The sequence below is a fragment of the Ochrobactrum sp. P6BSIII genome, from assembly GCF_014138065.1.
GTDB lineage: Bacteria > Pseudomonadota > Alphaproteobacteria > Rhizobiales > Rhizobiaceae > Brucella.
Genome location: NZ_JACGXB010000008.1, coordinates 115,343 through 230,685 on the forward strand (window position 1 = coordinate 115,343; position 115,343 = coordinate 230,685).

The following is a 115,343-nucleotide window of genomic DNA, read 5'->3' on the forward strand; positions in this document are numbered from 1 at the left end:
TGAGGGCGGCGCCGGTTGCCTCGATATTCTTCACCTTGCGGTCGCGCAGCTTGGCGGCAATCTCCGGCTGCATGATGTTATAGGTGCCAGCCGATCCGCAGCAGAGGTGCCCTTCCAGCGGTTCCTTTACCGTAAAGCCGGCCTTGGAGAGCAGGTCTTTCGGCTGCCGCACGATTTTCTGCCCATGCTGCATCGAGCAGGCCGAGTGATAGGCGACCGTCAGCGCCTGCGGCGCATCCGGTTCAGGCAGGTCGATGCCGGTGAGATATTCGGTGATATCCTTTGCCAGCGCCGAAACCCGCGCGGCCTTGTCCTGATAGGCCGGATCAAGCCGCAACATGTAACCATAATCCTTGATCGTGGTGCCGCAGCCGGACGCCGCGACGATGATCGCATCGAGACCGCCCGCCTCGATCTCGCGCGTCCAGACATCGACATTGTGCCGTGCCTGTTCAAGCGCCTGCTCTTCACGGCCCATATGGTGAACCAGCGAACCGCAGCAGCCTTCGCCCTTCGGCGTCACCACTTCGATGCCAAAGCGGTTCAAAAGCCGCAACGTGGCAGCGTTGATACCCGGATTGAGCACAGGCTGCGCACAGCCGTTGAGAATTGCCACGCGACCGCGCTTTTCGCCCTTGGCGGCGCTGACGGTTTCGATAGGGACTGCCGCTGGCAGGTTTTGCGGCGCGAGATCAAGCATGGCCGCCATGGGTTTCAGGGCGTCGCTCTTGCGCAAAAGCGGTGCAAACGGCTTGCCCAGTTTCGCCAGTTTCAGCGCGGCACGGAACCGGCCCGGATAGGGCAGAACCTGCGCCAGAACGCCACGCAGAAAGCGGTTCATGAATGGGCGCTTGTATGTTTTCTCGATATGCGCGCGGGCATGATCGACCAGATGCATGTAATTGACGCCCGAAGGACAGGTCGTCATGCAGGAAAGGCATGACAGGCAGCGGTCGACATGGCGCACGACTTCCTCATCCGCCGGACGGCCGTTTTCCAGCATATCCTTGATCAGATAAATGCGCCCGCGCGGGCTGTCGAGTTCATTGCCCAGCGTCACATAGGTCGGGCATGTGGCCGTGCAGAAGCCGCAATGCACGCATTTGCGCAGGATCTTTTCCGATTCCAGAACACCAGGATCGCGCAGCTGGTCGGGGCTGAAATGAGTTTGCATCGTGTCACGCTCCAACCTGATGAGAATGCATACGGCCCGGATTGAGAATATTTTCCGGATCGAATTGCTGCTTCAACCGCTGCGACAAAGCCGCAAGCGCTGCGGGCTGCGGTTCGAACACATCAATGCCAGCACGGACCGTCTCCGGCGCTCGCACCAGCGTCGCGTGACCGCCACCATGTCTGGCAATGAGTTTGCGCAAAATCTGCGCTTCCGGATCTGCTTCCATCCGCATCCAGATCAAGCCACCCTGCCAGTCGTAATAGGCGTCTACGCCCGCATGACGGCGGAACTCGTCCACCATCTGCCAGCCTTGCATCGGCGTCATCGAAACACGCCAGACGGCGCGATTGTCGCCCGCATTGGCATAAGGCAGCACATCGCGCACTTCGCGCCAAAGCTGCTGCGATTGCGCCCCGTCGAGCGCTTCCACCGTGCCAGATTGGCGAAGCAGCGCCTGCAATTGGCGGCTGCGATGCTCCACCGAAGGCGCGAAACCTTCAAGCCGCAACACGGTCGCCGCTTCCCAGCCAAGCTTCCCATCAAGGAAGCGATTGGCAACCGTCGGCGGCAGATGTGCTGCCGACGCGACTTCCTCGCGCGACCCCATCGCCATGGCCATGACGCGCGCCGCCTGTTCGTCAGTCAAGCCGCGCACGACAAGCGTGGCTGCCGTTTCTGGCTTCGGCAGAACCTTGAACGTCACTTCGGTGGCGACGCCCAGCGTGCCCCAGGAATTGGCCATGCCCTTGGACAAGTCATAACCCGTCACGTTTTTGACCACGCGACCTCCGGATTTGAACAATTCGCCCCGCCCGGACACAACGCGCACGCCGAGCACATGGTCACGCGCAGCGCCCGCCTTGAGACGGCGCGGCCCAGACAGATTTGCAGCAAGCGCACCGCCGATCGTGCCGCGACCAGCCGCGCCCGACAGCAACGGGCCGTAATCCATCGGCTCGAAATGAAAACACTGATTGTTGTCAGCCAGAAGCTTTTCGATCTCGACCATCGGCGTTCCGGCCTTTGCCGAAAGCACCAGTTCGTCCGGCTCATACAAGGTCACGCCTGTCAACCGCGACACGTCGAGCACGCGACCGGCATCGACCCTGTGTCCGATGCCGCGCTTGGAGCCATGGCCGATAATTTCCAGCGGGGTGGAACTGGCCAGCGCATCCTGCACCGCATCCAGAACGCCCGCCTCATCTTGCGGCTTTAGAATATTTGCATCGCTCATGATCAAAACCACAACTCAGAATCGGGGAATATCCGGAAAGGCCAGCTCGCCACGATGCACATGCATGCGGCCAAGCTCGGCGCAGCGGCGCAGTTGCGGAAACACCTTGCCGGGATTGAGCAGATGCTTGGCATCGAAGGCACATTTGACGCGCATCTGCTGGTCGAGGTCGATGTCGTTGAACATTTCCGGCATCAGATCGCGCTTTTCGATGCCGACGCCGTGTTCGCCGGTGAGAACACCGCCGACTTTCACGCAGAGCCGCAAAATGTCCGCGCCGAAGTTTTCGGCAGCTTCCAGTTCACCCGGAATATTCGCATCATAGAGGATCAGCGGATGCAGATTGCCATCGCCTGCATGGAACACATTGGCCACCCGCAATCCGTATTTTTCGGACAGCTCGCGCATGCCTGACAGCACACGCGGCAGCTCCTTGCGCGGAATGGTGCCATCCATACACAGATAATCCGGCGAAATACGCCCCACCGCCGGGAAAGCCGCCTTGCGCCCGGCCCAGAAAGCCAGACGCTGCTCTTCCGACTGCGACAGAATACAGGTCGTCGAACCGTTGCGCAGCGCCAGCGCTTCGACCCGACCGATCAAGTGATCGACCTCGACCGGCGGGCCGTCGAGTTCGACAATCAACAACGCTTCCACATCAAGCGGATAGCCGACGCGGACAAAATCCTCTGCCGCTTTGATGGCGGGCCGATCCATCATCTCCATCCCGCCGGGAATGATGCCTGCGCCGATAATATCGGCCACGCACTGGCCAGCCTGTTCGCTGGATGGAAAGCCGACCATCACGGCGCGCGCCGTTTCCGGCTTTTGCAAAATGCGCACCGTGATTTCCGTCACAACGCCAAGCAGGCCTTCCGAACCTGTCATCAGGCCCAGAAGATCATAGCCCTCGCTGTCGAGATGCTTGCCGCCAAGACGAAGCACCTCACCAGTGATCAGCACCATCTCGATGCCGAGCACATTATTCGCGGTCAGACCGTATTTGAGGCAATGCACGCCACCTGCATTTTCAGCGACATTGCCGCCGATGGAACAGGCAATCTGCGACGAGGGATCGGGCGCATAATAAAAGCCCTCATGCTCGACGGCTTTGGTAATGCCAAGATTGGTCACGCCCGGCTGCACCACGGCAACGCGGTTCGGATAATCGATCTCGAGAATACGGTTGAAGCGGGACATGCCGAGCAGCACCGCATCCTGCAAGGGCATCGAGCCGCCGGACAGCGATGTGCCCGCGCCGCGTGGCACGACGCGAATACCGTTTTCGTGGCAATAACGCAGAACTTGTGAGACCTGATCGACCGTTTCCGGCAGCACTACCACCAGCGGCAGCGAGCGATGCGCCGTCAGGCCGTCGCTCTCGAACACCCGCATTGCATTGACCGTATCGACCACGCCCTCGCCCGGTACGATGCCGCGCAGATCATCCACGATCTGCCCGCGCCGCTGCATGACGGACGCATCCGGCTCCGGCATAATCAATCCGCTCATTTGCTCCTCCGCCGCTGGTCAGGCCTTTTTTGTCAAGGCGCCGCCAGCCCTCAAATGCCGTCCCGGCTTTCATCCTCGCTTGAGAACCGGAGCGGTCGTAATGCATCGTTTTCGCGCCATGCCAGACTGGATGGACAGACCCAAACTTTTCTGGAATAGCTCTAACATGCACAGTGCACCCTGCACCGTATTCGTCAAGTGGTAAATCATTTTTACCACTTGTTCCGTTCGCATAACAGTTTTCACGCTGCGGCATAATTGCTTGCCGAGCCTTACAACGCTGGGCTAGATGCAATTGAAATGCAGGCCAATTCGGTAGGAGGGGATCACGCGATCATGATGAGCAGCAGTCTGGCCGATATGGAAATCTTTGCCCGCGTTGTCGCAACCGGCAGCATGTCGGCGGCGGCTCGCGATCTCGGCCTTTCCCCCGCTGTGGTTTCCAAACGCCTTGGTCGTCTGGAAGAGCGCCTCGGTACCCGGCTCCTGCAACGCACAACACGTCAGATCGCGCTGACCGAGGCCGGTCAGGGCTATCACGAGCGTGTCCTGGCCATTCTGTCGAACATCGAAGAGGCGGAAGCTTTTGTCGCGCGGCGTTCCGCCGATGCACGCGGCACGCTGAAAATCTCGGCCCCCACGACCTTCGGGCGCATGCATATCGCCCCCTATCTGGTGCCTTTCATGCGCGCCAATGCCGACCTGACGGTCAATATGCAATTGACCGACGAAATGGTCGATATTGTCGGCGACGGCTATGATCTTGCTATCCGTATTGGCGAATTGTCGGATTCGACCCTTGTCGCCCGCAGGCTGGCGCCTGTCCGACGCCTGCTCGTGGCCTCGCCCGGCTATATCGCGGAACGCGGCACGCCTGAGACAATCGAAGACTTGCAGGCGCATATCTGCCTTGCACCGCACAATAATGATCCATGGCGGCTTGAAGGGCCGAAAGGCCCGATTGTCATTCGCCCGGTCGGCCCGCTCCAGACCAATTCCAGCGAAATGGTGCGTGAAGCCGTGCTGGCCGGTCTCGGCATTGCCCAGCGCTCCACATGGGACATTGGCCCGGAACTCGCGGCAGGCAAACTGGTGCAAGTGCTGCCCGACTATACCGCCTCACGCAATGTGGCCATTCACGCGGTCTATCCCTCGAAACAGTTCCTGCCTGCCAAGGTGCGCCTGTTCATAGACTATCTCGCCGACCTTTATGGCCCTGTACCTTATTGGGAGAGCGGCAGTTCTCCACAGGTCGCATCTCAAAAATAGACATCAAGTCTTTCGCTGGCTATGTAACGCTGCGCATTAGAAAGCGTGCATATAAATGCGATGCGGCATGAACTCCCATCATGCCGGCCGTGTCGTTCCGACTTTTGAGGAAAGATAATGAACACTCCGATCCGTTTTATTCTCGCCATCATCGTTGCCGTTGTCGTCGGTTGCGGCTTCATGTTCTACGACAAGTCCCGCGGTGCGGAATGGGTCGTGTCACCGCAGCAGATCGAACAGGCGAAGTCTGAAGGCAAGCCCGGCTTCGAAAGCCGCCCGGGCACGGTAACCGTGCTGCCGATCCGCAGCGAAACCGCTGACGCGCTGCCTTTCAAATGGGCGATGTATGGCGTTGTCGCGGGTCTGTTCGTGCTTGTTTCGACGCGCAAGCGCAAAAAGGCTTAAAACGCCCCTCTTCCAACCATCAGAAAGCCCGACTGGATCGCCAGTCGGGCTTTATTTTCAATATATTCCGTTGCCGGGTCCGTCCCTTGCGGCTACCTTGCCGCCGATACGCAAAGGGCTTGAACGGCATGGCCGAAACGATTTTCTCCCGCATACAGACGAGCCGCACAGCGGACGACGTCGTGTACCAGATCGAGACTCTCATTCTGGAGGGCGTTCTGCGTGGCGGCGACCGTCTGCCCGGCGAGCGTGAGCTGGCGCGCCAGTTCGACATTTCCCGACCCATCCTGCGCGATGCCCTGAAGCGCCTTGAAATGGCAGGCCTTTTGACCTCACGCCACGGCGGCGGAACATTCGTGGCCGATGTCATCGGACAGGTCTTCAGCGCGCCCGTGGTCAAGCTTTTTGCCGATCATCGCAAGGCAACCGCCGATTATCTCGAATATCGCCGCGAGATCGAAAGCATTGCCGCCGAATATGCAGCGCTTCGGGCTACGCCCGCCGACAAGGCGCTGCTGACGGAAATCATGAATGCGATGGAAACTGCGCATGGCGCGAGCGATTTCGACACCGAAGCGCGTCTTGATGTCGAGTTGCACAATGCAGTTGGCGAAGCGGCGCATAATATCGTGCTGCTGCACACATTGCGCTCCTGCTACCAGCTTTTGAAGGACGGCGTGTTTTATAACCGCAGCCTGATCTACAGCTATCCCGGCGTCGCCGACATGTTCCTCTCGCAGCATCGCGCTATTTACGATGCCGTGATGGCCGGCAACCCGCAAGCGGCCCGCGAAGCGGTGCAAAAACATATCCGCTTCGTCGAGCAGGCAACGCACGACCGCGAGCTGAACGAAGAGCGCGAGCGCGTCTCGCGGCTGCGCTTCCGCCAGCGCGCGGGCACGAATGCGGTGAAGGAAGTGAAGGACGAAGGCGAATGACCGGTGTGATTTTCAAGGATGCGTGCGGCCCGCAGAACATCCGCCTTTATGCCATCGGCGATGTGCATGGCCGCTTCGATCTCTTGCAGGACATGCATGGATTGATCCGCGCCGATCTCGATCATCGCCCTGTCCATGACTGGCGCATCATCCATCTCGGCGATTACATCGATCGGGGGCCGCAATCGAAGGAAGTGCTCGACTTTCTCATTGATGCCACCGCGCATGATCCGCGCATCCTGTCGCTGCTTGGCAATCACGACGAAGGCTTTCTCAATTACCTCGCCACCGGCGACACGGCAGGCATCTTCGCCTTGCATGGCGGCGTGGAAACCGGGCTCTCCTATGGCGTGGAACTGGATTTTTCCGATACGGATAAAGCCCGGCGCAGCCACGAAGCGCTGGTGAAAGCCGTGCCGCAGACGCATGTCGATTTCATACGCTCAATGCCGCGCTGGCTCTCGTTCGGGGACTTCTTTTTCTGCCACGCAGGCGTCGATCCGGCCCTGCCACTCGAAGAGCAGGACCCTGACGATCTTATCTGGATACGGACGCTGTTTTTGAAATGGACCGATCCCCTCGCAAAGGTGATCATCCATGGGCACACACCGCAAGGTGCAGTCGATGTTCAACCCAACCGGGTCAATCTCGACACCTATGCCTGGAAGAGCGGTCTGCTCTCGGCAATCGCAATCGACGGTGTGGAAAAGCGCTTCATCGAAGCGCATTAACCGAAATTAGTGAGCGCTGGAAATTCCGTAACCGTCGCTCGAAACCATGGTGTTACCGGCATCAACGGTGAAGATGCCGACTGCCATGAACACGATCGCGGAGACCATCAGGACGGTAAGAAGGGCGGCATGCTTGGCGGTCATATTCGGAAACTCTCTCGACGGTTGCCGGATGAAATTCGATAAAACGAGCCGCCGTTACGAGCATGGCGTGAAGCCCTGCCCGACCGATCATTGCCCGGGAGACGGCGTTCAGTTACACCCGATAAAAGTTACCCGCAACTGAACGGAAGCGTCGTTCACCGCGCTTTTTTCACAAAACCACGCATTGCTGACAGGATGTGGCAAAGCAGCAACGCGAAGCTTATCCTTAAGGTTAATGTTGGGTTTACAAGCTTGTAGCTGAAGGGGGAGAAGTCTTCCTCTCCGGATGAGCGACCGGGAATCGCAAGAGCGGCCTTGCCCGTTCTAGATTCGGCCGATCCAGGCTTTTGCCAGTGCAGCGCCTGCCTTGTCGGAAGAACGACCGACGCTCTCGGCCAGTTGCGGGAAGGCCTTGTCCCAGCCCGGCGCAATGTCTTCGATTTCGTCGGCGAGTTGGGCATTCCACTGTTTGACCAGCCTGGTATCGGCCTCGAAATGGAACTGGGTGCCATAGACCGCCCGTCCGATCCGGTAGGCCTGATTCTGCGTCATGTCGCTCGACGCCATATGCACCGCCCCCTCGGGAAGGGTGAATGTATCGCGGTGCCAGTGGAAGATCGGAAATGCATTGCCCGCCGTCGACAGAACCGGATCGCGCTGCCCTTCATCGGTCAGGCGCACTTCCTGCCAGCCGAACTCCATCGGACGGTCGAGAATATTCTCGCCGCCATAGGCGCGCGCCACAAGCTGGCTGCCAAGGCAAATGCCAAGTACGGCCTTGTCCTTGTCGCCAAAGCCGCGAATGAGATCGAGCAGATGTGGGAAATAGGCAAATTCGGCGTCGGCCAGCGCATTCTGCTCGCCGCCCAGAACGATCAGCGCATTATGTTCGCTGGCATCGGCGGGCAGCGCATCGCCATTATAGGGGTGGCGCAAATCAATCGAATGACCGGCTTCCGTGAGGACAGGTTCAATCTGCCCCAGCCCCGCACCATCATAATTCTGGACGACCAATACGCGCATAGACCACCCCATAAATCTCGTTTCCATTGGCTAGAGCGGTTTCAGTGAATATTATATTGTTGTAACCGCTCTAACTTTTTGTTTTTACGCACATCTTATCCGAAAACCGCTTCGCACTTTTCGGGATGTGCTCTAGCACGAAAAAGGCCCGGACAACAGCCGGGCCTTTGATTGATGGATGCCGATTATTCGACGACCGACACGCTGACCGTTCGGCCCGCCACGAGGTGCACGCCGTCCGGCACATCCTCCAGTTTCACCCGGACCGGCACGCGCTGCGCAAGGCGCACCCAGTTGAAAGTCGGCGTGACATTAGCAAGCAGGCTGGTGGTCGCGGTACGCTCACGATCCTCGATACCGCCAGCAATGCCTTCCACCTTGCCCTTGAGCTGCACCTTGCTGCCCATGACATCGACCAGAACCGGATCGCCGATCTTGATGCGCTCGAGCTTGTTTTCCTCGAAATAGCCCGAGACATAATAGGAATCCGTGTCCACCAGCGCCGTCACGGCAGAACCTGCGGTGACATAGTCGCCCGGCTGGAGCGAGAAGTTGGTGATGACGCCGTTGACCGTCGCCTTGACCGAAGACCGTTCCATATTGAGCGCGGCCAGATCACGGTCCAAACCGGCCTGACGGTAAGCCGCCTCGGCCTGCATGGCTGTGGTTTCGACCTGTTCCAGCTTCTGGCGGGTCACAGTCGTGTCGTTGAGCTGGCGATAACGGACGAGATCGCGATCGGCCATGTCGAGCGCGGCCTTGCTGCTGTCCACCTTGGCTTCAGCAGTCTGCAGCGCCAGCTTGTAACGCGCCTGATCGATGCGGAAAATCACATCGCCCTTTTTGACATTCTCATTGTCGCGAACGAGAACCTCGCTCACCAGACCCGAAACGTCAGGCGCAACGCGCACCACATCGGCAAGGATTTTGCCGTCGCGTGTCCACGGCGCATTCATGTAATAGTCCCAGAGATGCCAGCCAAGCAGCCCCGCCATTGTGACCATGACGAGGGTGAGAAAAACCCGGCCAGTATGTGCGAAGAGCTTTTTCATCAGTCTATTCCGTTCAAGATAATGGCGGCAGCGCCAAGAATGCAGAAATACATGGCGGCATCGAACAAGGGCCGGTGCCACACAAAACGGTAGAAACGCACGCGCGCCAGCAGGCGCTGCATGATCGTATTGAGGACATAGGCGCCAAGCGCCAGCACGCCCAGGGTGGGGATATAGATCCCGTATATATCGAGTTCAGGTCTCATGATCGTTCACATTCAGGTCTTCACGGGGCTGTTCTTCCGGCGGCTGTTTGTCAGGCAGCTTGCGGCAGCTCCAATTGCGGGCGCGGCGGCAAAGCAAAAGGCGGCGCCTTGGGAAACAGGTTGAAACGCAGCGCCACCAGTGCAAGCCGCGGACGGCGGGCAACAGCGGGCGAACCGTTTTCGATGATCGCCGCTATCGCCTTGTCGATGGAGGCAAGCAGTTGTTCATCGGTATTCTTGCGCGACTGACCGTCCGGTCCATGCTTGGACAGGGCCCGATAATGCGCGCCAACACCGTCCAGCACCGCATCCACCGCATCGCGGCAAGGCTCGGCCAGTTTGGCGCGATATTGCTGCAGGTCGATGGTGTTCATCCCGTTGCGCAGATCGCGCAGCAGATCGACCTTGGCAACATCCGCCGACGGGATCAGCGCCAGACGCGGCGTCATCATGCCGATGCGGTCAATCATGCGTAGCAACAGGCGGTTCATATGCTGCCGACGATGACGGCTCGGACCGCGTTCAGTTGCCGCAACGATATCGCGCCAGCCAGCCTTGACCAGACGCCGCACGCTCCATTCAGCACCGACCGAGCGCACGATAGATGTGATCACCGCAGCCATAACAATACCGACAACCGTCGCCAGATTGGCATTGGCAAAGGTCACGAAATCCGACGTGGCGTGGCTTTGCAGCATGAGCATGTTCGGCAGGTTCACACAGAGCACCATGCCCAGCAGAAACTGCGATGGAATTGCCAGAAGCACACCGGCAGGCACCAGAAACAGACCCAGCACCAGCGCCAGCGGGAAGAAACCATCCACCAGCGGCAGCAGCGCAAATTCGAAAACGAAAGCCGCTACAATCACGATCAGCAGCAGCCAGTTGAACTTGCGCATCACCGGCACGGGATCGTCCATCGTCGCGAAGATACAGCAGAAAATACCTGCCATCATCGCGGCTGCACTGCCCTGCGCCCAGCCTGTCGCAATCCAGAAAGCCGTTGCCACACCGGTTGCGAGAAAGGCCGAGAAGCCCGACAGAAACGCCATGCCATAATCGCGGTGCGCCGGACGCCCCTTCAGATGGGCATCGTAACGACGCCAGCGCAGCGCATGACCGCGCTTCGCACCGGACACGATATCCTGACGCAGCGTGATGCAATCACTCCAGATCTGGACCAGATCGCGTACACGCGCTGCCACATTGAACGGCAAAAGCTCGCCCCAGCTTGAGGCATCCTTACCGTGACGCTCGATCTCGTCGATCAGCTTCAACAAAACCGCGCGGCGCTCTTCGCTGAGGTTTTCGCCGCTTTCGAGCCAGTCACAGGCTTCGTCAAGAAGCTTCTGAACTGCGGGGTGCCACGGCTTTTCGCCCTCACCCGGCTTCAGCACGATGACATCATGCAGGCTGGAAATGATCGGCAGTACGGCAACCATGCGCTGTTGCAGCACATGCAGCATGGTTCCGACGCCGCGGATCGACGATGTGTCATAGGCCACATGGGTCGTCAGGTTGCGCAGTTCCAGCGCATCGGCGGCCAGACGCTGGCGGTCGCGAAGGAATTGCGGGCTGGCGCCCTCGCCACGCATGGTGGCGACGGCCAGCCGTGAACCCTCACGCAGCCAATTGTCGATACGACCGACCAGAACCGGCCCGCTGTGGCGCGGAAAGACGAGGCGGTTGACCACTGCCGCACAGATAATGCCAATGGCAATTTCCTCGACGCGGCCAAGCGCATAATCAAAAGTGGTTTCAGGAACAGAAACCACAGCAAAACTTGCAATCGCCACGGTGTAACCAGCGAGCATGAACAGATAGCTGCGCGGCGTGCCGTCGAGCAGGCTGATCGCCAGACAGACGCCCATCCACAGGCCAATGGCGACGGTTAGAATCTCCGGCGAATTGATCAGATGCGGCACGAAAAGGATCGTGACCGCACCGCCAATAATGGTGCCGACCAGACGATAGAGACCCTTGGATGTGGTGGCCCCCGAAAGCGGATGCGCGACAATGTAAACGGCGGCAATCGACCAATATGGGTTCGGCAGATTGGCCATCAGTGCAATCCACAAGGCAAGCATACCGGCGGCGAACGTCTTCAAGGAAAAGACGACATCCCAGAATTTCGGTGTTGTTTCGGCGAGCTTGGTCATGGTTTTCGAAGGCAGCGTTGGTTTAAAGGTTGAGGAACTTCTCGTTCAGCTTGCGCAATACTTCCATGGCGACATCGACCTTTTCGGCGTCGAAATCGCTTAAGAACTGCGTCCGAAGACGTGCCGCAGACTTTTCCACCTTGGTGGCGACGGCGCGGCCGTCTTCTGTCAACTGGATGAGTTTGACGCGACGATCGGCATCGTCGGCGACGCGCAGGATCAGGCCATCCTTCTCCAGCTCATCGACGACACGAACGATCGTAGCCCCCTCGATGCCGACCCGTTCGGCCAGCACCCCCTGGGGGATCAGATCGCCATGCCGCAAGAGGGTCATCAGCGGAACGGCTTTCGCATCGGAAAGACCATGTTCCGCCATTGCCGCATCAAAGGCTTTCCGCCATCCTCTGGCGGTGCTTGCAAGAAGCGGCGCGAATTCGACCCAGGCTTGTTTCATCACTTCAATTCCATTCAAATAGATAGCTTCATACCTATATGGATACAATCTAATTAGATTCAACTACCAGACATTTCCCATCAATTGTTTGTGTAAGCTTTTCTTCAAGTGAGAGCGGTTTTCAATGCGGAGGCTGGCAGAACGGTCACACAAAGCGCTTGACCGGCGGGCTTTCCCTCTGCCATCGATGCGAACATGCGCGCCAATTACAGAATGCAACGACTTTATATCGAGGATGACCTCGCCCCGGAGACGGCGGTCGAGGCTGCGCCGCAGGCTGCCCACTATCTCATTCACGTGTTACGCCTGAAAGAAGGCGATGAAGTTCTCGCTTTCAACGGGCGCGATGGTGAATGGAAGGCCCGGCTGAAGCCGGAAGGCAAGAAGCGCGTTCTACTCGTACCCGTTGAGGAGACGCGCCCGCAGCCAGCGCCAAGCGATCTCGTCTATTGTTTCGCGCCGCTGAAACAGGGCCGCCTCGATTATATGGTGCAAAAGGCCGTTGAGATGGGCGCAGGCGTTTTGCAGCCGGTCGTCACTCAGCACACGCAGGTGCCGAAGCTCAGCACCGATAAAATAAAGGCCAATGCCATCGAGGCTGCCGAGCAATGCGGTGTGCTCAGCCTACCGGAATGCTGCGACGCAGTGCGCTTCGACCGCTTTATCGACCAGTGGGACCCGTCACGCCGTCTGATCTTTTGCGATGAAGGCCACGAATCGGACGATCCGTTGAGCATTCTGCAAGGCTTGAAGCCCCAATCGAAGCCTTGGCCGATTGGGCTTCTGATCGGCCCGGAAGGCGGATTTTCGGAAGAAGAGCGGCAATTGCTGCACCGTCTGCCCTTCGTGACCGCCATTCCGCTCGGCCCTCGCATTTTGAGGGCGGATACGGCAGCGGTTGCGGCCATGGCTCTGGTACAGGCCATTCTCGGCGACTGGAGAAATGCGGCATGATGTTCTCTAAATCGATCGTTCAATGAAATTGACTTGCGTGATTTGACAAATTTGTCCAATCACGCTGACAAGCTGAAATACCACCAGGGATAGACTGTATGGCGCGCGATACGACTGACGAAACGGCACTGACGGGCGTTGAAGAACTTGCGATCTATCTTGCCGGGGGAAACAAACCCAAGGATGCCTGGCGCATCGGCACCGAGCACGAGAAATTTCCCTTCTATACAGCGGACAACAGCCCTGTTCCCTATGCAGGCCCGCGCGGCATCAAAGCCATTCTGGAAGGCATGCAGGCCATGCTCGGCTGGGAGCCGATCATGGATGAAGGCAACATCATCGGATTGGTGGAGCCGACCGGACAGGGCGCAATTTCGCTGGAGCCGGGCGGGCAGTTCGAGCTTTCCGGCGCGCCGCTTACGACCATTCACCAGACCTGCCGCGAGATGAACGCCCATTTGAGCCAGGTGCGTGAAATCGCCGAACCTCTGGGCATTCGTTTTCTCGGTGTCGGCGGCAGCCCGAAATGGACGCTGGCCGAAACCCCGGTCATGCCGAAGTCGCGCTACAAGATCATGACCAACTACATGCCGAAGGTCGGCCATGAAGGTCTGGACATGATGTACCGGACCTCGACCATTCAGGTGAATCTCGATTTCAGCTCGGAACGCGACATGCGCCGCAAGATGCAGGTTTCGATGAAACTGCAATCGGTCGCCACGGCGCTGTTTTCCAGCTCACCCTTCACCGAAGGCAAGCCAAACGGTCTACTGTCGTGGCGGTCGAGCATCTGGCGCGATACCGACAACCAGCGCGCCGGTGTGCTGCCTTTCGTCTTCTCGGAAAATTTCGGCTTTGCGGACTATGTCAACTGGGCGCTCGACATTCCGATGTATTTCATCCTGCGCGATGGCCGTTATCACGACTGCACCCATGTCACTTTCCGCCAGTTCATGAACGGCGCATTGAAGGGCGAAGTCAGCGATCCCGTGCCGAATATGGGTGACTGGACCAACCATCTTTCGACGCTATTCCCGGAAGTTCGCCTCAAGCGCTTCCTTGAAATGCGCGGTGCAGACGGTGGCCCGTGGCGGCGCATCTGCGCCTTGCCAGCCTATTGGGTCGGCCTGCTCTATGACGAAGAAGCGCTGACGGCAGCCGAAATGCTGACCAAGGACTGGACTTATGAAGAAGTTCTGGCGCTGCGCAATGACGTGCCGACCAAGGCGCTCACGGCAACATTCCGCGGCAAGCCGCTGGAAGGCATCGCCCGCGAAACGCTGAAAATCTCGCGTCTCGGCCTGAAGAACCGTAACAAGCTGAACCCGGAAGGCTTTGACGAAACCCACTTCCTCGCGCCACTGGAAGAAATCGTCGCCGCTGGCATCACCGATGCCGAGCGCATGCTGAAAGCCTATAACAGCATCTGGGCCGGTTCCGTCGAGCCGATCTTCCTGGAGTATGCCTATTGAGCTTTGAGCCGGTAGAAACACCCAAACAAAAAGGGCGCGTTTTTCGCGCCCTTTCCATTTTTCGGGATGTGCTCCGAGGTCAGCTGGTGACCTGCTGACCCTTGGTCGGATCGGGGATCACAACAATCGTGCTGCCATCGCGCACATTGTTATAAAGGTCGATCACATCCTGATTGAGCATACGGATACAGCCGGAGGAAACGGCCTTCCCGATACTCCATGCTTCCGGAGATCCGTGAATACGATATAGCGTATCGCGACCATCCTTATGGATATACATGGCGCGCGCGCCAAGCGGGTTCTTCAGGCCGGGCGGCATGCCGCCATTGGCGATGCTGTAAGGCTGGAGTGCTGGCTGACGCGCGACCATCTCATCCGGCGGTGTCCAACGCGGCCATTGGCGCTTGTAGGCGACCACGGCCCGGCCCGCCCAGGCAAAGCCATCACGGCCGACGCCGATGCCATAGCGCATCGCCCGCCCATTGCCGAGCACGTGATAGAGATACTTGTTCGGCGTATCGACGATGATGGTGCCCTTCACCTCGGATGTCGGATAATCGACTTCCTGCCGCCAGAATTTCTGATCGACCTTGCTGATATCGACGGCCGGGAGCGGAAACTGCTCTTCGGGCATGGCCTGATACATGAGTGGTACCGGCTGCGATGGGGCTACCGGCTTCTTGACCGGCTGGGCCGGTTGCGGCGGCTGGGCGGTTGAAACACAGCCTGACAACGCGACGGCACTGGCGCCGATCAGAAAGCTGCGGCGACTGAAAACCGCCGTCTTCAAGCCGGAAAATGCGGCGTCCTGGGAATTTTTACGCGACATCCTTGAACTCTTTGTTGGACACGCATCGCAGCAATGAACGCGGTTCGTTCGTGCCGGAATTGTGCCGATCATTTCGGATGTGCGAGAAAGAAAAGGCCAAGCTTAAGCCAGCCTTAAGAGAAAAGCCCCTGTGAGCGGACACCTCTCAATTCGGCATTCAAGACATTGCGAGTGTTGCTAAAATAGCGATCCCTGCCCGCCCGGTCGGGACGATGCTGTCTTTTTCGCCGCGCTCGGCCCGGCTGACGATTCGCCCTCTGCGCCGCCATCGGCAACCACCGCAACATCGCCATCACGGAAGCGGAGCGACAGAGCATCGCCCGCAGCCACATTTGCAGCCTGCTTGACCGGATTCCCATCCGCATCGAACACGATGGCAAAGCCGCGATCCAGCACGCTTTCATAGGACAGTGTGCGCATGAGGCGTTCCAGTTCCTGTCCGCGCCGTTTAGCCCGCTCAATCAAAAGCCGCACCGCCTGATCGCGCCTGCGATCCAGCTGTTCGACTGCCGATGTGGCAAGACGGGTGCGCCGCAAAATCGGTTCCGGGACCAGCCGGTCAGCGCGATGCGAAAGCGCCGTGCGGCGTTCACGCAGGAACGCTTCCAGCGCACGCGGCAGTCGCTGGCCGAGCAGCGACATGGTGCGCTGCTGCTCAACAAAACGGCGTTGCAGCAGGCGCGGTGACAATTGCCGGGCGCGCCCTTCAAAATGAACGCGCTTCTTCTGCGTGTTGACGAACAGCGCCCGTGTCAGCCGCGAAGCGGATTCGTCGAAGCGGCGGCGTGGCAAGGCGAGCAGCTGATCAGCGGAAGGCAGCGCGCGCGCAGCCGTGCGATGCGCCTGTCGCTTCAGATCGATGAAACGCGACATGGCCGAGGCAAGCCGCGCCGATTGCCCGGCAAGCGTTGCCTGCAAATCGGCCTTGACCGGCACGGCCATTTCCGCAGCGCCGGTGGGGGTCGGTGCGCGCACATCGGCGGCAAGATCAATCAGCGTCCAGTCGGTTTCGTGCCCCACTGCTGAAATCACCGGAATATGCGACGCAGCCACGGCGCGCACGACGATTTCGTCGTTGAAGCCCCACAGGTCTTCCAGACTGCCGCCGCCGCGCGCCACAATCAGCACATCGGGACGCGGCACGGAACCGTCTTCCGGCATCGCATTGAACCCATCCACGGCAGCGGCCACTTCCGGGCCACTTGTCTCGCCCTGCACACGCACAGGCCAGACAATGACATGCAGCGGATAGCGATCTGAAATGCGGTGAATAATATCGCGGATGACAGCGCCTGTCGGCGATGTCACCACCCCGATCACGCGCGGCATGAAGGGCAGAAGTTGTTTGACCGCCGGATCGAACAGTCCTTCCGCCGCAAGGCGGCGCTTGCGGTCTTCCAGAAGCGCCATCAGCGCCCCGGCACCCGCCGGTTCCATCTGCTCGATGACGATCTGATATTTCGACGATCCCGGATAGGTGGTCAGCTTGCCGGTGGCGATGACCTCCATACCCTCTTCGGGACGAAACCGCAGGCGGCCCATGGAGCCGCGCCAGATCACGGCTTCCAGCCGCGACCGGTCGTCTTTCAAGGCAAAATAGGCATGGCCGGAAGAATGCGGCCCGCGGTAACCGGAGATTTCACCCCGCACGCGCACATGGCCGAACGTATCCTCGACCGTGCGCTTCAAAGCGCCGGAAATCTCGGAAACGCTATACTCGGCGACATTCGACGATGCGCCGGTAAAACTCGAATCGGAACCCATGCTCATCCCATCATAGGCCATTAGCCGGTATGGCTGGTCAAGCAGCCACACGGCAAATTACAGTTCGATCACAACTGGCCTTACCAGCCAGGCAGCAATTCATTGGCCCGCACCCTCCGCGTGCGAACCGCCGGAAACGACGAAATTTCCGGTGAATTCATCACGCCGACAATGCCCACCGGCTGCGGCGACGAAATATTGTCGAGACTTTCGATAATGTGCTGCGCCAGCGCATCCACCACCGCATTCTGCTTGTTATGGCCACGCATGATGCCGATGCCGAATTCCGGCAAGGTGCCAAATCCGTCTGCCTCACCCAGCACCCGCATACCCGGACGCAATGCACATTCCGGCAGCACCGAAACGGCAAGACCCGACAGCACCGCAGCTGCCGAAACCGTCGCAGACCAGCTCGTAATGATGATGCGATAATCGCGTTTCGCCGCTTCCAGCACTTCGATTGCCGCATGACGCCAGATGCAGGTCGGGCGACCCACCGCAAGCGGCAGCACGGCTTCCTCATGCACGGCATGGTTGGCCGAGGTGACCCAGAGCAACGGTTCGGTGCGTACCACTTCCGAGCGGCGCTTGTCGTCGCACTGGGTGACCAGTGCAATATCCAGCGTGCCACGACGGATCATTTCGTCGAGATTGACCGTCGGCTCGCAGACGACCGACAGCTCGACGCGCGGGTTGGAGCGGGCGAAACGCGCCATGATTTCCGGCAGGAAGCGGTCGGCATAATCATCGGGCGTTCCGATGCGGACATGCCCTTCCAGTTGCGTATCGTCGAAAGCTGCAATGGTCTCACCATTCAGCTGCATCATCCGCCGCGCATAAAGAAGCAGCCTGTCGCCATCTTCAGTCAGGCGATTGGAGCGCCCGTCCCGTTCGAACAGGGGCTTTCCGATCCGTTCCTCAAGCCGCCGCATCTGCATGGAAACCGCCGATTGCGTCTTGAAAATAGCATCGGCAGCGCGTGTGAAACTGCCCGTATCGGCTATCGCGATGAAGGTTTGTAACTGATCGAGATCCAGAGGCGTGCTCATGGGCGCTATCCATCACTATAATTGAAGAATGACATTAGAAACATTCGTTGGAACAATCAATTCGATTGTTGGATAAAGCAGCCATCGTAGAGGAAAGGAGCCGCGAAAGCGCATGACCCTGACGATGATAACCCCTTAGCACCGCTGATTTAAAGGAGAGCGGACATGACAGCGATAAGCAAGACAACGACGACCTACTTACCGGCAACGAGCGCAGAGACCTCCACGTTCGCGCAAACGGTGAAAGCTGTGTTTACGTCGGCTCTGCGTCGCTGGATGATTTTCCGCAATCGACAGCATGTGATGCGACTGAACGAGCTTGACGATTATCTGCTGCGCGACATTGGTCTGCATCGCGGCGATGTCTATACGGCGACGCATTATCGCGGCCGCGAAAATCCGACACGTGTTCTGCGTTCGCTTGCCGATGCGCAGCGCCGGATCGAGGCCACACGGCATATCTGCTGAGGCAATTGCTTCGGTAGCCTCTTGCATCCAGGTGGTTCGGGAGAGGAAACCTCTCCGCCCGAACTGCTGACGGAACATCTGGCAGGCGCCACCTTCACAAGCCGGGTCCCCTCTCGGCCAGCCTGCCCTTTGCCCGGCCCGCTCCTCCGCTGGCCGGGCCTTTTTATTTTAAAGCCGCACCCATACCCGTCGCCCGTTTGACCACCTGACAAAAGGCCAGGCTTTGTGGTTGTTTGAAGCTGTTGCGGCTCGACAAATTGGGGATAGCTAAATTTGCTGTTCTTTTTTCAAAGAAAAGGGTTGCGTTCGCGGTTTGAGTTCGCTAGATGGAGGCCGTCGCGAACGAGCTTCACGCTTCTGTCGCAATTGCAAACTCTCGATAAGAGAATAATTTGCAATCCTTGCTGGGGAATAGTTTAAGGGTAGAACAACGGACTCTGACTCCGTTAGTCTTGGTTCGAATCCAGGTTCCCCAGCCAATATTTTCTTCAAGAAAATCAGTTTGATAGACCACAACCCACGCCGCCTTTTGGGCGGTCATTTGTTGCATCTTGTCGCGATAAGAATCCCAGAACTTGCAGTCAGTTACGCGCTATAGCGGAAAATCCACGCGATCTGGAAAGCAACAGGCTTGACTCTTTCATAAGACGTGAACAAAATAAGAACATCAATGGCGAGAGCCAACAGATTCCGAGATGTTTAGGAATGATGATGTCTGCTTATAAGGAGCGCGGCAAATGAACGCGCTTGTACAAAAACAGGGCTATGAGGACGAGATCGACCTCGTTCTCGCCTACCACAACGGCGACGTGCGGGCCGCTATCGAAGCCTTGCTGAAAGACCGCGATTTTCTCATGAAGGAAATCGAATATGCCAGTCTTGCAATGTCGATGGGCTTCGCTCGCGGCTGGAAGCCGACAGTGTTTACAAAGTGAGATTGTGTCACGAGACGTCCGGAACGCTGATCCGCGTTTTGATACAACGGGTGATAGCTGGTATTGTTTAAGTGATCGCTTGGATTTGATCGCGATCAATGCCCATTCCAACCTGCTCTGCGAAGCTCAGTCTCAGTAAAGGAAGGAGACATCATGTCGAACACGCCCCACACTCTCGGAGAGGAATTCCCCGGCCAGATTGAAGCTATTCACGCCCTCAAGGCGAAGGATGCCCGTTTTGCGCGCGTTCTGGAGGAATATGACTCAATCAATGATCGTATTCATCTGGCTGAAACCAAGATCACGCCCTTGAGCCAGGAAGAAGAAACACTTCTGCGCAAGCAGCGTCTGGCGCTGAAAGATACAATCGCAGAAGCGCTCGCCTCCGTATAAACCGCAGCGTTGATGTGCCCATGATAAAACCGGCGAGTGAGGAAGATACAGGTCTCCCTCACTCGCCGGACGCCCCCCGCGTCGACTGGCAAACCGCGCAAAGATGAACCTCACCGCATAGGATCAAGCGCGTTGTCGCGACTCACCGAACAGTTGAGGCTTTAAACGATTATCCGCCGAACGAGCTGCGGATACCCGAGATGCCACGCCCATTCGAGCGAGTCGGTCCCGTCGCGACGATCGTCGCATTTGCGTGGGGTTTCGAGAGTGTTGCCTCAGCGGTTGCCTTGGTCATCACCGGCGCTGATGCCAGAGCCCCCGTCACGAAAGCAGCTGATGCTGCCGCAGCAATGAGAATGCGCTTCATTTGATCCTCCAAACTGGCAGGCACGCATGCATGCCGAGCCAATATTATGACGTGATGTCAGGAGGAAATTATCGCGTGCAGCTGGCGCGGAACAATACGGCAGATGTCGTATATCGTGACCGTTTCCCTGATCGGAGTATGATCGGTGGGCTTGAGAGCTTACACAAAAATTCAGCTGAGCTTCAGTCTTGCCTGACGCTAAGGCGTGTCGCGTTCAATCATATTTACGCGACACGCTTTGAGCTTTTATTTTTACGTATGTCTTTATCCGAAACCAGTTCCCACTTTCGGGAGACATGCTTTAGCCCTCGAATATCGAAGAGCCGGGCGGTTCTATCCACCCGTATTGCGGCATTGCTATCAATACTTTACGCGCCAAAATTGCTGATCGATCCTGACTGCACACCTCCATCGATAATTCGGCAATCATAAGTTGTTTTATTATGCGAACTATCAAATGCAGTGCAGTTCATATTATTCATTACTTAACAATGCCGCCTTTTCGCCCCACAAATGGTATAGCTATTTGACAATCTGAAAAAAAATGAAAATAAAATACGTGAGGCGGCCGTCGACTCTTGACGAAACTCACCGGCAAGCGTCTACTATGCTATTGTTTTCATTCACTATAAGTCCAGGCTAAAGATCATAGGGGCGAATTTTGTCAAATCTGATAAAGTTCGAATATGTTCGCAGTATTCACGCTGATTTAGGTAATTTGCTTTATTGACCGGCTATCTCAGGGAGAAACGCAATGAACCTTAGTCGTCTTTTTGTCTGCCTGGTCGTGTTTGCGACCACCGTTTCCGGCGCATTCGCCGGCTCGCTGCCCAAGCCGCAGGACAAGCCTATCCTGACTATATCGGGCAACATCCAGAACAAGAATAATGGAGACACCGCGCAGTTCGACCGCGCAGGTCTGGAAGCTCTCGGTCTCAAGACCGTGGAAACCGCCAATCCGTGGTATGACGGAAAGGTTCGCTTCGAGGGCGTCTCTATCGATCAGTTGATGAAGCTGGTCGGCGCTGAAGGCAAAACCGTTACCGCCGTCGCGCTGAACGATTACGTGACCACCATTCCGCTCGATGATTTCAAGAAATTTAACGTCATCCTTGCTTTAAAGCGGGACGGAAAGTACATGGCCGTACGGGACAAAGGACCGTTGTTTATTATCTACCCGTATGACAGCGACCCTCAACTCCAGAATCAAACTTATTACACGCGCTCCGCCTGGCAGGTTGCCAAGCTGATCGTCGAATAGAGGCCGAGCTTGAGACGCATACTGGGTGTCATTATCTGCTGCTTTGTGGTGGCGACGGGCTATATCGCCTATGTCATCGCAGAGCGTCAGACGGCTTTGCAAAAATTTTCCCGTTATAATGACTCCTGGTCCATCGGACAGACCGTGTCCGAATATTTGCGGCTTGAGCACCGGCTGAGTGCTCTGGCGCTTGGGCTACCCGATGTCGATCGCGATGAAGTCCGGCTGCGGCTGGACTTTATGGTCGGGCGTCTTGAAATGCTGCAGCAGGGCAATCTGCGCGCGTTCATTCAGGATGATCCGGGACGCCGCCAGCTTTATATGAAGCTGAGCGACATCATCCACCAGCTGGATATCAATCTCGATACGATGAGCCCGGAAGATATGAAATCCATGCTCGTCGCGATGAGCGAGCTGGATGCGCCCCTGACGTCGCTCGCTTCCACATCGGTGGAGCACGATGTCGACCTGATCGATGCCGCGCAAAGCGACGTCAAGCAGCTGCATTTCATCTATACGGCGCTCGCTGCAGGTCTTATCCTCTGCGGTGTCGTTCTGGTCATCCTGCTTATTCGTCATAACAATCTGTTGGATCGGGCCCATGGCCGCATGCAGCGCCTGACCGCTGACTTGCGAGAGGCCACGGCAGAACTGCAATCGCAGAACTTTCGTCTCGAACATGATGCGCATCACGACGCACTAACTGGCCTTCCGAACCGTGTCCTGTTCCGTCAGGATCTAGAAACACGGCTGACGGCAGCGCTTTCCGGTGGGCCTTCAGCCGTTATCCTTCTGCTCGACCTCGACGGTTTCAAGGATGTGAACGACACACTTGGACACGACGTCGGCGATATATTGCTGCAAGCCGTTTCGCGGCGGCTGACGCGGCTGAGCCGGAAGGGCGATATTGTCTGCCGTCTTGGCGGCGACGAATTTGCCGTGTTGTCGACCGGCATGACGGAGGAAGATTCACTTGAATTCGCTGCTCGCCTGATGGACGAGATCAGCCGCCCTTACCGGGTCGGAGAGCTGGAAATCAAGATAGGAACCTGCGTCGGCGTGGCCATATCGGAAGGCGAGCCAGACACGGAAGAAATGTTCAAACATGCCGATCTGGCGCTTTATGAAGCCAAGGCCGTGGGCCATGGACATGTCAGCGTCTTCAAATCGGACATGCTGACGCGGCTGCGCGAAAAGAAGTCATTCGAAGCAGATTTGCAAACCGCGCTCCAGAACAACGAAATGGAAGTTTATTACCAGCCGCAGGCAACCACGGACACGCGGGAAATCTGCGGCTATGAAGCGCTGCTACGCTGGACGCACCCCGTGCGCGGCTCGGTTTCTCCGATGGAGTTCATTCCCGTGGCCGAGAAAATCGGCACCATCATGCCGCTAGGCGAATGGGTGCTTAAGACGGCCTGTCAGGACGCGACGCGCTGGAACAAGCCGCTGAAGATTGCCGTCAATCTTTCTCCGGTACAGTTCCGCGACAAGGATCTTGTCCAGACCGTCATGGCGGCGCTTGACGAAACCGGCCTAGACCCACGCAGGCTGGAACTGGAAATCACCGAATCCGTCCTGCTCGACAAGAATGAGCAGACGCTGGAAACCCTGCGTGGCCTGAAAGCGCTCGGCATCCAGATCGCCATGGATGATTTCGGCACGGGTTATTCGTCGCTCGGCAGCCTGAGCGGCTTCCCCTTCGACAAGATCAAGATCGACCGCTCGTTTGTCCGCGATGTGACGACGCGCAGCGATGCGCTTGCCATTGTCGAGCTGGTCACCGGCGTTGGCCGCAGCCTGCGCATGATCACGATCGCCGAGGGCATCGAGACGGAAGAGCAATATGAATGCCTCAAGGGGCTCGGTTGTGATCAGGTGCAGGGTTACCTGATCGGCAGGCCAATGCCTGCAACAGAGCTCGCTTATCTGCATACCAAAAAAGGGCGAGGAAGGACTGTTTCCGGACGCAGCTAACTGCTACCACTAATTATGTGGCAGCAATTAATGTGGTGCGGAAGTGTTGAATGTACATGGGGTCGTTGTACCCATCGAGCCGGGCGAAGTTTCGCCCGTCATCTGGCAGGCGCTGAGCAGCGGCAGCTATGAAGCCAAGGAAGCTCGCTCAATCAAAAAGGCCGTGAAGGCCAGCGACCGGGTTCTGGAGCTGGGATCCGGCATTGGCATCATCACCTCCCTGATAGCACGGATCGACGATGTGGCCGTCTGGGCCTTCGAGGCAAATCCGGCAACCGCCTCGCTTGCGCGGCGCGTGCTCGATGCCAACGGCCACGACAATGTGGTCCTGTCGCAAGGTATTTTGAGCGCCGGCGAAACCGGTACTTTCCGCTTTTACGTGCGCAAGGACCTCTGGATGTCGTCCATGGACGAAAATCAGGGGCCTTATGAAAGCACGATTTCCATCACCTCAACCAATATCGACCAGTTCATCGCCAGCCATGGCATCAATGTACTGGTGATGGATATCGAAGGCGCGGAGCGCGACTTGCTCAAGCTGGCCGAACTGCCGGGCGTCGAGCGCATTTTTCTGGAACTGCACGACCATCTTTACGGTCTGGCTGGCATTCGCGATATCACCCATGCGCTGGCCGAAAAGGGCTTTGCCTATGACCCGCGCGGCTCGCAAGGTCCTTGTGTGCTGTTCGCGAAAGATGACGGCGCGCGCGAATATGAACCGGAACCCGATGCGCCTTTGATGTAAGGCCCGTTCGTTTCAACGAAAACAGCCCCGGTTTGGATCGAACCGGGGCTGTTTTCGTTTTAGAGCGGTTCCTGTTTTAACAGAATCGTCGGAACCGCTCTATCCATTTGTTTTCACGCATTATCCTACGCAAAACCGCTTCGCACTTTTGCTGGAAATGCTCTAGCACTGCTGATCGCGATCAGAAATCGCGCAGCTTGCGTGCCGTGTCCTGCAACAGCGTGAACGCCTCGAAACGGCGATCATGCCATTTTACCCGGTCGGAATCGGGATGGTTGACCTCGCCCAGTTCGGACATGGCTTCCATCGCCGTCGCGAGGTCCGGATAGGCGCCGCCCGCAACTGCACCAAGCATGGCTGAACCAAGCAGAACCGGTTCCGGCGAGGTGGACGCCGCAATGACGAGACCCGTCGTATCGGCCAGCACCTGACGCACCAGATGCGAACGCGCCGCGCCGCCGCTGACAACAATGGTATCCGTCGCAATGCCCTTGGCCTTCTGCGCTTCGACGATCTGGCGCGCACCATAGCCAAGCCCGCAAAGACCGGCCAGATAAAGCGCTGTCAGGCTGTCGATACCGGCATCAAGATCAAACCCGGCGATGACGGCCCGGGCATCCGGGTCCGCGAAAGGCGCACGATTGCCGAGAAACTCCGGCACGACATGAATATCGCCGATGATCTCAGCCGTCTTTGCAGCGCCGCCGCGGGCTTCCACTTCGGAAGCAAGACGGTCTGCCAGACCCTTGCCTTCAGCCGCAGCCTGCTTTTCCGCCTCGGCTGCGAAGGGATGCATATGGATCAGATGATCGATAGCTGCACCTGCTGCCGACTGACCGCCCTCATTGAGCCAGAGTCCTGGCACCATGGCCGAATAATATGGCCCCCAGACGCCGTCCACGAAAACCGGCTGTTCGGTCGTGGTCATGGTGCAGGCCGATGTGCCGAACACATAGGCCATGCGCGACAATACCTTGCCCGCATCGCCGCGCGCGCCGACAGTGCCAATACCGCCCGCATGAGCGTCGATCAGACCGGCGGCAATCGCGATGCCCGGCTTGAGGCCAAGCTCCGCTGCGGCCTGTTCGCTCAGAACGCCAAGCTTTTCACCACCAGCACGAACCTCCGTGCCGATGCGCACAAAACCCTCATCCGCCAGTTCGCCAAGGCCGACTTCGCGGAAATAGGCATCGTCCCAGCGATTTTCATGGCTGAGATAGGTCCATTTGCAGGTGACCGTACAGGCGGAACGAGCAAGACTGCCGCACGACTTCCAGGTGAGAAAATCGGTGAGGTCGAAAAACTGCCAGGCGGACGCAAAACTTTCCGGCTTGTTTTCCTTCAGCCAGAGGAGCTTTGGCGTTTCCATTTCCGGCGAAATGGTGCCGCCGACATAGTCGAGCACCTTGGCTTTGGTCGCATTGATGCGCTCGGCTTGTTCGACCGCACGATGATCCATCCAGACAATGATGTCGCGGGCCGGATCATTCGACGGGCCAACGGCGAGCGGCTTGCCGCCCTCGCCCAGCACCACGAGCGAGCATGTCGCGTCATAGCCGATACCGGCAACGCTGGCCGGATCGATCCCGGCGATCTTCACCGCCTCGCGCACGCTTTCGCAGACGGCCTGCCAGATATTGGCGCTCGACTGTTCAACAATGCTGCCTGCCTCGCGCCACATCGTGATGTCGCGCTTGGCCGAAGCCAGCATTGTCCCCCTGGCGTCGAACACGCCAGCCCGGGCGCTCCCGGTGCCGACATCGACGCCCAAATAATAATGAGTCATGGTCTCCGACCCGTTCTTGAGCATTTCCAGCAAAAGTGCGAAGCGGTTTTGCGTAGGATAATGCGTAAAAACAACAAGATAGAGCGTTTCCCCGATTCCGTTTTAACCGGAACCGCTCTTGAAGAAATTACAGATCGAGGCTCTGCGGCACGATGACGAGATCGCGAATGGTGATGTTGCGCGGACGCGTCAACATAAACATGACCGATTCAGCCACTTCCTTCGGCTCCATCAGGCTGCCATTGGCCAGTGCTTCTTCAAGCTTTGCCTTCGGCCAGTCGCTGATCAGCGCGGTCACGACCGGGCCGGGCAGAACACCCCCAACGCGAATGCCATGCGGAGCGACCTGACGGCGAACGGTATGCACGAAAGCCTGCACGGCATGTTTGGAGGCCGTATAGATCGGCTCCCAGATCACCGGCACAACACCGGCCACCGAGCTGGTCATGATGATGTCGCCCGTCTTGCGCTCCATCATATGCGGCAGCACGGCATGAACCGTGCGGAACGCCGCATTGATGTTGAGGTTCAACATGCGATCCCAGGCGTCCGGATTACCTTCCCAGAGCGGGCCGCCGATATAAGCGCCCGCATTGGCATGGAACACATCGAGCTGACCGGCCTGTTCGAGAATCTGCGGCACCATGGTGGCGACCGATTCCGGGCTGAGCAGATCAATGACCAGCGGCTTTGCCTTATCGCCAAGCTCTGCGCATTTTTCCTTCAGCGCCTTCTCGTCACGATCAACGAGAAACACAGTCATGCCTGCTTCGATCATATGCTTTGCGCATTCAAAGCCGATGCCGGAAGCCGCGCCGGTAACCGCTGCAACTTGTCCTTTGAGATCCTGGGCCATTTGGAGAATCCTTCTATTTGTTAGGCGCGACCGTGCGACTGGCGCGAGCGGCGTGCAAGAGAATCGACAATCACAGCAATTGCCAGCACGGCACCGGTGATCATATAGCGAAGCGACGACGACAGATCGAGCAAGGTCAGACCGCTGGCAATCGACTGGATGACGATGATGCCGAGCAGGGCCGACCATGCGCTGCCGCGACCGCCGAACAGGCTGGTGCCGCCAATAACCGCTGCCGCAATGGCGTTGAGGTTGACGTCGCCCGTACCGGCCTGCTGGCTGGACGATGCCAGACGCGATGCGGCCAGAATGCCGCCCGCTGCAGCGAGCACCGAACAGGTGACGAAGGCAGAGATATAGATGAAGGTGACGTTGATACCGGCACGGCGTGCGGCTTCACGATTGCCGCCGACGGCCTGCATGGCGCGGCCCCAGCGGGTGCGGGTCAGCGCATAGTTCATGGCAACCACAAGTGCCACAAACAGGCCGAACATCCACGGCACGCCACGCGACTGGTTGAGATAGAATACCGCGCCACCGACAATGAGTGTGATGACGATGGCCTTGAATGCGATCCCGGCGACGGACGGAGCCGAAAGCCCCGCTTCACGACGACGCTGCGCCGAGCGGAAACCCGTGAAGAAGATCGCGAGGCCCGCAATCAGCGCCAGCGCATAGGAGAGCGGGCGCGGCATCACCAGAAGCTGGCCGAAGCTGACGAGCCAGGAGCCGTAAGGCAGATTGATCGAGCCAGTATTGCCGAGGAGATAGAGCTGCAAACCGAGTGCTGCGAGCAGACCCGCCAGCGTCGACACGAAGCTTGGCATGCTGAAGCGGTTATAAAGGAATGCATAGAGCAGGCCGATCAGCGCGCCCGCGCAAAGGGCTGCGACAATCGCCAGCGCCACCGGCCAGCCATTATTGACCCACAACACGCCGACTATGGCCGAGGCAAGACCGCTGACGGAGCCGACCGACAGATCAATTTCGCCGAGCATCAGAATGCACACGATGCCGAGCGAAATGACACCGATGGTCGAGCAATCGAACAGCAGGTTCACAAGGTTATTGCTCGACAGGAAAACCGGGTTCAGCGTCTGGAACACCGTCCAGATGATGACGAGGCCGACAATAACGGGAAGCGAGCCGAGGTCGCCCGAGCGGACGCGGTCGAAGAAGCTGCGCAGCGCGCCCGAAACGCCTTCATCATGACGCACGCGGGCATCCTGCCGGTCGAGGGGGGTATTTCCGGTTGTCTGGTTCATTATGCTTCTCCCCGGTCATGGGCGTCATCGTGGTGTGCCTGACGTCGTTCGGCACGGCGGGAAACGGAATTGCTGGTTGCGCCGGTGATGGCGGCAACCAGTTCCTCGTTCGATGAATCCGGATAGAAAACACCGTTATTGCGACCGAGACGCAGCACCACAATCCGGTCTGCGACAGCGCGCACATCTTCCATATTATGGCTGATCATCAGCACGCCTAGACCGCGATCACGCACGCGCTCGATCAGATCAAGCACTTCCGCCGTCTGCGCGACGCCAAGTGCGGCGGTCGGTTCGTCGAGCATGATGAGCTTTGGATCGAGCAGCAGCGAGCGCGAGATCGCGACGGTCTGCCGCTGGCCGCCCGAAAGCGAGGCGACGGGCTCGCGGACGCTGGGGATACGGGCAGAAAGCTCATTCAAAAGCTTCCAAGCCTTGATTTCCATCGACACTTCATCGAGACGGTAGGGGCTAAGCTCCCGGCCAAGAAAAATATTGGCCACAACATCGAGATTTTCGCACAGCGCCAGATCCTGAAAGACCGTCGCTATGCCAAGGTCGAGAGCAACGCCCGGCGAGGACAGCACAACCTTCTCGCCATTGAATTCTATCGTACCCGAACTCGGCTGGTGCACACCGGCGAGCGTCTTGATGAGCGTGGATTTTCCGGCGCCATTGTCGCCAACCAGCGCCACCACTTCGCCCGGATAGACTTCCAGATCGATATCGGTCAGCGCAGAAACCGCGCCGAAATTCTTGGAAATGCCGCTGAGGCGCAGCACGGGCTGCGACGATGACGTCGCCGCTTTGTTTTCCTGGGACATTTTTCACTTTCCCCGACATATCGCACGATATGCCTTTGCGCACGAAACACAGCACATCCCGAAAAATGTGAAACGGCTTTCGGACAAGATGTGCGTAAAAAAGGAAGCCCGACCGGAAAACCGGCCGGGCGGATCGTTGGCTTAGTTCGTGATACCGAGCTTCTTGCAGCCATCGGCATAGCGATCAACGCACAGCGTTGCTGCGGGCACGACGTTCTTGTCGATGATTTCGGCCTTGAGGTTTTCAGCCGTCACAACCGCCGGGACGAAAAGCTTTGACGGCGTGTTGTAGAGCGTCGTTTCAGCCTTCGGCGTCTCGCCGTTCAGCAACTGGGCGGCAATGCGCGCAGCTTCCGAAGCAACGATTTCAGACGGCTTGTTGATGGTGTTGAACTGGTCACCCGAAATGATCAGCTGAAGCGCCGCAATCGTCGCGTCATTGCCGGTGATCGGCGGCAGCGGATCGATGCCCGCAGCCTTCATGGCAGCAATCGCACCGCCTGCGGTGCCATCATTGGCAGCCACAATGCCGACGATCTGGTCGTTGAAGCGGGTGATCTGGCCACTCGCCCACTGCTGAGCCTTGCTTGGCGCCCATTCCGGCGTGTCATATTCGGCCAGCGTCTTGTAACCGCTGTCCTTCAGACCGGCATGAATGCCTTTCTTGATGAGACCGGCAGCCGCATCGGTCGGCGAACCGTTGATCTGAAGAACACCGCCCTTGTCGGTCGGCACGTTCTTGGCCTTCAGGTCCTTGATGAGCGATTCAGCAATCGACTTGCCAATGGCTTCATTGTCGAACGAGACGTAGAAATCCGACGTCGCATCCGGGATCGGACGGTCATAGGCGATGACCTTGATATCCTGCGACTGGGCCAGCTTCACGAGCGAAGCGGCTGCTGCCGTGTCGACAGCATCAAGAACGATCACCTTGGCGCCCTGCGAAATGACCGAATTGAACTGCTGCTGCTGCTTGGTCGCATCGCCATCGGCGTTGAGATAAAGCACCTTGCAGCTTTCGCAGAGCTTCTTCATTTCTGCTGCAAAACCGGGGAAATCGCGCTCTTCATAGCGCGTGGATGCCTGATCCGGCATCAAAAAGCCGACCACCGCGTCCTTGACTTCCGCATGAGCCGTCGTAGCGGCCATCATCAGCACGCCAGCCAGCGCGCCTGTCATCTTCGATACCTTCATGACTCTCCTCCTAGTGATTGTCTGTTTTTCTGGCATCCGACCGGGAATTTCGCCTGCAAGAGACGGCTTTACATGCGCTGAAGCCAACGGCTCGCTCGCCGGACATCCTCGAAAATACAATCCGTTTTCGAAAGGATGTGCGTGAGCACGGATATCTAGAGCGCCGATCCGATTCAAACAGATCGAAACGCGCTCCAAGCAGCCGTTTTCAGAAATTCACGCGCTTCGCATTGCCTCCACCTGCCAGCGCCGCCATCTCCCGTAAGGCGGCGGCATCTCGTCCCCGGCCTCTTCCCGGTTGGAGATGCTGTAACTTTGCACAACAATTTGCACAATCGATTGTGCAAGCTGATAATGCGCCAGCACCCAAAATCTGTCAACACGATTCAGCGGGGTATGCGATGACGATGTCGGAGTGCTTGTAACAAAACGAGCTTGGGAAAACGCAGCGCAGTTCCCGTCAGAGCTGCGCCAGCAGCATGTATTTATTTGATATCTTTCAGACTATCCACCGGCAGCGCGATGGCCGAACGCGGCGCAATTAATCTGGGCATAACCAGATGCAGCTCCGGTTCCGTGACGTGCTTTTCCATCAGATCGAAGGCTTTGGCGATCATGCCTTCCACGTCCTGCTGAATTGAAATCACCGGGAACGACAGGAAAGATGCAAAGGGGTCGTAGTCGTAACAGCCAACCACGAGATCGTTGAGCTGCTCGTGCGGATGCTCGACCATATAGCGCAGCAGACCCTCAAGATTGATCGAGGAATTGACGAACAGACCACGCGGCAACCGACCATGATGCTTGCGATAGTCATCGAGCGCTCGCAGCGTATTCGACGGCGAATAGCCGGTGTGGAAAACGCAATTTTCCGGATCGGAACCCAGCACTGCCTGCTTGGTATGATGAAAACCGCGAATACGCTGGCGGGTGGATTCGTCGTTGCGTCCGCCGAACAGACAAAGCTCCATCGGCTGCAAAGGTTCGCGATCGGCAAAATGCGCGATGATCGCTTCCGTCAGCATGCGGCCACCGGCGAAATTGTCGGTGGTTACCGATGGAGCCTTCGCTCCCGGCAGATCGATATTCACATGGGGGATCGCCGCCTGCTCGCATAGTTCATGCAGGCTGTCCGGGTCCGTTGCGCCGCAAATGAACAATTCATCGATGGAATAGGAAATCAGCGTTTCCGCCGTTTCGCGTTCTTCGTCCGGGTCGCGCCCCGCGCTGACCACGACTGGGCACAGGCCCCGCGCGCGGACATGCGCTTCGAATGTCTGCGCCATGGAAGAGAAAAAGCGGTTGTCATGCAAAGGCAGCAGCAGCCCGACAAGGCCGGAGCGGGAATGACGCAACCCCTGTGCCTGACGATTGGCGGTGTACTGGTGCTGTTCGGCAAGATTGAGGATAGACTCCGCCGTCGCCTGGCTGATCCTGCGCTTGCGCCACGTACCATTGAGCACGGCACTCACCGTAGAAGGCGAGCTTCCCGACAGAACAGAAAGGTCGTAAATCGTCGCCTTCTTCTTGTCGCGGCGCATTCTGTCTCCCTCATTTCGCAATATAGAAATATCGATGATCAGCGGAAACTGGAACAGGTTTCTCTGCTTGCTGATGCTGGACCCACAGAGTTGACGTTCAGCGGTTCATCCGGCTTTACCCGATGCGACAGCAATCATGTTTCGCGACACCCCGGTCAATCGCGTCGATAAACTTCACGCATGGCGCAGTTTTTAGCATCGCATTCCTTAAGCGAGCAATCTGGTCAGCTACAATATTCCCTGAACACATTGCGCTGCTCCAAGCGTCCGGTTGTGCAGATCGGGCGCAGGGCTGCCATGCCAAACGCTGGAAGAAGGGTCTCTCATGTCCACCAATGGAAAGCCGCTCGATTTTCTCTGGTTCATCCCGTCTTCGGGTGACGGCACCTATCTGGGGACCGACGCGCTGAGCCGCCCTTCCGACCCCGCCTATTTCAAGGAGATCGCGCAGGCAGCGGATCGCCTCGGTTATTCCGGCGTTCTCATCCCGACAGGGGTTGCATGCGAAGAATCCTTCGTTCTGGCCGCTAATCTTGCCGCCTATACGGAAAAACTGAAGTTTCTCGTAGCGATCCGTCCCGGCGTCGCCTCGCCTGCTTATTATGCCCGCCTCGCCTCAACACTCGACCGCGTGTCTCACGGCAGGCTTCTTCTCAATATCGTCGTTGGCGGCAGCCAGCAGGAACTGGCTGGCGACGGCATTTTTCTGCCACATGACGAGCGGTACGACCATGCCGACGAATTCTTTCAGGTGTTCAACGATCTGATCGAAACCGGCCATGGCAATCTCGACGGCAAATACATCAAAGCCCACGATGCAGCACTTGGCCTGCCGCCGGTGCAAGCCCGCCCGCCCATCTATTTCGGCGGTTCGTCACAGGCCGGTATCGATTTTTCCGTTGGTCTCGTCGACAAATATCTGACCTGGGGCGAGCCCCCGGCACAGGTCGGCAAAAAGATCGCCGCCGTTCGCAAAGCGGCCAAGGCAAAAGGCCGCGACGACCAGATATCCTTCGGCATTCGTCTTCACTTCATCGTTCGCGAAACGGATGATGAAGCGTGGGAAGCTGCCGACCGTCTCATTTCGCATCTCGATGATGAAACCATCGCCGCAGCCCAGCAGGTCTTCCTGAAAAACTCCGATTCTGTCGGTCAGGCCCGCATGGTCGCCTTGCACAACGGACGCCGCGACAAGCTGGAAGTATCGCCCAATCTTTGGGCGGGCATCGGCCTCGTCCGCTCCGGCGCCGGGACCGCACTGGTCGGGTCGCCGCAAACCGTTGCCGCCCGCCTGCGCGAATATCAGGCACTGGGCATCGATACGGTAATCGCCTCCGGCTATCCGCATCTGGAAGAAGCCTATCGCGTTTCCGAACTCCTGTTTCCCGAACTGGGACTGGAAGGACCACGCAACCAGATCCGCTCGTCCTTTGGCAAAAAACAGGTCTTTGGCGGCGGCGGACATGGGGGTAATGTAAAGGTCGCTTCCGGCTCGTGAGATTTGAAATGCTGACGAAAGCCCATACCGGCACCGTCGCCATTATCGGCGGCGGCTTTACAGGCGCAGCCGTCGCGCTGCATCTGGCGCGTCAACTGCCCTACCACCAGCATGACGCCAACTGGCAGATCGTGGTGATTGAACCGCGCGAGAAGCTTGGACGTGGCTTGGCCTATGACACGCTGGAACCGGTGCATCGCATCAATGTGCCCGCTGACCGGATGTCCATTCTGCCCGACGAGCCGCAGGATTTCAGCAACTGGCTTGCGGAAACCGGGATACTGGAAAGCGATCCGGATGCTTTCAGTCTGGACGGCGCGCCCTTCCCTGCCCGTACAGTCTTCGGGCTTTATGCATCGTCGAGACTGGAGCCTCTGATTGAGGCCGGGCGCGTGGAACACCGCCGCACCCGCGCCGTCCATGCGACCAAGGATAACGGCTTCTGGACAATCGAAACCGAAGATGGCGAGCCTGTTGTTGCTGATGTCGTTGTATTGGCAATCAGCCATCCCGCTCCATCCCTGCCGGCTGTGCTGGAGCCGGTCAAGGAGCATCCCGGGCTGATTGCCGACGCGACGCGCCCCGGCGCGCTGGATAATGTCCAGTCAGACGACCGCGTGCTGGTGGTGGGCAACGGGTTGACGGCAGCCGACGTCATCGCCACGCTGAAAGCACATGGCCATAAGGGGCAGATCGTTTCGATTTCCCGCCGCGGCCTCCGTTCTCGCGGCCATCCCCGCACCACCCATGACCCTTATGGCGACTTCATCGCCCAACCGTCGCTCAGCGCTTCAAAATTGTTGCATCGGGTCCGCAAAACCATCGAGGCTGCTCAGGCCGAAGGGTTGAGCTGGCATCCGGTTCTCGATGCGGTTCGCCTTCAGGGACAGGACATCTGGCAGGCTTTGCCCGTTTCAGAACGCCGACGCATCGCGCGGCATGTTCGCCCGTTTTGGGACGTGCATCGCTTCCGCATTGCGCCTCAGGTGGAAAACGCTCTGGATCGCGCTGTCGTCGATGGCAGCCTGTCTGTCCGTGCGGCCTCCGTTCGCAGCGCGGCTGCTTCTGGCGACATTTTGCGTATCGGCCTCAAGGACCGTCGCACAGGCGAACTCGATATTCTCGACGTGGACAAGGTCGTCGTCACCACTGGCCCCGGCCATGGCGGCATTCTCGGATCGCAGCCGTTGCTTTCAACCCTTGCCGAAGCAGGACATCTGGCTCCTTGCCCAACCGGCCTTGGCCTTCTCTGTGACCGGCAAAGTCATGCCATCTCTCCATCGGGCTACGCCGATGAAACATTGTTGATCGCCGGACCACTGGCACGAGGAACCTTTGGCGAGCTGATGGGGTTGCCGCAGGTTAGTGAACATGCCGTTCTCGTTGCCGGGATCATTGCCACGTTGATTGCTGAACAAGACCGCGCCCTTGAAAAGGCCGCAGTCTGATCTTTCAGGATTTGGCTGGCTGTATGCGAGCCAGGTGATCGTGAATATGCTGGTGCAGGTTGGAAGCCGACATGGGGTCATGCCCCGGCACCTGTTTCAGCTCGCGCAAATCCTGCGGCGAAACATCATAGCGATCCTTGAACAACCGGGTGAACTGCGCCCGGTCCGAGAAACCACATTTATAAGCGATCTCTTTCAGTGTTTCCGCCTTGCCTTTGCTATGGATGAGGTAGCGGTAAGCCAGGTCCAGACGCTTTTGGCGGATCAATTTGGTAATGCCATCATCCCGCTCGAATTGCCGGTACAGATGCGAGTGTGAGAGTTTGAAATGCGCCATGATGGTCTTGGGGCTCAAACGCTGGTCGCGAATATTCAGATCGATATAGTCCATCACTCTTTGCCGCATTGATTGATCAATGGCGCTCGATTGCGCGGGAGATAGCGCCACGCCATTCACGGCCGCCACCAGCAACAGGACAAGCGCTTCCTTGATCCCCGGGATTTCATTTTCCTGAATGAAGTCGAGGGCACCATCCAGACTCAAAATGAAGTCGAACAGCACCTGATTGATGTTCAAGTTCCGCGGCAAAACCAGCCCATGAAGATCCTTTGACGGAAACCATTTATTCAGTTCAAAACGCGGTATGGCCAGTGTTACCCGCGAACCAGCTTCCTTTCGACTATCCAGCACTTTGGTAAGGTCCATGAAAAACATGTCACCGGGCTGAACATAAACATTCCTACCGTCGAAATCGCCGGTATATTCCCCTGACAGGACAAGCTGGAGCAGGCAGATATCCAGATCGGTGCGTGCAATCATCTCCGGCGTCCGCCGACAAATCTGCTCATTGAACGTCGTGTCGCCCAGAACCATGCTGTCGAAAAGCCGCGAGCGGATTGTCCCGATCAGTTCAGTCTCGCCATTCTCGTCCGCAGGAGAAACTTCATATATGAGTTTCGATACTTCCTGCCAGAAAGCATTGCGAGATTTTTCATCCACCATATCGGTCGAGAGAAAAAATTCCGGCACAATTTACCAGCCTTTCTTCAAGCCACTCACAAATATTGAGGGCATTTATTACTTCCTAAAACCTGCGGTAGAGCGCCAGGCAATCGTTCCAAATGACAGGCTCCGACCGTACTCATGAATTTTTCACGAAAAAACTAATCAGAATGAAGCAAAGAGAACCCGTAACAGGAACATCCACTTTTATAGCTCCCTACAAATATAAGCTTTTCGATTTCTATTTCCAAATAAAATCTAATATCTTTCTCCGTGTATTAGATAGAGATAATATTTAATACAATATGGGACAAATACGTATTGCCTCCCTTCAGTTTTTACATATAGCTCATAGTCGAGGAGAATATGTATACATGTTTCATTATGAAACATGTAGAACCTTACAGATATGTAGAGACTAATTTCTTCCAAAGGCAGTTTCTTAACAATCGGAAAAGCTCGCGCTTTTCGGAATCTGGATTTCTGCCACTCTCATGCTGGCCACCCAATCCTTTCAGATACAGGATCTCGCGAATGGACCACGATCAGTCAAGCCGGTTTAGCTTTTCACGGCGTTCGTTCTTAAAGGCGGCAGGAGCTTCTGCAGCCGCCGCCCTTGCTCCGGAAATTGCCCTTGCAGAGGACAAAACTTTTCCAACCGGTTTCAAATGGGGTGCAGCATCAGCAGCCGCACAAGTCGAAAGTCGAGTAGGGCGCGGTCGTAGCAACTGGGATGTTTTCGCAGATATCTCTGGAGGCATTCGCGACGGTTCATCCAACGACACGAATACACAATTTGAATTGCGTTATGGTGAGGAACTGTCACTGCTCTCCCAGGCCGGCTTTAACGCTTTCCGCTTTTCATTCTACTGGTCACGCATCCAGCCGGAAGGACCGGGAGCTCCGAACATAGCGGCACTGGATCTCTATGACCGGATGATCGATGAGATGCTCCGGTTAGGTCTTGACCCTATGGCGACCATTGTCCATTTCGAAACTCCCCTCTGGGCTGGCGACTTTCGCGACCGTGGCATGGTCAATCGTGCTGCGGATTATGCCGATATTGTCACGCGTAAATTCGGCGATCGTATCAAGCTGTGGATTGCCATGAACGAGCCTGGCACTGTCTCTACCTTCGGCTACGGATCGGGCCGCTTTGCGCCGGGTTACATATCCCTGAATGCGATGGGAGAAGCGATCCATCATCAAAATGTTGCTCAGGGCCTTATTATTTCCACCGCGCGAACAAATCTACCAAAAGATGCCAAGGTCGGCACTACACTCAACCTTCAGACTATTCGCGCCAAGTCGGGTAGTCCAGAGGACGAGAAAGCTGTCAGATTGATGGATGCCTACTCGAACACCGCTTATCTCGATCCTCTATTTGGCAAAGAGTACCCAGATGAAGTTCGTGCTCTAGTAGCTCCGCTCATTCAGCCGGGCGACATGGAAAACATCGCCGCAAAACCCGACTTCCTAGGTGTGAACTATTATTCGCGCTTTTATGTCAAAGCAGAACCACGTTCTCCTCTCGGTTTCATACAGGACGCACCACCAGATAATCTCAAACTTACAAAGTATCTGCCCTATGAACCCGATGGGTTCTCGGAAACGCTGTTGCGAGTCCATAACGGCTATGGCGCCCCTGATATTTATGTAACTGAGTTCGGCTTCACCGTCGAAGAGCCAAACGAGATAAGTGGCATTATTGAAGACAGAACACGGGTTGAGTACATCAAGGGCTATCTTCAAGAAGCTTACAACGCGATTCAGAAAGGCGTTAGGCTGAAGGGTTTGACTTACTGGTCTTCCACCGACAATTGGGAATGGAATGAAGGACATACCAAGAATTTTGGGCTAATTAAAGTTGACTTCGGGACACAGAAGCGGACACCGAAGCGCAGCCTCGAGTATCTTGGAAAATGCAGCAAAACAAACAGCATTGTCTGACTGCCACGCGAGAGAACGCATTCCATCAGAAACAAAATAATAAATCTGCGTTCTAAATATTCGAACAAGACTATGTCTCCATCAATGGGCTAACTCAACAATTTTGTCATTTTCGATATCTGCTGGATACCTGTTCTACTAAACAGTTAATTTCAATCCTAATCGGCGGCATATTTTAAAAGAATATTCGGTGAATTTTCAAGTCATTGCAAGGCTGTCTGCCAGCTGAATAGAAGGGGCAAATCCAAGCAGCAGTCGCCAGTCGTTAATGGTTTGACATACGCACATTGTTGGAGGGAGCGAATGGCTCGTGGGTGGTATTTTCTCGTTGCCGGAACAATTCTCGCTACATTTTTGACTGTCGAAGCACGGGCCGAAAACGTCAGCGACAGGATTGAGTTGCAGCATGGATGGCGTCTTATCCAGGATGAGGACGCCAAGGCAGCGCAAGTGGATGTTCCGAATACGCTGCTGGGCGATAAGGGCTATGCCATTCAGACCATGCCATCCACTGTTCTGAATACACTCAGCAAGGCCGGTGTCTACAAGGACATCTACTATGGCGACAATCTTGCCAAGGTGGACAATACGCTCTGGAAGCACCAGTGGTGGTACCAGACCAAGCTAAACATTCCAGAAGGTCATGACCACTATACGCTGATTTTCAACGGACTGAATTATCGCGGTGAAATCTGGTTGAATGACCAGAAAATTGCGGGGCCTGACGCAGTTGTCGGCATGAGCCGCAAGTACGAATTTGACGTCACACGATATGTCCATCCCGGCATAGATAATCTGTTAGCAGTCAAGATTACGCCAGAGCAACGTACACCGAGCCTGACGTTGGGCGATACGCCTGGATCGGGTAAGCATGAAGGCGTGGACCTGACCGATACCTGGATGGATTGGATCAATCTCAAGTATTTTGGTGATCCTTCAACCAAGACCTCCTTCGTTCCCGATAAGGGTGCAGGGATCTGGCGCAAGGTCTATCTGACTTATGGCGGTGACGTAGCTCTGCGTGATCCCTATGTCAAAGCCGACTTGAAGGTGCCGGATCTTCAAACAGCCAAGCTCGATGTCTATGCCAATCTCGTCAATCGCTCATCCAAACCCGTCACAGGCGTGCTGAGCGGCGAGATCACCCGCGAAGGCAAACCCAGCATTCGTCTTGAAAAGACCGTTACCCTCAACGGAAACGAAACCCGGGAAGAAAGCTTCACGCCCGAGCAGATAAAGGCTTTGACAATCGACAAGCCCGATGTCTGGTGGCCTTATACATGGGGCAAGCCGAACCTTTACAATTTGAAGCTCACCTTTCGCATCGGTGACAAGGTTTCCGACACCGCGACGACCGATTTCGGCATACGCAAGATTACGCAGCACCGCGACAAAACTCAGCTATTTCCGAAGTTCAAAAGCCCCGGTAGTTTCTACATCAAGGTCAACGGTCGCGATTATCTGATCCGCGGCGCAGCCTACACCCCCGACCTGTTGTTCGACAACAATCCGCAGCGGGATCGCGATATCATCCGCTATGCGAAAGACCTTGGCATCAACATGCTGCGATGGGAAGGCAAGTTTGCCGATGATGATGTGCTCGAACTCGCCGACAAGGAAGGCATTCCCGTTATGCGCGGCCTCATGTGCTGCGGGTCATGGGAACTGTGGAGCCATTGGGACGAGGAAGATCGCGCAGTAGCCTATGCCACCGTCCGGGATATGATCACTGATTTTCGTTCGCACGCATCGGCATTTATCTGGACAAATGGCAGTGACGGTCTTCCGCCTGCGGATATTCTGGAGAAATACCATAGCATCTTGAACGAACTGCACTGGCAGAACTCCGTCGTTGATACTGTTTCAGCACGCAACCAAGACTGGAGCGGTGTACATATGGCGGCGCCCTATTCCTGGCGCTCACCTGCTTTCTGGTTCAAGGGCGATATAGTTGGTGCGATGGGTTCCGTCGCCGAAGCAGGCAATGATGAGACTGTTCTGCCGCTGGACAGCCTCAAGAAATTCTTGCCCGAGGATAAGCTCTGGCCGATTAATGACTTCTGGTACATGCGCGCTGGGTCTGCACCCGGCAACAGCACACTCGAAAGCGCCAAAGCCGCCGTTGAAAATCGATATGGCCCAGCGAACAGTGTCGAGGATTTTGCTCGCAAGGCGCAGCTCATTGCCTATGAGAATGTCCGCGCTCAAAATGAAACCTATGGCGCGCTTGGCTGGGACACCCACAAGATGACGATCTTCTGGATGCTCAATAGCCACTGGCCGTCGTTCTTCGGCCATCTCTTCGACTATTACATGAAACAAGGCGGGGGGTATTTTGGTGCCAAGAAGGCTTTACAGCCACTGGGCGTGGTTTTCGACGGCTATGCAACGGGCGATCGCTCCAAAGCCAACATATACTTCGTCAACCAGACGCTGGAAAATCAGAAGAACTTGATCGTCTCAGCGCGCCTATATGACATCAACGGCAAGCTCCAACACGAAAAGAACGTGAACGTCAAAGACGCAGAATCCGGCACGTCCGCTGTCGCTATGGCCCTGCCCCGTTATGAAGACATGGGCACGGTCTATTTCGTGCGATTGCAGATCCGCAATAGTAAGAATGGCGTGCTCGCAGAGAACACTTATTGGCAGTCAGCCAAGGAGGATATTCCCGAAGACATGGATCCGAACAACATGATGGACGCCATGATCCTGAAGCAGAAACAATGGGCCGACTTTACTCCGCTCAACACAATGCCGAAGGTGGAGCTCCAGACAGAACTCAGGGAAATCGAGCCGCAAGGGGACTTGCGACGGCTCCGGATTTCGCTGACCAATCCAACCGATCACGTCGCTTTCTTTGTGCGAGCCCAGCTACAGAAGGATCGTAATTCCGGTGAGATTCTGCCGATCACCTATGACGATAATTACGTCACGATCTATCCCCGAGAGACCCACGAAATCACCGCGGAAGTCAGCAAGACACAGATTGAAGGGCTGAACCCGATGGTCGCAATCGAAGGCTACAACCTCCGCTGATTACTGCTGACATAAACATACCGCCAAACATCTAGACTGGAGCAGGCTCATGACATCGGTGGTCGGACGCATCAAGCCCCTTCTTTGTTTCATGCCAATGGTGTTGCTCTGTTTCAGTGCGCAAGCGGCCGAAAACGGGCTCGGCTTCTATCTGTTGGGATCAAAAGGCCCCCTCGCGGCAATCCTGCCTGCACCGGGCGTCTATCTGCAGAATGACACATATTTTTACCGAGCAAGTGCTGGTGCGTCGGCACCTCTGCCGCTTGGCGGGGTCGTTGGCTTTGGTGTCGATGCCAAAGCCGTGGTCGATCTGCCGACCTTCATATGGTCCACGCCCTACGAGCTATTGGGAGGGCGGCTAGCCTTCGGTCTGACCACCCCCTTCGGCCATCAAAATGTCGATGCCGATCTGGTGTATGGTCCCTATTCCGGCGACATCGATAATGGCGTCACCAAGATCGGTGATCCTATTGTCACCACAACAATTGGCTGGAGTGATGGTGACTTCCATTGGAGTCTCAATGGAATGGTCAATATCCCTATTGGCGACTATGAGAGAAACTCGCTCGCTAACATTGCCTTCCATCGTTGGGCTGGAGATATGTCTGCCGCTGGTACATGGCTTGATCCGGCGCGCGGCCTCGATATATCGGGCGTTGTAGGCTTTACCCTCAATGGAGAAAATCCCGAAACAGATTACCGCACGGGGACTGAATTCCACATCGAAGGCGCTATCTCGCAATATCTCTCGAAACAGTTTTCGCTAGGCGCCATCGGTTACTATTACCAGCAGATCAGCGATGACAGCGGCAGCGGCGCGATACTCAGCGGTTACCGCGGACGTGTTGCAGCGCTAGGTGTCACCGCCAGCTACAACTTCGAACTCGACGCAACACCGGTACAAGCGCGGGTAAAGCTTTTGCGTGAGTTCCATACGGAAAACCGTGTCGAAGGCACATCTGCTTTTCTCACATTGTCAGTTCCGCTTTATGTCAGCAAGTGATGGGACGCGTTACCCCATCATTCAGAGTGTTGGTCTGATGTTCTTTATAAAGGTAACGTCCAGGGGCAGGACACCAATGACTGGTATCTGATCTCCAAGAAAACGCCAGAGGACCCCGAACCAAAACCGGAGGCCAAGTTGCAAGCTGGCGCACCGGTCTATGAGGCCTATACGCAGCATCTGCTCGGCATGAACGAGGTCTCGACGCTGCGCCAGCGCGCCGGCAATCGTGTATGGGTGGGACAGACGGCAGAGCCTGTCAAAGCAGCCTCAATCGGTAATGGTGTCTGGGGCCGCATCGAAGGCGCACACAATCGCCTCGAACCAGATCGCACGACGACCGGCACACAAACGCGCCAGAACGTCTTCAAGATGCAGGCCGGTATCGATGGCGAATTTCTGGAGAATGAACAGGGCAACCTGATCGGCGGCATCTTCGGCCAGTATATGCATGGCAAGACCAGAACATCGTCACGCGACTTTGTATCCGGCGACATTTCGACCGACGGTTACGGTCTCGGCGGGACGCTGACATGGTATGGCGAAAACGGTTTCTATGCCGACGCACTGACACAGGCCACCTGGTACGACAGCGACCTGACCACATCAGCCGAAGGTGCAGCCGCACTTGCCACGGGAAGCCGCGCTTTCGGCTATGTGGTTTCGCTGGAAAGCGGCCAACAGTTGTCCATCAACGACCGCTGGTCCGCCACGCCGCAAGGGCAACTGGTCTATTCGTCAGTAGATGCCGACGACTTCATCGACGGTTTCGGTAGCGCCGTCCGGCTTGATCGCGGCGAAAGCCTGCAAGGCCGTTTCGGCCTCAATCTCGATTACGCGTCCTCCTGGCAAAACCCCAAGGGGACAACCGACCGCGCCAATCTCTATGGGATCGCCAACCTTTATTACGAATTCCGCGACGGAACCCGTGCCGATCTGGCAGGTGTCAGTCTGGCAAGCCGTCAGGACCGTCTGTGGGGTGGTCTGGGCGTCGGCGGCACCTATAGCTTCGACAATGAACACTATTCCCTGTTCGGCGAGGGGCTGATCAACACCAGCCTGAACAATTTCGGCAACAGCTACGCGTTGAAAGGCAATGTCGGATTCCGTGTCCACTGGTAACAGAACAACGGAGCAGCTTCGCGATCACGAGGCCGCTCTCAATTTTGTTACAGTCCGGATTGAACCAAATCGCCAGAGCCGCGTTTATTAAGCATTCGTTAACCATAACGGAGGCTGTCATGCTCTGGTACTACAGACTGGAAAGCAGTTTTGCCGCCGCATTCGTGATCGCTGCGGCAGTCACACTCTGGTTAATGTGAGGCGGAGGCCTTTACCGCCCACTTTATCCATCATCACAACAACGGAGGACCACCCTATGCAGTGGCTCCATTGGATTGCGTTTGGAATGATTGCCGCCATGCCTGTTGTCGTGTTCGGCATTACCTATCTTGAAGTCGGTCGCAAATGATCTTTGTTAAGCTGGCAAGGCAAAATCTGTCTTCGGGCAGGTGATGCCTTGCATGCATAATGTCGTTCTCTTTCATGAGACGCAGAACCACAATTTCGGATGACTTCTGTGTATGCAGCCCTTATGCACAGGAGAACGATTTTTGCTGGTTTTGCTGCATGAAAGGACATCACGATGAGCGACGCCATCCTGATTACGGTCGATGAACTGTTCGAACTCGTGAAGGACACCCTCCGCAACGCCAAATTCAGCGACGCCCATGCAAGCGCAATCGCGCGCACCATCGTGGCGGCAGAGCGCGATGGCTGCAAATCGCATGGCATTTACCGTATCGAGGGCTGCCTGCGCACCGTCAAAAGCGGCAAGGTGGTCACCGACGCCGTGCCGGTACTGACCGTGGATGACAGTGCAGTCGTGCGCGTCGAGGCCCATGGCGGCTTTGCCAATCTCGCTTTCGAAACCGGCAAACCAGCGCTCATCGAACGGGCCCGCAAGCTCGGTTTGGCTGCTCTCGTCATCAATGATTGCACCCATTTCGCCGCCCTGTGGCCGGAAGTGGAAGCGCTGGCCGACGAAGGCCTCGCCGCCATGGCCATGTGCCCAAGCTATGCGACCGTTGCGCCTGCGGGCGGCACCAAGCCTCTGCTCGGCACCAACCCTTTTGCCTTCGGCTGGCCGCGCCCGGGTGAAAACCCCTATGTGTTCGATTTTGCAACCAGCGTCGCAGCGCGCGGCGAACTGGAACTTTACCGCCGCGCTGGCAAGCAATTGCCGGAAGGCTGGGCTGTCGATGCCGACGGCAAACCGACCACCGATCCGGAAGCCGCCCTTGCTGGCGCGATGCTGCCCTTCGGCCAGCACAAGGGTTCTGCCATCTCGACCATGATCGAACTGCTGGCTGGTTCCATGATCGGCGACTTCAGCAGCCCGGAGGCTCTCGCCTATCTCGGCACCACGACGATTGCGCCGCGCCATGGCGAGCTGGTCCTCGCTTTCGACCCGACGCGCATGGCTGGCGGACGCCTCAATCCAATCCAGCACGGCGAAATTCTGCTTGAAGCCATCGCCGGTCAGGGCGCCCGTCTTCCGTCGCAGCGCCGTTTCTCGGCTCGCCGTGAATCGCTCTCAAAGGGCATTTCACTCACCCAGTCGGAAATGGATCACCTCGAAATGCTGCGCCAGAAAGGCCTCGACGCTATCGCGTAATTTCGAATTTCACCCAAATAAAAAACCCCGCCATTTGGCGGGGTTTTTTATTTGCGGATCTACGACATTCAGGCTGCGTATTTCGCGACCACGCCGCCCTGCTTGATCCAAGCTGCATACCAGGTCTGGAACAGCTTCAGCTGTGCTTCGCAATAACCGCGCTGGGCATCGGAAAGCTTGTCCGTTTCATTGAAATGCAGTTCGTATTCCGGGTTTCCGGTGACGACCATCATATGCTTGTAGAACAGAACGAGGTCCGGGCCTTCATCGAAGGATGACAGCACGCCGAGGGCGGCTTCCAGTTCAAGCGCAGCGACGCGGGCTTCAACATCGCCGGCAGCGGCAGCTTTCGACAGCGAAACCAGATGCTGAACTTCCTTCGGCAGCACATTGCCGATGCCGGTGATCGCACCCTTGGCGCCGCAATTGACGAAGCCGTGGAACACGCCGGTGTCGACGCCGACCATCAGGGTCACATCATCATCGGCGCTGGTGATGTTTTCAGCAGCATAGCGCATGGCTTCCGAACCGCCGAATTCCTTGAAACCGATCAGGTTCGGATGCTCGGCGCGCAGCGCAAAGAAAAGATCGGCGCGGGTTGCAAAGCCATAATAAGGGCTGTTGTAGATCACAGCCGGAAGATCGGGCGCAGCCGCCAGAATGGCCTTGAAATGCGCCTTCTGGGCGGAGATCGACGAGCCGCGCGACAGAACACGCGGGATAACCATCAGGCCCTTTGCACCAACTTTCTGGGCATGGGCAGCATGAGCGGCAGCCGAGGCGGTGTTGACGGCGCCGGTGCCGACGACCACAGGCACGCCAGCCTTCGCAAGCGCCTCAACGCCAGCCATGCGCTGTTCGTCGGTCAGAAGCGGCCAGTCACCCATCGAGCCGCAATAAACGACGGCAGACATGCCAGCGGCGATCAGTTCCTTGCCCTTGCGCACCAGCGCATCAAAATCCGGCGAGCGGTCTGGCTTGCATGGCGTCATGAGTGCGGGGATGCAGCCGGAAAAAATATCAGAAGTCATGGTCCTGTCCTTGAATCTCTTCAACGCGTTTTTCAATCAACCAGAGTCTACAACCGGCTTCAGCAAGCCTTGTATGAAAACAAATATACACAATGTATTTTTCTTGTCGACTAAAATTTCAATTGCAACTACGATCTAATCACCATCACAAAGGATAGCGCGCGCGAAAGCATGCCTCCCCGCTCTTCCCGCCCTGCCCCTTTCAATAAAAGGACACGCCATGAGCAAAGCACCATCCAGCCAATCGGCGAACCAATCAGCCGACCGCAAGAAGGGCTCGGGCGTCAAGATGGTCTATGATGTGCTGCGCGATGAAATCATCGATCTTTCGCTCGCGCCTGGCAGCCCCATTGACGAGAACCAGCTGGCGGAACGCTTTGCCATGTCCCGCACGCCGATCCGCGAAGCGCTGGTCAGGCTGGCCAGCGATGGTTTTGTGACAACCTTGCCCAACCGCTCGACGGTGGTATCCAATATCGACTTTTTAAGCCTGCCCGCCTTTTTTGACGCGATCACGCTGATGTATCGCGTCACGACGCGGCTTGCTGCGCGTCACCGCACCAAAGCCGACCTCAAGATCATTCGCGCCCATCAGGAAGATTTTGCCAAGGCCGTGCGTGCCCAGAATGCGCTGGACATGATCTCGACCAACCGCGATTTTCACGCGGCGATTGCCGAAGCCGGGCGCAACCCGTTCTATACGAGTTTTTTCGCGCGCCTTCTCGATGAAGGTCGCCGCCTGCTGCGCCTTTATTATTCGTCCTTCTCGGACCAACTGCCGGAACAATATGTGACGGAACACGAAGACATGATCCGCGCCATTGAGGAGCAGGATGTCGAAACCGCTGACCTGCTGGGCAAGGCCCATGGCGACCAGATCGTGCAGCAGATACGCAAGCTGATCGCCGAGGACCGGCGTGACGTCATGGATCTCTGATTAGCCGCCATTCACCAGCGCGAGCACAAGCTGCTGTACATTGCCGCCATTGCCCATCTCGACACGGTCAAAATCACGGCCATGCGCGCGCTGCACGGCAACCAAATCGGTGATTTCCTTGATCAGCACCTTGCGGATTTTCTGACATTTCGGGTCGTTGGGCACGGAAAGTCCGACCGTTCTGCGCACGATTTCGCGCGTCATGTCCTTGGCGCTGTCGCCATGCACCAGCTCATGCTTGCGGATGCCTTCGATGAAGACGTCCCAGTTTTCGCGCACCGGCGACGGAAGCTTTTCCGACGGTTTCGGCAGCGTGTAGGTGATTTTCAGCTTCGGCTTTGCAGAGAGGATCGTGCAGGCATTGTTACTGTGATCGAATTTGCGATCCCAGGTCAGCACATAGGTCGTATGGGCGATCACCCGTCCAATGCCGATCTTCGGTCCACGCTGACCGATGGATCGATAGAGATCAATGCCGGTCTGCCCAGTAATGGCGTAGGGCTTGACCTCTTCAATGGCTTTCCAGTCGTCCTCTGCATGGGCCGGAAAGGCCGCGAGCAGCGCAAGAATTGCCAGTCCAACGATTTTCTTCACGACCACTCCGTCACTAAAACACAGGCTGCAACTTACAGGACCCAATGGCTTTCCAGAAGCCATGCATTTCGTTTCAGGAACCTATTGTCCACAGTGACGCAAATCGAAGGAGATTGACTCCCGCCAGCCGTCATCGTTTGATCGCACCATGCATGGGGGTTCTGCGGGGTGGCATTTTGCCAGAGCAAGGAAAAACCATCTCATTGAACATAGAAACTGGAGTTGCGTTGTGCTCAAATCCACCAGACGGGGAATAATTCATCTTGCCTTTGCTCTTGCCGCCACGACGGCAATGGGCACTTTCGCCACGGCGGCGGAAGCCAAGGACAAGATCCTGCTCATCATCAATGGCGCGCTCGGCGACAAATCGTTCTTTGATTCCGCCGCCAAGGGCATGAAGATGATCAAGGACAAATATGGCGACGATGTCGAGACCAAGATTCTCGAAATCGGCGACGATCCGACCAAGTGGGAGCCTGTCTTCCTCGACGCTTCCGAACAGGATTGGGATCTGATCATCGGCGGCACCTACCAGATGTCGGAAACCGTTGGCTCGGTTGCAAAGCAGTATCCAGACAAGAAATACGTTCTCTACGATGCCAGCGTTCCTTATGAGGAAGGCGGCTACGACAACGTCTATTCGATCCAGTACAAGCAGAATGAAGGCTCCTATCTCGGCGGCATGCTGGCAGCCTCGCTGCTGAAAGACGGCAAGCTCGGCGATACGGGCAAGAATCTGGGCTTCCTCGGCGGCATGGACATCCCCGTCATCAACGACTTCCTCGCCGGTTATATCGCCGGTGCGCAGTCGGTCACGCCGGATGTGAAGATCGCCATTTCCTATGCCGGTTCCTTCATGGATGCCGCCAAGGGCAAGGAACTCGGCCTCGCACAATATCGCTCCAATGTGGCGCTCGGCTTTGTGGTCGCGTCGCAGACCGGCCTCGGCCAGCTTTCGGCTGCCAAGGAAACCGGCAAATATGTTCTCGGCGTCGATTCCGATCAGGAAGCGATCTTCAAGGACAGCGACCCGGCCATCGCCAAGCAGGTTGTCAGCTCCGTTCTCAAGAATGTCGATGTCAGTCTGTTGCAGGCCTATGACCGCTTCAAGGCAGGCGACCTGCCTTTCGGCAAGGCGGAAGCGCTTGGCCTGAAGGAAGGCGCGGTCGGCATCGTGACGGACGGCAACATGGCCACCATGGCCAGCCAGGAAACCAAGGACGCCATCAAGAAGGCTTCCGACGAGATTTCCGAAGGCAAGATCACGGTTCCGACCGGTTTTGGCCTCAGCACCGAAGATCTCAATGCGATGCGCAACAAGGTTCGTCCCTGATCGTGTCAAATCCAGCTGAAAAACATGAAGGCGGCGATGCAATCGTCGCCTTCCACGATGTGAGCAAGGTCTATCCGAACGGCACCGTCGCGCTGCGCGACGTGTCGTTTTCGATCCGCGCCGGATCGATCCACGCCATTTGCGGTGAAAACGGCGCTGGCAAATCGACGCTCATGAAAATCCTGTTCGGCATCGAGAATGCTACGGCGGGAGAAATCGTCATCGATGGCCAGCATATTGCGTCCTGGTCGCCGGAAGATGCCGCCACCAAGGGCATTGGGATGGTGCACCAGCATTTCTCGCTGGTGCCGACACTGACCGTGACGGAAAACATCATTCTCGGTCATGAGCCGGTGAAGGCCGGACTGATCGACCGTGTTGCCGCGCGCAAAATGGTCGATGACCTGATGCAGCAATATGATCTGCATGCCGACCCGGATGCGATCACGGGCGCGCTGTCCGTGGCTGCACAGCAGAAGGTCGAAATTTTGAAGGCGCTGGCGCGCCGCACCCGTTTGCTGATCCTCGACGAGCCGACCGCCGTTCTCTCTCCGCCGGAGATTGAGGAACTGATGCGACGGCTGAAAAGCCTGCGCGACGACGGCATCACCATTCTTTTCATTTCCCACAAGCTGAACGAAGTGCGCGAGCTGGCGGAAAGCGTCACCGTGCTGCGCGCCGGTGCCGTTACCGGCACGGAAAAGCTTGCCGACGTGCCGGACGACGCCATCATGCAGATGGTCATGGGCCATGCGGTCGACATTCCAAAACGCGCCCACAAGACCGGCCCGACCAGAACGGTCCTCGCCATGAATGGCGTGACGACCAAAGCGCCCAATCCTGCCGACCGCATCAACGATATCAGCATCACCATTGGCGCAGGCGAAATCGTCGGCGTTGCGGGTGTGGACGGCAGCGGCCAGCGCGGTCTTGTGTCCGTCCTGTCTGGTCTGGCAGAAGCTGCGACCGGCACCATCAGCCTCAACGACGCGAATATGCTGCGCGCCGACACGGCGAGCTGGCGCAATAAGGGCCTCGCCTATCTTCCCGCCGACCGCTTTTCGCAAGGCGGCGCGCCCGGCCTGTCTCTGGCGGAAAATGCAATCGCCGGAACCGATCGCAATCCCGATACAGATAGGGGGCCTTTCCTGCGCTGGAACGCGATCAAGACGCGCGTGCAGGATATGATCAAGCGCTATTCGGTGCGGGCAGGCGCGATTACGGAGCGGCTCGATTCGCTTTCCGGCGGCAATGCGCAAAAGCTGATTGCCGCACGTGAACTGGCGACCAATCCGAAATTTCTCATCGTCGATCAGCCGACACGCGGCATCGACGTTTCGGCGGCGGCTTTCCTGCATCGCCGCATTGACGAAGTGGCGCAAGGCGGCTGCGCGGTACTGCTGGTCAGCGCCGATCTCGACGAATTGCTGCGCCTCAGCGACCGGGTTGTCGTGCTCTTCAACGGGCGCATTGTCGCTCATCTGGAAAATGGGCCCGACATCACGCCTGCGACGCTCGGCCCCTACATGCTCGGAACCAAGGTGGCTGCCTGATGCATAAAATTCTGGCTTCCCTCGTTCCCTTCTTCCTGACCGTGCTGGTTATCGCCGTAATCATGGCCGTGCTGCTGGTGCCACTGGCGCTGATGCAGGACGACCCGGCTGCGATCCTGAAGACGTTCTTCCTCGGTCCCTTCGGCAGTATCCGCCACATGGGCAATATGGTGGAAGCAGCCACGCCGATCATGCTGACCGGCCTTGCCATCACCATCATGTTCCGCTCCGGCCTGTTCAATCTCGGTGCAGAAGGCGGTTTCTTTCTGGGCGCGCTCGGTGCGGTGACCGGCGCTGTGCTAATCCCGTCGCTCGGCTGGTTCTCGCTGCCAGTCGCCATTCTGTGCGGCGCGGTTGCGGGCAGCTTTGCCTGCACCATTCCGGCGGCACTGCGCCTGCGCTTTGGCGCATCGGAAATGGTGACGTCGCTGGTGCTGAACTACGCCTTCCTGTTTCTCGGCCTGTTCGTGCTCAATTACGTCATCCGCGATCCGGCAGCGGGCGGCATGATGTCATTGAAAATTCCGCCCGAGGCAAAGCTTGACCGGCTGCTGGCAGGCACACGCCTCAATAGCGGCTCGATCATCGCCATTCTCGCCTGTATCGCAGGCGGTATATGGCTTTACTGGACGCGTTCCGGCCTCAACATCCGCATTGCAGGCTCCAGCCCCGGCTTCGCCAATCATCTCGGCCTGCCGCTCAAGGGCATCATCATGCGGGCGCAGATCGTCGGCGGTCTGGTGGCGGGCATGGCAGGTGCGCTGGAAGTGCTCGGCCTTCATGCGCGCTTTTCTTGGCTCGATCTGCCGGGTTATGGCTGGACCGGTCTCGTCGTCGCTATTCTGGCGCGCGAAAATCCGTTCCTTCTGGTCCCGGCGGCCTTGTTCCTCGGTTTCGTTCAGGTCGGCGGCGATCTTCTCGCCCGCAACATGAATATCCCGACCGAAGTGGTGGGGCTGGTAACGGCGGCCATCATGGTGGGTTCGACTGCAAGCGTCATCCATAATCACCCGACCGTGCTGCGCGTGATCCGCAATTTGCGTAACCGCAAAGACGAACAGGCCCAGGAACGACAGATTGGAGAACACGCATGAGCACCGTTCTCGCCCAAATTCTCGATCCGTCCTTCATTGGCACGATCCTGCGCGTTTCGACGCCGCTTCTGCTGGCGGCGCTCGGCGTGATGATTTCCGACCGCGCCGGCGTTTTGAATATCGGCATGGAAGGCATGATGCTTGTGGCGGCGCTCATCGCCGTTCTGGCCAGTGCGGCAACAGGAAGTCCGGCTATCGGCCTTTTGGCCGCGCTGATTGCAGGCGCGCTTCTCGGCTGGATCATGTCTGTTTCGGTCAATCGTCTTGGCACCGACCTCATCATGACCGGCATTGCGCTCAACATCGCGGCGGCAGCGGCAACAACACTCGGCCTTTATCTTGCCACTGGCGACAAAGGCATGTCGGGCGCGCTGAAAAGCGGCGCGCTGCCTAGCCTGCCAGTGCCTTTCATCGGCAATATCCATGTGCTGACCTTCGCAGCCCTTCTGGCCGTCCCGGCGGTCAGCCTGCTGATGATGCGCACCCGCTTCGGCCTGCATCTGCGCGCCACCGGTGTTGATCCCAAGTCGGCACGGGCGGCGGGGATTCATGTCGGGCGTGTGCAGATGCAGGCGCTGGTGCTTTCCGGCATTTTCGGCGGGGCGGCGGGTGCCTATCTCTCGCTTGGCTATGTCACCTGGTTTGCCCAGAACATGACCGCCGGTCGCGGCTTCATCGCGATTGCAGCCGAAGTGATGGGACAGGGAACGGCCTGGGGCACGCTTGCCGCAAGCCTTGTGCTGGCCGCTGCGGAATCGCTCGCCATCACGCTGCAAAGTCTCGGACTGCCATTCGAACTGATGCAGATGATCCCCTATCTCGTTCCGGTGGTCGTGCTGACGGTCCATGCCGCCCGCAAGCAGCGGCGTGCACGGCAATTGAAGAACTCCTGAAATGCATGAAAATGAGAAGAACATGAAGGCTTGGGAACTGACCCGCGATCTGCTGCGCGACACCAACCCCGTGGTGCGCACGGCGGAAGAACAGACATGGGATGCGAGCGCCGTCATGAAGGCGCAGGACGATCTCATGGCCATGTTCTGGAAAAGCAATGTGCCCGGCTCGGCTGCACCTGAATGCCTGATGGCAGGCGCGCTGCAATCGCTCGAAAACAAGGGCTATGTGCTGGAGCCTTATGCAGAACTACTGCGCGACGGACTGGCAGCGCTTGAGCGCGGCGATTTCGAAACACTTTACCGCATCGACATGCGCCTGCGCGTGCTGATGCGGGCGGCACGGCCCGACCCGAACCACATCTCGCAAAAGACGGTGCGATACACCACGTGGGAGCAGTTCGACGCTGCCGTTCAATGGCCGGAGGATGTGCTCTATGCTGTGCAGTCTGACGATTTCCGCGACCGCACCGCAGCCGCGTGGATGGCACAGCTTGTGGGCGCAGCGGCTGGAACGGCACTCGAAGGATATACCGCTGAAAACATCATGGCGGTTTTCGGCCCGATCCGCGATTATGTGCGCGAACCGAACACCTATAATGACGACATCACGTTTGAAATCGCCTTTCTGGAAGCCTTTGGCGACAAGGGTTCCGCCGTCACCAGCCGCGATATTGCCGAACGCTGGTCTTCACTGATCCCGCTTGGCTGGTCGGCGGAAGCCATAGCGCTTTCCAATATGCGCCGTGGCCTGACGCCGCCGGAAACCGGCACGTCCGACAATCCGTTTGATGAATGGATCGGCGCGCAGATGCGCGGCACCATTTGCGGCATGGTTGTGCCCGGTCGCGCCCGCGAAGCCGCCCGCCTCGCCTGGATGGACGCGGAGATTTCCCATGCCGGTAACGGTATTCTGGGCGAAGTGTTCAACGCCGTCATGGCGGCCCGCGCTTTTGCCGTAAAAGACACGCGTGAACTGCTCGTCTCGACAATAAAGCTGTTTTCAACCGAAACGGAATATGGCGCGGTTCTGGCCTTCGCGCTCGATGCCTGCCATTCCGCAGCCAGCTGGCAGGATGCATGGGCGAAATGCGATGTGGAATATGCCGAATATAACTGGATTCACGTCTATCCGAATGCAGCGGCGCAGGTCATCGCCTTGTGGTTCGGCGACGGCAATTTCGACCGCACGCTCGAAATCGTGTGCGGCATTGGTCATGACGTCGACTGTAACGCAGCGCAGATCCTGAGCATGATCGCCATCCAGCACGGCTCCGGTATCATCGCCGAGCGTTGGTCGAAACCGCTGCTGGCCGACGACATCGTCACCTATATGCGCCGCCCGGCGAAAATCTCTTTCGAAGCGCTTGTCGACCAGACGGTCGATGCAGCGCGCAACGCTCTTTAAATCCCCTATTAGGAACCCTATCATGGCCCGTAAAATTATTATCGATACCGATCCCGGTCAGGACGATGCCGTCGCCATTCTGCTGGCCTTGGCAAGCCCGGAACTGGACATTCTCGGCATTACCGCCGTTGCAGGCAACGGCCCGCTGGCCCGCACGGAAATCAATGCGCGCACCATCTGCGAAGTGGCAAAAAAGCCGGATACCAAGGTGTTTGCAGGCTCCATCCGCCCGCTGGTGCGCCCGCTGGTGACCGCCGAAAACGTACATGGCAAAACCGGCCTCGACGGTTATGACCTGCCCAAGCCGACCATGCCGCTGCAAGCGCAGCACGGCGTTGACTTCATCATCGAAACGCTGATGAAGGAAGAACCGGGCACCGTCACGCTTTGCCCGCTTGGACCGCTCACCAACATCGCCTCCGCGCTGATCCGCGAACCGAAGATCGCCGAGCGCGTCAAGGAAATCGTGCTGATGGGCGGCGGCTATTTCGAAGGCGGCAACATCACGCCTTCGGCTGAGTTCAACATCTATGTCGATCCGCATGCCGCAGCGGTTGTGTTCAAATCCGGCATCCAGATCACCATGTTGCCGCTCGATGTCACCCACAAGGTGCTGACCACCGAGAAGCGCATCGCCGCCATTCGCGGTCTCGGCACCCATGTCGGCGAAGTGGTCGCGGCATGGCTCGAATTCTTCGAGCGCTATGACGAAGCGAAATACGGCACCGATGGCGGCCCGCTGCATGATCCGAATGTCATCGCCTATCTGCTGAAGCCGGAGCTTTATTCCGGTCGCCACTGCAATGTGGAAATCGAGATCAATTCGGAACTGACCATCGGCGAAACGGTTGTCGACTGGTGGGAAGTGACCGACCGTCCGAAGAATGCACTCTTCATCAAGGATGTCGATGCGGATGGTTTCTTCGCCCTTCTGACGGAACGTCTGGCGACGCTCTGATCCCTCGTCAAAATGAAATAAGCCGCGCTGGTCCAGCCAGCGCGGCTTTTTTATTTGCAACGGAAACTCAGGCGCTGGCGATCAGTGCTTCCACTTCGCTTGCAGTCGGCGCCGCCGCGCCCGCACCTGCGCGTGTAACCGCAATCGCTCCCGAGGCGGACGCAAAGCGCACGCAATCATGCAGCGATTTTGCTGCCGCATAGGCGACCGCAAAACCGCCATTGAAACTGTCTCCAGCCGCGACCGTATCCACGACCTTGACCTTGAACGGCTCGAAATGCCTGACCTCGTCAGCGGTCACCAGCAATGCCCCGCGACTGCCAAGTTTGAGGATGACGGTCTTGGGGCCGCGTTCCAGAAGGTTGCGGGCTGCCGCTTCCGCCGAGGCCAGATCGGTCGGCTCGATGCCGGTGATTTCGGCAGCTTCGGTCTCGTTCGGCGAGATGATGTCGCAAAGCGCGATCAGGTCCGCCATGCGGCTGGCATCACCAACCGGAGCCGGGTCGAACAGCACCTGCCCGCCTGAAGCACGCACGGCTTTCGCAACCGCCAGATTGGCCTCATGCGGCACTTCGCGTTGCAGCAACGTGATCTTCGCTTTGGCAATATCAGCGGCATGGGCGTCGATATCGGCTGCCGACCAATGTGCATTGGCCCCCGCGCAAACGGCAATCGTGTTCTGGCCCGCCTCGTCGACCTGAATGATCGCCATGCCTGTCTCGACATCGCTGGTCACCCGCACGCCGTTGGTGTTGAGACCGAATTCCTGCATCTGCTTGACGGCAAGATCACCAAAGGCGTCATTGCCGACTGCGCCGACGAAGCGCACATCGCCGCCGAGCTTGGCGACAGCCACAGCCTGATTGGCACCCTTGCCACCGAGACCGATCCCGTAGCCCGATGCATTCACCGTCTGCCCCGGACGCGGCAACGCCGCCATTCGCGCACTGACATCCACATTCACACTGCCGAAAATGAAAATCCTCAACGGCTTCCTCCATAGAAGTTTTGCTGCACCATAGTGCATTTCCAACAAAAGTGCGAAGCGGTTTTGTGTCGGATAACACGCAAAAACAAAGAGATAGAGCCGTTCCAACAAAAGCTTCCGCGCCAGCAATCGAACCATCCACAGTCACGCACCTGTCATCGCCCAGGGGTAGCCTTCGCGGGCCCCAAGACACGAGCCAATTCTGGCAGGAGACTGACATGATAACCCGTCGTAATGTTCTGATGGCGAGTGCCGTCGGCACGCTGGCTATACCATTTGCTGGCTTTGCCATCACCAGCGCAAGCGCCCAATCGGGCCCGCTGTTTCGCTTCGGCGTCGTTGCTGACCCACAATACGCGCCAGTCGTGCCAAACTTGCAGATGAACCGCTATTATTCCAACAGCCTATGGAAGCTTTCAGAGGCTATCGAAGCCTTCAACAAGGAAGACCTGCAATTTGTGGTGACGCTGGGCGATATTATTGATCGCCACTGGGAGAGCTTCAACCATGTCCTGCCGCTTTACGACAAGCTTGATCACGACCATTTCTTTCTGCTTGGAAACCACGATTTTGATGTTGCGTCCGAATATCTGACTTCCGTTATCCGCACCGTCGGCATGCAGGACGCTTATTACGATTTCACCGGCGGCGGCTATCGCTTCATCGTTCTGGATGGCAACGATGTCAGCCTTTTCGCTCCGCCAAAAAACGATCCGCGCCGCGAAATCGCAGCCCAGCGGCTGGAAGCTCTAAAGGCTAAAAATGCGCCCAACGCCCAGAGCTGGAACGGCTCACTCAGTGACCAACAATTTGCATGGCTGGGCGACACCATGAAAAAGGCACAGGCCGCCGGTGAGAAAGTGATCGTTATGGGACACTATCCGGTCTTTCCGGCCAATGAGCACAATATGTGGGACTCCGAACGGGTCGTGGAGCTTCTCACCGGCTTCGACAATTTCGTTGCCTATTTCAATGGTCATAACCATGCCGGCAATTACGGTGAGGTGAACGGCAAGCACTTCCTCAACTTCAAAGGCATGGTCGATACCCCTGCGGAAACGGCCTATTCCGTGGTGGAAGTCCATGCGGACCGGATCGAAGTGCGTGGCTTTGGACGCGAAGCCAACCGGACACTTAAAATCTGACCATCCGTTGATGTACTCCATAAAAAAGCCGCGAGATTATCTCGCGGCTTTTCTTCAATCACGGGTCAACCGACTTATTCGGCTTTCAGGAATTCGCCGACTTCCAGCAGCACGAACTCATTGTCATCGACCTTGTCGAGCGAACGGCCTGCCGAGAACGGAAGATTATTGTCGTTGCCGACGATGATATGGGTATCGTCCACGCGGTCGACATTCTCGATCGTCACGAACGGCATGTCGTAAATAGCGTCATGGCCACCCTGACGGCGCTTATTGTCCGGGTCTGCAATCGTCAGCAGATCGATATAGCCGATCTTGCGCACTTCCTTGCCAACATTGCTGTCATCGAAAGAAATCTTGTAGATGCGCTTGACCTTGGACGGCACATCGAAGCAATCCGGCTGCGGCTTCTTCGGATCGGCACAGGCCTTTTCGGCAACGCCTGCACCATTATCACGCTCGATGACAAGCCCCGTGCTGGCGTCCAGCATGTTGAAGTCGCCAATCGCTTCGCCACCATCGGCAAGAGGATAGAGCCACGAACGGCCCGTCCACTTCTTGTCGGCGACGCTGAACTCGATGATGCGCAGACCAGTCTTGCCGCTTTCGGTCTTTTCCGGTGCGCCATCGACGAAAAGCGGACCTTCGAGAAGACCGTAGAGCTTCGAACCGTCCTTCGACATGGCAAGGCCTTCAAAGCCGCCCGAACGCTTCAGATTGTAAACCGGAAGCTTGAGGCTCGGATTGGCAGGCAAAGCGAGCTTTGGATTATCCGGCGAGACGACCTGCGTTTCACCGACCTGCGTTGAAAACACGTCGGTCAGCTTGCCGTCAGTATCAAACTTCAGCAGGAACGGACCGAATTCCTCGCCCACCCAGAAGCCATCCGCCACCGGCTGGATCGATTCCACGTCGAAATCGGCACCAGTCAGGTAGCGCTTTTCCGCGCCTTCCATGACAATTGGAAATGGTGCTTTCTTGTCCGGGTCGGTGAGGAACAGGGTCTTCACGCGCTCGACCTTGCCGTTGTCCCAGTCGAACTTGACATTGTGCAGCATCAGCATGGCGTCGGGCGAATTGAACTTCGTGCCGAAACCATTGTCCGACAGCGTCCAGAAGCTGCCGTCTTCCATGGTCTTGATGCCCGAAAAGCCCTGCACAGGCTGGCCGTCGAATGGCAGTGAAAGACCGGTCTTGCGCACGCCATCCTTGCCTTCAATCGTACCGATGCCTTCCGCGCGCTTGCGGTCCGCGGTCGTGAACTTGCCGGAAGTCTTCAAATGCTCTGCCGCATCGTCCGGTGCTGCAATGACCGTATTGGCTGGCAGGATTGCATGGGCCTTCAGCGTGGCCGGAAATGCTTTTTCCTCCGCCGACGCCGGAACAATGGTGAAAGCCAGAAGGCTGGCGAGAATGGTTGACGTGCCGAAATACCGATGCATGGAATGTCCCCGTTCCGAGTTAGAGCACGTCCCGAAAAGTGCGAAGCGGCTTTCGGATGAGGCGTGCTAAAAAGTAAAAAGCGAGAGCGGTTAAGTCGATTTTACCCTCACGGAAACCGCTTAAGCCTGCGGCATAGGTAAGCACGCTTCGTGACACGTGCTTGACTGTCCAATGAAGCTTTGAAGACTGCCACTGACAAAGCGCGGGAAAACCGAACTTCGGTGATTTGGAATATTTTTCCTCTATTCGGCAGACAACTATGACGCTAGTTTCCTGCGTGGTTGTGTGAGGGAAAAAATGACCGACAATTCGTCCGTTCGCCGCAATATTCTTATCCTGACGATGGCGCAGGCGCTCGGCGCGTCCAGTCCGCCTATCGTCATCTCGCTCGGCGGCCTTGTCGGGCAAAAATTGTCGTCCGATCCGGCCCTCGTCACCTTGCCTGTCAGCCTGTTCAATCTGGGACTGGCACTCGGCACTTTGCCTGCCGCGTTCCTGATGCGGCAGCTCGGACGGCGCAATGCCTATATGATTGGCGCGCTTGTCGGCGCGACGGCGGGGCTTGTCGCAGCCGCTGGCATCTTCTCCGCATCATTCCTGATCTTCTGCCTTGGCACGCTGACAGCAGGTCTCTATGCCGCCTATGTGCAGAGCTATCGCTTCGCCGCCGCAGACACCGCCAGCGGCGATATGAAGGCCAAGGCAATTTCCTATGTGATGGTTGGCGGGCTCATCGCCGCAATCGTCGGACCGCAGCTGGTGATCTGGACCCGCGACACGATACCCGACGCCATGTTCGCTGGCAGTTTCCTCAGCCAGGCGGTGCTGGGCCTCATCGCATTGCCGGTCCTGTCCCTGCTGCGCGCGCCCAAGGCTGTCAAAGCGGCCAATGCCAGCAATGACACCGGAAGACCCCTGATCGAAATTCTAAAAATGCCGCGCTTCATCCTGTCGGTGGCGGCAGGCGTCTGCTCCTATGCCCTGATGACATTCGTGATGACGGCGGCACCTATCGCCATGGTCGGCCACGGTCATTCGGTCGATCACGCAGCGCTTGGCATTCAATGGCATGTGCTCGCCATGTTCGGACCTAGCTTTTTCACCGGCAAGCTGATCGCCCGCTACGGCAAGGAAAAGATCACCGCGCTCGGTCTGGTCCTGATCGCCGGGGCAGCTGCCGTTGCACTCGGCGGCTTCGATGTCGGCCATTTCTGGATGGCGCTGATCCTGCTTGGCATCGGCTGGAATTTCGGCTTCATCGGCGCCACGGCGATGGTCACCGACTGCCACACGCCAGCCGAGCGGGGCAAGGCGCAGGGCGCCAATGATTTCATCATGTTCGGCACGGTTGCCTGCGCATCGTTCTTTGCAGGATCACTGCTGCATGCTTCTGGCTGGGAAACAATCAACTGGCTGGTTTTCCCCACTGTCGCACTGGTGGTCGTGCCGCTTATCCTGCGCCTGAAGCCGAAGGTCGTGACACAATAACCAGCGTTATAAATAAGCACGCTATCGTGACTTGGACTTAGTTTCGCCAGAAGCTATCTGTTTTACTGAAGAGCACCGATCCGATTCCGTTGGGTCGGTGCTCTGTCTTTCTTTTCTGAAGCTATGATGCGACGCCGTATATTCAGGTTCTTGAGTGCCGGACGAACCGCTGGAATGAGACAATGATCAACGATCTGACCGACGAAATGTTCTGGCTGTTCACCATCGGTGTCTGCATTCTGTTCATTATCCGCCTGCTGTCGCCGCCACCAGCGATGCGCAGCAAAACATCCGGTCAGCCGCTGCCGCGCCCACGCTGGCGCTCGCGTCGCCGCGCTTTCCGTGAACGCTGGATGGCGCGCAGCAAAGCCGAACGGCCTTAAAAGGCGGAAGACGTCTCAACGCATAAAGATGAGCGCCATGCCGACGACGGCAAAAGCCGCGCCAAGCCATGCGCCCGCGGCTGGGCGCTCGCCCGTCCTGAGCCAGAGCAGCGGCAAGATGATAACCGGCGTTGTGGCCGATATGGTCGAGACAATGCCCGCTTTGCCACCCGACAAGGCGAAAAGCAGCAAGGTCATGCCGATGCCAAGCGACAGAAAACCGGTCAGCGCCGTCATCGCCCCAACCCGCCAATTGAGCGGATTGCGCGGCTTCACGGCAGCAAAGGGCAACTGCATCAGAATAGACAGACATATCGCGGCAGTGCCAACGCGCAACATGGACCCGACAAACGGGTCAATGCCCGTTTCCATCACCGGACGCGCAATGATCGAGCCGATTGCCTGACCAAGCGCGGACAGCAAGCCAAGGCCGATACCGGCCCATAGCGATCCCTTGATCGTTTCCCATGGATGCAGCTGCGTTGCGCGCTTGCCAAAGAAAATCGCCAGCGACACCCCGAAAACCGTGATGACAATGCCGAGCACGGCGGTCAGCGACAGGGTTTCGCCCAGCACCAGCCAGCCGAGCAGTGCCGTCATTGGCGCATTCATGGCAAAGAGAATGCCGGAGCGGCGCGGTCCGAGCCTGTTGAGCGTAATGAAGAGCAGAGTATCGCCCAGGAAAATGCCGATAAAACCGGAGACCATCAGGGGCAAAACAACATCGCCGCTTAGCTGCTGCCATTTTCCAGTTGCGATGACATAGATGGCAAGCAGGCTCGTGACAAACACCTGCCGCACGCGATTGAAGGCAAGCGCCCCCAGATGACCGGCTGGCCAGGCGGAGATGAGGCCCGTCAGTGCCCAGCACGTTGCTGCGCCAGCGGCAGCCAGCTCATAGATCGGCATGTTATTCCTGCAATTTTCCCAAATCCGGCATTTGGTGCGCCACTCCTCCGGCGCGCCAAACACTATGCCGCTTTCTATCGGGGCAGGAAAATGCCGTCTATTTCATTCTCGTGAACTGGCTATCACGGAAATCGAACGGTCCGTCACTGGTTAGAACCGGTAGGTCACGCCCAGAACAGGACCGTTGAGGCGCGAATCGAACACATAACCGTCACGGTCGTAATCGACATGCAGCGCCTTATAGCCTGCCGAAACCGACAGGTGATCGGTGAGCACATAATTGACCGTGCCAAGCACCGACCAGGTCAGTTCGGAACCAGCGCCGAAGCCGCCAATATCCGCCTGCGCCTGCAAGGAAAGCTTGTCTGTCAGACGCAAGAGCGCCCGCGTGCCAACCACAGGATCGACCCAGTTGAAGCTCTCGCCATAGCTGCGCGACAGGCCGAGCGCGCTGACCGTCACATCGTTGGAAATGTGCCAGAAGCGGATGCCGCCCAGCGCATCAAGGGTGAATTTCGGCGTATCGACAACGCGATAACCGGCTTGCAGCGTGGCCATGAACTGCTTGCTATCCACATCGCCCTTGACGACGGTGCCCGATGGAATGGCAATCGGCAGCGGCGGCAGGTTGCCATAGGCGTGGCTTTCCGTGGTATCGACATACATCATGTCGCCCGAGACGACGAAACGGTCGTATCGGCCCCAGACATTGACGAAGCCGCTGAAATTGAGATCGCTCAACACATCGGAAAAGGACTTTTCGACGCCGATGGTCGGTGCGCGCTGGAAGGGCGAAATGTCTCCCTTGAGACCGGCTGCCCAGACATAGGGCGTGATTTGCAAGGCCCAGCGCTGGCTCTCCACGACAGAAGGTGCTTCCGGCGGAACGACAACCGCGTCGGCAGCACTTGCGGCCTGCGCGCCGCAAAGGGACATGACAACGGCGACAGCATACGTGTTCAGTCTATTCAAAATGCGTCCCTCAAGCTGAAAGCGTGTTCTTGTGAATGCGCCCATCCTTCATGATGAGCTTCATGGTGCGGTCCGGATCGGCAATCAATGAAATATCTTCAAGCGGATTGCCATCCAGCACGAGAATATCGGCATAGGCCCCGGCTTCGATACGGCCGAGCTTTGCCGGGTAAGGATTGCGCGGCCCCGACAGCGCGACCAGATCGGCATTGCCGCTGGTTAGCATGCGCAGCACTTCCGCATTGTCATACCAGCGCGCAAATTTCGCGAGCTGCTTGCCCTGCGTGGCCGTGCCCTTCGGGCTGAACAGAATATCGGTTCCGAGCGCCATCTTGACCTTGTACTGACGGCCAAGCTCGATGGCCCGCACAGTGCCGTCGGAGATCTGCTGCTGTTGCTGGCGCTGCACCGGATCGGACTTCGGATTGGCATCCTCGTCAGCGAGAAATGGCTGGATGCTCCACCAGGCATCGGCATCAGCCATGCGCTTGACAGTTTCCTCATCGGCAAGCTGGCCGTGCTCGATGGATTTCACACCGCAATTCAGCGCACGTTGAATACCGGCGGATGTGTAGGTGTGGATGCAGACATAGGTGCCCCAGTCGGAGGCGGCAGCAACAGCCGCCTTCGTCTCGGCCTCGGTGAACTGGATGCCGTCAATCGGGTCGTAAGACGAAGAAACGCCGCCGCCGCCCATGATCTTGATCTGGCTTGCACCGAGCATAAGCTGCTCGCGCACGCGGCGCAGCACTTCCGCTTCGCCATCGGCAATGGCCGAAATGCCTGCCCGTTCTGCAACACTCAGATCGCTCTGCGCGCTTCGCGGCAGATCGGTGCGCATGCGAAAATCACCATGACCGGAGGTCTGCGAAATCATCGCACCTGATGGGTAAATGCGCGGGCCAACCACGCCGCCCTCGTCAATGACCCGCTTAAGCGCGAAAGAAGGCCCACCGACATCGCGCACCGTTGTGAAGCCGCGCAACACCGTGCGCTCCGCTTCCTGCGCGGCGACCAGATGCACATAGGGAATATCGGCCGTCATGGCCGCCAACTGCGAAATTCCGGCCAGAATGGAGTGCCAGTGCGCTTCGATCATGCCCGGCATCAGCGTGCGCCCGCCGCAATCGATAACGTCCGCGTCTGCGACCGTTTCCTGCGCGCCGACCAGCGCCTTGATGAAATTTCCTTCCACCAGAACATTCTGGCCTTCAATGAGCTTTGCGCCCGTGCCGTCGAAAATCTTCACATTGGTGAGAAGAACGGGCTTTGCCGGGGCTTTGGTCTGCGCCATCGCCGTGCCGCTCAGGCCCAAGGCCGAGACGGTGAGCGTGGCCGCGGCGGCCTTGAGCAAATTGCGACGCGACAGCTTCTTTTCCATCCGCGCCATCAGCTGCAAAGCCTGCGGGCTGTGGCAAGCGCAGCTCCATCCATGAATGAGGTGCCCGTATTTTTGGCCAATCCGTATCGACAAGACACACCCCTTCTTTTCATTTGCGAACTATAGCGCGCAGAAAGCTTCAGGAAGCCGAAGCGATAACTTTCATGTTAGAGGATTCTTCAATAAAAACATCCGGAATTTGCCGGTTTCATCCATTCGATGTATATATTTTCCATCCTGTGCATTGCGAAAAAATGTCGACCGAACCTCCCCGCCTTAGCGCCGATTTGACTATTGAATTTGGAGTAAAAATTGCGCCGTGAACAAACTGTCCTTCAAGTCTCGATAGGCGTTACTCTCCTTGTCGCCGGTTTCGGCGTCGTATTTGGTCTTTTGTCCGGTTCATTCTCTATTGTATTCGACGGCGTCTACATGCTGGCCGACGCGGCCATGAGCGGGCTGGCGCTCATCGTATCGCGGCTGATTGCGCTTTCCGCCTTGCCGGAGCGGACCAACCGCAAACTGCGTGAACGTTTCACCATGGGTTTCTGGCATCTGGAACCGATGGTGCTCGGCCTCAACGGCATCATGCTGACCGGCGTTGCAATCTATGCCCTCATCAATGCGATCGCCATAATCATGCAAGGCGGTCGCCATCTCGAATTCACCTATGCCATTTTCTATGCGGTGGTGGCATTGATTGCCTGCCTCGGCATGGCCTGGTTTGAAATGCGCGCCAATCGCAACATCAAATCGGATTTCGTGGCGCTGGACGCCAAGGCCTGGATCATGTCTGGCGGCATTACCGCCGCGCTGTTGATCGCCTTCCTGATCGGCTATCTCGTCGAAGGAACGGAACTGGGGTGGATAGCGCCCTATATCGATCCGACCGCGCTGGCCGTGGTCTGTCTCGTCATCATCCCGATGCCCATCGGCACGATCAAACAGGCGCTGGCCGACATTTTTCTGGTCACGCCTGCGGACCTCAAACAGCATGTCGACAGCGTGGCGCAGGACATTGTGAAGCGCCATGGCTTCGTGTCCTATCGCGCTTATGTCGCCAAGGTCGGTCGCGGCAAGCAGATCGAACTTTACTTCATCGTCCCACCCAATCTGCCACCCCGGCGGCTGGAAGAATGGGACGCCTTGCGCGATGAAGTCGGCAATGCGCTGGGTGAAGAAAGCCCGGACCGTTGGCTCACCATCGCCTTCACCACCGATGTGGAATGGGCGGTGTAACAACTGCCTTATCCAGACAGCTTCTTCGCCTGAATTTTCTGCGATGAAGCTTCAACCGTCACATCATAGTGGTCGCCTTGCACGACATCGAGAATGCGGCTGGGACGAAAGGCGGCGATGTTGATGCCACCCTCATGGCGCAGGCTGTCGAACAGGATGCCGTCTTCTCCAGCGGCGCGCATGTCCTCCCCGAATTGCTGCGATGCGCCGTAATCGCCTGACGCATAGACGTCCGGCCTTGCCGCTTGCTCGCCACATATATCGACGAAATCGCCTTCTAGACGCGCGCTATAGACACGGAATGTACGGGAAAGTGTCGCCCGCCCCGTGGCGACCGCTTCGCGGCGCATATGATGCGCGACTTCCACCACGGAGGTGGTGAGGCTGGCGGCGGCATACCACGCGCCAAGCTCTGGCCCGTTGAACCGCATGCCGCCGGGCGCTACATGCAGGAACGTCGCCATGACGATGCTGGAATTCGGCCTGCCGAACACCCATTCCTCCTGCGGCAGCCTTTGCAGGCGCTCGACCAGAAGCCGGTCATTGGTCCAGCCCGCCAGTTCCATCACGGCTTCCAGATCGGCAGCGGTTGCCACCGTGTCGAAAAGCCCGACAGGAGGAAAACGCGACGGAATAAGTCGGTAGCCTGGATGCGGGGCGGGATTGCGCCTCACGAGAACACCACGTCGGAATCGCGGTAAGGGGTGAAGGCGCTGTCGATTTCATTCGGCTCCATGAAGTGGCCGCCACGCGCCGCATCCAGAAACCGCCGCACGGTCAGCAATCCGTCCTGCGTGCCGCCCGTAACCAGCCTCAGCGGCGCATGACCGCCAAACACCGTTGCGCGATTGGGCGTCGTCAGCCAGCGCACGCCCGCCATCTCATCGGCGTAGAGAACACCCAGCGCCTGATGAATGCCGAGCACGGCGGACAGGCGCGTCAGCACATCAACATCCAGCGTGATATCGCGATGCTCACGCACGGCTTTCACCCAGTTGTAATAGGTTGAGCGCGATGGAAGACCCAGCACCAGCAGACGCTGCTGCTCGTCCAGCCCCCAGAGATCGGCAATGGCGAGAAAGGTGCGCAGACCGGGAGCGCTCAGCCGCTTGCGCGACAATGGCTTGAAACGGCCCGGGTCGAGAACATCGGGTCCTTTTTCAATCCCTGTCTTTAACATCGCCGCGTTCCGAGCCATGACTTTCTCCATTCGTCCAGAATGGAATATAGTCCAAATCTGGACTTTTACAACCCGGTATGAGAGCGCATCCCGAAAAGTGTGAAACGGTTTTCGGACAAGATGCGCGTTGAAACAGAGGATTAGAGCGCCGATCTGATGCAATCAGATCGACGCTCTAAAGAAAGCGATTATTCAGCCGCGATAAGCGGGGCGTTGGCAGCACCCGGAAGATCGAAATGGACCGGACGCAGCGAGACATAACCATTGCGGATATCCAGCACATGCGAATAAACCTGCGCGCCGCTTTCCAGCACTGGAAGCTTTTCCTCATGCATGATGCTGATGACGATGGCGTCGGGGCAGCGGGTCTTCAGGGATGCATGGAAGCGCGCCTTTGAAGCCGGGTCGAGAGCGCCCGTGGCTTCGTCGAGGAAAATGATCGAAGGCTTGTGCAGGAGAATGCGCGCCAGCACGATCTTCTGCTTCTGCCCACCGGACAGAACCATATCCCAAGGCGCGCCACCGGCATCGCTATCGTTCATCCGTTCGATGAATTCACCGAGACCCGCTTCATGCAGGACGGCAGCAACGGCAAGATCGCTGAAGCTTCCGGCATCGCCCGGCAGACTGACAAGCTGCTTCAGCGATACGGACGGGAACTTCGCATCCTGCGTCGCATAGAGCGAGGTCGCATTCTGCGGATAGATGATATCGCCAGTGCCATAAGGCCAAAGACCGTTCAGCGCCTTCACGAAGGAAGTTTTGCCCGAGCCGGATTCACCGCGCATATAGACCCAGTCGCCAGCGCGGATATTGATCACTCCGGAGCGCAGGAACGGCGCCTCGCTGTCCGGCCCCTGCATCAGTGTGAGGTTGCGGACAGACAGGCCAAAGCGCGGATGCTGACGGGCGAAGGCAAAGCGATTGACGCCCGAACGCGCATAGAATCCCGACGGGTCCTGCACATTTTCCATGGCCTGCGCCAGCCCGGTCACGCGGTTTGCATTGGCGCGCAGATTGGCGATTGCAGGCATAACCTGAATGAACCACGAGCAATCATTGATCATGGCGGCAACCAGTTCAGCACCCGTGACATAATTACGGAAGCTCACCGACCCGCTCATATAGGGCAGAAGGCCCGGAATATAGGCGACGATGCGGTTGGACAGGAAGCCATAGGCCTGCGAGAAGGCCAGATAGGCCGCGTCAAAACGATTGAGCTTGTTCCAGGTGCCGTCGACATCCTTGTAGAGACGTTCATGCACCGAACGCTGAACGGCCTCGCCATTGGAGGCGGAAATCTGGAAGCTGCGGCGCAGAAGGGTCGTCCATTCACCACGATAGGAACCTTCCGCCTGCTGAATGCCGAGATTGAGGCGCTCCAGACGGCGACCGATCTTGATGGCGACGAACGTACCAAGCGGCACGTAAATCAGGATGGCGGCAAAGGCGAGAACCGCGCTGCCATAAGAACCGAAGACTTCCAGCCCTTCCACATCCGTGGACATTTCAATGAGCTTCTGTCCGATGAAGAAGGCCGACAGAACGACGCCGACAATGCCCATCACGAGGCCAATGGCGCCGCCGGTCATGCCCTTGATCGATTCCTGCAAGCGCTGATCGACATTGTCGATCTGGTCCTTGCCGCGACCCTGCTGCAAATGGAAATGCGTGTGCTTGCTATTGAGAAGCGCTGCGGAGAACTGGTCGTTCAGCCACTTGCGCCACTTGCGATGCAAGGTGGTGGAAAGGAAATGGCGCGAGCCGACCAGCATCACATCCTTGGCCAGCATCAGCAGGATCAGGAGACCGGCATTGGTTGAAATGGCAATCAGCGGGCTTTGAACCGGCGCGGTATTTACATTGACGATGGAGTTCATCAGATGGCCGGAGGCTTCCGCCACCCAGACCGTCATCTTGCTGACGAAAGCCGTCAGAAGAAAAATGGCGGCGGTGAGCGCCCAAGCTTCTCTCCAGCGGTCGGACACCCAATAGGCGCGCATCAAGCCCCAGAACGAGGTCATGCTGGCCACGGCAGACTTGTCCCCTTGGTGCAGGCTTGCCTGCCGGGACTGTCGTTCTATCTGCCGTACTCCTTTCAATCCGCACCTCGCTTCCAGTTCACCAATTGTAACTCTGTGTAACACATTGCAACAAACTGTGGTTAACGCAATGTTAACAGTCAATACAAAACGCGAGCACGGAATCTTGAAAAGCGGGATGCGCCCTTTCAAGAACCTGAAATCGTTCAGCTATTGGATGTGCTAAATTTTATGGGAAAGCGCCGTTTTATGCGGAAAACGGACGCTTAGAAGCAAATATGCAACATGATTCGGCGTGATCGCTCTGTTACAAGGCGAGAAATGCCTGCAATCGCGGCACAGCGAAATCGAGGAAGACCTTCACGCGCTGGGGCAGTCTGGCCCCGCCGAGGAACACGGCATTCACCTCTTCCTCGTCGCTTTCGATGACATCCGCCAGTACCTCCACCAGCCGTCCGGCTGCTATGTCGTCGCGCGCATGATAATGCGCGATGCGGGCCAGCCCCACCCCGGCTATGGCCATGCGGCGCACCGTTTCACCATTATTGGCGAGCAATGATCCATAGACGGCGCGGTCGACAATGCGACCACTTTCCTTGAGCGGCCAGACCGGCGCAACGCGGCGAAAGTTGAAGCCGATGCAATTATGCTCGGCGAGGTCGTCAACCGAGCGCGGCGTGCCGCAGCGCTCCAGATAGGCGGGGGCCGCCACGATCTTGCGCCGCGCCAGACCGATCTTGCGCATCATCATGCTGGAATTTGCAAGCTTGCCGGTCCGAAAAGCCACATCGGTCCGATCGCGATAGAGGTCCACGATCTCGTCGTTGAGCGACAGGTCCACCACGATATTCGGATAGGCGCTGAGAAACTCCGGCAGCACCGGCTCCAGCCCCAGCGTACCCAGTGCAACCGACGTGGTGATGCGCACCGTGCCGCCGGTGCTGGCTGAGCCTTGCGACAGTTCACGCTCGATCTCGTCAAAGTCGTGCAGTAGCCCCTGACTGCGCTCATAATAGATGCGCCCTTCGGCGGTGAGCGACAGGCGGCGGGACGACCGCTCCAAAAGCCGCACGCCAAGCCGCGTCTCGATGCGGGAAATCAGCTTGCTGATCGTCGATGGATTCATGCGCAAAAGACGCGCAGCCTCCGAGAAGCTGCCCGCGTCCACGACCCGCAGGAACACCTGCATCTCACCGGCGCGATTATCCATCCATGACCCCATCTGTGAAATTGTTTCATAGATAATGTGGAACGACAGCGGATTTTCAAGTGGGAATGTTGGGCCTATCTCTTTGTGCATCACAGGATTCTAATGGATTCCTGACTGGAAGCGTTTGCCTCCCAAGCTTCGTGCGCCTCCGCGCGAAACGCGTCCAGCCAGTCAACAGGAGTTACAATGAAGATCGTCAACGCACACGGCGCGGCTATTCCCGCGCTCGGTTTCGGCGTTTTCCGTATGTCGGACGCCGAAGTGGAAGCCGTCATTCCAGCCGCACTGGAAGCAGGTTTCCGCCATTTCGATACCGCTCAAATCTATCAGAACGAAGCAGCCCTTGGCCAAGCCTTGCAGAAGGCTGGCCCACGTCGCGATGATCTGTTCCTGACCACCAAGGTCTGGGTCGATAATTATAGCGAAGAGAAGTTCGCTTCTTCCGTGACCGAAAGCCTCGACAAGCTGCAAGTCGATCAGGTCGACCTCTTGCTGCTGCACTGGCCAGCCCACAAAGTGTCGATTGCCGAACAGGTCGATTTGCTGAATGCGGTTCAGGCTTCGGGCAAGACGCGCTTTATCGGCGTCAGCAACCAGAATATCGCGCAGATGAAAGAATCGATTGAACGCAGCCAAGCGCCAATCGTGACCAACCAGATCGAGGTTCACCCTTATCTCGACCAGAACGCGATTGCTGCTGCCGCCAAGGAAGCTGGCGTTGCCATCACCGCCTATTTCGGCATGGCCGATGGCGCGGTTCCGCGTGATCCGGCACTGCAGGCCATCGGTGCGAAATACGGCAAGACTGCCGCACAGGTTGCGCTGCGCTGGCTCATCGAACGCGGTTTCATCGCGCTTTCGAAGACCGCCAAGCCGGCACGTGTCGCGGAAAACTTCGACCTGTTCGACTTTGAACTCAATTCTGAAGACATGGCGGCGATTGCAAAGCTCGCCCGTCCTGACGGACGTCTGGTCAGCCCTCCCGAGCTGGCGCCTGTCTGGGACAAGTAACACGGAGATTTCGCTATGAGTGCTTCAAACGCTCAGACAAGCGCAACCCAGGCGGCCGGTTTCAACTGGCCGCTTCTTGCGCTTGCAATCGGTGCCTTCGGCATCGGCACCACCGAATTTGCGCCAATGGGCCTGCTGCCCGTCATCGCCGATGGTGTGAATGTATCGATCCCGACCGCTGGCCTGCTGGTCAGCGCCTATGCGATTGGCGTCATGATCGGCGCTCCGATCATGACTCTGGCGTTCGGGCGTTTCGGCAAGCGCACCGCGCTGATGCTGCTGATGGCGATCTTCACCATCGGCAACATTCTGTCGGCCTTTGCACCAGACTACTGGACGCTTCTGGCTGCTCGTCTCGTGACGAGCCTCAACCACGGCGCGTTCTTCGGTCTCGGCTCCATCGTTGCGGCCAGCGTCGTGCCGCCAGAAAAGCGGGCCAGCGCCGTTGCGACCATGTTCATGGGTCTCACCATCGCCAATATTGGCGGCGTCCCGGCAGCAACCTGGATCGGCCAGCAGATCGGCTGGCGCATGTCATTTGCGGGAACTGCGGTTCTCGGCCTCGTCGCCATTGCCGCCCTGTGGCTTTCACTGCCGCGCGGTGAAGCGGGCAAGATGCCCGATATCCGTAAGGAAGTGGGTGTTCTGTTGCGTCCAACCGTGTTGAAGTCGCTGGCGACAACCGTGATGGGTGCAGGTGCGATGTTCACGCTCTACACCTATGTTGCCGCCGTTCTGGCTGATCGCACCGGCGCTTCGGAAGGTTTCGTGACGCTGGCGCTCGTCATCATCGGCGTGGGCTTTACCGTCGGCAATGCGCTGGGTGGCCGTCTGGCCGACTGGTCGCTGAATGGCGCAACGCGGATCTTCCTCGGCCTGCTCGCTGCCATCAGCTTCGTGCTGCCGCTCGCGCTCAACAGCCATGTCGGCGCGCTCATCAGCCTGCTGGCCTGGGGTGCTGCTGCATTCGCCATCGTGCCGCCGGTTCAGATGCGCGTCATGCAGGCTGCATCCGAAGCACCGGGTCTGGCTTCGTCGATCAATATCGGCGCATTCAACCTCGGCAATGCGGTGGGTGCCGCTCTGGGTGGCGCGGTGCTGAGCGCGGGCTACGGCTATGCGGCCATCCCGGTGGCCGGTGGCCTTCTGGCAGCGGCGGGTCTGCTGTTCACGCTGTCACGTCGCCCGAAGGTGGAGCTTGCCCCCACGGCTTGCTGATAGATTTGCTCCGGCGCGCGCCTGATCAATCGAGCGTGCGCCGGAAGCGCAACAGAGCCATCGTGGCAAACAGAATAACGAACAGGATCAGCGCATTCACCTCGCCGGCAATATCGGCAAGGGTTGCGCCCTTCAGCATCACCGCGCGCACGATGCGCAGGAAATGCGTGAGCGGGAAAATCTCGCCCAAGGCCTGCGCCCAGTCGGGCATGCCCCTGAACGGAAACATGAAACCCGACAGCATCAGCGACGGCAGAAAAAAGAAGAAGGTCAGCTGCATGGCCTGCATCTGCGTGCGCGAAGCGGTCGAAATCGTATAGCCGAGCAACACCAGCGACAAAACGAAGATCAGCACGCAAGCCAGAAGCAGCGCCAGCGATCCGACGAACGGCACGCCGAACAGAAGCTTAGCCGCAACCAGCACGACCACCACCTGCACCGCCCCCACAGCGAGAAACGGCAGCACCTTGCCCAGCATGATCTCGGCAGGCGTGGCAGGCATGGCCAGCAGGTTTTCCATGGTGCCGCGCTCGGTTTCACGGGTCAGCGCCATGGCCGTCATCATCACCATCGTCATTTGCAGGATGACGCCGAGCAGGCCGGGCACGATATTATACTGCGACACGCCTTCCGGATTGTACCGACGATGCACGATCACCTGTAGCTGGCTGCGGGCGGCCTCCGTCGCTTCGACCTGCTTGCCCTGCTCGCGCAACAGCGCCTGACTGGCCACGGTGCTCAGCGTTGAAATTGCCCCGCTTGCCACAGATGGGTCGGTTGCATCGGCTTCGATGAGAATTTGCGGTGTATCGCCTGCATCCACCCGCCGCTCGAAGTCGGACGGGATGGTGACCACGAAGGAGACCGTGCCGTTGGCAATCAGCGCTTCGGCTTCGGCGGCGCTTTGAACCACGTGATCGAAGCGATAATAGCCTGTCGTTTCCAGCGCCGATATCATCGCCCGGGTGTAATGATCCTGACTGGTGACGACCACGGCGCTGGGCAAGCTTTTCGGGTCATTGTTGATCGCAAAGCCGAACAGCAGAAGCTGCATCAGCGGCACCACCAGCATCATGGCGAAGGTAATGCGGTCGCGCCGCATCTGGATGAATTCCTTCATCAGCATCGCGCCAAGACGCTCGAATGAAAACCAGCTGCCCGTCGTCATCCTTTGCTGCTCCCGGCCTTGTTACTCCCGGTGCTGGCTGCTTTCGCCATATTGTCCTGCGCATTGGCCATGAACTGGATGAAGACATCCTCAAGGCTGGTTTCGCCTGCCTCAACGGTAATCCCGTCACGATGCCTGATCTTGTCGAGCGCCATTTCCAGCTTGGCCCGGTCGGAGCCGACAACATGCAGCGTCGCCCCGAATGGCGCCACTTGCAGAACGCCCGGCTCATTCTCCAGTTCGCGCGCAACATCGCCCAACCGCTGGCCGCTGACGACGAAAGTCGTAAGACCCGCCTCAGCGATCACATCCCTGACCGTTCCCGTCGCCAGAAGCTTGCCATAGGAAATATAGCTGATGCGGTGGCAGCGCTCGGCTTCGTCCATATAGTGGGTTGAAACCAGCACTGTCAGTCCGCCATCGGCAAGGCGATGAATCTCGTCCCAAAAATCGCGCCGCGCCTTGGGGTCAACACCGGCGGTCGGCTCATCCAGCAGCAGTAACTTGGGCTTGTGCATGATACAGGCGGCAAGTGCGAGCCGTTGTTTCCAGCCGCCGGAAAGCGTGCCAGCAAGCTGGTTGCCGCGCGATGTCAGCCCAAGTTCTTCCAGCGTGCGCGCCACATGGTCCCGCACGGGCTTCAGACGATAAAGCCGCGCCACAAATTCAAGATTTTCGGCGATGGTCAGGTCTTCGTAGAAGGAGAAGCGCTGCGTCATGTAACCGACCTCGCGCTTGATCTTCAGCCCTTCCGTGCGCAGATCAAACCCCAGCACCTGCCCCTCGCCTTCATCGGGCGTCAGCAAGCCGCACATCATGCGGATGGTCGTGGTCTTGCCGGAACCGTTCGGCCCCAGAAAGCCGACAATCTCGCCCTCCGCCACCGACATGCTCACATGATCGACGACAGTTGCATCGCCAAACCGCTTCACAAGACCTTTGACATCGATGGCGTTGGACATCATCGCCTCCGTCTACCGGGCAGCCAGATCGACATCGACGATCTGGCCCGGCTGGAGCGGCGAAGCCGGATCGACCGGATGCGCCTCGACGAGATAGACAAGCTTCTGGCGTGTTTCGAGCGAATAGATCACCGGCGGGGTGAATTCCGGGTCGGGCGAGACATAGCTCACCTTCGCCTTGAGGTCTGCCGTGCAGCCGTCGCAACGGACCGACAGCAAATCTCCAACCCGGACGGAGGAGAACTTGGCCTCCGGAATATAGACTTTCAGCTTCACCGCGCCGTCCGGCAGCATGGTCAACACTGGCGCGGTCGGCCCGGCGGTGTCGCCCGGATTGCGGATGACATCGGTGATCCGCCCGGCAGCGGGCGCAACAATGGTGCGCTTGGTCAGATGCCAGCGTGCGGAATCGAGCTGTGCGGCAGCGCTCTTGACCGCGTTTTCAGCGGCCTTGATTTCTTCCGGGCGGGCGGGCAAACGTCCCACGGCCAGATTGGCCATGCTCTGATTGATGGACGCTTCGGCCACTTCCACACTGGTTTTGGCATCGTCCAGCTGGGCCTGCGTCATGACCCCGCGCTTTGTCAGGTCCTGCGTGCGCAAAAGCGTGCGCCGCGCATCGTCGGCCTGCGCATTGGCGGTGCGCACCGACGCCTCCAGAACCGCAATTTCATCCGGGCGCTTGCCAACCTGCAAATCGGCAAGCTGCGCCTGGGCCTGCGCCAAAGCGGCTTCTGCCTGCGCAACCGCGATTTTCGCATCCGTCTCTTCGGTGAGCGCAATCGGCTTGTCCGGCTCCACACGTTCGCCGCGCTTCACCATGACGGATTGCACCTGCGCAACTTCCAGCGGGGCAAGCTGCACGAACTCGCCTTCGACATAGCCAACGGCCAGCGGCTGGCTGCTGCATGCCGCGAACAGATAGGACGCGAAAGGAACGATACAGAGAAGGCTCATTGCACTTCGTCCTTATTATGCTGTTCATCGCGGGCAGCGAGAATGGCAAACAGATTCTGCCGCGCGATGGCTGCAACCGCCTTGGCTTCATCGGGACCGAAAGCCGCCCAGCCCATGCGCCGCTTCACCGCCTCTTGCCCGATCCGGAAATAAACGACCTGTCCAAGCAGCGTGAAAACGGTAAGACGCGTTTGCTCGCTTTCTGCTGGTTCGCCAGTCGCCGCTTCCCAGACGGCGCAAAGCCGTTTGTGGGTCGGCTCGAAAACGCCGGAATAGATGCGGTCTAGCGCCGCTGTCGGATGCGCCAGCTCGCGCAACAGAAACTGAACGATTTCGCCGGATGCCGGTTGCGCCACGATAAACTGCACCATCCGCTCCAGCGCGAAACCCAGCTGCTGACGCGCAGCTTCCTTCGTCGTCGCAGGAGCACCGATTGCCCCGTAATGGCCAAGTGCCTGACCGGCAACGCCCTGTATCGTCTCGACGATATAGTCGGCAGCGGCAAGCCGCAGTCCTTCCTTGCCGCCGAAATGATAGGCGATGGAGCCGATATTCGCCTTGGCATAAGCCGCGATCTCGCGCGTCGAGGTGGCGTCGAAGCCTTTCGACCCGAACAGCTGCAAAGCCGCATGGATCAGCGCCATGCGCGTCTGGTCACTGGATAGTGACGGTTCGCTTTGGGCGGGGTTGGTGACGGTGTCAGTATTGCGCGGTTTTTTCATAATATTATTTAATCAATCGATTGATTAAATGTCAAGCAGTCGAAAACTGCGTGAGGACATCGCGCAGTTTTCGGTCAGATTCGGCGAGGTTTTACGAAGGGCTCTTGCCCATCATTTTGCGCTGGCGATAACTTTCTCCAGCCGCGTCTGGACGATCTTCGGCTTCTTGGCGGCAACGATCTGATCGAGATTGGCCGGATTGTCGCCAACTGCAATCACCGCAACCATGCCCATGGCGAAGTGCGGTGTGCATTTGACGAGATAGGCGCCCGGCTCCGTGACGGTCAGCACATAGTTCTCGTTCATCTTGCTTTTGAACGGGGCCACGCCTGCCGGGAGCATGTCCTTGACCGACTCGACATAATGCCCCTTGTCCACCGAGATGAAGGTTACCGTGTCGCCCGGCTTTGCCTTGATATAGGCCGGTTCGAACACCATGACGCCCTCAGCGCCCTTGTTCAGCATGTGAACTTCAATATTCTCGGCGAAAGCGGGGGCAGCAAGCAGGCCCAAGACACCGGCGGCAAGTCCCAACGCGGTCATACGCATTTTCATCTCGATCTCCATCACGAGCGCCGCGGCTGCCCAAGCGGACAGGCCGAAAGCGCCCAAACATTGCGGGCAAAGCAGCCCGCAATCGGAAATCTAGTCCCTTCATTTCAGGTTTTCCTTGATTGCAATCAAGGAAGCGGGATGACAAACGGGTTCAGTGCAGGCCGAGATAAGCCTTGCGCACCTCGGCATTGTCCAGAAGCGACGCGCTATTACCTGACAGATGAATGCGGCCATTGACCATGACATAGGCGCGCTGCGACAGTTTCAGTGCGTGATTGGCATTCTGCTCGACCAGAAAAATAGTCTTGCCCATCGCGGCAATCTCACCCAGCACCTCGAAGACGCGCTTCACGACCAGCGGCGCCAGCCCCAGCGAAGGCTCATCGAACAGGATCAACTCGGGCCGCGCCATCATGGCGCGCGCAATGGCCAGCATCTGCTGCTCACCGCCGGACATGGTGCCTGCAACCTGATTGCGACGCTCCTTGAGGCGAGGAAACAGTTCGAACATGGTCGCGCGGTCGGCGTCGAAATGCTCCATCCCGACAGGCGTGGTACCCATCATCATGTTCTCCTCGACCGACATTTCCTGATAGATCTGCCGCCCTTCCGGCACCAGTGCCACGCCCCGCCTGGAAATGCGATTTGTCGCCAGACGGGAAATGTCCTCGCCACGATGAACGATCCTGCCTTTCGACGCGCGCGGCGAGCCGAAGATCGTCGAAAGCAGCGTGGTCTTGCCTGCGCCATTCGCGCCGATCAGGCTGACAATCTCGCCCTTGGAAATATGCACATTGACCGAGCGCAGCGCTTCCACCGCGCCATAATGCGCGTGCACATCCACCAGCTCCAGAAGCTTGTCGGTTGCGCCCTGCCCGTTTGGTTCCGCCACCTGGCTCACGATTGCACCTCTTCTTCACTGACACCGAGATAGGCAGCGATCACTGCCGGATCATTGGCCACCTGTTCAGGCGTTCCATCGGCAATGACCTCGCCATGATCCAGCACGACAATGTGGTTGGATATGCGCATCACCAGCCCCATATCGTGCTCAATCACCAGCACGGTCAGCTCCTGCTCGGCGCAAAGCCGCTGGATGATCTGGGAAAGCTCATGCGTTTCTGATGGGTTCAGCCCCGCCGCCGGTTCGTCGAGACAGATAAGCTGCGGCCCGGTACACATGGCGCGGGCGATCTCCAGCCGTCGCTGCCGGCCATAGGGAAGCTCCCCGGCAAGCCGGTTGGCGTCTTCAAGCAGGTTCATCTGGCCGAGCCAGTAATAGGCGCGGTCCACCGCTTCGGTTTCCGCCTTGCGGAAGGCCAATGTTTTGAAGATGCCGCTCAACAGCCCGTTGCGGGTGGCAAGATGCTGGGCAACCAGCAGGTTCTCCACCACCGACATTTCCTTGAACAGCCGGATGTTCTGGAATGTGCGGGCGATACCCGCCCGCGTCACCTGATGGGAGCCGCCGGTGATCGGCTTGTCCATATAAGCGCCGATGTCACGCGGGCCTTCTGGACCGTTGAGCACAATGCGGCCTTCGCTCGCACGATAAAAGCCGGTGATGCAGTTGAACATCGTCGTCTTGCCAGCGCCGTTGGGGCCGATCAGCGCGGTAATGCCGCCTTTCGCCACCGAGAAATTGACCCCGCGATTGGCGACGATCCCGCCAAACCGCATGGTGACATTTTGAACTTCGAGGATAGGCGCATTCATCGGCTGGCCTCCATGGTCAATTGATCCGGCTTGGAGGAAAGCCCCGCCGAAACCACCGCCTCCGACGACGGGAAGAACGCCGGGCGCGTGACCCGCACCAGTCCGCGCGGCTTCCAGATCATCATGACGACCATCAGCACGCCGAAAATGAAGACGCGATATTCTGCGAAGTCGCGCAGCAGTTCCGGCAGGATGGTCAAAACCAGCGCGGCGAGAATGACACCGACAGTGGAGCCGAGACCACCCAGCACCACGATGGCGAGGATGAGCGCAGATTCGAAGAAGGTGAAGGATGTCGGGTTCACGAAGCCCTGATGCGCCGCGAAGAACACGCCTGCAATCCCGCCCGTCGATGCGCCAAGCATGAAGGCGGAAAGCTTGATGAAGACGTGATTGACGCCAAGCGACCGGCAGGCAATCTCATCCTCGCGCAGCGCTTCCCACATGCGCCCCAGCGGCATGACACGCAGGCGCTCCACCGTGTAGATCACCCCACACACGACGAGGAACAGCACGAAATACAGGAACCAGAACTTGTAATCGGAATTATAGGCGATGCCGAAGAAGTCGTGGAACGGTGTGCCGCCCTGCTTTGCGGTCCGGCTGAACTCCAACCCGAAGAGCGTGGGGGCGGGCGCGGGGGCGCCGTTCGGTCCTCCGGTGAAGTCCAGCCAGTTGTTGAGCACAAGGCGGATGATCTCGCCGAAACCCAGTGTCACGATGGCGAGGTAATCGCCATGCATCTTGAGCACCGGAAAACCGAGGATCATGCCGCAAAGGCCCGCGAGAAACGGCGCGATGACCAGCGCGCTCCAGAAGCCCAACCCCAGATATTGCGAGCCGAGCGCCAGAAGATAGGCACCCACTGCATAGAAGGCCACGAAGCCGAGATCGAGCAGGCCAGCCAGCCCGACGACGATGTTCAGCCCCAGACCCAGGAGGCAGTAGATCAGCGCCAGAATGGCGATGCCGAGGAAATATTTGTCGGCCACGAAAGGCAGCATCAACCCTGCCAGAAAAATCACCGCCAACAGCGGGGCTGCGGATTTTTCCTTGCCCGTTCTGACCGTGACGCCGCCGCTATTGCTGGACAAAAGGGCTTTCAGCCTTGCGCCGAGCGGGCTCATGCCGATCAGCGAAAATATCAGCCGTCCGGCTGTGACGATGGCGGCAAGCGTGACGGCCCGCATCAGCTCATTGCGGAAGGAGAAGCCGTCCAGCACGAGACCGGAAATCGGCCCAAGCAGGATCAGCGAAATGGTGAAAGTCAGTAGCGCTTCCTTGAAAAGCGCGAGAAGACGGTCGTTCAGCATGGTTTCCGGCCTCCCCTCAGACTTTCTGGATTTCCGGACGACCGAGCAGGCCGTAAGGACGGAAGAACAGAAGAACAATCAGCAAGGCAAAGGCGAAGACGTCCTTGTAGTCCGTGCTGACATAGCCGGCGAACAGCGCTTCGGTGAGGCCGAGCAATATGCCGCCGAGCACTGCGCCCGGCAGAGAGCCAATGCCGCCAAGTACTGCCGCCGTGAATGCCTTGATGCCCATCACGAAGCCGATGAAGAAATTGAACGAACCATAGTTGAAGGTCACCAGCACGCCGCCGACAGCAGCCGTTGCTGCACCGATCACGAAGACGGTGGAGATGGTGCGGTCCGTGTTGACGCCGAGGATCGCAGAAATGCGGATATTTTGCTGGGTCGCGCGGCACTCACGGCCAATGCGCGTATAGCCGATCACATAGGTCAGAATGCCCATGGCGACCAATGAGGCCAACAGGATCACGGTCTGCATATAGGTGATCTGGGCAAAATGCTGTTCGGTGCCGAACCGGAAAGCGCCCTGGATCAGCGTCGGCACGCCCTGATCGCGCGCGCCTTGTGAAATCTGAACATAGCTTTGCAGCATCAGCGATATGCCGATTGCCGAAATCAGCGGCGCCAGCTTGGTGGAGCCGCGCAACGGCCTGTAGGCCACGCGCTCGATCACCCACCCGTAGACCGCCGTGATGGCGCAGGTGATGATCAGGATCGAGATCAGCGCGAAAGGAACCGACTGAACGCCGAAGAAGCCCAGCACCGCAAGCGTGATCGCGGCAATATAGGCCGACACCATATAGACGTCGCCATGAGCGAAATTGATCATGCGGATGACCCCGTAGACCATCGTGTAGCCGACGGCGATCAGTCCGTAGATAGCGCCCAGCGTGATCCCATTGATCAGCTGCTGGGCCAGAATATAGAAGTCCATGGCAACCCCTTTTGCATTCAGAGCGACATGCGATCTGAACTCTTGGTCCGACGCATCCAGCCGAACAGCGTGACCTGCTGTGGATGCGGTTCAGGCAAGGAGGAACCAGCCAGACCGCAGGGTCTGGCTGGAGCTGGTAGAGCCTTAGTTGACGAGAACTGGGGTTCCCTTGTCGTCGAAATTATAGAAGACGAACTTGAAGTCCTTGATGTCGCCCTTCTCGTCCCAGGTGATCTTGCCAATGGCGGAATCAACCGTGTTGTTACGCAGCCAGTTGGTCTGGGCCTTGATGTCGTCACCCGCCTTCAACGCAGCCACGATGGCCTGCGCATTGGCGTAGCCATAGAGCGTGTAGTTGGCTGGCGTGATATTCGCCTTCTTCAGCGCATCCTGAACGCCCTTGGTCGACGGATCGGCCAGCGGGTCCGGCGTTGCCGAATAATAGACATTCTTGAGATTGCCCGCGCCGCCAGCTGCCGCAATCAGCTCGGCCTGCGCGAAGGAATCGCCGCTCACCACAACCACATCCAGACCCTGTTCCTTGATCTGGCGGATCAGCGGGCCGCCTTCCGGAATAAGACCGCCGAAATAAACAGCCGTTGCGCCGGAACTCTTGATCTTGGTCACCAGCGCATTGAAGTCGCGCTCGCCGCGCGTCAGGCCTTCATAAAGAACCGGCTTGATGCCGCGTGCTTCGATGGTCTTCTTGACTGCATCGACGAGGCCCTGACCATAGGTGTCCTTGTCATGGATCAGCGCGATCTTGTCCCGCTTCAACGTATCGAGAATGAACGCACCGGCGACGACTGCCTGCTGATCGTCGCGTCCGCAACCACGAAACACGGTTTCAAGGCCGCGCTCGGTCACGGTTGGATTGGTGGATGCAGGAGCCATCTCCAGAATGCCCGCATCATTGTAGATTTCGGAAGCAGGAATGGTGCTCGACGAGCAGAAATGGCCAATCACCGCCTGAACCTTGTCCTGATCGACAAAACGGTTGGCAACGGCAATCGCCTGCTTCGGTTCGCAGGCATCGTCGCCCTTCACCAGTTCGATCTGCTTGCCATTGATGCCGCCGCTGGCATTCACATCGTTCACATAAGCGGAAACACCGCTGTAAACCTGTTCACCGAATGTAGCGTTGGGGCCTGTCATCGGGCCTGCAACACCGATCTTGATCGTGTCGGCTGCAAAGGCCTGTGACAGCAGGAGACCGGACGCGATGGCTGATCCGGCGAGAAGTCTTGCGATGGATTTCATGGAGTTTCCCTCTGGTTTTAACCGTTGTTCTTATCAAAGCGATTTCTGTTCCGATGGAAGTGTTCGAACCGCTCCAATTCTTTGCTTGCATGCATTTTCGGGGCAAAATCGCTCTATATTCTCACTGGAAACGTTATGGCCGCTCCCGGCCTTCGCCATTTCCACGCGACTGGTCACATCGCACCAATCATCTGATTTTGCTTGCCTATTACCTCCACCAAACAAAAATCGGCCAGCTGAACCGCCGTTTTTGCGGCTTGTTTTCATGTTGACACATATATGATAAGTGACGTATTTAAAGATCGTCAAGTGGAAATACGAATGAGCGTGGCCCGACACCATCAAGACGCATCAATTCCAGACCCCGACGGCCCGATCTTCCACCCGCCTCCATACGACCCAGCACAAAGAAACGCCGTGATCGGCGACACGCCAGGAACCACAGGCCAGGGAGCCCAGACATGAACATGATCGCTTTCGAGAGCCGGCGTGCGGCGACCATCAAATCCTCACCGTCGATGGCCGTTTCGATGGCGGCCAAGGCCATGCGGGCCAGAGGCGAAAACGTCCTCGACCTGTCGCTCGGCGAGCCGGATTTTGATACGCCGTCGCATATTGTCGAGGCGGCAATCGGCGCGATGCGCAGCGGCATCACGCGCTATACGGCACCTGACGGCCTGCCGGAGTTGCGCCAGGCCATTGTCGATAAGTTCAGGCGCGAGAACGGTCTCGACTATGCGCTGGACGAAATCTCGATCGGCAATGGCGCAAAGCAGATCCTGTTCAACGCCTTTCTCGGCACCTTGGAGCCGGGCGATGAAGTGATCGTTCCTGCTCCTTACTGGGTGTCCTATACCGATCTGGTGATCCTGCATGGCGGCCTGCCGAAAGTGATCGCCTGCGGTGTGGAAGACGATTTCAAGATCACGCCGGAGCGGCTGGAAGCGGCAATCACCCCAAAGACCCGCTGGTTTCTGTTCAACTCGCCTTCCAATCCAACCGGCGCGATCTATACGGCGGATGAATTGAAGGCGCTGGGCGAAGTGCTGGCACGCCATCCGCGCGTCGCGATCATGTCGGATGAAATCTACGAACACATCGTCTGCGGCGACACGCCCTTCACGTCATTCGCCATTGCCTGCCCCGATCTGCGCGACCGCACATTGATCATCAACGGCGTTTCCAAGGCCTATGCCATGACCGGCTGGCGTCTTGGCTATGCGGCGGGTCCGAAGGAACTGACCAAGGTGCTCAACAAGCTGCAGTCGCAGAGCACCACCTGCCCCTCCTCCATCACGCAGGTTGCGGCAGCGGCCGCTCTCAATGGCCCGCAGGATTTCGTGCGGACAGCGGTTGCAGAATACAAGGCGCGTGGCGAACTGGTGACAAAGGGCTTTGGCGCCATTGCGGGGCTTGAAGTCCGCGCGCCGGAAGGTGCATTCTATCTCTTCCCGAAATGCGCTGCCTATATCGGTAAAGTGACGCCGGACGGCACTCTGATTGCGAATGATACGATGCTCGCTTCCTATCTTCTGACCGAAGGCAAGGTCGCCACTGTGCCCGGCGCGGCTTTCGGCGTTGAGCCTTACATCCGCCTCTCTTTCGCGACCTCCCGGGAAAACCTGACCGCAGCCATCGAGCGCACATCCGATGCCCTCGCAAAACTTCGCTAATTAGGACCTCTTCATGACCCACTTTCAAAGAACGCTGTTGACTGGCGCTGCCGGTCGCCTCGGATCGGAGCTGCGCAAATCGGGAACGCGGCTGGGCCGGATCGTGCGCTTGTCGGCGCTGGAACCGTGTCAGGATCTCGCGCCGCATGAAGAGGACTTCCCCGCCGATCTCGCGGACTTCGACGCGGTTTCGCGCGTTGTCGAAGGCTGCGACGCCATCATACATATGGGCGGGCAGTCGGTGGAAGCGCCCTGGAAGACCATCCTCGATTCCAACATTTCCGGCGGCTACAATATTTACGAGGCAGCCCGTCGCCACGGTGTAAAGCGCATTGTCTTTGCAAGCTCCGTCCATGCCATCGGCTATTACGAGCGGACGGAAACCATCGACGGCAATGTTCAGACGCGCCCGGACAGCCTTTATGGCGTCTCCAAAACCTTCGTGGAAAATCTGGCCCGCTATTACTTCGACAAGTTCGGCATCGAAACCGTCTGCATTCGCATCGGCTCCTCCTTTCCGGAACCGACCGACCGTCGCCATCTGATCACCTGGCTGTCCTTCGAAGACTGCCGCCAGCTGGTCGAGAAGTGCCTGTCCGCACCGCGTGTCGGCTTCATGGTCGCCTATGGCATGTCGAACAACAGCGAATCCTTCTGGGACAACCGCACCGCCGCCGTGCTCGGCTACAAGGCCAAGGACAGCGCCGACGATTATCGCGATGCGGTTTTCGCCAAGACGCCGCAAGGCGACCCCAACGATCCGGCAGTCCGGTTTCAGGGTGGCAGCTTCTGCGCCGCCGGTCATTTCGAAGACGAAAACAAGTAGGCTTACAATGCAGGCTTCCAAGAGTTCCTATGATGTCGTCATTGTCGGCGGCGCGGTTGTGGGCAGCGCGACCGCCTATTTTCTGGCGACCAACCCCGATTTCAACGGCACCATACTGGTGATCGAAAAGGACTGGACCTATCAGCGCTCGGCAACGGCGCTGTCGTCCAGCTCCATCCGCCATCAGTTTTCCAACGCCATCAATGTGCAGGTTTCGCGCTTCGGCACGGAATTCATCCGCAATTTCCGCGAAAACGTGGCCGTCGATGACGACACGCCGGAAATCGGCTTTCACGAAGCGGGCTATCTGTTCCTTGCCGCCGATGACCGCGGCGATCAGGTTCTGCGGCGCAATCATGAAACGCAGGTTTCCTGCGGCGCGGAAGTTTCGCTGCTGGATGTGGATGGCCTTGGCCAGCGCTTTCCGTGGCTCAATCTTGAGGGGCTGACGCTTGGCAGCACCGGCGAACGCGGTGAAGGCTGGTTCGACAGTTCCGCGCTCATGCAGGGTTTCCGCAAGAAGGCGCGCTCGCTCGGCGTCGAATATATCGAGGACGAGGTCGTGGCCGTCAACCGTGAGGGCGACCGCATTGTCTCCGTGACCACCAAAAGCGGGCAGACGATTGCCTGCGGCACGATGGTCAACACGTCCGGCACCAACGGCAAGAAAGTCGCCCGCATGGCCGGGCTGGACATTCCGGTCGAACCACGCCGCCGTTCGCTGTTCGTCGTCGATTGCCGCACACCGCTGGAAGGCAAGGTGGGCCTCACCATCGACCCAAGCGGCGTGTTCTTCCGGCCTGAAGGCAAGTTCTATCTGATGGGCACCTATCCCAAGCACGACCCGGAAGTCGACCCGAACGATTTCGATGTCATGCATGACGAGTTTGACGAGGAAATCTGGCCGACCTTGGCCAATCGCGTTCCGGCTTTCGAGGCGATCAAGGTCGTCAACTCATGGGCGGGCCATTACGACTATTGCACGCTCGATCACAATGTCATTCTGGGACCGCATACCGAGGTGAAGAACTTCCTGTTCGCCAACGGATTTTCCGGTCACGGATTGCAGCAGTCGCCAGCCATGGGGCGCGGCTTGAGCGAACTGATCATCTATGACGCGTTCAAGACGCTCGACCTCTCACCCTTCGGCTTTGAGCGCGTGACGGCCAATCGTCCATTCCTGGAAGATGCCGTGATCTGACCGGCCTTGCAGACACAATCAAAAAGCCCGAAACCGTCGCCGGTTCCGGGCTTTTCTTTTTGTTTGCGCTGCTCAGTCCGTCAGCGCATCGCTGGCTGGTTCTTCCAGCAAGGAGCGATAGCGATTGAGGCTTTCTTCCAGATGCGCGACCAGCGCATTGCGCGCCGCCTTTGCATCGCCCTGCGTGATCGCGGCAAGGATCATCGCATGTTCCTTGTTGATCTTCTTGAGATAGGACCGTGAAGCCCGCACGGGCTGGCGATGCTTCAGCAGCAGATCAAAGTTGATCTCGCCGATAACCGCTTCCAGAAAACTCGGGAAATGCGGATTGCGGGTTGCCCGCGCAATCGCAAGGTGGAAATCGAAATCGGCGCGTGCCTCGACTTCCGGATCGTCGGTTTCGAGATTTTCCAGATGATCGTAAGCGCGGGCGATTTCCGCCAGCGCCTCCGGCGTGCGGCGGGTGGCGGCAAGCGCTACCGACTGCATTTCCACACCAAGCCGCAATTCGAGAATCTGCATTGCGGAGCGAATATCGTCGATCCGGCTAATCTCGTAATTGAGCGCCTTCACGTCCTTGTCGGTGACATAGACGCCCGCACCCTGCCGCGTGGTGACACGCCCTGCCACCTTGAGCGAGGTCAGCGCCTCGCGGATGACGGTTCTGCTGACGCCAAACTCTTCACATAGCTGAGCGCTGGACGGCAGCTTGTCGCCCGGACCATAGAGACCCGAGTCTATCCGGGTCGTCAGTTCCGCGACGACAATTTCCGCCAGATTTCCGCGTTGGGTAATGATTGACACGACATTTAACTCCAGCGCTGGTTATTTGATTTTATAAATCACGTGATGACTAACTATAGAGGCAGTACCATTTCATTGAGTATCTGAACAGGATGCCGGATGGACCGGCGTTCAATCGCCTTGACCTGAGAACGGCAAGAATAGCCGGTGGCCATGACTATATCCTTCTCGCCGGACGATGCGAGAATACCATTCCAGCTCGCAGCGAACAGCTTTTCCGAAATCGGGCGATTGCGGACCTCGTGGCCGAAAGTGCCCGCCATGCCGCAACAGCCCGTTTCCGGCACATCCAGTTCCACGCCGATCTGCTGGAACACGGATTTCCATTGCTTCATCGATGATGGGACATTGCTGCGCTCCGTGCAGTGCCCCAGCAGACGCAGACGCTTTTCGTGCGCCGCAGTGTCGAGCCCGCGCAGACGGTCGCGATTGGCCTCCAGCCATTCCTGCACCAGATTGACCTGCGCCTTGATCCGGGCCGCCTCGACACCCTTATATTCGCTGCGATAGGTCAGCGTCATCGACGGGTCGAGACCGACCAGCGCAATACCCATTTCCGCCAGTTCGTTGAGATAGCGGATGGACTTCGACGCGGTTTTCTCGAAAGCGCCCAGATAGCCGTGAACGTGCAGCGCCTTGCCGTTCTGGTTGGGCGCGGCGAGATAGGGCGTAAAGCCCATCTTGCGGGCGAGTTGCAGAGCCGATAGCCCGACAGCCGGATCGAAATGGGCCGTGAAGGCATCCAGAACGAACACAACCGCCTCTTGCCGCTGCGCATCCGAAAGTTTGCGCATGCGTTCAGGCGTTGCGACAGCCACGCCCATGCGCTGCGCTTCACGTGTCAGCGACAAAGCGGGCATTTCCGGCAAGGCCGTCAGCCCGGCCCGGCGCATGGCAGCGCGACCCAGACCAGAGCGCACCCATGCATTGTAAGCAGGCTTCAGCCGTGCAAACAAAGGCAGCGTGTTCTCGATGCTCGCCACCATCATGTCCTTGATCGGGCGGGCATAGCGTCCGTAGTAGATCTCAAGGAACTTGGCCCGGAACGCCGGAACGCTGACCTTCACCGGACATTGCCCGGCGCAGGCCTTGCAGGCGAGGCAGCTATCCATCGCCTCGCGCACTTCATGCGAGAAATCGTTGCGATTGGCTGGGTTGATCGAGTTCCACAGACGCGCAGGCAGCGTGCGAATGGCACCGGCGTTGCGGGCCTGTCCGGCTTCCTTGCGCGGGTCTTTTCCGCTCTCCGCCATCAGTCGCAGCCATTCGCGCATCAGCGAAGCGCGGCCTTTCGGCGAATAACGACGGTCCCGTGTTGCCTTGTAGGACGGGCACATCAAGCTGGCATCATCGAAATCGAAACAGGCGCCATTGCCGTTGCAATAGGCGGCGTTGTCGAAAGCCTCGCGGATTTCCAGACCGATGATCCGGTCGTACTGACCGCGCAGCGGCACTTCATCAATCTTCAACAACGCTTGCGACGACGGCGTTGCAATCTTGCCGGGATTGAGCCGGTTGCGCGGGTCGAACAGACCCTTGATTTCCTGCAGGCTCGGATAAAGCGCACCGAAGAATTCGGGCACATATTCCGAACGCACGCCCTTGCCGTGTTCGCCCCACAGCACGCCGCCATATTTGCGTGTCAGCGCAACCACGCAGTCGCTGATCTTGCGTACCAGCGGCTCGTGATCGGTCCGCGTCAGATCAAGCGCCGGGCGCACATGCAGCACGCCTGCATCGACATGGCCGAACATGCCGTAGCTTAGACCTTCTCCGTCCAGAAGCGCCCGGAATTCGCGAATATAGGCGGCGAGGTTTTCCGGCGGAACCGCCGTGTCTTCCACGAAAGGCACCGGACGCACCGGCCCGTCGACATTGCCAAGCAGACCGACCGAGCGCTTGCGCATCGTCCAGATTGCCTCGATATCCTTCGGATCGCGCGCAATGGTGTAAGGCTTGCCACCGTCGGACTGATCGGCATCGAGCGCAGCGACAACGTGCCGGAACTTGCTTTCAAGCTCATCTGCGTCATCGGCCACCAGCTCGACAATATTGATGCCATTGGTCGGGCTGCTGGCATCATCCGGGAAGAACCGCGCAATGCCCGGCCAGACAATATCCTTCTTGGCGAGCCCCAGCACCTTCTCGTCGATGGTTTCAACCGAAGCGACCTTCAGTGCGACCAGCGCGCGGGCATGTTCCAGTGCTGTGTTGAAGCTGTCGTAGCGGATATTGATCAGCAGCGCATGCGCCGGGATCGGCAGAAGATTGACCTCGATCTCCGCGATCATGGCCAGTGTGCCTTCCGATCCGCACAGAATGGCGTTGAGGTCGAAGCGACCATCCTCGCGCCACAGATGCTTCAGATCATAGCCCGTCATATAGCGGTTGAGATTGGGGAAAATCTCGTCGATCAGCGCCCGCTTCTCGGTCGCGATGCGCGCAACAGAGCGATAAATCTCACCAACACGGCCGGGCTTCGCCTGAGCTTGCGCCAGCGCTGGCCCGTCGAGCGGGCGGGACCACAATTCCTCGCCATTGGTCAGGACGACATGCAGCCCCAGAATGTGATTGCTGGTCTTGCCATAAAGGCACGACCCCTGCCCGCATGCATCGGTGCTGACCATGCCGCCAATGGTGGCGCGGTTGGAGGTGGAAAGCTCCGGCGCGAAAAACAGGCCATAAGGCTTCAATGCCTTGTTGAGCTGATCCTTCACCACGCCGGATTGAACGCGGGCCACGCGCCGTTCTGTATCGATTTCCAGAATGCGGTTCATATGGCGCGAACAGTCAACCACAATGCCGGAGGTCAGGGACTGGCCATTGGTGCCGGTGCCGCCGCCACGCGGCGAAATCACCACGTCACGAAATGCAGGCTGTTCCAGAACCGTGGCAAGGATTTTCAGGTCGTCGGTTCCCTTGGGAAACACGATGCCGGTCGGCTCCACCTGATAGATGGAATTGTCGGTGGAATAGACGGTACGCGAGCTGTCACCGACCTCCACTTCACCTTGAAAGCCCGCCTGGGCCAGGTGTTGCGAGAGTTCGAGTGTCAGGCCATTGAAGGGCTGTTTCCTGATCAGGGACGGAATCATGTGGGACTCAAAAAACCTCTTGCATCGCCTTCAACTTGGCATATAAGTGATAACATACAATTCTTCCCACGCAAGACCAATAAGAGGCGGAACGTGAAAGATCAGACCATTATCATTGTCGGCGGCGCTTCGGGACTGGGTTTGACGACAGCAAAGCTGATGGTGGAAAACGGAGCGGCCAAAATCGGCCTCATAGACCGCAATGCGGAACTACTCGCCAGCTCCGCAGAAACCTTGCGCGGACTGGGCGTTGAAGTCGCGACTTCGGTCGCAGATATTTCGCGAGCCGAATCTGCCCATAAGGGCTTCAACGACGTCGCCGGCAAGCTAGGCCGCGTGCATGCGCTCGTCAACAGCGCAGCCATCTATCCGCGCAAGCCAATCCTTGAAATCACAGATGAAGACTGGGATCTGGAAAACGCCATCAACGTCAAGGGCACCTATCACATGATGGTGGCCGCCGTTCTGCATATGCGGCAGTTCGTCGATGTGCCTCACGTCACAGGCCGCATCGTCAATGTCACCTCAGTTGACGCCTTCAAGGCGCATCCGCAAAACGCGCATTACGCAGCCACAAAGGCGGCTGTCGTCAGCCTGACCAAATCCTTCGCGCAGGAATGCGCCAAGGACCAGATTCTGGTCAATTCCGTTGCACCGGCGGGTTTTGCCACCGACCGTGCCAAGGAACTGGGCTTCCTGCCGGAACTGGCCAAGGCAAGCGCGCTTGGACGCGCCGCTGAGCCGGTGGAAATGGCGCAATGGATCGTCATGATGGCTTCCGGTCGCAATACCTATGCCACTGGCGAGAATGTGGTGGTCAGCGGAGGCTATATCTATGTCTGATCCCTACCGCGTTGCGCTTGTCACCGGCGCCACGAGCGGCATCGGCAAGGCCACCGTCGCGCGGCTGCGCGAGCGCGGGCTGACCGTCTACGCCGTCGGTCGCAACAGTCAGGTGCTGGCGGCACTTGCCGCAGAAACTGGTGCGCTCACGGTTGAGGCCGATGTGCGCGACACGAAGGCAATCGAGGCTGCGCTTTCTGGCGTCGAGGTCGACATCCTGATCAACAATGCGGGCATTCTTTCCACCCGCGCCTTGTTTCACGAGATTGACCCCGACGAGATCGACGCCATGGTCGATATCAATCTCAAAGCGCCGATGCATCTGACTCGCGCCTTTCTGCCCGGCATGGTGGCGCGCAAGCGCGGTCACCTCATCTATATCGGATCGAGCGGCGGTCAGGCGCCTTATCCGAATATGGGCGCTTACGGCCCCTCCAAGGCTGGCTTGAGCCTGTTTTGCGACAATCTGCGTTGCGATCTTCTGGGCACTTCGGTACGCGTCAGCGAAATCGTGCCGGGGCGTGTGCAGACTGCTCTCTACCGGACATCGATCCCCGACAATCAGGCACAAGCCGTGCTTTACGATGGCTATCGCCCGATCCAGCCGGAAAACATTGCTCAGATCATCGGTCAGGTGATCGAACTGCCGGTCTTTGTCGATGTTTCCCGCGTCGAAGTCTTCCCGACCGATCAGGCGACCGGCGGCGGCTCCATGGTCAAATTTCAGGAAAAATAAGGTGAAGGCGACGCTCTGCGTCGCCTTTGTCGTTTCATCACCATCATACCGGGCATGGCTCGCAAGAGCCGCGCACCGAACAGCTATGCGCGCGCGAAAAGCCCACGTCATAGCCCTACCGATAGACAAGTAAAACTTGCCAATTGCCGGATTATCTTGATTTCGTGAAAACGCTCCGGCTGGCATGATCATTCACAAGGTGATCGCCGAAAAGGCGCACAGGAAGGAATCAGGGATGCGTAACGGAGGCCAGCTTCTCGTCGAAAGCCTCGTCGCTTTGGGAGCCAGAAAATCTTTCGGCGTGCCGGGAGAAAGCTATCTCGCCGTGCTCGACGCATTGCACGATACCAAGGGTGCGCTCGACTTCGTGCTGTGCCGCAACGAAGGCGGCGCTTCCTTCATGGCAGCAGCCTGGGGCAAGCTCACCGGCGAACCGGGTCTCTGCTTCGTCACACGCGGCCCCGGTGTCACCAACGCCTCCATCGGCATTCACACCGCCATGCAGGATTCCGTGCCGATGCTGATCTTTGTCGGACAGGTCGGCACCGATATGAAAGGCCGTGAAGCCTTTCAGGAAATCGATTACCGCGCCGTCTTCGGCACCATGGCCAAATGGGCGACCGAGATCGACGATATCGACCGTATCCCCGAAATTCTGGCCCGCGCCTGGACGACGGCGACCACGGGACGCCCCGGCCCGGTGGTCATCGCCCTGCCGGAAGACATGTTGACCTCGGCAACAGATGCAGCCCCCCTTTCCGGCCCCGCAAAGATCAGCGAAGCCGCACCTTCCGCCGCCGCTCTGGACGACGTGCAGACCTTGCTCGGCGCAGCAAAGCGGCCTGTCATCCTGATGGGCGGCATCAACTGGACTGAGGCCGGACGCGACGCCCTGCAAAACTTTGCTGAAGCCTCCGACATTCCGGTTGTCGCTGCCTTCCGCTATCAGGACCAGTTCGACAATTTCTCGCCCGCCTTCGTCGGCGAGGCTGGCGTCGGCATGCTGCCGCATGTCAAGGCGCTGATCCGCGATGCCGACCTTATCCTCGCGATCAATGTCCGCTTCGGTGAAATGACAACGGATGGCTATACGCTACTTTCCGTGCCGGTCCCGGCGCAAAAGCTCATCCATGTCCACGGTTCGGACCGGGAAATCGGCAAGATCTACCAGCCCACACTCGGCATTCAGGCTGGCCCCAATGCTTTCGCTACCGCCTTGAAGCCAATCGAAGGCGACTGGAGCAAGTGGCGGGCGGATGCCCGCGCCGCTTTCGAAGCGAGTTTTTCGGCGCCTTCGCAGCCCTCCCCCGTCGATATGGTGGTGGCGATGGAGCATGTCCGCGATGTGCTGCCCGAAGACGCCATTCTTACCAATGGCGCAGGCAATTTCACCGTCTGGCCCAACAAGTTTTTCAAATTCGGCAAGAAAAGCCGCTTGCTCGCACCGCAATCGGGCGCAATGGGTTATGGCTTGCCCGCAGCAGTCGCGGCGAAAGTAGCCTTTCCGGAGCGCACGGTTGTCTGCTTTGCCGGCGATGGCGATTTCCAGATGAACTGTCAAGAACTGGCAACCGCCAAACAGGCTGGCGCGCAACCCATCGTGCTCATCCTCAACAACGGTATCTATGGCACGATCCGCGCCCATCAGGAGCGCAACTATCCGGGCCGCGTTTCCGGCACCACGATGGACAACCCCGATTTCGTGGCGCTTGCCAAGGCCTATGGCTTTCATGCAGAGCGCGTGGAGCGGACGGAAGACTTCCCTGCCGCCTTTGCCCGGGCCCGCGCATCGCGGAGCGGCGCTGTGCTCGATCTCGACATTTCGCCCGAAGCGCTGACACCGCGCCAGACGCTCAGCCAAATGCGCGCCGCAGCCCTCGCTAAAGTGCCGGTCTGATTGGATCAGATCAGCAGTTTAGCTGCTTATTTTAACGCGCATCGTTTCCGAAAACCGTTTCACACTTTTCGGGATGCGCTCTAAAAAGGAACCAGCATGAGCCAGACCATCCGCCTTGGCGCTGATATCGGCGGCACCTTCACCGACATCGCGCTCGAATGCAAAGGTGCGCTCTATTCCACGAAGGTTCTGACCAATTACAGCGCGCCCGAACAGGCGATCCTCGACGGCATTGCCATTGTGACCCGCGATGCGGGCATCAGCCCCGCCGATCTCGACATTGTCATTCATGGCACCACACTGGCCACCAACGCGCTGATCGAGCGGCGCGGCGCGCGCACGGCCTTTGTGACAACGGATGGTTTTCGCGATGTCATCGAAATGCGCACCGAAAGCCGCTTCGAGCAATATGATCTCAATCTGCGCCTGCCAAAGCCGCTGATCCCGCGTGAGGATCGCTTTGCGGTCAAAGGGCGCATCGGCGCACAGGGGCAGGAACTGCTGGCCCTCGACGAAGCGGCGCTGGAGGCCATTGCCGACACCATTGCCGCAGGCGGTTTCGGCGCGGTGGCCATTGGCTTCATCCACTCCTACATGAATCCGGATCATGAGCGCCGCGCCCGCGATATCATTGCGCGCAAGGTTTCGGTGCCGGTTTCCATTTCCTCCGAAGTCTCGCCGCAGATGCGCGAGTTCGAGCGCTTCAACACCGTATGCGCCAATGCCTATGTGCGTCCGCAGATGGCGGATTATCTCTCCCGCTTGCAGGTGCGTCTGGCGGAGATGGGCGCAAAGTGCCCGGTCTTCCTCATCCACTCCGGCGGCGGGCTGATCACCGTCGAGACCGCATCCGAATTCCCGGTGCGTCTTGTTGAATCAGGACCGGCAGGCGGCGCGATCTTTGCTGCCGATGTGGCGCAGCGCTTTGGCCTCGACAGAGTGGTGAGCTATGACATGGGCGGTACGACCGCCAAGATCTGCCTGATCGAAGATTTTGCTCCCAAGACTGCCCGCACATTCGAAGTGGCCCGCACCTATCGCTTCTGCAAGGGATCGGGCATGCCGATCTCCATTCCAGTGATCGAGATGATCGAGATCGGCGCGGGCGGCGGCTCTATCGCATGGGTCGACGCCATGGGCCGCATCCAGACCGGCCCGGAATCGGCAGCTTCCGAACCCGGCCCGGCCTCCTACCAGCGCGGCGGCGAACGCCCGGCCATCACCGATGCCGATCTGCTGCTTGGCAAGCTCGACCCGGACAATTTTGCCGGTGGCGCAATCCGCCTATCGGTGGAAAACGCCGCCAAAGCCGTGGCGCGCGATGTGGGAGACAAACTCAACATTGCCGTCGAGCCTGCCGCCTTCGGTATCTGCGAAGTGGTGGACGAGAACATGGCCAATGCCGCCCGCGTTCACGCGGTGGAAAACGGCAAGAACATTTCCGACAATATTATGATCGCCTTTGGCGGTGCTGCCCCGCTGCATGCGGCGCGCCTGTGCGAAAAGCTCGGCATCGACCAGTGTCTGATCCCTGCGGGTGCAGGCGTCGGCTCGGCCATCGGCTTCCTCAAGGCGCCTTTCGGCTATGAGGCGTTGGCCTCGAAGATCGTTCGCATGTCGGACTTCAAGGCTGCCAGCGTCAACACGCTTCTGGATGAATTGAAGACAACGGCGGAAGGCTTTGTCCGCGCAGGTACGAACGGTAAGGTGCTGCGTGAAATCACCGCCTTCATGCGCTATGTCGGTCAGGGTTGGGAAATCCCGGTGACGCTGCCCGACCGCAGCTTTACCGAAGCCGACGCCGAACTGATCCGCGACAGCTTCCGGCAAAACTATGCCCGTTTCTTCGGTCGCGCCATTGATGGGCTAGATGGTCTCGAAATCGAGATCGTGACCTGGTCGGTCAAGGCGCAGGACGAGCGCCCAACACCGGAACGCCATGCGCTGACCTTCGGTCGCTCGACCATTGAAACGCCGGTTACCCGCGCCGTGTTCGATCCCGCACAGGCCGCCAATCTGACGACCGCCATTGTGGAACGCCACACGCTTGCCCCCGGCGCGCGCGTCAGCGGCCCAGCCGTGATCGTCGAACGGGAAACCTCCACCGTTGTCACCTCGCCCTTCGATGTGGTCATGCAGGATGACGGCGCCCTTCTTCTCCTGCGCAAGGAAACAGCAGCATGAGCGACGCGACACAGGAAATCCGCATGCAGGTCATGTGGAACCGTCTGATCTCGGTTGTCGAGGAACAGGCGCTCACCCTTCTGCGCACGGCCTTCTCCACCTCGGTTCGCGAGGCGGGCGACCTGTCCGCCGGTGTGTTCGACCCGCAGGGCCGCATGCTGGCGCAGGCCGTGACCGGCACGCCCGGACATGTGAACACCATGGCCGAGGCCGTGCTGCATTTCATGGCCGAAATCCCGCGCGAGGAGATGTATCCCGGCGACACCTATGTCACCAATGATCCATGGAAAGGCACCGGTCATCTGCACGACATCACCATGGTGTCGCCGTCCTTCCTCGGGGACACGCTGGTTGGCTTCTTTGCCTGTACGGCGCATGTGGTCGATGTTGGCGGGCGCGGTTTCGGTGCCGATGGCAAGTCGGTCTATGAAGAGGGCATCCAGATACCGATCATGAAGTTTGCCGAGCGTGGCGCGGTGAACAAGGATCTGGTGCGCATGCTGCGCGCCAATGTGCGCGAGCCCAATCAGGTTGTCGGCGATTTCTATTCGCTCGCCGCCTGTAACGATGTCGGCCATAACCGCCTCATCGACATGATGCAGGAAATCGGCCTGACATCGCTCGACACGCTGGGCGAATTCATCTTCGCACGCACCCGCGCCGCGACGCTGGATCGCATCCGCGCATTGCCGAAGGGCCAATGGTCGAACGAACTTGTGACCGATGGCTATAACAAGCCGATCAGCCTCGCGGCAAAGGTCGAGATTGAAGGCGATACGGTCAATGTCGATTTTGCGGGCAGCGATGCCGTCAGCCCATGGGGCATCAATGTCCCGATCATCTACACCAAGGCCTATGCCTGCTATGCCCTGAAATGCGTGATCGCGCCGGATATTCCCAACAACTGGGCCTCGCTGGAACTGTTCACGATCTCCTCGCCGGTCAATATCCTCAATGCCGAGCGCCCGGCCCCGGTTTCGCTGCGCCACGTCATCGGCCATATGGTTCCCGACCTCGTTCTCGGCGCGCTGGCCAAGGCCCTGCCCGGCCAGATTCTGGCCGAAGGCGCTGCCGCATTGTGGAATATCCACATTTCGGCGCGTCCCGTGGCGGGCCAAACCGGACGCAAGGCCGAAATCCTGATGTTCAACTCCGGCGGCATGGGCGCACGTCCCGAACTTGACGGCCTGTCGGCGACCGCTTTCCCGTCCGGTGTGATGACCATGCCGATCGAGGCGACCGAACATACCGGCCCGATTGTCGTCTGGCGCAAGGAACTGCGTCCCGATTCCGGCGGCGACGGCGAATATCGCGGCGGCCTCGGTCAGACGATTGAAATCGAGGCCATTCCCGGCCACGAGTTCGATTTTTCGGCGATGTTCGACCGCGTTCACCATCGCGCCAGAGGCCGCAATGGCGGCGGCGAAGGCGCGCCGGGGGTGGTGGCTCTGGATGACGGCACCAAGCTGAAGCCGAAAGGCTGGCAGCATGTCCCGTCAGGCCGCAGGCTGGTGCTGCAATTGCCGGGCGGCGGCGGTTATGGCGAGCCGCAAAACCGCGACCCGCAAGCCCGCGCCGAAGATATTTCGAAGGGCTATGTATCGGCCAAGTGAAATAAAATGAAGCATCGGCCCGAAATCAGTTCTGATCTTCGGGCCGATGACATAGAAAATAGCGTTTCCGGCAAAATCGCGAAGCGGTTCGGCGCAGGACAAAGCGAATAGATGACCAGCTGGCATTCGTGATGGAGCGATATGAGCGAGCGGACAATCAGACTGCCCCCTCTCAACGCGCTGCGTGTGTTTCACGCGGTGATGCGCCACCGCAGTTTTCGCAGCGCCGCCGACGATCTTCTGGTCAGCCCGCAAGCCGTCAGCCAGCAGATCAAGCAGCTTGAAGAAACGACCGGCGTTCAGCTCTTTGAGCGGAAAGGGCGCACGGTCGAACCGACCGAGAATGCCATTCTGCTCGGTCATTATGTCCAGTCCGGCTTTGCCGAGTTTGCCGAGGGTATCCGCCGCATCAGCAAGACCGGCCAGCGCGACCGGATCAACATCAATGCCAGCCCCTATTTTGCGACACGCTATCTGCTCGAAAAGCTGGGCGGCTTTCGCGATATTGTGCCGGGCGCCGATCTGCGCCTGACGACCATGGTGGAGCTACCGGATTTTGCCCGCGACGATGTGGATGTCGCCATACAATGGGGTTTTGGAGGCGATGTTCAGGGCAGCTGGAAAAATTATGAGACCCGGCTGCTGACCCGCGACGTAAAGGTGATCTGCTGCACGCCCGATCTGGCGCGCCAGATCGCGACACCCGCCGATCTTCTCACGATGACCCTGCTGCATCCCGTGCTTTCGGGCGATCTGTGGTCCGATGTTCTGGATCATATGGGCGTCGCGTTCGATCCGGCGGTGGTCAATATGCGCCTTCAGGACGCCGCCACCATGCGCCGCGCGACCGTGGCGGGCCTGGGCGTCGGGCTCCTCTCCATCGCTGACGCGGAGGAAGACCTCAAGCTTGGGCGTCTCGTCGCGCCTTTCGGACGTGAGATCATGACCACCATGCCGGAAGCAAAAGTGCCGGGCTTTTATCTTGTCTTCCCCAAAGCGCATCTGCGCGTCGCTGCCATCGCAGCTTTCTGCAAATGGCTGCAACAACAGGACTGGGATTCTAGAACGGTTCCTGTTTCCACGGGATCGTAGGAACCGCTCTATCTTTTTTTCACGCATTATCCGACGCAAAACCGCTGCGCACTTTTGCTGGAAATGCTCTAAACCCGTTCCAGCTTGATATGCGGCAGAGGCGGCAACTCGACCTCAATCGGATCGTCGGCCCGCACATGCCCACCGGACAGAACGATGGTCATAACGCCCGTCTTGCGGATCACTTCCCCATCGGGCGTCTTGTCGAGCACTGCCGAGAGAAGACCCTTCTGGAAGTTTTCGATCTGTGGGCACGGATTGCGCAGGCCTGTCACCTGCAACACCACATCCTTGCCGATTTTCAGCAATGCGTCCCTCGGCAGGCCCAGCAGATCAACGCCGCGCGTGGTGACATTCTCGCCAAGATCGGCAGGCGCAATATGAAACCCTTTATCCGCCAGCTCGTCGAAAAGTTCGGCCTGAATGAGATGAACCTGTCGCAGATTGGGCTGGGTCGGGTCCACTTTCACGCGTGAGCGGTGCTTCACCGTTGTGCCCTGATGCGCATCGCCCTCGACGCCGAGCCCGGTCAGGATATGGATTTCCGGCACAGGCTGCTTGGAAAAGCGATGTTCGCCATCGCGTGCAACGGCCACGACAAATCCAGCACCCATGATCCTCATCCCATCTATCGCATTGGCCACCCTTTGATGAGGGGCCACTTATTGTTCTGGAGAGTATTTCTCGAAGGGAAAAAACTCTTCTGGCCTGCTATCATAGGTTATAAGACATTTATGTGAATGCAGGCAGGACGAGGCGCAGATTGCAACAGAAAAACGCGCGAGACGAGTTCCGCTGGGGAATATGGGGAACGGGCGCCATTGCCAGCGCCTTTGCCGCCGATATTGCGGCCATTGACGGTATGCGCGTTTCCGCCGTGTGCTCGCGCACGCTGGAAGCTGCGGAAGCCTTCGGAAACCGTGTCGGCGCCGACAAGACCTTCAACGCAGTGGGTACATTTCTTGCCGATCTGGATATCGATGCGGTCTATGTCGCGACGCCCAGCGCCATGCATGTCGCCCAGACCTTGCAGGTCATTGCCGCAGGCAAGCCCTGCCTGACCGAAAAGCCGCTTGCGCTCGATGCTGCAGGGGCAGCGCGCCTTGCCGCAGCCAGCGAAATCAGCCGGACTTTCGTGATGGAAGCGATGTGGTCGCGGTTTCTGCCTGCCATACAGGCGGCGAAACGGCATATTGAGACCGGCACTATCGGCAAGGTCACGCGCATCGAAGCAGACCTCTCCTATCTCCGCGCCTATGATCGACAGAGCCGCTTCTTCGACCCCGAACTTGGCGGCGGGGCGGCATTTGACCTCGGTGTCTATCCGGTCTCGCTGGCGCTGTTCTTCATGGGAGCGCCGGAACGCTCGCAAGGTCACTGCAAACGCGCGGACAATGGCGTCGACCTGCGCACGGAGATTGAACTGTTCTGGCCCGATGCAGAAGCCCGGCTTTCCTGCGGCTTCGACCGGGATGGCGACAATCGCATGCTGATCACGGGAACCAGGGGCGCGCTCCTGCTGCACGGACCTTTCCTGAAAGCCCAGCGTCTGACAGTCTATTCTGCTGGTGCACTGAGGTCGCCCTTCGGTCCGGACAGGGGCTCCGGCCTGATCGGCAAGATCATCAACCGCCTGCCCCTGCCGGGCCGTAAAATCGAAAGCCACGCCTTTTCCGGCAACGGCCTTCAGTTTCAGGCACTTGCCGTGCGCGATGCCGTTGTGAACGGTGCGATTTCAAGTCCGGTCATGCCGCTGGCGGACAGCACAGCCGTGGCTGACATCCTGCATCGGATCGTATCGCGGGATTAGAAACTGCTCTTCATCATGTATGGGGCTGCACTGTCACCAGCATTGTTGAGCGCCAGCGCGATTTCGGTGATGTGCAGTGCCACATCGCCGGAGAAGAACGCCGTCTCGCCCTTTCCGATGGCGCGTGCCTGATCGGCGATACCACGCGCAAAATCGATCTGCGACGGATAGGATGGCAAAGCGGATTTGCTGCCCTTCGGATAGGGCAGCTTCTTGCCCGCGACGGGCTTCCACGACAGGAATTTGCCGATCCGCACTTCTAGAATGATGAACAGCCGCGCCCAGAACCGCGTCTTTTCATCCGCCTTTTCAAGACGCACGGCAGAGCGATTGTCCCAAAGATCATCGACACTGATCGAGCCCTTGTCGCCCACCACCGTCAGGCTGCGATCGCGCGGCATCGCAAGACCCGATGTCAGTCGCGCCACGAGGCCCGACTTGAAACGCAGGCAACCGACCGAAAAATCGGGAGCCATCTGAAGATGCTCTGTGCCCGGCCCCTTATCGGGAAAGGTGATCGCGGAGAACGCCGTGACGCTTTCCACCGGACCAAACAGCGAAACCAGCCATGACAGCGCATAGCCTGCATGTTCGAGCGTGCAGCCGATTTCAAATTCATGCAGACCGGGCCAGACCGCGCCGGACTGCGAGCGCCATGTCGACCATTTGTCGCGAAAGACGGGACCGTCTTCCATCTGCGCATAGACGAGGCGCGGCGTGCCAACAGCGTCGATTGCGGACGAGACCAGCTGTTGCGCATCGCTGAGACCATTGGCAGGCGCTGCGGCCAATGTCAGGCCGCGACTGGCGGCAAATTCAACCAGCGCCTTGGCCTCATCGAAACTCATGGCAAGCGGCTTTTCGGAATAGACATGCTTGCCCGCAGCCAATACCGCCCGCGAAATCTCGTAATGGCTTTCCGGCGTCGTCAGATTGACGACAAGCTGCACGTCCGGATCGGCCAACACGGCGTGGAAACTATCATAGACCTGCGCGCCATAATGCGCTGCAAACGCCTTGAGCCGTTCCGGGGACCGATCATAGACACCGCGCAGCACAAGCTCGGGGTAATTGCGCAAGGTGGTCATGTAATAATCGGCAACGAAACCTGTGCCGACAATCGCAATATTCATGAATGATCTCCGATAGGGGCAGCGCGCATTATCAATCCAGCCTTTTCGGTATGCTGATTCTGGATGTCAGACGCAGCCCGAAAATCCCGAACAGGGTGGTCAGCCAGACCGGATCGACACGCCGGAAGAAGAAGCTTTCCATCATCGCGTTCAACGTGCAGAAGAACACGATCATCAGGAAATAATCTGCAAGAAGCAGATTCTCGCGCTGCGGCCTGCACCGCATGTAATTGACCAGCGGCATCACGATGATCACGGTCACACCGCATATCAGTCCGGGAAGCCCCATGGCCACCACCAGATCGAGATAGCCATTATGGGCATGGACCATGTTGCGCACGTCCCAGCCGAGATAATAGGGCCTGGCCGCTTCCAGCGCCGTTGGTGATTTCCAGAAACTTTCATAGCCATAACCGGTCCATAATCGGCCCGGCAGATTTTCGATGGCGAATTGCCAGATCGACACGCGCCCGGTGAAAGTGGCGTCAACGCCCAGGCTTTCGACAAAGGCGCGGATCGGTTCGAACAGCACCGAGCCGAAAGTCAGTACGGCAAACGTAAACTGAATGGAAAAGATGGCAGCGACGGTCAGAAACCGCAGGCCGAGCGCACCCGGCACCATCACCAGCAGCATGGCCAGCGGCACCAGCGCCATGGTGGTTTTCGACCCGGTCTGCGAGACGAAGAACAGCGCCGACAGGCTGATCAGCGCGCCGCTGACGCGCCAGCCCCGCCGCCAGAGATAGAGCCCCGAAAAAGCGAAAGCCGCCATGACCGGACCGGCAACATTTTTATGGCTGAACACCCCGCGCCAGAGATAGGAATTCTGTGGCTCGATCGGGTCTGCCCCATGCGTGCCAAGCGACGGCAACAGCACCACACTGGCATAGGAAATGACCAGCACAACGGAGGCCACCGTCATCAACAGCCGGGCATAGCCATCACCATCCTGCGGCAAGGCCAGAACCGCCACAACACAGCAAACGCCGATCATCGTGAAAACCGCGCCGCGCATCACCACGCCGGGATAGACGCTCTGCATCAACGACGCGAACAACAGAAGGAACATCAGCGACCAGCCGAAGCCGACAATCCGCGCCACCTTTCGCGGGTCGGTCAACGTAGCAAGGGCCGCGATGACCCCAACGCCCAAAAGACTGAAACCAAGCTGGTTGATGATATCGCCGCTGCCGCCGCCGTCAGTTTCCGGCTCGGCCATGAAAGGACGAAACGAAATCATCAAAATGCACATGACTACAACGGCAACAACGAGCGCGATCTTACGCATCTGCGCCCGGTGTGCTTCCGCAACTCCGGCCGCAGCAGCGCCGGGGGCGCGGCTGTCAGTTTTTGTCCGGGTTGCGATACTGCTCATTCTCATACCCAAAATGCGCCATGACCCGGCCCAATCCGACATGGATATAATAGGCGCCTACGGAAACCCACCGCGCCTGAACTCCCTTGTACAAGGCCTTGACCGGCGAGAAGCCGAGCAGAAGCGCACTTTTGACAAACACCCGCGCTGCACCCAACGGTTGGTCCTTGCGCTTGCGCCGCTCCATCATGGTTGAAATCATGCCGTTGCGCAAACCGCGCGCCCGGATCCAGTCGCCTTCCAGCCGCCGCGCCGGGACGGTTTCATGCACCGGCGCTTCCGCGCACCAGCCTGTCCTGAAACCCTTGGCGACGGAACGACTGATAAAATCGGAGTCGCCGCCGCCCGTGAAATTGAACATCGGATCGAGAAACGGAAAGCCCGCCGCTTCCAGCACTGGCCGTGCGACGGCGAGATTGCCCGACGAATAAAGCGTGGGCACCGGGCCGCTGCGCTGATAAGTCGGCAGGAACACCGGATGACGCGCCCATGCCTCAGACCCCGGGCGGTCGAAGACCGGCACCTGCGGACCGCCCACCAGATCGACGGAATAGCGTTCTGCTGCCGCCATCATGTTTTCCAGCCATGACGGATCGGCCAGTTCGTCATCGTCGATCACCAGAACATGTTTCATGTTCGGGAAATAACCGAGCGCCGTCAGCCAGGCGGCATTATAGGCGTTGCAATTGCCACGCTGCGTTTCCACGATCACCAGACCGCGATAGGTCCCAGCCGCAAACAGCGGTGCCGCAACTTTGGCACCCGCTTGTTCCTCCGCCTCGTTTTCGACAACGATGATCGCGAATTGCCGCTCGGTCACCTGCGCCTTCAGGCTCTCCAGCGTTCGCAGAAGATGCTCGGGACGGCGAAAAGTCGGCAGCGTCACCACCACCTCGACATTCGTAAAATTCAAATGGGGTGTTTGAGTAATGACTTGAATGTGATTGGGAAGCTTCGGCGTCCTGTTGTCCATTATATTTTCAACCGCCGCCCTATCATCCGATGCAAAACCAATTGGTCCTTTTGTCGGAAATGCCCTAATTTTGACACGTAAACTGCTCTATGCCACATCAATTCTTCAATTGGTGCGGTTGTACTGAAAAACAGCACTCAACACGATTCAATAAATTGATTTCAAGCCCTATTTATCAGGCGAGCGTTTAAGGATCATTTACACCGCGCCGCTATGAATCAAGGCATAGAAATACGGCATATCCGCAGGAGTCGAATTGCAACCGTTGCGTCTCGTTTTCGTGACATCCCTCGTGCCCCACGAAGATGCTTCGACTGGATATGAAGTCGCCAATGCCGCTGTCATCAACGGGCTGCGCCGGGCTGGCGCACATGTCACCGTCATCGGCTTCACATGGCCGGGACGCAAGGCTGCCGCCGACGCGGATGTCGTGGTGCTGGGCGAAGTGGAAGTGCGCACCGAAGGTGCAAGCGCTGCGCAGAAAATCGGCTGGGTCGTCAAATCCTTCCTCACCGGACTGACGGTTTCCTCCGCCAAGCTGCGCGTCATTCCGCCGATGAAACTGCATGAAGCGATTGCGGCTTGCGGCGATTTTGACGCCTATGTGCTGAACGGGGTGGCACTTCCCGGCGCGTTCGAAGCCGTATTTCGTGACAAGCCGTCGCTTTTTGTTGCGCATAATGTGGAACACCGCTCGGCACGCGAAAACGCCGAAGACGCCAAGGGCATTATCCAGAAGCTTCTCTTCTCCCGCGAAGCCCGCATTCTCAAGCGGCTGGAAAAGCGGCTTTGTGACAATGCAGCCTTCGTCTTCACCTTTGCCGAGGACGATGCGCCAGCGCTAGGCCTCTCCCCGGAAAAAGCCGCGACCTTCCCGCTGGTTATGCCAGCCGGGCGCAGATCGGCCAGCCGCGATATCAAGTATGACCTTGCTTTGATTGGCACCTGGACATGGCATCCGAACCGGATTGGCCTTGAATGGTTCCTCAGAGAGATCGAGCCGCTGCTGCCATCGGACATATCCACCGCGATTGCCGGCAGCACACCAGCCGACCTGATTGCCGCCTGGCCGGCTGTAAACTTCGTCGGCAAAGTATCGGACGCCACCGCCTTTGTTGAAAGTTGCGCCGTCGTGCCGTTGATCAGCCGCGCAGGCACCGGCGTTCAGTTGAAGACCATCGAAACCTTTGAGCTTGGTATGCCGAGCGTCGCCACGCCGCATTCCGTGCGCGGCATCGCGCGCATTCCCGAAAACTGCACTATTGCTGACGCGCCAGCGGAATTTGCAGCGGCGATCAAAATGCGCATCGCGCAGGCCCGCGCAGGTGACCGCCAGATGCTGGACGGCAAGGCCTTTACCCGCTCACAGATCGACGGCATGGATCAGGCGCTCACACGCGGACTGGATGCGCTTCGTCGGACCACGAAGCGCGCGGCGGGAGCGCAATGATGCTGGAACAAAGCCCCCGCCCGTCCCGCAATATTCTTGGCATCGATGTCGCCTGTTTCGACTGGAACGAAGCGCTCGACTTTTTCGACACGACGCTTGAAGACGGACAGTTCCAGCGCGTGGCATGGCTCAACGCCCATTGCGCCAATGTTGCGCATGCCGATGCGACCTATAAGCAGGCTTTGCAGAGTTTTCTCGTGCTGCCCGACGGCGTTGGCGTCGATATAGCCAGCAAGATTGCCTATGGGCAGAAATTCCCCGCCAATCTCAACGGAACGGATTTCGTGCCGCGCCTGCTTGGCCATATCAAACGCCCGCTGCGTATCGGACTGATCGGTGGACGGCCCGGCATTCCCGAAAAGGCCGCAGAAGCGTTTCATGGGCTTGCGCCGCAGCATGATTACCGGGTCTATGCGGATGGGTTTTTCGCACCCGACCAGATGGCCGCAATCCTCGACCGGCTTGCAGGCGACAGGCCGGATATCCTGCTGGTCGCCATGGGCGTGCCGTTGCAGGAACTCTTCATCCAGACACATATCACCAAAGCGCATTGCACCATGGCCTGCGCGGTTGGGGCCTTGTTCGATTTTCAGGCGGGCGCAACCGAACGCGCGCCGGAATGGCTTCGCCAGATGCGGCTTGAATGGGCCTATCGGCTGATGCGCGAGCCAGTACGACTGGCAGGACGCTATCTGGTCGGCAACCCGCTTTTCCTGTGGCGGGTCATGCTGAGCGGACTTTCGGGATATTTGATGCGGGATGGTCGATGAAGACGGCAATTGTCACGGCAAGCTACGACAAGGATTTCGAGCGCTGCAAATTGCTGTGCGAAACCGTGGATGAACATGTCTGCGGGTTCACCACGCATTATATCCTCGTCGAACCGCGCGATGTCGCACTGTTCCAGCAGCTGGCTGGGCCGCACCGCATCATCATTGACGAACGGGAATTGCTGCCATCCTGGCTGCATGTCTTTCCCGATCCAACCTCCTTCGGCAAGCGCCGCATCTGGCTGTCGCTGAAAGCCAAGCCGCTGCGCGGCTGGCATGTGCAGCAGTTGCGCCGCATTGCTCTGGCGAATGTGACGGGGGAAGACGGCTTTCTCTATACCGATTCCGACACCGCGTTCCTGCGCACTTTCGACTGCCGCAATCTCTGGCAGAGCGGCAAAATGCGCCTCTTCGTGCGTCCCGATGCGCTGGCCAAGCCTGAATGGCCCCTGCATCCGGTCTGGTCGGCCAATGCGGAAAAGCTGCTTGGCATCAGGGACCGCAAGAACGCACTCAACGACTATATCGGCCAGCTCGTTTCCTGGCGGCGCGACACGATGCTGTCCATGTGCGAGCGCATCGAAAGCCATACGGGGCGCAACTGGGTGGCAGCTTTAGGGACAATCCGCAGTTTTTCGGAATGCTTCCTCTATGGCCGTTATGTCGACGACATACTCCATGGCGCGGGCCACTATAGCGACACCCATGATCTGTGTCGCATGCAATGGTTTGCACCGCCACCAACCGAAGACGAATTCCGCACATTCATTGCCGAGATGGAGCCCTATCAGGTTGCCATCGGCATGCAGTCTTTCCTCGGTCTTTCGGTCAATGATATTCGCCGCATCATCGGCGCTTGAGTTTAGGCTTTCAGATGCGTTTGGCGGGCAGCCGCAGGCTCGTATAGGTGAAAACCAGCGACAGAATATAGAGCGCGCCGAATACGAGATTGAGGCCCGCGATCCAGTCATTGCCGCCACCGGAATGTCGCAGCAGCAGCCAGACAAACAAGGCCTTGGCCGCCGTCATGATGACGAGGCTGAGCGTGCGCAGGCCCGACTGGCCGCGCGCATAGAGAAGCTCGGTCTGATACTCGATCAGATTGCGGAACCCCGGCACCAGCAAGACCAGCGGCAGCAGGCTGACAATCGCCGCCACATTGGCGCCGAGCGCATTGGGAAATACCCAGAGGAAAATCGCAAGCGCCGCAAGGCCACCCACCGAAACGGCGAACACCGCCGCTTCCAGTCCCGCACGCAGACGCAGGCTCGACAACATGTCGGGCTTGCGCATCAGTTTTTGCACCAGCATCATGTTGAAGGAGCGCACCGGCAGTGCCGTCAGGTCGACCAGCCGCATGACGATGGCATAAAGCCCGGCAATTTCCGGCCCGCCGACGCTGAGCACCAGCAATTTGTCCAGCTCGCTTTGCACATAAAAGAGCAGTTCCGCCCCGGCGACGGCAATCGAATCCGCGAAACGGCGGATATAGAGTTTGGGCCGAAAACGGATTTTCCTGCGCGGATAGAAATAGATCGACACGGCAAGCGCCACGGCATTGGCCGCGAGATACCACCATGCCCAATGGGCAACATCGTGCACCGTCGCCATCCAGGTGAACAGCACCGCTGCAACCGCCCGCGTGACCGTGCCGAAAATGACGAGGCCCGCCGAAATGCCGAACCGGTTGAGGCCGTTATTGACGATGATGATGACTTCCGCCGAGCGCCAGAACAGGGCTTCCGCCACGATGATGATGACGAAGGGCAGAAGCGTGATATCCCGGCTGAAGAACACCAGATAGACCAGCCACGAGCAGACGGCGAACAGCGGCAGCGATGCCACCACCGCCATGAGATATCCGGCGCTATAGGTTCCGAGCAGATGCGGCTTGACGGTGGAGATGCGATAGAGCGGCGAGGTAAAGCCCAGCGACACGATGCGAGACAGCATGACGCCGGTGCCCGATGCCGTCGCGAAAATACCGAAATCGCCCGTCGGCAGCGTGTTGGCGAGCGCGATGAAATAGACCAGCGACACCACAAGCCGCCCGACCGAACCGGAGACGAGTGAGAGATAATCCCTGAGCATGCCGGACTTGAGGCCAGATTTCAGGCGGTCAAATTTCTGAAATGCTTTCGCTATCACCAACGAGCCTTTGTCTTCGTCGCATCGCTCACAATCTGGCATGTTTCACGGGCCGAAGCGAAAAGCCAGCGCAAAACCCGGCGTAAATCTGGAATGGTTAACCGGTAGCATTTTGCACGGGGACAATTTCTATACCATTAACCATTTTTTTCCCGTAGGGACTTACAGTCACAACCCAAACGGGTTTTCAGAGTTCGGATATTTCAGGCAATGAGCAGCGATGATAAGCGTCATAAAGAGGAGAGCGGGAAACCCCTTCTCTCATTCTCCGACGCGCCCGCTGGCTTGAGCCGGACACCAACCTCCGCGGCATCGGCCCAAACGCCGCCCCAGACGCCCCCTCAAACACCCCCATGGACTCCACCCGCTTCGAAAGAGGAGCGCGAGGAATTCGGTCGCACCCGTGATCTGAGCCCCGAACGGCTGACCGAGGAAGAACTCACCGCCTTGCAGGAGCGTCTTGCGGCCATCGAAACCGAGCTTGACCGCAAGCTCGTCGCGCGCGAGCGGCGCAGGCGCGAACTGGTCGAGGACCAGCCCTCGCCTCAACCGGTGCCCGAAACTGCGCAACCATTGGCGGAAGCGCCTGCCTCCACAGATCACACGGCAATAACACCGGATAAGGATCGCGCCGATGACAATAGCTGGCGTCCGCTGATCGACCCTTATGCGGCAATCGACGTGATCAAGGGATCGCGCAGGCTTCTGCTTGTCACGACCGTTCTCGGCGGTATCGCCGGTGTGCTGATCGCGCTTTCCGTGCCGACCATGTATGTCGCGACGACCGATGTTCTGGTCGACCCGCGCAACATCAAAACCGTTGGCACAGAACTGACGCCCGGCCAGTTGCCGACTGACGCTTCACTGGCCGTCGCGGAAAGTCAGGCGCGCATCGTCGGTTCCAGCAGCGTGCTTTTGAAGGTGATCGACCAGACCAAGCTCACGCAAGATCCGGAATTCAATGGAACGCTGGTCCCGACCGGCGTAGCCGGTTTCTTTGCGCAGATCCGCGACATGCTGTCAGCCAAGAAGACAAGCGATAGTCAGGCGCTGGAAACGCGGGTGCTCTACAATCTCTACAAGGCGATGAAGATCGACCGCGATGCCAAGACCTTCATCTATTCGATTTCGGTCAAGACTCGCGACCCGCAAAAATCGGCTTCCTTGGCCAATACGATCAGCACAGTGTTTCAAAACGAGCTTGTCTCGATGCAATCCGATGCGACCCGTCGCACATCGGAAGAACTGTCGACCCGGCTTGCCAGCCTGCGCGCAAGCGTCGAACAGGCGGAAACAGCAGCGGCGGATTTCCGCGCCGCGCATGACCTCGTGGATGTCGACGGCAAACTTATCAGCGACAGTGACCTTGGCCGCCTTAACGAACAGCTTTCCAACCAGCGCGCCGAAACGATGCGGTTGCAGGCGCGCATCGAGGTGATGAACAGCGCCACGTCGGACAATGTGGTTGCCGATACATTGCCGGAAGAGTTCAGGTCCAACACACTGACCGCCTTGCGCGCGCAATATGCGCAGGCAAGACAGGCGGCAAACGGCATGTCCTCACAGCTTGGGCCGCGCCATCCGCAATTGATCCAGGCGCAATCGCAGGCAGGTGCTATCCTCGGCGATATCGACGCCGAGTTGCGCCGCGTGCGCTCCTCGCTTCAGGTCGAGGTTCAGCGTTCGGTTCAGCAGGAAAAGGAATTGTCGGCTCGTCTGGCGCAGCTAAAAGCCCAGCAGGCCAACAATAATGGCGATCTGGTCAAGCTGCGCGAACTGGAACGCGAAGCGGCAGCCCGCCGCTCCGTTTATGAAGCATTCCTCCTGCGCTCGCGTGAAACCGGCGAACAGGAAGGCCTGAACACGGTCAATATCCGTGTGCTTTCGGAAGCTCGCCCACCGCTCGATCCTTCGGGCACATCGCGCAAGCTGATCGTGATTGCAGGATTGATCGCCGGTTTGCTGGCGGGGCTGGCCATTACAGCCGTCCGCAACTTCGGACGGCTGCTGCGCCTTTCAAAATAGTTCGGGCAAGATAATCTTAGGCAGTGCGCGCAATCTCGGCGCGCGGCGCCTTGCGGCCACTCGCGCGCAGAACGCCGTGGGCGCCGTCGAGGTGACCGGGCTTCAGTTCGAGCGCCAGAAAACGCCGCTTTTCATAAGGGCCGGGCATGGCCAGTTCGCCGGTCTTTTCCGCCGTGAAGCCGAAACGCTCATAATATTCCGGATCGCCGACCAGCAGGATCGCGCCATGGCCAAGCATGGCTGCCTCAGCAATCGCGTGACGCATCAGGGCCGAACCGATACCGGTACCGGCAGCAGACGGATCGACGGCCAGAGGCCCAAGCAGCAGCGCGGCAACCGGAAAGCCGAAGGCATCGATACCGGCCTGAACATTCCACAAGCGAACAGTGCCGGAGAGAACGCCATCGGCGCTCTCGGCAGCAAAGGCCAGCCCTGCGGCGGGAAGACGACCGCGCCGCAGCTTTTCCGAAGACTTTCTGCGACGGCCTTCGCCCATGGCGCGGTCGAGCAGCGCTTCACGCGCCAGCACGTGCTCCACCGTCTCGCCTGCTATTGCAAAAGCGGGCGCAGCAACGGGGGCAAAGCCCTGCACGAAGCCAGCGGCGTCATTGTCCTGAAAATCGAGAATTGCATTCATCACATCTATCCCCGCAAAGCGGCAGCAGCACACCCCGTCCAGTGCCTTGCGGCACCGGACAGATTGAGAGGATCATTCAGGTCTCTGACGGTATGATCTTATCCGAAAACCGGTTCCCACTTTTCGGGATCATACCGAACCTGAAAGATCAGATGACGTAGGATCGGAGCGGTTCGAAGCCGTTGAACGCCACCGCCGAATAGGTGGTGGTGTAAGCGCCCGTGCCTTCGATGAGGATTTCGTCACCGATGGTCAGCGAGACCGGCAGCGGATACGGCGTCTTTTCGTAAAGAACATCCGCACTGTCGCAGGTCGGGCCAGCCAGCACGCAAGGCTCGGTTTCGCTACCGTCATGCGGGGTCACGATCTGATAGCGGATCGCCTCGTCCATGGTTTCGGCGAGACCGCCGAACTTGCCAATGTCGAGATAGACCCAGCGCACATTGTCGTTGTCCGCCTTGCGGGAGACCAGAACCACTTCGGTCTTGATCACGCCTGCATTGCCGACCATGCCGCGGCCCGGTTCGATGATGGTTTCCGGGATACGGTTGCCGAAATGCTTGGACAGCGCGTCGAAGATCGCCATGCCATAGGCCTGAGCGGTCGGCACGTCCTTGAGGTAACGGGTCGGGAAACCGCCGCCCATATTGACCATGCGCAGCACGATGCCTTCATCGGCAAGGGTGCGGAACACCGATGCCGCATCGCCAAGCGCGCGGTCCCAGGCGGAGAGGTCCGTCTGCTGCGAGCCGACATGGAACGATACGCCATAAGAATCGAGGCCGAACACCTTGGCATGGCGCAGCACGTCGACGGCCATTGCAGGCACGCAGCCGAACTTGCGCGACAGCGGCCATTCGGCGCCTTCACCGTCGGTCAGAACGCGGCAGAAGACGCGGCTGCCAGGAGCGGCGCGCGCGACCTTCTCGACTTCTTCCACGGAGTCGACTGCATAAAGACGGATGCCCAACTCGAAAGCGCGCGCAATATCGCGCTCCTTCTTGATGGTGTTGCCGTAGGAAATGCGGCTCGGCGTTGCACCGGCTTCCAGCGCCATTTCGATTTCGGCAACCGAGGCCGTATCGAAGCAGGAACCGAGCGAAGCGAGCAGGCGCAGGATTTCCGGCGCAGGATTGGCCTTCACCGCATAGAAAATGCGGGAATAGGGCAATGCCTTTTCAAAGCTGTGATAGTTCTCGCGAACGACATCGGTATCGACGACGAGGCAGGGACCGTCCGGACGACGGGTATTGAGGAAATCAATGATGCGCTGTGTAGCCATGGTCGTTCTCCTGCGGCGACCCTAACCGGGCCGTTTTTGGTGCACAATCGCGAAAAGTTGCTGCCTTTTCTGCAAACTGCACATAAAAACAAATACTTAGAGAACCATCCCTATCTTGCGGGAATGGAAATTCTCTAAGAGACAAAGGTGCATGAGACCCTCGCCGCGAAGTCAGCCTTTGGAGGCGCTGATATCACACGAAAGAACATGCGGCGATGGAACAACGCTAAACCCGCGTTACTCCGCTTTGTCTGCCTTGGATTGGAATTGGAGAACCGCATCCGCACTACCGGCAATGAAGGTGTGCCTCTTCAGTAATTTCGGCTTTTGGACAGCCGAAAGACACTAGAAAGGCCCGCACCGTCGTTGCTTCAAGATGTCCTCGATCTGGCGGTTGGCCAACAGATCGACTGGAGCGGTTAGGTCCAGGTACCGTACCGAATTCCTCACCATTCGAGGATCGGCGGACACCCACAGGCACGTGCGACTTTGGGCAAGGGCGATATAAGCGCAAAGCCGTGACCATTCAATGACAAATGTTTGTCGAAACGAATTTATTTTTCCGCTGTTTCAGCGGGGCTGCCTGCTTGCCATTGTTCAGCAATAGTGAAACATTCCACCGGAAATTTTCACTTTCTATTCAGCATAATGGCAGATTTCTGCCTCAAGCGGTGAACAATGACCACCTTCGATCCCTTCAATGCGATCATCGCGAAGCCCGAAAATCCCCTTCCCCACGCGGAAAATGGCCCACTTTTCGGCGAGCAGCTGGCGGTCAAGGACATTTATGATCTGGCCGGAATGATCACCGGATGCGGCAATCCGCAGATTCTGGCCGAATCAGTACCCGCTGAAAAATCCGCGCCCGTGGTCGAAAAGCTTCTGGCTGCTGGCGCTGAAGTGATTGGCAAGGCACAGACGGACGAGCTTGCCTTTTCGTTGATGGGGCAAAACTCGCATTACCCTCACCCGATCAATCCTGCCGCGCCGGATCGCGTGACCGGCGGATCGTCATCCGGTTCGGCGGCAGCGGTCGCCGCCGGGATCGCGGATATTGCGCTCGGCTCCGACACGGGCGGCTCCATCCGCGCGCCTGCAAGCTTCTGCGGCCTTGTCGGCCTGCGCACCACCCATGGCCGCATTCCGCTTGAAGGCATCATGCCGCTTGCGCCGTCGCTTGATACGATCGGCTGGTTTGCACGTGGCATCGCGCTTTATGAAAAGGTGGGCGCGGTCCTGCTGGGTGAAGACAGCCAGTCGTTTCAGCTGACGCAATTGCTTTATATGCCGGTTCTTGAGCAGCTTCTGCTCGGACAGGATGAAACCGACGCCTATCGCGCCATGTTCGGGGCGATCCGCCCGTATTTCTCCGGCCTGAAGGCAGCAAGCCAGCCGACCTTGTCCATCGACGAGCTTTATCTCACCTTCCGGCAGATACAAGGGGCCGAAGCATGGGCCACCCACGGCGCATGGATATCGTCTGGCGAGCGTCAGCTTGGACCGGGCGTAGCCGACCGCTTCGTTTTTGGATCGCAGATCACGCCCGACACACTGGCGCAGCAGCGGACACGACGGGCACGTTTCACGCAGGAGCTTGAAGCGATCATCGGCGATCATGCCGTGCTCGCACTCCCCACCGTTCCGGGCGCGGCGCCAATGGCCAACCTGCCGTTCGAAGATTTGCAGGCCTATCGGGAACAGGCCTTGCGTCTGCTCTGTCTTTCGGTGCTCTCAGGCCTGCCACAGATCACTCTGCCGCTCGGTCGTGTTGACGGCGCGCCCTTCGGCATTTCTCTCATCGGACCACGTGGCAGCGATCGGGCGCTGATCGCGCTTGGCAAAACCATTCTTGAAACGCGGGGCTAGAACAGATGGACACGCTGACACGTATGCGCGCCTTTATCGACGTGGTCGAGGCGGAAGGATTTTCCGCCGCAGCGCGAAAAATCGGGCGCTCCAAGGCTCTTCTGTCCAAATATGTGCGCGAGCTGGAAGACGAGTTGGGCGCACGCCTTCTCAACCGCACCACGCGCCAGTTTTCGCTGACCGAGGCGGGCCACACCTATTATCATCGCGCCGTGGAAATCATTCGCGAGATCGACGCACTTCAGGATGCTGTCAGCGAAACCAGCTCCGACGCGCGCGGGCGTATAAAACTGTCTGCCCCACGCACCTTTGCCGATGCGGTGATTGGCCAGTCGCTGATCGACTTCTGCCTTGCGCATCCTGAGATCGTGCTCGACGTGCGGCTGGACGACCGTTTCGTCGATCTGGTCGAAGAAGGTTTTGACCTCGCCATCCGCATCACGCGCCTTCAGGACTCTTCGCTCATTGCAAAGAGGCTTTCGCCCTTCCATTCCATTCTGTGCGGCGCACCGGAATTGATTGCCCGCGCCGGCAAGCCAGAACGCCCGGAAGACCTGACCGACCGCCCCTGCATCATCGACACCAACGCCCGCTCGCGCAACAACTGGCACTTCCGCAACACGGACGGCTCGATGATGACCGTGCCGGTCAATGGCCCCATCGAGGTCAACAGCCCGGTTGCCACCAAAAATGCGGCACTGGCGGGCCTTGGCTTCAGCATGCTGCCGGTCTTCATTGCAGAAGAGGAAATCGAGCGCGGCAGGCTGGTCGCCTGTCTGGACGAGTTCATCGTCAAGGATGGCGGTATCTATGCGGTCTATCCGCATCGCCGCTATCTGCCGGCTAAAATCCGCGCGCTTGTGGATTTTCTGACGCAGTGGTTCAAGGACCGCGAGCAGAACACGTCCACGAAGCCCCAGACTTCATAAAACTATCGTCGTTTTTAGGATAAACGTCCCACTTTCGCCGTCTTCAGCTTTGAGCATTAGGCAATACTTACGGAAAGACTATATGCAGGTTTCGTCATCACGGTTCAAAGGCCGGTTCGCCCGGACCACCGCAGCTGCATTTTTCGCGGCTGGCCTTGTGCCGACGGTTGCGCTTGCCCACCCGCATGTCTTTGCCGAAGCGCGTCTGGAACTGACCATTGCGCCCGACGGAACGGTTCAGCAGCTTGCCCATGTCTGGCGCTTCGACGATGTTTTTTCGTCGACCGTGCTGATGGAATTCGACAAGAATGGCGATCTCAAGCTCGATCATAAGGAACTGATTGATCTCGGCCATGTCATCAATGAGTCCATTGCGGAGTTCAAATATTTCCAGAGCGTTCTGGAAGACGGCAAGGATGTCGCAATGGCAAGGCCCAACGATCTTGCCGCCGACTTTACCGACAATCGCCTGCTGATCGTCTTCACGAGCAAGCCTGCCAAGCCGCTCAAGGTACAACCCGGCCACAAGGTCAGTTTCGGCATTTATGACCCGACCTTCTATACCGCCATCGACTATGTGAGCGACAAGGATCTGATCGTCAAAGGAATGCCCAAGGGCTGTAAATCGACCGTGGTGCGCCCCGATCCCGATCAGGCTATCGCGCAAAATCAGGCAACGCTGACCGATGCCTTCTTCAACGACCCGGCGGGCACCAATATGTCGAAGATTTTTGCCACCCGTCTTGAAATCGAGTGCGCAGCGAAAGGATAGACGAGCAGATGAAGAGAACGGCGACGCTCATACTCACCTCTTGCCTGATGATCATGGCTGCGCAGGCGTTTGCGCAATCATCTCTTGGCATCGGTGCGAATGAAGTGGCCATGACGCCAACCGGACCGTTTGCGCATATCATTCTCTGGATGAACGAGCAGCAGCGCTCGTTCTATCTCGCCATGACCACCGCGCTGAAAGCCATGCGCGAAGACCCGTGGCAGGCTTCCATTCTGATCGGTCTTTCCTTCATCTACGGCATCTTCCATGCGGCTGGTCCGGGCCACGGCAAAGCGGTGATCTCCTCCTATATGATCGCCAACGAAACGGCGTTGCGGCGCGGCATTTTCCTGTCCTTCATCTCGTCGCTGCTACAAGCCATCATGGCGATTGTCGTGGTTGGCCTTGCATGGCTGGTGCTGCGCGGCACCGGCATTTCGATGAACCAGACCGCCCGCTATATGGAGATCGCCAGCTTTGCGCTGGTGCTGTTCTTCGGCCTGTGGCTCCTGGCCCGCAAGCTGCCACTTCTGTTCCGCAAGTCCAAAGATGCCGCCCCCGAAGCGAGCCCCGCCGCAGCCCTTTTCGCGGGCACACCGCAACCGGCCATGGCAAGCGGCCCTGCCTGGCAAGGCAGCATCTCGCAGACGACGCGCGCGGCAGCAAGCGGCAGCGCGGTCAAGCTCAACTACAAGCCTGCCGCTACGGCAGCAGCTGCAACAGACCATGTCTTCATTGGTGAAAGCGATGTCTGCGCTGCCTGCGGCAATGCCCATATTGCCGACCCTTCGACGCTCGGTGACGATTTCAACTGGACGACCGCCTGGTCTGCCATTTTCTCGGTCGGCCTCCGTCCATGTTCCGGCGCGCTGATCGTGCTGACCTTCGCGCTGCTCAACGGCCTGATGATGGGCGGACTGCTCTCGGTCTTCGCCATGGCCTTCGGGACATTTATCACCGTGGCGGTGCTCGCCACACTGGCCGTCACGGCCAAAAATGTTGCGCTGCGCTTTGCAGGCAGCAACGCCATGTCGGGCCGGTTGAAGGCAGCAGTGGAAGTCTGCGCCGCCCTCTTTATCGCACTCACCGGCGCACTTCTGCTGAGCGCATCGCTGGTCGGATAGAGCAGTGCTTCGCTATCCTGCTCGAAAGTGCAGGAAGCGGCTCCAAAACAAAATTCGATAAAACTGCTTTTTCGTTTTAACCACGAAAAACGGCGCTGCATTATTTAGAAATCGATACCATATGAAGATATTCTGAAAAATAATTTTCTAATATTCTAGCCGGATCGACTCCCTGAGATATCCCTCAAATGAACCGTTTCGATGGCTGGTAATTTCAAGAGGATATTTCTCAACATTAATTCATTTCAACGTGTGTGCTTCGTTTTTACATAATCCGAAAGCCAATCAACACAGAAAGGAATTTTGGTTATGAAAATGAACGGGCAGCGCATTTTCTCTGCAGTCATCGCTCTGGGAATGCTCGGCGCAACATCAGGTGTGTCCTTCGCACAAACGACGGCAAGTGAGTCGACGGCAACCGAAGCAACAGCGCCAGCTGGCACCTACAAGCTTGATCCGACACATGCGGCCCTGCTGTGGTCCCTG

100 protein-coding genes, 1 tRNA gene and 1 pseudogene (2 of these 102 running past the window's edge) are annotated in these 115,343 nt (G+C 58.3%); 52 read left to right on the forward strand and 50 right to left on the reverse strand.

The features are described from left to right. The 3 genes in view from glcF to FHW00_RS13220 are tightly spaced (at most 15 nt apart) and all read right to left on the reverse strand, a layout consistent with a single transcriptional unit that may run on beyond the window. A protein-coding gene (gene glcF / locus FHW00_RS13210; protein WP_078338969.1) for a glycolate oxidase subunit GlcF crosses the window boundary here: on the reverse strand, positions 1-1,174 show its 5' portion. Its footprint begins 137 nt before the window's first position; the window shows 1,174 of its 1,311 coding nt (coding positions 1-1,174); it begins with the start codon at positions 1,172-1,174; its stop codon lies beyond the left edge, outside the window. 4 nt (positions 1,175-1,178) lie between these two features. Next, positions 1,179-2,411, reverse strand: coding sequence for a glycolate oxidase subunit GlcE (glcE, locus tag FHW00_RS13215; RefSeq protein WP_078338970.1), 1,233 nt, complete (start codon positions 2,409-2,411; stop codon positions 1,179-1,181). A gap of 15 nt (positions 2,412-2,426) precedes the next feature. Beyond that, complete coding sequence (locus tag FHW00_RS13220) at positions 2,427-3,923, reverse strand: FAD-linked oxidase C-terminal domain-containing protein (protein WP_078338971.1); 1,497 nt, start codon at positions 3,921-3,923, stop codon at positions 2,427-2,429. Positions 3,924-4,262: 339 nt separating this feature from the next. Here FHW00_RS13220 and FHW00_RS13225 point away from each other — a divergent pair, with 339 nt between their 5' ends. The 4 genes from FHW00_RS13225 (at position 4,263) to FHW00_RS13240 (ending at position 7,266) form a co-directional block, all read left to right on the forward strand. After that, positions 4,263-5,192: a LysR family transcriptional regulator gene (locus FHW00_RS13225; protein ID WP_078339071.1), complete on the forward strand. Its 930-nt coding sequence runs from the start codon at positions 4,263-4,265 to the stop codon at positions 5,190-5,192. A gap of 117 nt (positions 5,193-5,309) precedes the next feature. Continuing rightward, positions 5,310-5,597, forward strand: a complete 288-nt coding sequence (locus FHW00_RS13230; RefSeq protein WP_078338972.1) for a hypothetical protein — start codon at positions 5,310-5,312, stop codon at positions 5,595-5,597. 128 nt (positions 5,598-5,725) lie between these two features. Beyond that, positions 5,726-6,535: an FCD domain-containing protein gene (locus FHW00_RS13235; RefSeq protein ID WP_078338973.1), complete on the forward strand. Its 810-nt coding sequence runs from the start codon at positions 5,726-5,728 to the stop codon at positions 6,533-6,535. Continuing rightward, entirely contained in the window at positions 6,532-7,266 is a 735-nt protein-coding gene (locus FHW00_RS13240) for a metallophosphoesterase (protein WP_078338974.1), read from the forward strand. The genes FHW00_RS13235 and FHW00_RS13240 overlap by 4 nt, the downstream gene beginning before the upstream one ends. A gap of 6 nt (positions 7,267-7,272) precedes the next feature. On the opposite strand, the gene FHW00_RS13245 is transcribed toward FHW00_RS13240, so the two are convergent. From FHW00_RS13245 to FHW00_RS13270, 6 genes are all read right to left on the reverse strand, one after another. Next, positions 7,273-7,410 (reverse strand): hypothetical protein, encoded by a 138-nt coding sequence (locus tag FHW00_RS13245; RefSeq protein ID WP_167836115.1) that lies wholly within the window; start codon positions 7,408-7,410, stop codon positions 7,273-7,275. Between the two features lie 324 nt (positions 7,411-7,734). Further along, positions 7,735-8,433: a type 1 glutamine amidotransferase gene (locus tag FHW00_RS13250; protein WP_078338975.1), complete on the reverse strand. Its 699-nt coding sequence runs from the start codon at positions 8,431-8,433 to the stop codon at positions 7,735-7,737. A gap of 185 nt (positions 8,434-8,618) precedes the next feature. After that, on the reverse strand, positions 8,619-9,485 hold the full coding sequence (locus FHW00_RS13255; RefSeq protein ID WP_078338976.1) for an efflux RND transporter periplasmic adaptor subunit: 867 nt from the start codon (positions 9,483-9,485) through the stop codon (positions 8,619-8,621). Then, complete coding sequence (locus FHW00_RS13260) at positions 9,485-9,691, reverse strand: DUF1656 domain-containing protein (protein ID WP_078338977.1); 207 nt, start codon at positions 9,689-9,691, stop codon at positions 9,485-9,487. Before FHW00_RS13260 ends, FHW00_RS13255 begins: the two co-directional genes overlap by 1 nt. A gap of 50 nt (positions 9,692-9,741) precedes the next feature. After that, positions 9,742-11,850, reverse strand: coding sequence for an FUSC family protein (locus tag FHW00_RS13265; protein ID WP_078338978.1), 2,109 nt, complete (start codon positions 11,848-11,850; stop codon positions 9,742-9,744). Between the two features lie 22 nt (positions 11,851-11,872). Continuing rightward, the gene (locus FHW00_RS13270; protein ID WP_078338979.1) at positions 11,873-12,304 is read right to left on the reverse strand and encodes a MarR family winged helix-turn-helix transcriptional regulator; all 432 of its coding nucleotides are present in this window, start codon (positions 12,302-12,304) and stop codon (positions 11,873-11,875) included. Positions 12,305-12,499: 195 nt separating this feature from the next. Between FHW00_RS13270 and FHW00_RS13275 the strand changes: the two genes are divergently transcribed. Then, positions 12,500-13,258, forward strand: a complete 759-nt coding sequence (locus FHW00_RS13275; RefSeq protein WP_078338980.1) for a 16S rRNA (uracil(1498)-N(3))-methyltransferase — start codon at positions 12,500-12,502, stop codon at positions 13,256-13,258. A gap of 98 nt (positions 13,259-13,356) precedes the next feature. Further along, a complete protein-coding gene (locus tag FHW00_RS13280) occupies positions 13,357-14,730 on the forward strand; it encodes a glutamate--cysteine ligase (RefSeq protein ID WP_113533895.1) in 1,374 nt (457 codons plus the stop codon). A gap of 79 nt (positions 14,731-14,809) precedes the next feature. Here the strand turns inward: FHW00_RS13280 and FHW00_RS13285 are convergent, their stop codons facing one another. The 3 genes from FHW00_RS13285 to FHW00_RS13295 all read right to left on the reverse strand — a co-directional run bounded on the left by FHW00_RS13285 (position 14,810) and on the right by FHW00_RS13295 (position 18,372). Next, positions 14,810-15,559 (reverse strand): L,D-transpeptidase, encoded by a 750-nt coding sequence (locus FHW00_RS13285; RefSeq protein WP_113533896.1) that lies wholly within the window; start codon positions 15,557-15,559, stop codon positions 14,810-14,812. Positions 15,560-15,736: 177 nt separating this feature from the next. Further along, complete coding sequence (gene xseA / locus FHW00_RS13290) at positions 15,737-17,323, reverse strand: exodeoxyribonuclease VII large subunit (protein WP_078338981.1); 1,587 nt, start codon at positions 17,321-17,323, stop codon at positions 15,737-15,739. An 80-nt stretch (positions 17,324-17,403) separates the two neighbouring features. Continuing rightward, entirely contained in the window at positions 17,404-18,372 is a 969-nt protein-coding gene (locus FHW00_RS13295) for a LysR substrate-binding domain-containing protein (RefSeq protein WP_078338982.1), read from the reverse strand. A gap of 165 nt (positions 18,373-18,537) precedes the next feature. Here FHW00_RS13295 and FHW00_RS13300 point away from each other — a divergent pair, with 165 nt between their 5' ends. From FHW00_RS13300 to FHW00_RS13315, 4 genes are all read left to right on the forward strand, one after another. Beyond that, positions 18,538-18,840: a DUF1127 domain-containing protein gene (locus FHW00_RS13300; RefSeq protein WP_078338983.1), complete on the forward strand. Its 303-nt coding sequence runs from the start codon at positions 18,538-18,540 to the stop codon at positions 18,838-18,840. Positions 18,841-19,245: 405 nt separating this feature from the next. Continuing rightward, a tRNA-Gln gene (locus FHW00_RS13305) sits at positions 19,246-19,319 on the forward strand. Between the two features lie 258 nt (positions 19,320-19,577). Further along, entirely contained in the window at positions 19,578-19,775 is a 198-nt protein-coding gene (locus FHW00_RS13310; protein WP_078338984.1) for a CUE domain-containing protein, read from the forward strand. 153 nt (positions 19,776-19,928) lie between these two features. Beyond that, positions 19,929-20,168, forward strand: coding sequence for a YdcH family protein (locus FHW00_RS13315; protein ID WP_078338985.1), 240 nt, complete (start codon positions 19,929-19,931; stop codon positions 20,166-20,168). 169 nt (positions 20,169-20,337) lie between these two features. Here FHW00_RS13315 and FHW00_RS13320 read toward each other — a convergent pair whose 3' ends face one another. Beyond that, positions 20,338-20,535 carry a hypothetical protein gene (locus FHW00_RS13320; RefSeq protein ID WP_078338986.1) on the reverse strand — a complete coding sequence of 66 codons (198 nt, stop codon included), beginning with the start codon at positions 20,533-20,535 and terminating at the stop codon, positions 20,338-20,340. 754 nt (positions 20,536-21,289) lie between these two features. On the opposite strand from FHW00_RS13320, the gene FHW00_RS13325 reads away from it, so the two are divergent. The 3 genes from FHW00_RS13325 to FHW00_RS13335 are packed head-to-tail and all read left to right on the forward strand — an operon-like array spanning position 21,290 to position 24,518. Further along, the gene (locus tag FHW00_RS13325; protein ID WP_078338987.1) at positions 21,290-21,796 is read left to right on the forward strand and encodes an oxidoreductase; all 507 of its coding nucleotides are present in this window, start codon (positions 21,290-21,292) and stop codon (positions 21,794-21,796) included. A 9-nt stretch (positions 21,797-21,805) separates the two neighbouring features. After that, positions 21,806-23,773, forward strand: a complete 1,968-nt coding sequence (locus FHW00_RS13330) for an EAL domain-containing protein (protein WP_113533898.1) — start codon at positions 21,806-21,808, stop codon at positions 23,771-23,773. Between the two features lie 43 nt (positions 23,774-23,816). Next, entirely contained in the window at positions 23,817-24,518 is a 702-nt protein-coding gene (locus tag FHW00_RS13335; RefSeq protein WP_078338988.1) for an FkbM family methyltransferase, read from the forward strand. A gap of 181 nt (positions 24,519-24,699) precedes the next feature. Here the strand turns inward: FHW00_RS13335 and FHW00_RS13340 are convergent, their stop codons facing one another. From FHW00_RS13340 to FHW00_RS13365, 6 genes are all read right to left on the reverse strand, one after another. Continuing rightward, positions 24,700-26,304, reverse strand: coding sequence for an FGGY-family carbohydrate kinase (locus FHW00_RS13340; RefSeq protein WP_078338989.1), 1,605 nt, complete (start codon positions 26,302-26,304; stop codon positions 24,700-24,702). A gap of 127 nt (positions 26,305-26,431) precedes the next feature. Continuing rightward, positions 26,432-27,160, reverse strand: coding sequence for an SDR family oxidoreductase (locus FHW00_RS13345; protein ID WP_078338990.1), 729 nt, complete (start codon positions 27,158-27,160; stop codon positions 26,432-26,434). A 20-nt stretch (positions 27,161-27,180) separates the two neighbouring features. After that, entirely contained in the window at positions 27,181-28,425 is a 1,245-nt protein-coding gene (locus tag FHW00_RS13350; protein WP_078338991.1) for a sugar ABC transporter permease, read from the reverse strand. Continuing rightward, positions 28,425-29,249 (reverse strand): ATP-binding cassette domain-containing protein, encoded by an 825-nt coding sequence (locus tag FHW00_RS13355; protein ID WP_078338992.1) that lies wholly within the window; start codon positions 29,247-29,249, stop codon positions 28,425-28,427. The genes FHW00_RS13350 and FHW00_RS13355 overlap by 1 nt, the downstream gene beginning before the upstream one ends. A gap of 141 nt (positions 29,250-29,390) precedes the next feature. After that, complete coding sequence (locus FHW00_RS13360; RefSeq protein WP_078338993.1) at positions 29,391-30,443, reverse strand: ABC transporter substrate-binding protein; 1,053 nt, start codon at positions 30,441-30,443, stop codon at positions 29,391-29,393. Positions 30,444-30,928: 485 nt separating this feature from the next. Then, on the reverse strand, positions 30,929-31,984 hold the full coding sequence (locus FHW00_RS13365; RefSeq protein ID WP_078338994.1) for a LacI family DNA-binding transcriptional regulator: 1,056 nt from the start codon (positions 31,982-31,984) through the stop codon (positions 30,929-30,931). 325 nt (positions 31,985-32,309) lie between these two features. Between FHW00_RS13365 and ssuD the strand changes: the two genes are divergently transcribed. Together ssuD and FHW00_RS13375 are read left to right on the forward strand one after the other, a co-directional pair. After that, positions 32,310-33,482 carry an FMNH2-dependent alkanesulfonate monooxygenase gene (ssuD, locus tag FHW00_RS13370; RefSeq protein WP_078338995.1) on the forward strand — a complete coding sequence of 391 codons (1,173 nt, stop codon included), beginning with the start codon at positions 32,310-32,312 and terminating at the stop codon, positions 33,480-33,482. A gap of 8 nt (positions 33,483-33,490) precedes the next feature. After that, entirely contained in the window at positions 33,491-34,930 is a 1,440-nt protein-coding gene (locus tag FHW00_RS13375) for an FAD/NAD(P)-binding protein (protein WP_078338996.1), read from the forward strand. A gap of 4 nt (positions 34,931-34,934) precedes the next feature. Here FHW00_RS13375 and FHW00_RS13380 read toward each other — a convergent pair whose 3' ends face one another. Then, positions 34,935-35,933 carry a helix-turn-helix domain-containing protein gene (locus tag FHW00_RS13380; RefSeq protein WP_445558207.1) on the reverse strand — a complete coding sequence of 333 codons (999 nt, stop codon included), beginning with the start codon at positions 35,931-35,933 and terminating at the stop codon, positions 34,935-34,937. Positions 35,934-36,467: 534 nt separating this feature from the next. Here FHW00_RS13380 and FHW00_RS13385 point away from each other — a divergent pair. The 5 genes and pseudogenes from FHW00_RS13385 (at position 36,468) to FHW00_RS13405 (ending at position 44,602) form a co-directional block, all read left to right on the forward strand. Then, a complete protein-coding gene (locus FHW00_RS13385) occupies positions 36,468-37,883 on the forward strand; it encodes a glycoside hydrolase family 1 protein (protein WP_078338998.1) in 1,416 nt (471 codons plus the stop codon). A 303-nt stretch (positions 37,884-38,186) separates the two neighbouring features. Then, entirely contained in the window at positions 38,187-40,922 is a 2,736-nt protein-coding gene (locus tag FHW00_RS13390; protein WP_078338999.1) for a glycoside hydrolase family 2 protein, read from the forward strand. A gap of 49 nt (positions 40,923-40,971) precedes the next feature. Further along, complete coding sequence (locus tag FHW00_RS13395) at positions 40,972-41,925, forward strand: transporter (protein ID WP_078339000.1); 954 nt, start codon at positions 40,972-40,974, stop codon at positions 41,923-41,925. Positions 41,926-41,976: 51 nt separating this feature from the next. Beyond that, a pseudogene (locus FHW00_RS13400) lies at positions 41,977-43,047 on the forward strand (autotransporter family protein); the annotation flags it as partial. A 523-nt stretch (positions 43,048-43,570) separates the two neighbouring features. Next, positions 43,571-44,602: an Ldh family oxidoreductase gene (locus FHW00_RS13405; protein WP_078339002.1), complete on the forward strand. Its 1,032-nt coding sequence runs from the start codon at positions 43,571-43,573 to the stop codon at positions 44,600-44,602. Positions 44,603-44,670: 68 nt separating this feature from the next. Here FHW00_RS13405 and FHW00_RS13410 read toward each other — a convergent pair whose 3' ends face one another. Continuing rightward, positions 44,671-45,633 carry a dihydrodipicolinate synthase family protein gene (locus FHW00_RS13410; protein WP_078339003.1) on the reverse strand — a complete coding sequence of 321 codons (963 nt, stop codon included), beginning with the start codon at positions 45,631-45,633 and terminating at the stop codon, positions 44,671-44,673. 220 nt (positions 45,634-45,853) lie between these two features. Between FHW00_RS13410 and FHW00_RS13415 the strand changes: the two genes are divergently transcribed. Then, positions 45,854-46,570 (forward strand): GntR family transcriptional regulator, encoded by a 717-nt coding sequence (locus tag FHW00_RS13415; protein ID WP_078339004.1) that lies wholly within the window; start codon positions 45,854-45,856, stop codon positions 46,568-46,570. Here the strand turns inward: FHW00_RS13415 and FHW00_RS13420 are convergent, their stop codons facing one another. After that, entirely contained in the window at positions 46,571-47,146 is a 576-nt protein-coding gene (locus FHW00_RS13420) for a DUF922 domain-containing Zn-dependent protease (RefSeq protein WP_377514343.1), read from the reverse strand. Between the two features lie 247 nt (positions 47,147-47,393). On the opposite strand from FHW00_RS13420, the gene FHW00_RS13425 reads away from it, so the two are divergent. The 6 genes from FHW00_RS13425 to FHW00_RS13450 are packed head-to-tail and all read left to right on the forward strand — an operon-like array spanning position 47,394 to position 54,403. Further along, positions 47,394-48,497 (forward strand): BMP family ABC transporter substrate-binding protein, encoded by a 1,104-nt coding sequence (locus tag FHW00_RS13425; RefSeq protein ID WP_078339006.1) that lies wholly within the window; start codon positions 47,394-47,396, stop codon positions 48,495-48,497. Positions 48,498-48,499: 2 nt separating this feature from the next. After that, positions 48,500-50,050, forward strand: coding sequence for an ABC transporter ATP-binding protein (locus FHW00_RS13430; RefSeq protein ID WP_078339007.1), 1,551 nt, complete (start codon positions 48,500-48,502; stop codon positions 50,048-50,050). Beyond that, a complete protein-coding gene (locus FHW00_RS13435; protein ID WP_078339008.1) occupies positions 50,050-51,144 on the forward strand; it encodes an ABC transporter permease in 1,095 nt (364 codons plus the stop codon). Before FHW00_RS13430 ends, FHW00_RS13435 begins: the two co-directional genes overlap by 1 nt. Continuing rightward, positions 51,141-52,037, forward strand: a complete 897-nt coding sequence (locus FHW00_RS13440) for an ABC transporter permease (RefSeq protein WP_078339009.1) — start codon at positions 51,141-51,143, stop codon at positions 52,035-52,037. Before FHW00_RS13435 ends, FHW00_RS13440 begins: the two co-directional genes overlap by 4 nt. Before the next feature lie 22 nt (positions 52,038-52,059). Further along, complete coding sequence (locus tag FHW00_RS13445) at positions 52,060-53,445, forward strand: ADP-ribosylglycohydrolase family protein (RefSeq protein WP_445557933.1); 1,386 nt, start codon at positions 52,060-52,062, stop codon at positions 53,443-53,445. 22 nt (positions 53,446-53,467) lie between these two features. Continuing rightward, entirely contained in the window at positions 53,468-54,403 is a 936-nt protein-coding gene (locus tag FHW00_RS13450; RefSeq protein ID WP_078339011.1) for a nucleoside hydrolase, read from the forward strand. A 67-nt stretch (positions 54,404-54,470) separates the two neighbouring features. On the opposite strand, the gene rbsK is transcribed toward FHW00_RS13450, so the two are convergent. Then, entirely contained in the window at positions 54,471-55,430 is a 960-nt protein-coding gene (gene rbsK / locus FHW00_RS13455) for a ribokinase (protein WP_078339072.1), read from the reverse strand. 203 nt (positions 55,431-55,633) lie between these two features. On the opposite strand from rbsK, the gene FHW00_RS13460 reads away from it, so the two are divergent. Further along, entirely contained in the window at positions 55,634-56,536 is a 903-nt protein-coding gene (locus tag FHW00_RS13460; protein ID WP_445557939.1) for a metallophosphoesterase, read from the forward strand. Between the two features lie 74 nt (positions 56,537-56,610). On the opposite strand, the gene FHW00_RS13465 is transcribed toward FHW00_RS13460, so the two are convergent. After that, positions 56,611-57,978: an esterase-like activity of phytase family protein gene (locus FHW00_RS13465; RefSeq protein WP_078339013.1), complete on the reverse strand. Its 1,368-nt coding sequence runs from the start codon at positions 57,976-57,978 to the stop codon at positions 56,611-56,613. A 298-nt stretch (positions 57,979-58,276) separates the two neighbouring features. Between FHW00_RS13465 and FHW00_RS13470 the strand changes: the two genes are divergently transcribed. Next, the gene (locus FHW00_RS13470) at positions 58,277-59,467 is read left to right on the forward strand and encodes an MFS transporter (protein ID WP_078339014.1); all 1,191 of its coding nucleotides are present in this window, start codon (positions 58,277-58,279) and stop codon (positions 59,465-59,467) included. Between the two features lie 182 nt (positions 59,468-59,649). Then, complete coding sequence (locus tag FHW00_RS13475) at positions 59,650-59,850, forward strand: hypothetical protein (RefSeq protein WP_078339015.1); 201 nt, start codon at positions 59,650-59,652, stop codon at positions 59,848-59,850. A 15-nt stretch (positions 59,851-59,865) separates the two neighbouring features. On the opposite strand, the gene FHW00_RS13480 is transcribed toward FHW00_RS13475, so the two are convergent. The 3 genes from FHW00_RS13480 to FHW00_RS13490 form a co-directional block, all read right to left on the reverse strand. After that, entirely contained in the window at positions 59,866-60,759 is an 894-nt protein-coding gene (locus FHW00_RS13480; RefSeq protein WP_078339016.1) for a DMT family transporter, read from the reverse strand. 150 nt (positions 60,760-60,909) lie between these two features. Further along, positions 60,910-61,695, reverse strand: coding sequence for a hypothetical protein (locus FHW00_RS13485; protein WP_078339073.1), 786 nt, complete (start codon positions 61,693-61,695; stop codon positions 60,910-60,912). A 46-nt stretch (positions 61,696-61,741) separates the two neighbouring features. After that, complete coding sequence (locus FHW00_RS13490; RefSeq protein ID WP_445558205.1) at positions 61,742-63,205, reverse strand: amidohydrolase family protein; 1,464 nt, start codon at positions 63,203-63,205, stop codon at positions 61,742-61,744. A gap of 219 nt (positions 63,206-63,424) precedes the next feature. Here FHW00_RS13490 and FHW00_RS13495 point away from each other — a divergent pair, with 219 nt between their 5' ends. After that, the gene (locus FHW00_RS13495; protein ID WP_078339017.1) at positions 63,425-64,351 is read left to right on the forward strand and encodes a cation diffusion facilitator family transporter; all 927 of its coding nucleotides are present in this window, start codon (positions 63,425-63,427) and stop codon (positions 64,349-64,351) included. 8 nt (positions 64,352-64,359) lie between these two features. Here the strand turns inward: FHW00_RS13495 and FHW00_RS13500 are convergent, their stop codons facing one another. From FHW00_RS13500 to FHW00_RS13515, 4 genes are all read right to left on the reverse strand, one after another. Next, a complete protein-coding gene (locus FHW00_RS13500) occupies positions 64,360-65,025 on the reverse strand; it encodes an RES family NAD+ phosphorylase (protein ID WP_078339018.1) in 666 nt (221 codons plus the stop codon). Then, positions 65,022-65,549 carry an MbcA/ParS/Xre antitoxin family protein gene (locus FHW00_RS13505; protein ID WP_078339019.1) on the reverse strand — a complete coding sequence of 176 codons (528 nt, stop codon included), beginning with the start codon at positions 65,547-65,549 and terminating at the stop codon, positions 65,022-65,024. The genes FHW00_RS13500 and FHW00_RS13505 overlap by 4 nt, the downstream gene beginning before the upstream one ends. Before the next feature lie 170 nt (positions 65,550-65,719). Continuing rightward, positions 65,720-67,564, reverse strand: coding sequence for an ABC transporter ATP-binding protein/permease (locus FHW00_RS13510; protein WP_176168320.1), 1,845 nt, complete (start codon positions 67,562-67,564; stop codon positions 65,720-65,722). A gap of 316 nt (positions 67,565-67,880) precedes the next feature. Beyond that, positions 67,881-68,783 (reverse strand): LysR family transcriptional regulator, encoded by a 903-nt coding sequence (locus tag FHW00_RS13515; RefSeq protein WP_113533927.1) that lies wholly within the window; start codon positions 68,781-68,783, stop codon positions 67,881-67,883. Between the two features lie 186 nt (positions 68,784-68,969). Here FHW00_RS13515 and FHW00_RS13520 point away from each other — a divergent pair, with 186 nt between their 5' ends. Together FHW00_RS13520 and FHW00_RS13525 are read left to right on the forward strand one after the other, a co-directional pair. Next, the gene (locus FHW00_RS13520) at positions 68,970-69,794 is read left to right on the forward strand and encodes an aldo/keto reductase (RefSeq protein WP_078339021.1); all 825 of its coding nucleotides are present in this window, start codon (positions 68,970-68,972) and stop codon (positions 69,792-69,794) included. A gap of 15 nt (positions 69,795-69,809) precedes the next feature. Further along, positions 69,810-71,012: an MFS transporter gene (locus tag FHW00_RS13525; RefSeq protein ID WP_078339022.1), complete on the forward strand. Its 1,203-nt coding sequence runs from the start codon at positions 69,810-69,812 to the stop codon at positions 71,010-71,012. Positions 71,013-71,037: 25 nt separating this feature from the next. On the opposite strand, the gene FHW00_RS13530 is transcribed toward FHW00_RS13525, so the two are convergent. The 10 genes from FHW00_RS13530 to FHW00_RS13575 form a co-directional block, all read right to left on the reverse strand. Then, positions 71,038-72,180 carry an ABC transporter permease gene (locus FHW00_RS13530; protein WP_078339023.1) on the reverse strand — a complete coding sequence of 381 codons (1,143 nt, stop codon included), beginning with the start codon at positions 72,178-72,180 and terminating at the stop codon, positions 71,038-71,040. After that, entirely contained in the window at positions 72,177-73,142 is a 966-nt protein-coding gene (locus FHW00_RS13535) for an ABC transporter ATP-binding protein (protein ID WP_078339024.1), read from the reverse strand. Before FHW00_RS13535 ends, FHW00_RS13530 begins: the two co-directional genes overlap by 4 nt. A 12-nt stretch (positions 73,143-73,154) precedes the next feature. Next, positions 73,155-74,099: an HlyD family secretion protein gene (locus FHW00_RS13540; RefSeq protein ID WP_078339025.1), complete on the reverse strand. Its 945-nt coding sequence runs from the start codon at positions 74,097-74,099 to the stop codon at positions 73,155-73,157. Then, positions 74,096-74,821: a DUF1956 domain-containing protein gene (locus FHW00_RS13545; RefSeq protein ID WP_078339026.1), complete on the reverse strand. Its 726-nt coding sequence runs from the start codon at positions 74,819-74,821 to the stop codon at positions 74,096-74,098. The genes FHW00_RS13540 and FHW00_RS13545 overlap by 4 nt, the downstream gene beginning before the upstream one ends. Positions 74,822-74,932: 111 nt before the next feature. Then, on the reverse strand, positions 74,933-75,370 hold the full coding sequence (locus tag FHW00_RS13550; RefSeq protein WP_078339074.1) for a pseudoazurin: 438 nt from the start codon (positions 75,368-75,370) through the stop codon (positions 74,933-74,935). 157 nt (positions 75,371-75,527) lie between these two features. Next, positions 75,528-76,277, reverse strand: a complete 750-nt coding sequence (locus FHW00_RS13555; RefSeq protein ID WP_445557936.1) for an ABC transporter ATP-binding protein — start codon at positions 76,275-76,277, stop codon at positions 75,528-75,530. Further along, positions 76,274-77,092: an ABC transporter ATP-binding protein gene (locus tag FHW00_RS13560; RefSeq protein WP_078339027.1), complete on the reverse strand. Its 819-nt coding sequence runs from the start codon at positions 77,090-77,092 to the stop codon at positions 76,274-76,276. Before FHW00_RS13560 ends, FHW00_RS13555 begins: the two co-directional genes overlap by 4 nt. Continuing rightward, on the reverse strand, positions 77,089-78,405 hold the full coding sequence (livM, locus tag FHW00_RS13565) for a high-affinity branched-chain amino acid ABC transporter permease LivM (RefSeq protein WP_078339028.1): 1,317 nt from the start codon (positions 78,403-78,405) through the stop codon (positions 77,089-77,091). Before livM ends, FHW00_RS13560 begins: the two co-directional genes overlap by 4 nt. A 16-nt stretch (positions 78,406-78,421) precedes the next feature. After that, the gene (locus FHW00_RS13570) at positions 78,422-79,339 is read right to left on the reverse strand and encodes an ABC transporter permease subunit (protein ID WP_078339029.1); all 918 of its coding nucleotides are present in this window, start codon (positions 79,337-79,339) and stop codon (positions 78,422-78,424) included. A gap of 144 nt (positions 79,340-79,483) precedes the next feature. Continuing rightward, entirely contained in the window at positions 79,484-80,599 is a 1,116-nt protein-coding gene (locus FHW00_RS13575) for a branched-chain amino acid ABC transporter substrate-binding protein (protein ID WP_078339030.1), read from the reverse strand. A gap of 461 nt (positions 80,600-81,060) precedes the next feature. On the opposite strand from FHW00_RS13575, the gene FHW00_RS13580 reads away from it, so the two are divergent. Genes FHW00_RS13580 through FHW00_RS13590 form a run of 3 tightly spaced genes read left to right on the forward strand, consistent with a single transcriptional unit; the run spans position 81,061 to position 84,299 of the window. Beyond that, on the forward strand, positions 81,061-82,272 hold the full coding sequence (locus tag FHW00_RS13580; RefSeq protein WP_078339031.1) for a pyridoxal phosphate-dependent aminotransferase: 1,212 nt from the start codon (positions 81,061-81,063) through the stop codon (positions 82,270-82,272). 13 nt (positions 82,273-82,285) lie between these two features. Beyond that, on the forward strand, positions 82,286-83,098 hold the full coding sequence (locus tag FHW00_RS13585) for an NAD-dependent epimerase/dehydratase family protein (protein WP_078339032.1): 813 nt from the start codon (positions 82,286-82,288) through the stop codon (positions 83,096-83,098). Between the two features lie 7 nt (positions 83,099-83,105). Beyond that, positions 83,106-84,299: an NAD(P)/FAD-dependent oxidoreductase gene (locus tag FHW00_RS13590; protein WP_078339033.1), complete on the forward strand. Its 1,194-nt coding sequence runs from the start codon at positions 83,106-83,108 to the stop codon at positions 84,297-84,299. 72 nt (positions 84,300-84,371) lie between these two features. On the opposite strand, the gene FHW00_RS13595 is transcribed toward FHW00_RS13590, so the two are convergent. Both FHW00_RS13595 and ydiJ read right to left on the reverse strand, forming a co-directional pair. After that, a complete protein-coding gene (locus tag FHW00_RS13595) occupies positions 84,372-85,103 on the reverse strand; it encodes a FadR/GntR family transcriptional regulator (protein ID WP_078339034.1) in 732 nt (243 codons plus the stop codon). A 53-nt stretch (positions 85,104-85,156) separates the two neighbouring features. Beyond that, positions 85,157-88,198, reverse strand: a complete 3,042-nt coding sequence (gene ydiJ, locus FHW00_RS13600) for a D-2-hydroxyglutarate dehydrogenase YdiJ (RefSeq protein WP_078339035.1) — start codon at positions 88,196-88,198, stop codon at positions 85,157-85,159. A gap of 93 nt (positions 88,199-88,291) precedes the next feature. Here ydiJ and FHW00_RS13605 point away from each other — a divergent pair, with 93 nt between their 5' ends. The 6 genes from FHW00_RS13605 (at position 88,292) to FHW00_RS13630 (ending at position 96,563) form a co-directional block, all read left to right on the forward strand. Then, positions 88,292-89,041 carry an SDR family NAD(P)-dependent oxidoreductase gene (locus FHW00_RS13605; RefSeq protein ID WP_078339036.1) on the forward strand — a complete coding sequence of 250 codons (750 nt, stop codon included), beginning with the start codon at positions 88,292-88,294 and terminating at the stop codon, positions 89,039-89,041. Further along, positions 89,034-89,777, forward strand: coding sequence for an SDR family oxidoreductase (locus tag FHW00_RS13610; protein WP_078339037.1), 744 nt, complete (start codon positions 89,034-89,036; stop codon positions 89,775-89,777). Before FHW00_RS13605 ends, FHW00_RS13610 begins: the two co-directional genes overlap by 8 nt. A 235-nt stretch (positions 89,778-90,012) precedes the next feature. Next, positions 90,013-91,674 carry a thiamine pyrophosphate-binding protein gene (locus tag FHW00_RS13615; protein ID WP_078339076.1) on the forward strand — a complete coding sequence of 554 codons (1,662 nt, stop codon included), beginning with the start codon at positions 90,013-90,015 and terminating at the stop codon, positions 91,672-91,674. Between the two features lie 96 nt (positions 91,675-91,770). After that, the gene (locus tag FHW00_RS13620) at positions 91,771-93,858 is read left to right on the forward strand and encodes a hydantoinase/oxoprolinase family protein (RefSeq protein ID WP_078339038.1); all 2,088 of its coding nucleotides are present in this window, start codon (positions 91,771-91,773) and stop codon (positions 93,856-93,858) included. Then, the gene (locus FHW00_RS13625) at positions 93,855-95,471 is read left to right on the forward strand and encodes a hydantoinase B/oxoprolinase family protein (RefSeq protein WP_078339039.1); all 1,617 of its coding nucleotides are present in this window, start codon (positions 93,855-93,857) and stop codon (positions 95,469-95,471) included. The genes FHW00_RS13620 and FHW00_RS13625 overlap by 4 nt, the downstream gene beginning before the upstream one ends. Positions 95,472-95,612: 141 nt before the next feature. Further along, positions 95,613-96,563 carry a LysR substrate-binding domain-containing protein gene (locus FHW00_RS13630; RefSeq protein WP_078339040.1) on the forward strand — a complete coding sequence of 317 codons (951 nt, stop codon included), beginning with the start codon at positions 95,613-95,615 and terminating at the stop codon, positions 96,561-96,563. Between the two features lie 68 nt (positions 96,564-96,631). Here the strand turns inward: FHW00_RS13630 and FHW00_RS13635 are convergent, their stop codons facing one another. Continuing rightward, positions 96,632-97,177 carry an MOSC domain-containing protein gene (locus FHW00_RS13635; RefSeq protein ID WP_078339041.1) on the reverse strand — a complete coding sequence of 182 codons (546 nt, stop codon included), beginning with the start codon at positions 97,175-97,177 and terminating at the stop codon, positions 96,632-96,634. Positions 97,178-97,326: 149 nt separating this feature from the next. On the opposite strand from FHW00_RS13635, the gene FHW00_RS13640 reads away from it, so the two are divergent. Then, the gene (locus FHW00_RS13640) at positions 97,327-98,373 is read left to right on the forward strand and encodes a Gfo/Idh/MocA family protein (protein WP_078339042.1); all 1,047 of its coding nucleotides are present in this window, start codon (positions 97,327-97,329) and stop codon (positions 98,371-98,373) included. Here FHW00_RS13640 and FHW00_RS13645 read toward each other — a convergent pair. Genes FHW00_RS13645 through FHW00_RS13655 form a run of 3 tightly spaced genes read right to left on the reverse strand, consistent with a single transcriptional unit; the run spans position 98,370 to position 101,854 of the window. Continuing rightward, complete coding sequence (locus tag FHW00_RS13645; protein ID WP_078339043.1) at positions 98,370-99,506, reverse strand: Gfo/Idh/MocA family protein; 1,137 nt, start codon at positions 99,504-99,506, stop codon at positions 98,370-98,372. The two genes, FHW00_RS13640 and FHW00_RS13645, sit on opposite strands and share 4 nt — an antisense overlap. Before the next feature lie 31 nt (positions 99,507-99,537). Beyond that, a complete protein-coding gene (locus tag FHW00_RS13650) occupies positions 99,538-100,881 on the reverse strand; it encodes an O-antigen ligase family protein (protein WP_078339044.1) in 1,344 nt (447 codons plus the stop codon). Continuing rightward, the gene (locus tag FHW00_RS13655) at positions 100,850-101,854 is read right to left on the reverse strand and encodes a glycosyltransferase family 2 protein (protein ID WP_078339045.1); all 1,005 of its coding nucleotides are present in this window, start codon (positions 101,852-101,854) and stop codon (positions 100,850-100,852) included. Before FHW00_RS13655 ends, FHW00_RS13650 begins: the two co-directional genes overlap by 32 nt. A 256-nt stretch (positions 101,855-102,110) precedes the next feature. On the opposite strand from FHW00_RS13655, the gene FHW00_RS13660 reads away from it, so the two are divergent. The 3 genes from FHW00_RS13660 to FHW00_RS13670 are packed head-to-tail and all read left to right on the forward strand — an operon-like array spanning position 102,111 to position 104,934. After that, entirely contained in the window at positions 102,111-103,304 is a 1,194-nt protein-coding gene (locus tag FHW00_RS13660) for a glycosyltransferase family 4 protein (RefSeq protein ID WP_078339046.1), read from the forward strand. Then, the gene (locus tag FHW00_RS13665; RefSeq protein ID WP_445558206.1) at positions 103,301-104,074 is read left to right on the forward strand and encodes a WecB/TagA/CpsF family glycosyltransferase; all 774 of its coding nucleotides are present in this window, start codon (positions 103,301-103,303) and stop codon (positions 104,072-104,074) included. Before FHW00_RS13660 ends, FHW00_RS13665 begins: the two co-directional genes overlap by 4 nt. Further along, positions 104,071-104,934: a DUF6492 family protein gene (locus FHW00_RS13670; RefSeq protein WP_078339048.1), complete on the forward strand. Its 864-nt coding sequence runs from the start codon at positions 104,071-104,073 to the stop codon at positions 104,932-104,934. Before FHW00_RS13665 ends, FHW00_RS13670 begins: the two co-directional genes overlap by 4 nt. A gap of 10 nt (positions 104,935-104,944) precedes the next feature. On the opposite strand, the gene FHW00_RS13675 is transcribed toward FHW00_RS13670, so the two are convergent. Then, on the reverse strand, positions 104,945-106,222 hold the full coding sequence (locus tag FHW00_RS13675) for a lipopolysaccharide biosynthesis protein (RefSeq protein WP_078339077.1): 1,278 nt from the start codon (positions 106,220-106,222) through the stop codon (positions 104,945-104,947). Between the two features lie 210 nt (positions 106,223-106,432). Between FHW00_RS13675 and FHW00_RS13680 the strand changes: the two genes are divergently transcribed. Further along, positions 106,433-108,247 (forward strand): GumC family protein, encoded by a 1,815-nt coding sequence (locus tag FHW00_RS13680; RefSeq protein WP_078339049.1) that lies wholly within the window; start codon positions 106,433-106,435, stop codon positions 108,245-108,247. A 16-nt stretch (positions 108,248-108,263) separates the two neighbouring features. Here the strand turns inward: FHW00_RS13680 and FHW00_RS13685 are convergent, their stop codons facing one another. Both FHW00_RS13685 and odc2 read right to left on the reverse strand, forming a co-directional pair. Continuing rightward, positions 108,264-108,884, reverse strand: a complete 621-nt coding sequence (locus FHW00_RS13685) for a GNAT family N-acetyltransferase (RefSeq protein WP_078339050.1) — start codon at positions 108,882-108,884, stop codon at positions 108,264-108,266. 148 nt (positions 108,885-109,032) lie between these two features. Continuing rightward, complete coding sequence (gene odc2 / locus FHW00_RS13690) at positions 109,033-110,166, reverse strand: ornithine/lysine decarboxylase (RefSeq protein ID WP_078339051.1); 1,134 nt, start codon at positions 110,164-110,166, stop codon at positions 109,033-109,035. A 678-nt stretch (positions 110,167-110,844) separates the two neighbouring features. Here odc2 and FHW00_RS13695 point away from each other — a divergent pair. From FHW00_RS13695 to FHW00_RS13715, 5 genes are all read left to right on the forward strand, one after another. Continuing rightward, on the forward strand, positions 110,845-112,032 hold the full coding sequence (locus FHW00_RS13695) for an amidase (protein ID WP_078339052.1): 1,188 nt from the start codon (positions 110,845-110,847) through the stop codon (positions 112,030-112,032). A gap of 5 nt (positions 112,033-112,037) precedes the next feature. After that, positions 112,038-112,961, forward strand: coding sequence for a LysR family transcriptional regulator (locus FHW00_RS13700; RefSeq protein WP_078339053.1), 924 nt, complete (start codon positions 112,038-112,040; stop codon positions 112,959-112,961). An 82-nt stretch (positions 112,962-113,043) separates the two neighbouring features. After that, a complete protein-coding gene (locus tag FHW00_RS13705) occupies positions 113,044-113,733 on the forward strand; it encodes a DUF1007 family protein (protein ID WP_078339054.1) in 690 nt (229 codons plus the stop codon). 8 nt (positions 113,734-113,741) lie between these two features. Next, positions 113,742-114,857 (forward strand): nickel/cobalt transporter, encoded by a 1,116-nt coding sequence (locus tag FHW00_RS13710; RefSeq protein WP_078339055.1) that lies wholly within the window; start codon positions 113,742-113,744, stop codon positions 114,855-114,857. Between the two features lie 309 nt (positions 114,858-115,166). Then, positions 115,167-115,343: the 5' end (the start) of a YceI family protein gene (locus FHW00_RS13715; RefSeq protein ID WP_078339056.1), read on the forward strand. The gene runs 504 nt beyond the window's last position; 177 of the gene's 681 nt are visible here — the first part of the coding sequence; its start codon is at positions 115,167-115,169; the stop codon falls past the right edge of the window.

Excerpts from the sequence above, each read along its gene's own strand:
- glcE (WP_078338970.1), bottom strand. The coding sequence starts at position 2,411 with ATGAGCGATGCAAATATTCTAAAGCCGCAAGATGAGGCGGGCGTTCTG.
- FHW00_RS13220 (WP_078338971.1), bottom strand. The coding sequence starts at position 3,923 with ATGAGCGGATTGATTATGCCGGAGCCGGATGCGTCCGTCATGCAGCGG.
- FHW00_RS13225 (WP_078339071.1), top strand. The coding sequence starts at position 4,263 with ATGAGCAGCAGTCTGGCCGATATGGAAATCTTTGCCCGCGTTGTCGCA.
- FHW00_RS13230 (WP_078338972.1), top strand. The coding sequence starts at position 5,310 with ATGAACACTCCGATCCGTTTTATTCTCGCCATCATCGTTGCCGTTGTC.
- FHW00_RS13235 (WP_078338973.1), top strand. The coding sequence starts at position 5,726 with ATGGCCGAAACGATTTTCTCCCGCATACAGACGAGCCGCACAGCGGAC.
- FHW00_RS13240 (WP_078338974.1), top strand. The coding sequence starts at position 6,532 with ATGACCGGTGTGATTTTCAAGGATGCGTGCGGCCCGCAGAACATCCGC.
- FHW00_RS13245 (WP_167836115.1), bottom strand. The coding sequence starts at position 7,410 with ATGACCGCCAAGCATGCCGCCCTTCTTACCGTCCTGATGGTCTCCGCG.
- FHW00_RS13250 (WP_078338975.1), bottom strand. The coding sequence starts at position 8,433 with ATGCGCGTATTGGTCGTCCAGAATTATGATGGTGCGGGGCTGGGGCAG.
- FHW00_RS13255 (WP_078338976.1), bottom strand. The coding sequence starts at position 9,485 with ATGAAAAAGCTCTTCGCACATACTGGCCGGGTTTTTCTCACCCTCGTC.
- FHW00_RS13260 (WP_078338977.1), bottom strand. The coding sequence starts at position 9,691 with ATGAGACCTGAACTCGATATATACGGGATCTATATCCCCACCCTGGGC.
- FHW00_RS13265 (WP_078338978.1), bottom strand. The coding sequence starts at position 11,850 with ATGACCAAGCTCGCCGAAACAACACCGAAATTCTGGGATGTCGTCTTT.
- FHW00_RS13270 (WP_078338979.1), bottom strand. The coding sequence starts at position 12,304 with ATGAAACAAGCCTGGGTCGAATTCGCGCCGCTTCTTGCAAGCACCGCC.
- FHW00_RS13275 (WP_078338980.1), top strand. The coding sequence starts at position 12,500 with ATGCGCGCCAATTACAGAATGCAACGACTTTATATCGAGGATGACCTC.
- FHW00_RS13280 (WP_113533895.1), top strand. The coding sequence starts at position 13,357 with ATGGCGCGCGATACGACTGACGAAACGGCACTGACGGGCGTTGAAGAA.
- FHW00_RS13285 (WP_113533896.1), bottom strand. The coding sequence starts at position 15,559 with ATGTCGCGTAAAAATTCCCAGGACGCCGCATTTTCCGGCTTGAAGACG.
- xseA (WP_078338981.1), bottom strand. The coding sequence starts at position 17,323 with ATGGGTTCCGATTCGAGTTTTACCGGCGCATCGTCGAATGTCGCCGAG.
- FHW00_RS13295 (WP_078338982.1), bottom strand. The coding sequence starts at position 18,372 with ATGAGCACGCCTCTGGATCTCGATCAGTTACAAACCTTCATCGCGATA.
- FHW00_RS13300 (WP_078338983.1), top strand. The coding sequence starts at position 18,538 with ATGACAGCGATAAGCAAGACAACGACGACCTACTTACCGGCAACGAGC.
- FHW00_RS13310 (WP_078338984.1), top strand. The coding sequence starts at position 19,578 with ATGAACGCGCTTGTACAAAAACAGGGCTATGAGGACGAGATCGACCTC.
- FHW00_RS13315 (WP_078338985.1), top strand. The coding sequence starts at position 19,929 with ATGTCGAACACGCCCCACACTCTCGGAGAGGAATTCCCCGGCCAGATT.
- FHW00_RS13320 (WP_078338986.1), bottom strand. The coding sequence starts at position 20,535 with ATGAAGCGCATTCTCATTGCTGCGGCAGCATCAGCTGCTTTCGTGACG.
- FHW00_RS13325 (WP_078338987.1), top strand. The coding sequence starts at position 21,290 with ATGAACCTTAGTCGTCTTTTTGTCTGCCTGGTCGTGTTTGCGACCACC.
- FHW00_RS13340 (WP_078338989.1), bottom strand. The coding sequence starts at position 26,304 with ATGACTCATTATTATTTGGGCGTCGATGTCGGCACCGGGAGCGCCCGG.
- FHW00_RS13345 (WP_078338990.1), bottom strand. The coding sequence starts at position 27,160 with ATGGCCCAGGATCTCAAAGGACAAGTTGCAGCGGTTACCGGCGCGGCT.
- FHW00_RS13350 (WP_078338991.1), bottom strand. The coding sequence starts at position 28,425 with ATGAACCAGACAACCGGAAATACCCCCCTCGACCGGCAGGATGCCCGC.
- FHW00_RS13355 (WP_078338992.1), bottom strand. The coding sequence starts at position 29,249 with ATGTCCCAGGAAAACAAAGCGGCGACGTCATCGTCGCAGCCCGTGCTG.
- FHW00_RS13360 (WP_078338993.1), bottom strand. The coding sequence starts at position 30,443 with ATGAAGGTATCGAAGATGACAGGCGCGCTGGCTGGCGTGCTGATGATG.
- FHW00_RS13365 (WP_078338994.1), bottom strand. The coding sequence starts at position 31,984 with ATGCGCCGCGACAAGAAGAAGGCGACGATTTACGACCTTTCTGTTCTG.
- ssuD (WP_078338995.1), top strand. The coding sequence starts at position 32,310 with ATGTCCACCAATGGAAAGCCGCTCGATTTTCTCTGGTTCATCCCGTCT.
- FHW00_RS13375 (WP_078338996.1), top strand. The coding sequence starts at position 33,491 with ATGCTGACGAAAGCCCATACCGGCACCGTCGCCATTATCGGCGGCGGC.
- FHW00_RS13380 (WP_445558207.1), bottom strand. The coding sequence starts at position 35,933 with ATGGTGGATGAAAAATCTCGCAATGCTTTCTGGCAGGAAGTATCGAAA.
- FHW00_RS13385 (WP_078338998.1), top strand. The coding sequence starts at position 36,468 with ATGGACCACGATCAGTCAAGCCGGTTTAGCTTTTCACGGCGTTCGTTC.
- FHW00_RS13390 (WP_078338999.1), top strand. The coding sequence starts at position 38,187 with ATGGCTCGTGGGTGGTATTTTCTCGTTGCCGGAACAATTCTCGCTACA.
- FHW00_RS13395 (WP_078339000.1), top strand. The coding sequence starts at position 40,972 with ATGACATCGGTGGTCGGACGCATCAAGCCCCTTCTTTGTTTCATGCCA.
- FHW00_RS13405 (WP_078339002.1), top strand. The coding sequence starts at position 43,571 with ATGAGCGACGCCATCCTGATTACGGTCGATGAACTGTTCGAACTCGTG.
- FHW00_RS13410 (WP_078339003.1), bottom strand. The coding sequence starts at position 45,633 with ATGACTTCTGATATTTTTTCCGGCTGCATCCCCGCACTCATGACGCCA.
- FHW00_RS13415 (WP_078339004.1), top strand. The coding sequence starts at position 45,854 with ATGAGCAAAGCACCATCCAGCCAATCGGCGAACCAATCAGCCGACCGC.
- FHW00_RS13435 (WP_078339008.1), top strand. The coding sequence starts at position 50,050 with ATGCATAAAATTCTGGCTTCCCTCGTTCCCTTCTTCCTGACCGTGCTG.
- FHW00_RS13440 (WP_078339009.1), top strand. The coding sequence starts at position 51,141 with ATGAGCACCGTTCTCGCCCAAATTCTCGATCCGTCCTTCATTGGCACG.
- FHW00_RS13445 (WP_445557933.1), top strand. The coding sequence starts at position 52,060 with ATGAAGGCTTGGGAACTGACCCGCGATCTGCTGCGCGACACCAACCCC.
- FHW00_RS13450 (WP_078339011.1), top strand. The coding sequence starts at position 53,468 with ATGGCCCGTAAAATTATTATCGATACCGATCCCGGTCAGGACGATGCC.
- rbsK (WP_078339072.1), bottom strand. The coding sequence starts at position 55,430 with ATGCACTATGGTGCAGCAAAACTTCTATGGAGGAAGCCGTTGAGGATT.
- FHW00_RS13460 (WP_445557939.1), top strand. The coding sequence starts at position 55,634 with ATGGCGAGTGCCGTCGGCACGCTGGCTATACCATTTGCTGGCTTTGCC.
- FHW00_RS13465 (WP_078339013.1), bottom strand. The coding sequence starts at position 57,978 with ATGCATCGGTATTTCGGCACGTCAACCATTCTCGCCAGCCTTCTGGCT.
- FHW00_RS13470 (WP_078339014.1), top strand. The coding sequence starts at position 58,277 with ATGACCGACAATTCGTCCGTTCGCCGCAATATTCTTATCCTGACGATG.
- FHW00_RS13475 (WP_078339015.1), top strand. The coding sequence starts at position 59,650 with ATGATCAACGATCTGACCGACGAAATGTTCTGGCTGTTCACCATCGGT.
- FHW00_RS13480 (WP_078339016.1), bottom strand. The coding sequence starts at position 60,759 with ATGCCGATCTATGAGCTGGCTGCCGCTGGCGCAGCAACGTGCTGGGCA.
- FHW00_RS13485 (WP_078339073.1), bottom strand. The coding sequence starts at position 61,695 with ATGTCCCTTTGCGGCGCGCAGGCCGCAAGTGCTGCCGACGCGGTTGTC.
- FHW00_RS13505 (WP_078339019.1), bottom strand. The coding sequence starts at position 65,549 with ATGGCTCGGAACGCGGCGATGTTAAAGACAGGGATTGAAAAAGGACCC.
- FHW00_RS13515 (WP_113533927.1), bottom strand. The coding sequence starts at position 68,783 with ATGGATAATCGCGCCGGTGAGATGCAGGTGTTCCTGCGGGTCGTGGAC.
- FHW00_RS13520 (WP_078339021.1), top strand. The coding sequence starts at position 68,970 with ATGAAGATCGTCAACGCACACGGCGCGGCTATTCCCGCGCTCGGTTTC.
- FHW00_RS13525 (WP_078339022.1), top strand. The coding sequence starts at position 69,810 with ATGAGTGCTTCAAACGCTCAGACAAGCGCAACCCAGGCGGCCGGTTTC.
- FHW00_RS13530 (WP_078339023.1), bottom strand. The coding sequence starts at position 72,180 with ATGACGACGGGCAGCTGGTTTTCATTCGAGCGTCTTGGCGCGATGCTG.
- FHW00_RS13535 (WP_078339024.1), bottom strand. The coding sequence starts at position 73,142 with ATGTCCAACGCCATCGATGTCAAAGGTCTTGTGAAGCGGTTTGGCGAT.
- FHW00_RS13540 (WP_078339025.1), bottom strand. The coding sequence starts at position 74,099 with ATGAGCCTTCTCTGTATCGTTCCTTTCGCGTCCTATCTGTTCGCGGCA.
- FHW00_RS13545 (WP_078339026.1), bottom strand. The coding sequence starts at position 74,821 with ATGAAAAAACCGCGCAATACTGACACCGTCACCAACCCCGCCCAAAGC.
- FHW00_RS13550 (WP_078339074.1), bottom strand. The coding sequence starts at position 75,370 with ATGCGTATGACCGCGTTGGGACTTGCCGCCGGTGTCTTGGGCCTGCTT.
- FHW00_RS13560 (WP_078339027.1), bottom strand. The coding sequence starts at position 77,092 with ATGAATGCGCCTATCCTCGAAGTTCAAAATGTCACCATGCGGTTTGGC.
- livM (WP_078339028.1), bottom strand. The coding sequence starts at position 78,405 with ATGCTGAACGACCGTCTTCTCGCGCTTTTCAAGGAAGCGCTACTGACT.
- FHW00_RS13570 (WP_078339029.1), bottom strand. The coding sequence starts at position 79,339 with ATGGACTTCTATATTCTGGCCCAGCAGCTGATCAATGGGATCACGCTG.
- FHW00_RS13575 (WP_078339030.1), bottom strand. The coding sequence starts at position 80,599 with ATGAAATCCATCGCAAGACTTCTCGCCGGATCAGCCATCGCGTCCGGT.
- FHW00_RS13580 (WP_078339031.1), top strand. The coding sequence starts at position 81,061 with ATGAACATGATCGCTTTCGAGAGCCGGCGTGCGGCGACCATCAAATCC.
- FHW00_RS13585 (WP_078339032.1), top strand. The coding sequence starts at position 82,286 with ATGACCCACTTTCAAAGAACGCTGTTGACTGGCGCTGCCGGTCGCCTC.
- FHW00_RS13590 (WP_078339033.1), top strand. The coding sequence starts at position 83,106 with ATGCAGGCTTCCAAGAGTTCCTATGATGTCGTCATTGTCGGCGGCGCG.
- ydiJ (WP_078339035.1), bottom strand. The coding sequence starts at position 88,198 with ATGATTCCGTCCCTGATCAGGAAACAGCCCTTCAATGGCCTGACACTC.
- FHW00_RS13610 (WP_078339037.1), top strand. The coding sequence starts at position 89,034 with ATGTCTGATCCCTACCGCGTTGCGCTTGTCACCGGCGCCACGAGCGGC.
- FHW00_RS13615 (WP_078339076.1), top strand. The coding sequence starts at position 90,013 with ATGCGTAACGGAGGCCAGCTTCTCGTCGAAAGCCTCGTCGCTTTGGGA.
- FHW00_RS13620 (WP_078339038.1), top strand. The coding sequence starts at position 91,771 with ATGAGCCAGACCATCCGCCTTGGCGCTGATATCGGCGGCACCTTCACC.
- FHW00_RS13625 (WP_078339039.1), top strand. The coding sequence starts at position 93,855 with ATGAGCGACGCGACACAGGAAATCCGCATGCAGGTCATGTGGAACCGT.
- FHW00_RS13630 (WP_078339040.1), top strand. The coding sequence starts at position 95,613 with ATGAGCGAGCGGACAATCAGACTGCCCCCTCTCAACGCGCTGCGTGTG.
- FHW00_RS13635 (WP_078339041.1), bottom strand. The coding sequence starts at position 97,177 with ATGGGTGCTGGATTTGTCGTGGCCGTTGCACGCGATGGCGAACATCGC.
- FHW00_RS13645 (WP_078339043.1), bottom strand. The coding sequence starts at position 99,506 with ATGAATATTGCGATTGTCGGCACAGGTTTCGTTGCCGATTATTACATG.
- FHW00_RS13650 (WP_078339044.1), bottom strand. The coding sequence starts at position 100,881 with ATGAGCAGTATCGCAACCCGGACAAAAACTGACAGCCGCGCCCCCGGC.
- FHW00_RS13655 (WP_078339045.1), bottom strand. The coding sequence starts at position 101,854 with ATGGACAACAGGACGCCGAAGCTTCCCAATCACATTCAAGTCATTACT.
- FHW00_RS13665 (WP_445558206.1), top strand. The coding sequence starts at position 103,301 with ATGATGCTGGAACAAAGCCCCCGCCCGTCCCGCAATATTCTTGGCATC.
- FHW00_RS13670 (WP_078339048.1), top strand. The coding sequence starts at position 104,071 with ATGAAGACGGCAATTGTCACGGCAAGCTACGACAAGGATTTCGAGCGC.
- FHW00_RS13680 (WP_078339049.1), top strand. The coding sequence starts at position 106,433 with ATGAGCAGCGATGATAAGCGTCATAAAGAGGAGAGCGGGAAACCCCTT.
- FHW00_RS13685 (WP_078339050.1), bottom strand. The coding sequence starts at position 108,884 with ATGAATGCAATTCTCGATTTTCAGGACAATGACGCCGCTGGCTTCGTG.
- odc2 (WP_078339051.1), bottom strand. The coding sequence starts at position 110,166 with ATGGCTACACAGCGCATCATTGATTTCCTCAATACCCGTCGTCCGGAC.
- FHW00_RS13695 (WP_078339052.1), top strand. The coding sequence starts at position 110,845 with ATGACCACCTTCGATCCCTTCAATGCGATCATCGCGAAGCCCGAAAAT.
- FHW00_RS13700 (WP_078339053.1), top strand. The coding sequence starts at position 112,038 with ATGGACACGCTGACACGTATGCGCGCCTTTATCGACGTGGTCGAGGCG.
- FHW00_RS13705 (WP_078339054.1), top strand. The coding sequence starts at position 113,044 with ATGCAGGTTTCGTCATCACGGTTCAAAGGCCGGTTCGCCCGGACCACC.
- FHW00_RS13710 (WP_078339055.1), top strand. The coding sequence starts at position 113,742 with ATGAAGAGAACGGCGACGCTCATACTCACCTCTTGCCTGATGATCATG.